Source organism: Pseudomonas sp. P1_A1 (assembly GCF_056406935.1).
The window spans coordinates 1-114,196 of the sequence record NZ_JBFTZE010000014.1; the positions used below are offsets into that span (position 1 = coordinate 1).

The window sequence follows — 114,196 nt, forward strand, 5'->3', positions numbered from 1 at the left end:
ACCATCTGACCATCTGACCGTAAATCAGCGTGATAAGTAGATCCCACGAAGTGAACTGCTTGGCATAACGATCAGCGCCACAGCGTTTGACGGATGCTTTGAAGAGCTGATGGGGAAGGGCCTGGAGCATTTGTGCAAATCGAGTGCTGCTGAACATGGGCGAAAATCGAGTCTGAAAACCTGATTATTGCTTACGAAGCAGGCACAGCAAGGGGGAGCAAGCTCCCCCTTTAGTTTTTACCGGACACTAGTGACGCTCTGCGTGGGAATGCCTCACCGGACGCTCTGCGTCCGCTCTTGGGACGCGGAGCGTCCCTGGCTGCGTTCCCACGCAGAGCGTGGGAACGATCCGGAGTAGTCAGCCGGCTTTGCGCAAGGCGGCGTGTTGCGGGTTGAAGGTGAGCACGGCGAGCAGGGCGAACACCAGCGTCAGCCCCGCGCACACCGCCAGCGCCAAGGGGTTGAAGCGTTCGTACAGCGCGAACCGCACCAGTTCCACCGCATGGGTGAACGGGTTCAAGGCGCACAGCCAATACAACCACTCGCTGGAGTCGCGCATTTTCCACAGCGGATACAGCGCCGACGACAGGAAAAACAGCGGGAAGATCACGAAATTCATCACCCCGGCAAAGTTCTCCAGTTGGCGGATGGCATTGGACAGCAACAGGCCCAGCGCGCTGAGCATCAAGGCCACCAGCAGCAATGCCGGCAACGCCAGCAACAGGCCCATGGCCGGCGGTTGCACGCCGTACAGCCAGGCAATCGCGAGGAAGGCGTATACCTGCAACAGCGAAATCAGTGACGTCGCCAGCAATTTGCTGCACAACAGAAAGGTCCGGGGCAGGGGGCTGGTCAGCAGCACGCGCATGCTGCCCATCTCCCGGTCATAGACCATCGACAACGAACCTTGCATGCCATTGAACAACAGGATCATGCAGGCAAAGCCGGGGATGATGTAAACCTCATAGGGAATGTAGGTGTCGTAGGGCTCGATGATGGCGATGCCCAGTGCCGCGCGAAAACCGGCAGCGAACACCAGCAGCCACAGCAACGGCCGCACCAGCGCACTGAGAAATCGTGTGCGCTGCAACACAAAGCGCAACCATTCGCGCAGCACGATGCCGCTGAAACATTGCCAGTAAGCGTTCATCTGATGACTGCTCCTGAAGGGGCCGAGGTGGTCAGGCGAGCGAAGGCCGAATCGAGATCGCCGCCATGTTCCAGGCTCAGCGCATCAGCTTGTCCGCTGGCGACCAAACGGCCTTGATGCAGGATCAGCAAGTCGTCGCTGGGCTGCACTTCGTCGAGTAAATGGGTGGTCCAGAGCACGCTGATGTTCTGCTCGCGACACAGGCTGCGAATGTGCTGGTTGAGCGCCAGGCGACTGGCCGGGTCAAGGCCGACACTCGCCTCGTCAAGCAACAACAGGCGTGGTTCGTGCAGCAACGCGCGGGCGATTTCCACCCGCCGGCGGTGGCCGCCATTGAGTTCGCGGACCCGTTCGCGACGGCGTTCGGTGAGGGCCTGGCGTGCCAGTTCGGCGTCGACCCGCAGCCCGGTCTGGCGTCGGGACAGACCATGCAGCGCGGCGTGATAACGCAGGTTCTGCTCGACACTGAGGTCCAGATCCAGCGTACTTTGCTGAAACACCACCCCCAATTGCTTGAGCGCCGGGCGTGCCGCGTCGCGCAACGAGCCGCCGCCGACCCGGATATCACCGCGTTGCAGATCATAGAGGCGGGTGAGCAGGGCGATCAGGGTTGATTTGCCCGCGCCATTAGGCCCAAGCAGCGCCGCAAAACGCCCTGGTGCCAGGCTGAAACTCACTTGGCGCAAGGCCTCGCGCGGGCCGTAGGCGAAACTCAGGTCGCTGACCTCGAGGGCGTTCATGGCGTCACCACCACGCCCCACGGATAGCGCCCGACCTTCACCGATTTGCTGACCTTGAGGGTGTCGACATCGATCACCGACACATCGCCACTGACGCCATTGGTGGCCAGCAATTGCCGTTGATCCGGGGTGAACGCCATCTGCCAGACCCGTCGGCCCACCAGCAGGTAATCAACAATCTCGAAGGTCTTGGCGTCGATCACCGCCACATGGTTGGCCGGGCCGAGGGCGACGAAGCCGTACTTGCCGTCGGCGCTGAGTTTGATGCCCACCGGCTGGACTTTGTCCGGGTGCACGCCTTTGATCTGGAAGCTCAGGGTCTTGAGGATCTTGCGGCTGGCGACGTCGAGAATCGTCACCGTGCCGCCGATTTCCGCCGAGGCCCAGAGCTGCGAGCCATCGGGATTGAATTCGACGAAACGCGGCCGCTGATCCACCAGCGTATTGTCGGCCAGGGTCTGGGTGCCGGTGTCGATCCAGTGCAGCATGTTGGTGGTTTCACTGGTGTTCACCGCCCATTTGCCATCGGGGCTGACGGCCATGCCTTCGGGCTCGACGCCGACGTTGATCTGCCCGAGCACCTTGGAGGTTTCGGTGTCGATCACTGTCACCAGCGCATCGTCTTCGTTGGAGACATACAACCAGCGATTGTTGGGGTGCAGGGCGAATTGTTCGGGGTCTTTGCCCGAGGGCAGTTCCTTGATGATCTTGCGCGTTGCGACGTCCATCACCTGGACCCGGTCCGAATCGCTGGCGCAGATGTACAGCAGCTTGTTGTCGTGGGACAGCAACAGGCCGCGCGGGCGCTGGCCGACGGGCAGGGTGTCGGTGACTTGCAGGGTCTGCATGTCGATCAGGCTCAGGCTGTTGTCCTTTTCGTTGGAGACCCAGGCAGTGCTGGCCGCCGCATGCCCGGCGGCGAGCAGTAGAGCGCATGAAAGCAGGGTGCGGCGCATGGCAGATTCCTTGTTGTTGTGGTGGTAGGGCTTTCAGGGAAAGCGGCAACTGACCTCGGCTTTGTCGTAACCCAGGCTGTCCATTTCGTTGAAGGGGTGCAGGAAGCCGTCTTGCGGCGAAGTGCTGACCAGTGCCCGGGGTTGCACGATGGGGATCGGTTGGCGCAACTGACCGTTCCATGGCCGATAACTGAGCTTGCGACCCTTGAAGCCGTCCAGCGGCAATTGCTCGCTGATTTCAAGCGTACGGATCGCCATCGCATCGACCTGACGCAGTTTGCCCACCGCGCTGGCGATGCTGCGTACGGCCATCCACGCGGCGAAATCCCGATCGTTCATCCAGCGCCCGGCCAGGGCTTCGAAGCGTTTTTGCAACTGCGCGGCACCGTAGGTTTCCACGGTCTTGTGCCAGCCCACCGGGGTCAGGCCCTGGGTGCCGGCGACCGGCCGTGGGTACCAGGTCTGGTAGGGCACGTACTCGCCAAAGTCGCCGCGTTCATCGGCGACCAGCACCACGTCGTATTCGGCGGTCTGGGTGAACAGCGGCATGTCGGCCTGGGCGCTGCGGCGCTGGTCGTTATCGAAGCTCCAGGTTTTTTCCGCCACCAGTTGCAGGCCGAAGCGTTTCGCCGCCCGCCGCAGGGCGGCGGCATAGGCTTGATCGTCGGCGGTGGGGCCGACGATCAGCAGCGCCCGTTGCCATTTGCGCAGCACCAGAAATTGCGCCAGCGCATCGGCCAGCATCGCGCGGCTTGGCAGGCTGTGCAGCACGTTCGGCAGGCAGTCGGTAGTGCGCAGACTGTCATCGGGGCTGCCGGCATTGAACAGCAGGCTGTCGGGTAGCACGGCGCTGAGTCGGCGCAGGGTTTGCACCGGTGCATTCACCACAAACAGACGCAGGCCTTGTTCGTGTTGGGCTTTGGCCACTTCGATCAGCGCCTCCGGATTGTCGACGTTGGCGCTGACCAGGCTGTAGCTGTGATTGAGGAAACGCCCGGTGCTGTTGCTGTCGATGATCGCCAGTTCCGCGCCCCGCAGGCCTGCATCGGTCGGTTCAGGAATAACGTTCGACAGCAATGGCCCGGGATCGGGGCGATACCCCAGATAGCCGATCCGCACCTGCAACGGTGCATCCGCCGCCTGACTCTGGGTCGCCAGCCCGGCGGCGCAGGCAATGGCCAGCAGGTAGATCAAGGCATAAGGGGCGAGCTGGCGCATAAGGCACTCCGTCACAGGTAGCGTCAGCATAGGAACCCTGGACGGGTGGGGAAATATGCAGAAAGTACCGATGGGCCAGTACCAAGGTAGTAACGGCGTGGGAAACACCTGGGCGGTTCATCACAAGCCCTACTACCAAGGAAGTAGGCCGCGGCCACCAAAGCAGCATAGGGCCGGCGCGACGGGGTTCCTAAGATGGCTGCCATAGCCTCTGCAAAGAGGTTTTGCGTGCAATCTTGAGGGCATAACAATGACAACAAAACGCAACGCCTTGCTCGTTGCCGGACTGCTGGCCGGTTTCATCAGCGCAGGTTCCGTCTGGGCCCACGGCAACGTGGTACCCCAGGCCGTCGAAACCAAGGGACTGACCCCGATCAAGGATGCCGGCGTGCAGGTCAATGCCGATGGCTGGGCGGCGGTGAACCCGTATCGTTCTTCTCCGGAGCACGATAAAGCGTTGGAGATCGGTTCTTCGGCCTACAACCAGAATTGCGCGGCCTGTCATGGCCTGGAAGCCAAGTCCGGCGGCATTGCCCCTGACTTGCGCATGCTCGATGTCGGCGAGGCCGGTGATGAGTGGTTCGTCGAACGGGTGCGTAATGGTGCCGTGCGTGATGGCCGGGTGTACATGCCGAAGATGGCCGACTACTTGAGCCAGGAAGCCTTGTGGGCGGTACGCACCTACCTGGACAGCGTGCACGTCGAGGAGTGACCCATGCGCCTGCTCGCGGTGTTGATCAGCGCTGTGTGGTTGTGCTGCCAGGCAGCGCAGGCACAGGTCCGGACCTATGACGAAATGATCGCCGCCGCCGAGCTGAAAGTCGCGGTCTACAAGGACTTCGCGCCCTACAGTTTCGAGGACGCCGGCCAGCCTCGCGGAGTCGATGTCGAACTCGCCCAGGCCTTGGCCAAGGCCATGGGGGTAAGCCTGAAACTGATCTGGGCGCCCGCCGGGGAAAAGCTCGACGACGACCTGCGCGATTACATCTGGCGGGCCAGTCAGTTGCACAATCAGCAACTGGYCGACCTGATGATGCGCGTGCCCTACGACCGCGATTACTCACAGAAGCGCAATGAGCTGGGCGAACTGGAGAACGGCCATGTGGTGATGTTCGGGCCGTACCAGACCGAACAATGGCAAGTGGCTTATGACCGTCGTCGGCTGGACTCGGTGGCCAGCGTCGCGGTGTTCCAGCAGCACCCGATCGGCGTCGAAGTCGACAGCGTGCCCTCGTTTTACCTGACTTCGGTGTTCAACGGCATGCTTGCCGCCAACACCCATCATTACCCCGGCGTGCCCCAGGCGTTTGCCGCGATGAAGGCCGGTGAAGTCGACGCGGTGATGGCGATGCGCGGCGAGATCGACTGGCAGGTGCATCAGGCCGCCGACCCGCAAGTGGCGCTGGCGGAAAACGCCTACCCGAACATGGGCAAGCAACGCTGGGAGATCGGCATGGCGGTGCATGAAAGCAACCGGCAACTGGCCTATGCCGTGGAAGAGGCGCTGGAAGCGTTGATTCGCGAGGGCACGGTCAAAAGCATTTATGCCCATTACGGCCTGCGCTATGACGTGCCCGAGATGTATCAACAATGAACTGGCGCGCGCGTTGGCTGTTGGCCTGCTGGTTGCCCTTGGCCGCGCAGGCGGTTGAGGTCGATCCGGTGCCTTCGGTGATGTGGGCGTTCTATCACAAGCAGATGCTTGGCGACGCACCGTTCGTGTTCGACGAGCGAGTCAAGCTGCTGGCACCGCCGTTCGCCGAAGACGCCCGGCAAGTGCCGTTGGAAATCGACGCTCGGGCGTTCAAGGGCGAAGTGGTGCGAATCCTTGCCTGGGCCGAACTCAACCCGCTGCCGAAAATCGTCGACTTCGAGCCTTTGACCGGTGTGCTGCCCTGGCTGTCGATCCGCATCCGCGTTGAACAGGCCACGCCATTGCGCGCGGCGGTGTTGACCCGCGACGGGCTGTGGCATGTCGGCTCGACCCTGATCGACGCGGCGGGTGGTGGCTGCACGGCGCCAAGTGTGGTGCGCACCCAGCCGGGCTGGGAAGAACACATCGGCGAAGTGCTCGGCGGTCGTTACCCCCGTGGCGAATTCAGCCGCGTGCGTTTGCAAGTGGCGCATCCGATGGACAACGGCATGGTCAGCGGCATCCCGGAATTTTTCCTCAACCAGGCCGAGCTGCGGAACTCGGACGACCGGGTGCTGGCGCGTCTGGAGCTGTTCCCGGCGGTCAGCGAAAACCCCAACCTGGCTTTCGACATCGAAGGCGCAGGGCAGACGCGCCTGATACTGCGCGACAACAGCGGCAATCAATTCGATGCGGCCATACCCTGACCCAAGGAGCGTGTGATGCGCTGGATGCTGTTGTTGTTCATCTGTGTGAGCCTGCCGACCCTGGCCGATCCCGATTACGCACTCAAGCCCCGACAGATTGCCGAAGACACCTGGCTGCTTGAGGGCAGCACCGATAACTTCGCCAAGAACAACGGCGGCAACATCGTCAACACCGCGTTCATCGTCACCGGGCAAGGGGTGGTGGTGATCGACACCGGGCCATCGAAGCGCTACGGCGAAGCCCTGCGCAAAGCGATTGCCGCAACCACCGATAAACCGGTGATCCAGGTGTTGCTGACCCATCACCATCCCGACCATGTGCTGGGCAATCAGGCTTTCACAGATGTGCCGATCGGTGCACTGGCCGGCACCACCGAGCTGTTGCATCAACAGGGTGATGCGATGGCCGAGAACATGTATCGACTGGTGGGTGACTGGATGCGCGGCACCGAAGTGGTGTTGCYGACGCAGACGCTGACGCCAGGCGTGCAAAGTTTTGGGAGCCACGATTTGCGGCTGCTGAGTCTGGGTGGGCACACCGGCGCGGATCTGGCTATTCTCGACCAGAAAACCGGCGTGCTGTTTGCCGGGGATCTGGTGTTTTATCAACGGGCCCTGACCACGCCGAACAGCCCGGGGTTGTCGGTGTGGCTGGCGGATATCGCCACGCTTCAGGGTCTGCCGTGGACGCTGATTGTGCCCGGGCATGGGCCCGTGGCCACGGACAGCAAACCCTTCGAGCAAATGCGCGATTACCTCTCCTGGCTCGATCAACTCATGCGCGACGGTGCGGCGAACGGCAGCGACATGGCCGAGATGATCCGCAGTCCCATTCCTGAACGTTTCGCCGGGATCAACCTGAGTCGCTATGAACTGATCCGTAGTGTCAGCCATTTGTACCCGCGTTACGAACGGGGGCAGATGAGGCGGGTGGATTCCGCTGCGGGCAAGTGATGATCGATCGTTCCCATCTCCTCCGACCCGCTACCAAGGAACTAGAAATCTCCGCATTGCGGGCAATTGTTGCAAGGGCGGCGGCGCTCAAGAATCTGCACCAGACCGGGAAAATTTCCCGGGTATAACAAAAACCGCAGAGGTAGCCGTCATGACCCAACCCGCACGTCGCCAACCCTTCGTCTTGAGCGTGCTGCTCAGTGCCATGCTGTTGTCTGGCCAGGCAATGGCCGCAGTCTCCGATCAAGACATCCTCCAGGATCCGAAGAATCCGGAACAGGTCGTCACCAATGGCCTGGGCGTCCAGGGTCAGCGCTACAGCCCGCTGGACACCCTCAATGTCGACAACGTGAAAGACTTGCGCCCGGTCTGGGCCTTTTCATTCGGCGGTGAAAAACAGCGCGGTCAGCAAGCGCAGCCGATGATCAAGGACGGCGTGATGTACATGACCGGTTCCTACTCACGGGTGTTCGCCGTGGATGCGCGCACCGGCCGCAAGCTCTGGCAATACGACGCGCGCCTGCCGGATGACATCCGTCCGTGCTGTGACGTGATCAACCGTGGCGTGGCGCTGTATGGCGACCTGGTGATCTTCGGCACCCTCGACGCCAAGCTCGTGGCCCTGAATAAAGACACCGGCAAAGTGGTATGGAGCAAGAAAGTCGCCGACCACAAGGAAGGCTACTCCATCAGCGCCGCGCCTCTGGTGATCAACGGCAAACTGATCACTGGCGTGGCGGGTGGCGAGTTCGGGGTGGTGGGCAAGATCGAAGCCTACGACCCGAAAAACGGTGATCTGCTGTGGACCCGGCCAACGGTCGAAGGCCACATGGGTTACGTCTACAAAGACGGCAAGGCCGTAGAGAACGGCATCTCCGGCGGCGAAGCGGGCAAGACCTGGCCGGGCGATTTGTGGAAAACCGGCGGCGCGGCGCCGTGGCTGGGAGGCTACTACGACCCGGAAACCAATCTGCTGCTGTTCGGCACCGGCAACCCGGCACCGTGGAACTCGCACCTGCGCCCTGGCGACAACCTTTACTCATCCTCGCGCCTGGCGCTGAACCCGGATGACGGCACGATCAAATGGCACTTCCAGAGCACCCCTCACGACGGCTGGGACTATGACGGCGTGAACGAACTGGTGTCGTTCAACTACAACGAAGGCGGCAAGGAAATCAAAGCCGCGGCCACCGCCGACCGTAACGGTTTCTTCTACGTGCTGGATCGCACCAACGGCAAATTCATCCGCGGCTTCCCGTTCGTGGACAAGATCACCTGGGCCAGTGGCCTGGATAAAAACGGCCGGCCGATCTACAACGAGGCCAGCCGTCCGGGTGCGCCGGGTTCCGAGGCCAAAGGCAGTTCGGTGTTTGTAGCGCCGGCGTTCCTGGGGGCGAAAAACTGGATGCCGATGGCCTACAACCGCGACACCGGCCTGTTCTATGTGCCGTCCAACGAGTGGGGCATGGACATCTGGAACGAAGGCATCGCCTATAAAAAAGGCGCGGCGTTCCTCGGCGCCGGTTTCACCATCAAGCCATTGAATGAAGACTACATCGGCGTGCTGCGCGCCATCGACCCGAAAACCGGCAAGGAAGTCTGGCGCCACAAGAACTTCGCGCCGCTGTGGGGCGGGGTACTGACCACCAAGGGCAACCTGGTATTCACCGGCACGCCTGAAGGCTTCCTGCAGGCGTTCAATGCCAAGACCGGCGAGAAAGTCTGGGAATTCCAGACCGGCTCCGGCGTGCTCGGCTCGCCCATCACCTGGGAAATGGACGGCGAACAATACGTATCGGTGCTCTCCGGCTGGGGCGGCGCGGTACCGCTGTGGGGCGGCGAAGTGGCCAAGCGCGTCAAGGACTTCAACCAGGGCGGCATGCTGTGGACCTTCAAGCTGCCGAAGGACCTGGTCGCCAAGCACTAATCGCTGCACTGATCGTTCCCACGCAGAGCGTAGGAGCGATCACCTACTACCCAATAGCATCGACCCAGACAGAGGCCCATCATGATCTACGCACAACCTGGAACACCCGGCGCCATCGTTTCCTTCAAACCACGCTACGGCAACTTCATCGGCGGCGAGTTCGTCGCCCCGGTCAATGGCGAGTACTTCACCAATACCTCACCGGTCACCGGTGAAGTGATTGCCGAGTTCCCGCGCTCCAGCGCCGCCGACATCGAAAAGGCCCTCGACGCCGCCCATGCCGCCGCTGATGCCTGGGGCAAAACCTCGGCGCAGGACCGCTCGCTGGTGCTGCTGAAAATCGCTGACCGCATCGAACAGAACCTGGAAATCCTCGCCGTCACCGAAACCTGGGACAACGGCAAGGCCGTGCGCGAAACCCTCAACGCTGACGTGCCGCTGGCCGCCGACCACTTCCGTTACTTCGCCGGTTGCATCCGCGCTCAAGAGGGCGGTGCCGCTGAAATCAACGAACTGACTACCGCCTATCATTTCCACGAACCACTGGGCGTGGTCGGGCAGATCATCCCGTGGAACTTCCCGCTGCTGATGGCCGCGTGGAAACTCGCCCCGGCCCTGGCTGCGGGCAACTGCATCGTGCTCAAACCCGCCGAGCAAACGCCGCTGTCGATCATGGTGTTCGCCGAGCTGATCGCCGATTTGCTGCCAGCCGGCGTGCTGAATATCGTCCAGGGCTTCGGTCGCGAAGCCGGTGAAGCGCTGGCCACCAGCAAGCGCATCGCCAAGATCGCCTTCACCGGTTCCACCCCGGTGGGCGCGCACATCATGCATTGCGCAGCCGAGAACATCATTCCAAGCACCGTCGAGCTGGGCGGCAAGTCGCCGAACATCTTCTTCGAAGACATCATGAACGCCGAGCCACAGTTCATCGAAAAAGCCGCCGAAGGCCTGGTGCTGGCGTTCTTCAACCAGGGCGAAGTCTGCACTTGTCCGTCGCGGGCACTGGTGCAGGAATCGATCTACGAGCCGTTCATGGCCGAGGTGATGAAGAAGATCGTCAAGATCAAGCGTGGCAATCCGCTGGACACCGAGACCATGGTCGGCGCCCAGGCGTCCGAGCAGCAATACGACAAGATCCTCTCGTACCTGAAAATCGCCCAGGAGGAGGGCGCCGAGCTGCTCACTGGCGGCGCGGCCGAGCGGCTGGAAGGCGACTTGTCCAGCGGCTATTACATCCAGCCGACGCTGCTCAAGGGCCACAACAAAATGCGCGTGTTCCAGGAAGAAATCTTCGGCCCGGTGGTGGGTGTCACCACCTTCAAGGACGAAGCCGAAGCCCTGGCGATCGCCAACGACAGCGAATTCGGCCTCGGCGCCGGCCTGTGGACCCGCGACATCAACCGCGCCTACCGCATGGGCCGGGCGATCAAGGCCGGGCGCGTCTGGACCAACTGCTACCACCTGTACCCGGCCCACGCCGCGTTCGGTGGCTACAAGAAGTCCGGTGTCGGCCGTGAGAACCACAAGATGATGCTCGACCATTATCAACAGACCAAAAACCTGCTGGTGAGCTACGACATCAATCCGCTGGGGTTCTTCTAACCCGCAAAACCCCCACAACTCTCTTGTGGGAGCAGGCTTGTGTGGCGAGGGGGCTCGCCACATTAGCCCGTCCCACATTGGTTTTGTATGGTTCCAGGATCTGCGCGACACCCCCTACCAACGCACGCCGCCACCTCCTTCGAAAGTAGCATTCGGGCACTCGGCGCCCCGTGCATTAATGGCTCTACCGGAATCGTCCGGCACAAGAAGAGGAATGACCCATGTGGCATAAACCCGCGTTTACCGATCTGCGCATTGGCTTCGAAGTGACGATGTATTTCGCCAACCGTTGATTGATCGCCCGGTCAGCCGTCGCGTTGGCCGGGCCTGCTTTCTGGAGCCTGCCATGCACATCCGCGTTCTCGGTTCCGCCGCCGGCGGCGGTTTTCCGCAATGGAACTGCAACTGCCGTCAATGCGCGGCGATGCGCCGCGGCACCCTGCACGCGCAACGCCGCACGCAGTCGTCCATTGCCCTGAGCGACGACGGTGTGGAATGGATACTCTGCAATGCTTCACCAGACATCCGCGCCCAACTCGAAAGCTTCCCGACGCTGCAACCGGCCCGACGCTTGCGTGACACGGCGATTGCCGGCGTGGTCCTGCTGGACAGTCAGATCGACCATTGCACCGGCCTGTTGAGCCTGCGCGAAGGCTGCCCGCATTCGGTCTGGTGCACCGAGCGGGTGCATGAAGACCTGAGCAGCGGCTTCCCGTTGTTCACCATGCTCAAGCACTGGAACGGTGGTTTGCAGTGGCAACCCATCGAACTGGACCGTGAGCCGTTCAGCATCGCAGCCTGCCAACACCTGCAATTTCGCGCCATTCCGTTGGTCAGCAACGCGCCGCCGTATTCCCCCAACCGTGGCAACCCGCAGCCGGGAGACACCATAGGCCTGTTCATCGAAGACCTGCGCAACGGTGCATCGGTGTTCTATGCGCCAGGTCTGGGGCAGGTCGACGACGAGGTATTGAGCTGGATGCAGCGCGCCGATTGCCTGCTGCTGGACGGCACGCTGTGGCGCGACGATGAAATGCGCGTATGTGAAGTCGGCCAGAGCCTGGGCCGCGAAATGGGCCACCTGCCGCAAAGCGGCCCCGGCGGGATGCTCGAAGTGCTGGAGGGTTTCAATCGCCAGCGCAAGGTGCTGATCCACATCAACAACACCAACCCGATCCTCGACGAAGACTCGGCCGAGCGGGCGTTGCTGGAGCGGCGGGGGATTGAAGTGGCTTATGACGGCATGAGTATTGAGCTGTAGCGGACTGCCTCATCGCAGAACCCAACGGTTATTCCCCGGAGAACCGCAATGACTGACACCCCCATGACCCCCACCGAATTCGAAGCGGCCCTGCGCGCCAAAGGCGCCTATTACCACATCCATCATCCATTCCACCAAGCGATGTACGCCGGGCGCGCCACCCGCGAGCAGATCCAGGGCTGGGTCGCCAATCGCTTCTACTATCAGGTGAACATTCCACTGAAGGACGCGGCCATTCTCGCCAACTGCCCGGACCGCGACGTGCGGCGGGAATGGCTGCAACGGATTCTCGACCATGACGGTGTCCCCGGCAGCGAAGGCGGTATCGAAGCCTGGTTGCGTCTGGGCGAAGCGGTGGGGCTGGATCGCGAACAAATTCTCTCGCAAGAGTTGGTGCTGCCGGGGGTGCGATTTGCCGTGGACGCCTACGTCAATTTCGCCCGCCGTGCTTGCTGGCAGGAAGCGGCCAGCAGTTCGCTGACCGAGCTGTTCGCGCCGCAGATCCATCAGTCCCGGCTCGACGCCTGGCCCGCCCATTACCCATGGATCGACCCGGCCGGTTACGACTATTTCCGTACGCGCCTGAGCCAGGCCCGGCGCGATGTCGAGCATGGTTTGCGCATCACCCTGGCGCATTACGTCACGGTCGAGGGCCAGCAGCGCATGCTGGAGATTCTGCAGTTCAAGCTCGACGTGCTGTGGAGCATGCTCGACGCGATGAGCATGGCCTATGAGCTGGATCGCCCTCCGTATCACACCGTCACCGCCGAGCGGGTCTGGCATCGGGGGATCGCCTTGTGAACGCGATTGAACAGCAACCCGGCCCACCGTTGTGGCTGTTGGCGGAGCTGACCTATCGCTGCCCGCTGCAATGCCCGTATTGCTCCAACCCATTGGATTTCGCCCAACAGGGCGAGGAGCTGAGCACAGAAGAGTGGATTCGGGTGTTTCGCGAGGCCCGGGAGATGGGCGCTGCGCAACTGGGGTTTTCCGGTGGCGAGCCCTTGGTGCGCCAGGACTTGGCCGAGTTGATCAAGGCGGCGCGGGACATGGGTTACTACACCAACCTGATCACCTCGGGTATCGGCTTGACCGAGCAGAAGGTCCGCGACTTCAAGGTCGCCGGGCTGGACCACATCCAGATCAGCTTTCAGGCCGCCGACGAAGCGGTCAACAACATGCTCGCCGGCTCGCGCAAGGCTTTCGCCCAGAAACTGGCCATGGCCCGGGCGGTGAAAGCCCAAGGCTACCCGATGGTGCTGAACTTCGTCACCCATCGGCACAACATCGACCAGATCGCGCAGATCATCGAACTGTGCCTGGAGCTTGAGGCGGATTTCGTCGAGTTGGCGACCTGCCAGTTTTACGGTTGGGCCGAACTCAACCGAGTCGGCCTGTTGCCGACCCGCGAACAATTGCAGCGCGCCGAGCGCATCACCAACGAGTATCGCCAGCGGCTTGAAGCCGAGGGCCACCCATGCAAACTGATTTTCGTCACCCCGGACTACTACGAAGAGCGTCCCAAGACTTGCATGAACGGCTGGGCCAACCTGTTTCTCGACATCACCCCGGACGGCACGGCGTTACCTTGTCACAGCGCACGCCAGCTGCCGGTGCAGTTCCCCAATGTGCGCGAGCACAGCGTCGAACACATCTGGACCGACTCCTTCGGCTTCAATCGTTTTCGCGGTGATGACTGGATGAAAGAGCCATGCCGTTCCTGCGATGAAAAGCACAAGGACCTGGGCGGCTGCCGCTGCCAGGCGTTCATGCTCACGGGGGATGCGAGCAACGCCGACCCGGTGTGCAGCAAGTCGCCGCACCACAGCGTTATTCTCAAGGCCCGGGACGAAGCCGACGCGCCGGGGCAGGGCATGGAACACCTGACCTTGCGCAACGAGAAGGCTTCGCGGCTGATCTATCGCGGATAAATTGCAAACGCGAAGCCCCCACTCCAGGCAGTTGCTACCCATTGGTCTGATTGCATTCGCAGCCGGATGCTTTAGTGTTGGCTTTACCTTTCAAAACAATAAAAAACAGGCTTTCCAATGAGCCAGAATCTCAGTCAACTGCGTAAATTCGTTTCGCCTGAAATCATCTTCGGTGCCGGCTGTCGGCATAACGTCGGCAATTACGCCAAGACCTTCGGCGCCCGCAAGGTGCTGGTGGTCAGCGACCCCGGTGTGATCGCCGCCGGTTGGGTCGCCGATGTCGAAGCCAGTCTGCAGGCCCAGGGCATCGATTACTTCGTGTACAGCGACGTTTCGCCCAACCCGCGGATCGAAGAAGTGATGCTCGGTGCCGAGTTGTACCGGGAAAACCATTGCGATGTGATCGTCGCGATCGGCGGCGGCAGCCCGATGGACTGCGGCAAAGGCATCGGCATTGTCGTCGCCCACGGGCGCAACATCCTCGAGTTCGAGGGCGTGGACACCCTGCGCATGCCCAGTCCGCCGCTGATCCTGATCCCGACCACCGCCGGCACGTCGGCCGATGTGTCGCAATTCGTGATCATCTCCAATCAGCAAGAACGCATGAAATTCTCCATCGTCAGCAAGGCTGCGGTGCCGGACGTGTCGCTGATCGATCCGGAAACCACCCTGAGCATGGACCCGTTCCTGTCGGCCTGTACCGGCATCGACGCGTTGGTCCACGCCATCGAGGCCTTCGTTTCCACCGGCCACGGGCCGCTCACCGATCCCCATGCGCTGGAGGCGATGCGGTTGATCAACGGCAATCTGGTGCAGATGATCGCCAACCCGAACGACATCGCCCTGCGGGAAAAAATCATGCTCGGCAGCATGCAGGCCGGGCTGGCGTTCTCCAACGCGATCCTCGGCGCGGTGCATGCCATGTCCCACAGCCTCGGTGGGTTCCTCGATCTGCCTCACGGCTTGTGCAACGCGGTGCTGGTCGAACACGTGGTGGCGTTCAATTACAGCTCGGCGCCGGATCGCTTCAAGGTGATTGCCGAGACGTTTGGCATCGATTGTCGCGGCCTGAACCACCGGCAGATCTGCGGGCGTCTGGTCGACCACCTGATCGCCCTCAAGCACGCCATCGGCTTCCACGAAACCCTGGGCCTGCACGGGGTGAGTACGTCGGACATTCCGTTCCTGTCACAACATGCCATGGGTGACCCCTGCATCCTTACCAACCCGCGCGAGTCCAGTCAGCGCGACGTCGAGGTCGTCTATGGCGAAGCCCTCTGACGAACAGCAACGGGCGCTGACCGGGTTACTCGGCCTGGGCAATCACTCGGCGCGCAAGAGTCATTACCCGGAACTGGCCGCGCGCCTGGATGAACTGGAGGCCGAGCGCAATCGCTACAAATGGCTGTTCGAAAACGCGGTGCACGGAATCTTCCAGGCCAGCCTGCAGGAAGGCATGCGCGCCGCCAACCCGGCGCTGGCGCGGATGCTTGGCTATCAGGACCCGCAGGAGGTGCTGTTTTCCCTGACGGACCTGGCGGGCACGCTGTTCGTCGGCGGCGCGCAAGAGCTGGAAAGCATCGGCGAAATCCTCCAGCGTGAGCGCAGCCTGCTGGGCTATGAAACCCGGCTGCGGCGCAAGGACGGCAGCGTCCTCGACGTATTGATGAACCTGTTGCTCAAGCCGGACCAACAAGGCCTGGTGGAGGGTTTTGTCGCCGACATCACCGAACGAAAACAGGCCCAGGAGCGCTTGCAACAGCTCAATGATCAACTGGAGCAACGGGTCACCGCGCGCACCAATGAGTTGCTGGACGCCAACCGCAATCTGCAACAACAGATCACCGAGCGTAAACAGATCGCCGAAGCCTTGCGTGACGCCCGTGATGCCGCCGAGGCGGCCAATCGCAGCAAGGACAAATACCTCGCCGCCGCCAGTCACGACTTGCTGCAACCGCTCAACGCCGCGCGTTTGCTGATCTCGACGTTGCGCGAGCGCAAGCTGCCCGACGTCGAGCAGGTGCTGGTGGAACGTACGCATCAGGCGCTGGAAGGGGCCGAGGACTTGCTCACCGATCTGCTGGATATTTCCCGCCTCGATCAGGCCGCGGTGAAGCCGGATATTGCCTTGTACCGCCTCGACGAACTGTTCGCGCCACTGGTCTCGGAGTTTCAGTCGGTGGCCGCGGCGGCCGGGTTGAACCTGCGGGTGCACATGGGTGATTACGCGATTCATACCGACTTGCGGCTGATGACGCGGATTCTGCGCAACTTCCTCAGCAATGCCTGCCGCTACACCGACGAAGGCTGCATTCTGCTGGGGGCAAGACGCCGGGGCGACGCGCTGCGAATTGAAGTCTGGGACACTGGACGCGGGATCCCGGCGGATCGTCTCGACTCGATCTTCCTCGAATTCAACCAACTGGACGTTGGCCGTGCCGCCGACCGCAAGGGCGTGGGCCTGGGACTGGCGATTGTCGAACGCATCGCCAAGATCCTCGATTACCGGATTCAGGTGCATTCACTGCCGGGGCGCGGTTCGATGTTCAGCATCGAGGTGCCGATTTCCCATGAGATTCCACTGCCGATCAGCCAGGCCGCACCGCAGCCGAGCACCGGCAACCCACTGCCGGGGCGGCGCCTGCTGGTGCTGGACAACGAAGTCAGCATCCTTGAAAGCATGAGCGCGCTGCTCGGGCAGTGGGGCTGCGAGGTGGTCACCGCCACCGACGAGGCCACCGCGCTGGTGGCTTTGCAGGGGCAGGCGCCGGAACTGATACTGGCGGATTACCACCTGGATCACGGGGTGGTGGGTTGTGAAGTGGTCCGGCATCTGCGCGAGCATTTCAGCCGGGCGATACCGGCGGTGATCATCACCGCCGACCGCACCGACCAGTGTCGGCGTTCGTTGCAGCGACTCGACGCGCCGCTGCTGAATAAACCGGTGAAGCCCGGCAAGTTGCGTGCGGTGTTGAGTCAGCTGTTGGCGTAGCGATTTTTCAAAGGGTCACAACACCAAATGCGGTAACCACAGCGAAATGGCGGGGATGTAGGTCACGGCCATCAGCACCAGGAACAGCACGCCGTAGAACGGCAGCAGCGCTTTCACGGTGCTTTCGATGCTGACCTTGCCCACCGCCGAGCCGACAAACAGCACCGCGCCCACCGGCGGTGTGATCAAGCCGATCCCCAGGTTCACCAGCATGATCATGCCGAATTGCACCGGGTCTACGCCGATGCCGAGAATCACCGGCATCAGAATCGGCGTGAGGATCAAAATCAGCGGCGCCATGTCCATCACCGTGCCGAGCAACAGCAGCATCACGTTGATGCACATCAGGATCACGTAACGGTTGTCCGACAGGGTCAGGAACATCGTGGTGATCTTCGCCGGGATCTGCATCAGCGTCATGATGTAGCCGAAGCTGGCAGCGAAGCCGATCAGGATCATTACGATCGAGATGGTGCGCACCGTGCGGTGCATCAACTTGGGCAGTTCGCGCCATTTGTAGTCGCGGTAGATGAACATGGTGACGAAAAACGACCAGAGCACCGCGATCGCCGCTGATTCGGTGGCGGTGAAAATGCCCGAGAGAATGCCGCCGAGGATGATCACCATCGCCATCAAGCCCCACATCGCTTCACCGCAGATTTTCAGCGCCTGGCGCATGGGGATGACTTCGCCCTTGGGGTAGTTGCGCTTTCTGGCGAAGAGCAGACACAGCACCATCAGGCACGCGCTCATCAACAGCCCCGGCACCACGCCGGCCATGAACAGCGAAGCGATCGAAACGGTACCGCCGGCAGCCAGCGAGTACAGCACCGAGTTATGGCTGGGCGGCGTCAGCAGGGCTTGCACCGAACCGCTGACCGTCACTGCGGTGGAGAAATCCCGCGGGTAGCCGCGACGCTCCATTTCCGGAATCAGCACCGAACCGACTGACGCCGTGTCCGCCACCGAAGAGCCGGAAATCGCCCCGAAGAAGGTCGAGGCCATGATGTTCACCAGCGACAACCCGCCCCGCACGAACCCCACCAGCACGCCGGCAAAAGCCACCAATCGCCGGGACATGCCGCCCTCGGCCATGATCGCCCCGGCGAGCACGAAGAACGGAATCGCCAGCAACGAGAATTTGTTCACCCCACCCGCTACCTGAATCATCAGCGCCTGGAACGGAATGTCGATCCACCACGCACCGATCAGGGCCGAAAGCCCCAGGGCGTAGGCGACCGGCATGCCGATCAGGATCAACGCGATAAAACTGCCCAACAGGATCAATGCGTCCATTCATGCCGCCCCTTCGCTTTCTTCAACCAGATCGAAACGCACGACCCGACGGTTGCTCTGGTCACCGAGCAAGAGTTTTTCCAGCACGAAAATCAGCGTCAGTACACCGCCCACTGGGATCGGCATGTAGGTGATGCCCACGCGCAGGGTGGGCAGAGAGCTCATGAACTGGTTCCAGGTGGACAGGCAGAGCTTGGTGCCCCAGATGGCCATGAACAGGCAAATGGTCGCCATCAGCAGCTGCGAAACGATGCTCATGGTCTTGCGCAGTTCGGGGGCCATGCGGTCGGTGAGCATGGCCACGGCCATGTGCGCACCGGCGCGATAACTGGCGGCGGCGCCAATGAAGGTGAACAGCATCATCAGCAGAATCGCGGTGGGCTCCGGCCAACTCGAACCGGTGCCCAGGACGTAACGGGCGAAGACGCCCCAGGGAATGATCAGGGCAATGGCCAGGACCGACAGGCCGGCGACCCAGATGCAGGTCATGTAAATCCTGTCGTTGATGCGCAGCAGCAGATTCTTCATCGGGTTTCACCGTAACCGGGCGTCGCTGACGATCCGTTCGTCAACGGTGCCGGGCCTTTCATGAAGGTTAGGGAGGGTTACTGAACGGCTTCGATGCGCTTGATCAGGTCGGCGTAAGGCGCGCCGTATTTTTCCCGGACCGAGGCTGTGGCTTCATAGAAAGGTTTCTTGTCGACCGTGATGAACTCGACGCCGGCAGCCTTGAGTTTCTCTTCGCTACTGGCGGATTTGGCGTCCCACAGCGTGCGTTCCTGGGCCTGTGCGGCTTTGGCTGCTTTCTTCACAAGGGCTTGCTGATCGGGGGTGAGTTTTTCCCAGGTGATTTTCGACATCACGATTGGCTCGGGCAGGATCAGGTGCCCGGTCAGGCTGTAGAACTTGGCGTTCTGGTAGTGGTTGTGTTCAAGCAGGGTCGGCGGGTTGTTTTCCGCGCCGTCGATCACCCCGGTCTGCAAGGCGCTGAAGATCTCGCCGGTGTCCATCGCGATGCCGTTGCCACCCATGGCGTTGATGGTGTCGATGAACATCGGGTTGCCTTGCACGCGGATCTTCATGCCCTTGAGGTCGGCGAGGCTGCGCACCGGTTTCTTGGTGTAGATATTGCGCGTGCCGCCGTCCATCCAAGCCAGGGCGACCAGGTTGAATTCGGAGTGAGTGATCTTGTCGAGGATCTCGTCACCGACCTCACCGTCGATGACTTTGCGCATGTGCGCCTGGTCGCGGAACACGAACGGCATGTTGAACACGTTCACGTCCGGCACCACTGGCCCGACGATGCCAAGGCTGACCCGGGCCATCTGGATGGCGCCGACCTGAGCCTGTTCGATCACCTCTTTTTCCGAGCCGAGCACACCGCCGGCGAACATCTTGAACGTCAGCTTGCCGTCGCTGTCGGCCACCAGGGTTTTACCCAGCTGTTCCTCGGCGATCACGGTCGGGTAACCGGCGGGGTGGATGTCGGCGAATTTGATTTCCAGCGCCTGGGCGGCACTGCTGAGGGTGAAGGTGAGTGCTGCGGTGATGGGAAGTGCGGCGGCGAGCAAGGTGCGTTTGAAGTCCATGGGGTGGTTCTCCAGTCTTGTTATTTTTTTATTCAAGGCACAGCGGTGCGGCGGGAGCGGTTAAAGCGAGTCGTTGAACTGGGGTTCGGGTAAACCTTGAACGCCGGGGTTGAGGGCGAATACGCCGCCGGCCAGGGACTGTTCGTCATGGTCGTCAGCGGGGCGGATCGAGGTCACGAACAGCGTGTCGAGCCGGCTGCCACCGAAGGCGCACATGGTCGGTTTCTTCACCGGCACGGGGAGGGAACGGTCCAGTCGACCAGCGGGGGTGAAGCGGTGAATCAGCCCGGCGTCGTTGGCGCAGATCCAGTAGCAACCGTCGGCATCCACGGCGGCGCCATCGGGGCGGCCAAGGAAGTGATGCATGTCGACGAACAGTCGACGGTTGGACGGCGTACCGCTGTGGATGTCGTAATCGAAGGCCCAGATCTGCTGCACGTTCGGGTGCGAGTCCGAGAGGTACATCGTCTTGCCGTCCGGGCTGAAGCCCAGGCCATTGGGCACGATGAAATCGCCGAGTCGGGCGGCGAGTGGTCCGGGTTGCCCGGCGCTGTAGCGATAGAGCCGGCCGTCAGCGGCGTTGGCGCCCATGTTCAGCACCATGCTGCCGGCCCAGAACCGCCCCTGACGATCACAGCGGCCATCGTTCAGGCGCATGTCGGGGCGGGTGTGATCGACGTGGGCCAGCAGTTCGCTGTCGAGGCTGCCATCGTTGTGCGGATGCAGGTGAAACAATCCGCTTTCCATGCCGGCGATCCAGCCACCGGCGCTGTGACGGGCGATGCAGGCGAGCATTTGCGGGGCTTTCCAGACGTGAACGTGCCCGCTGTCGGCACTCCAGCGCTGCAACCTTCCGGCCGGAATATCGACCCAGTACAGGGCGTTTTCCTCGGGGACCCACACCGGACTTTCACCGACCGCATTGCGGGCATCGACAATCAATTCGGCTTGCATGGCAACTCATTCCCTTGGGTTGTGATGGGGGAGGGCTCAGTCGCCGAACGGCCCGGCCGCGACAAAGGCACCGCCCTGATAGACCCTGGCCGGATCATCCTCGGTGGGCATCGGCTGGGCTTCGACTGTTTCGCGGAACACTTCGGACGTGTCTTGCGGCGCATAACCCAGGTGCGCGGCGAAACGGTTGTCCCACCAGACGTGCTGGTTGTCGGACATGCCATACACCACGGTGTGGCCGACATCCGGGGTGTACAGCGCGCGTTCGAGCAGCTGGGTCAGGTCGCCGAAGCTCAGCCAGGTGCTCATCATTCGACGGTTTTGCGGTTCCGGGAACGAGGAGCCGATGCGGATGCTGACAGTCTCGATGCCATGGCGATCGAAGTAGAAACTGGCCATGTCTTCGCCGTAGGACTTGGACAAGCCGTAGTAGCCGTCCGGGCGGCGAGGGGAGTGGGCGTCGAGGGTTTCGTCCTGCTTGTAGAAGCCAATGACGTGGTTGGAACTGGCGAAGATCACCCGCTTCACGCCGTGACGGCGGGCCGCTTCGTAGATATGGAACACCCCGCAGATATTGGCACCGAGGATCTCTTCGAACGGACGCTCCACCGACACGCCGCCGAAGTGCAGGATCGCGTCCACGCCTTCGACCAGCTGATGCACCGCTTGCTTGTCGGCGAGGTCGCAAGGCACGACTTCTTCGCGGTCATCGATGGCCGGCGTCATGGCGGCGATGTCCGACAGGCGGATCACGTTGGCGTATGGCCGCAGGCGTTCGCGCAGGACTTTACCGAGGCCACCGGCGGCGCCGGTCAGGAGCAGGCGATTGAAAGGCGCACGGACTGGGGGTGTGGTCGTCATGAAAGTCCCTGTACATGAAGTTGTTATTGGTTTGTTGTAGGTTGTCGTATGACTTGGCGAAGTATTGGTAGGCTTTCCGGTGCTTGTCAACGACAGGTTCGTGGAAATTGACGGAGGGTCATTCCACATTGCAGGCGACCGAGTTCTGAAATAGATCGCCGTGATGGTGACCTATCAATGAGCCGGATAAGCGCCCGGCCAAGGGTGGGTTATACGATGACTTGCCGAAGGATGCAGCCCCGGCAAGGGCTGCGTTCACCTGAGTCAGTGGTTATACGCTGCCTCGGTGTTATCGATCAGCGGGTTCTTTTCAGTCAGCACGATATGGGCGATCTGATCCTTGCGCATGAAGCTGACCTTCGGATGGGACTTGGCGTAACGGATAAAGCGCTCCACCGCCTCGACCATCGCCGGGGTGCCGCCGATGCGGTCATGCAGACTCACCGACATCATCCGCCGCCGGTTGGCGCCTTCGGCGTACAGGCGATCGAATTCCAGCACCAATTGCCGGTAGAACTGTTGCGTCGAGAAGTGCCGGCCTTCGATCAGCACAATGTCGTTGTTGCGCAGGGTGTATGGCACCACGGCGAATTTCTTGCCACGGACCAGTGTCACAAACGGCTCGTCGCGGCTGACGTCATCGATGTGATAGGTGAAGTTCAGGTCTTGCAGCACTTTCAGGGTATTGGGGCTGCGCCGCAGCCAATTGGCGTTGTAGCCCACCGAGCGCTGGCCGGTGAGTTTCTGCACCGCCTCGACGCCGTCGCCGATGAAGGCCTTCTCTTGCTCGTAGCTCATGTTGTAAGAGTCGGCCCAGCGCATGCCATGGGCGGCGACTTCATGGCCACGGTCGGCGATCGCCCGCACCAGTTCGGGGTGTTTCAATGCCGCTTCGCCCACCACATGGGACGTGACCTTGATGCCGTTGCGGTCCCACAGGTCGAGCATCCGCCACAGGCCTTCCTTGTAGCCGTAGTCGAACCAGGTCTGTGCCGGCAAGTCCGGATAACCCTTGGGCAGCGGAGTGCCGGAGAACGGACTTTCGGCACCGTCGGGCTGGCCCCCGGTTTCGAATTGCATGGAGAACGAAATCACCAGTTGCGAGCCATCCGGCCACGGGCGTTCCTGGGCGAACGCGAGGGACGGCAGCAGGAGGGCGGCGGCCAGCAGATTTTTCAGCCAGCGGGGGGAGCGTTGCCAACGGGCAGTGGTCATAGGGGGCACCTTTTGAGTTGAACAGTGCCGTGAGGGTGTCAGTTGGGGCGCTCCGGAAAAATCCGCTACGGGCGAGAAGACTTTTAAACAGAATTTACGAATCCCGCCGAACACACAGTCCAGCGTGGGTGTGTTTCCCCCGTGATTTTCCGGCAAACTGACAACACTCCTTGAACCCAGGCCATCGAATGGATCACTACACCCCGCGCGACTGGCAGCCCCACGAACGGCCCAGCCTGCCCGGATCGCCCTCGACGCCGTTGCACTCCAACCCCAGGCGGCTGGCCTACGCGCTGGTGGGGGTGTTGGTGGCATTGACCGGTGGTCTCGGCAACTCGCTGGTGGTCGCCAACCTGCCGTATCTGCAAGGCGCGCTGGGCGCGACCACGGCCGAGATGGCCTGGCTGCCGGCGGCTTACGTCATGACCAACGTGTCGATGAACCTATTGCTGGTGAAGTTTCGTCAGCAGTTCGGCCTGCGGGCGTTCACCGAAGTGTTCCTGATGCTTTATGCGCTGGTGACCTTCGGCCATCTGTTCGTCAACGACCTGAGTTCGGCAATCGCCGTGCGGGCGGCCCACGGCATGGTCGGCGCGGCGTTGAGTTCGTTGGGCCTGTATTACATGATCCAGGCCTTCCCGGCGAAATGGCGGATGAAGGCGCTGGTATTGGGCCTCGGCACCTCGCAACTGGCGTTGCCCCTCGCGCGGTTGTTCTCCGAAGACCTGCTGCAGATCGCCGAATGGCGCGGGCTGTACCTGTTCGAGCTGGGTATGGCGCTGTTGTCCCTGGGCTGCGTGTTTCTGTTGAAACTGCCGCCGGGTGACCGCTTTAAAACCTTCGAAAAACTCGACTTCCTGACCTTCGCCATCCTCGCCAGCGGCGTGGCCTTGCTCTGCGCGGTGTTGTCTTTGGGGCGGATCGACTGGTGGCTCGAAGCGCAGTGGATCGGGGTGGCCTCGGCGGCTTCGATCGTGTTGATCCTCACGGGCCTGGCCATTGAGCATAACCGCAGCAACCCGATGCTGATGACCCGCTGGCTCGGCAGCGGGGCGATGATTCGCCTGGCCCTGGCGGTGATCCTGATTCGCATGGTGACGTCGGAACAGTCCACCGGTGCGGTGGGGTTCATGCAGACGCTGAACATGAGCAGTCAACAGCTGCACAGCCTGTATGTGGTGATGTTGATCGGCAGTATCGCCGGCCTGGTCACCAGCGCCCTGACCATTGACCCCAAGCACCTGATCATGCCGCTGAACATCTCCCTGGCGCTGATGGCGGTCGGTTCGGTGATGGACAGTTATTCGAGCAACCTGACCCGCCCGGAAAACCTGTATTTCAGTCAGTTTCTGCTGGCCTTCGGCGGGACGTTCTTCCTCGGGCCGACCATGGTCTTCGGCATGCGTAACGTGCTGTCCAGCCCGCGCAACCTGGTGAGTTTCTCGGTGCTGTTCGGTATCTGCCAGAACCTCGGCGGCTTGATCGGCGCGGCACTGCTGGGGACGTTCCAGATCGCGCGCGAGAAGTTTCATTCCAGTCACATCGTCGAGCAGCTGACGTTGCTCGACCCGCGTGTGGCGGCGCGGGTCCAGAGCGGCGGCAACGCGGTCGGCTCGATAATTGCCGACCCGAGCCTGCGCAACCTGCAGGGCATCCGTAGCCTGGCCGCTGCCGCCACTCGCGAGGCTAATGTCCTGGCCTATAACGATGTGTTCATGCTGATTGCCGTGATCGCGGTGCTGACCATGATCTGGATTTCCATTCGTGCCCTGTGGCTGATGAGCACTACCCAAGCCGTTGCCCCGGCGCCTGCCACTCCAACCAAACAATCCAGCGGTGCCACTTCTTCATGACCGAACCGACCACCACGACCACCAACACTATTGCCGCCACCCCCGAAGGCGTGACGCCGCCATCCTCGCCGGGCTCTGAACCGCGCTCGCTGGGGGTGCGGATCATCTCGTCCCTGGGCTTTGCGGCGATTGCTCTCGTCGGTGTACTGATCGTGTTGTACGCCTGGCAACTGCCACCGTTCAGCAGCGCGGTCGAGACCACGGAAAACGCCTTGGTGCGCGGGCAGGTGACGATCATCGGCCCGCAACTCAGCGGTTACGTGTACGAAGTGCCGGTGCAGGATTTCCAGTTTGTGAAGGCCGGGGATTTGCTGGTGCGCCTCGACGACCGCATCTACAAGCAGCGTCTCGATCAATCCCTGGCACAACTGGCGGTGCAGAAAGCCGCGCTGGCCAACGTGGTGCAGCAACGCAACAGTGCCGAAGCAACCATCAAGCTGCGTCAGGCCGCCGTCGCCGACGCCCAGGCGCAGTTGCGCAAAAGTGAAGCGGATTTGCGCCGCAACAAAGAGCTGGTCGGTGATGGCTCGGTGTCGAAACGCGAGCTGGACGTGACCCTGGCCGCCAACGCCCAGACCGTTGCCGCCGTGGCGCAAGCCCAGGCCAATCTGGACATCGCCCGCCAGGATCTGCAAACGGTGATCGTCAATCGCGGCTCGCTGGAAGCGGCGGTAGCCAGTGCTGAAGCGGCGGTGCAACTGGCGCGCATCGACCTGTCGAACACCCGCGTGGTGGCGCCGCGCGACGGTCAACTCGGGCAGATCGGCGTGCGCCTTGGCGCCTACGTCAACTCCGGGGCGCAGTTGATGGCGTTGGTGCCGAACCAGTTGTGGGTGATCGCCAACATGAAGGAAACCCAGATGGACAACGTGCGGGTCGGTCAGCCGGTGAGCTTTACCGTCGATGCGTTGAACCACCAGAAATTCCACGGGCGGGTGCAGCGGATTTCACCGGCCACAGGCTCCGAGTTCAGCTTGTTGCAGGCTGACAATGCCACTGGCAACTTCGTCAAGATTGCCCAGCGAGTGCCGGTGCGGATCAGCGTCGATGCCGATCAGGAACAGAGCGAACGGCTGCGGCCGGGGATGTCGGTGGTGGTGAGTATTGATACCGCAGCACCGATCACCCCTGACTGACACCGCCCCCTACAGGGGAGATGTCAGTCAGGGGGCGATCATCGGGGGCAGGGTGCCAAGCAGTGAAACCGCCGCCACTGCACCGATCCCCAGTAACCATTCCAGCACGACGCTGGTGCGCAACACGCCCGGAGACTGCTGGCAATCCTCGACCCGCAACCGATTGAACAGCGCCAACCCCAGCATCGCGATCACCAGCACGACCTTGACCAACAGAATCAGCGCAAACCCGGACAGCAACGGCGTCGGCCAGAACGCGCCGGTCAGTACGCGCACGTTGATCAGGCCGGTCATCACCAACCCCGCCACCAACGCGTAACCGATCCCGCTGAAGCGTCGCAGTATCGCGCTCAAGGGATGATCGTCCGGTTGGCGCAGGATCATCACCAGCAACATCAACCCACCGAGCCAGGCGCCGACGCACGTCAGGTGAACAATCTGGTTGAGGATTAACAGTTGGCCTTGCAGGCCATCGAGCATGGCGCCATGACCGACCGGGGCCAGGGTCGCCAGCAGCAAGCTGGAAAGGCCGATGCGCCAGGCCATGTTGGAACGCCAGGGTGTCAACAACAATGCCACGAGCAACAGATTGAGCAGCAGATGCCAGCGCCATACCTGACCGAAAAAGGTATTGCTCAGCACCAGGCCTAGCGTCGCCGGGTCGAATGCCGCCTGCGGGGAACTGGCCATGCTGGCGCTGATCAGCAGCAACCAGCCGACGCCACTGAGCAACGCCACCGCGCTGAGCCAGCGGGTCGCTCGCGCCAGGGCCGGATCCAGCTCCTTCGTTGTATGGCCCAACAGCAAAGGCCTGAACACCCAGGCCCCGAACAGCATCAGCACCACGGTGAAATGCAGGAAGCGGCACAGCACCAGCGCCTCGGTCATGAATTACTGACCCACCTTGAAGCGGTAGGCGCCTTCACTTTTATGGGTGTCGACCGACACGGCGTGCCATTCGACTTTGTAATCGCCTGCGGCCAACGGCGCTGCCGGGGTGACGACCAGGGTTTTCTTGTCGCTGCCGTCGGCGGCGAGGCTTTTTACCGGTACGTCGGCACCGTCCTTGCTGATCGTCACTTTGCTGAACGATGCTTCAACCCCTTCGGAAAACACCAGGCGCAGTTCCGTAGGCGCGCTCACTGTGCTGTCGGCCGCCGGGGTCTGGCTTTTCAGATGGGCGTGGGCAAACACCGATGAGGCGGCGAACAGCGAGCCGAGCAGGGCGGTGGTGGTCAGGGCGTTCTTGAGCAGCATCGTGAAGACCTCAGCGGCAGGTTCAAAGTGGCGGGCAGTTTACCTGCCGCTGGGCCTCTGTACGAAGTTTCGTTTTCCCCTGTCGCCGCGACGTAGAGCGGATGCTAGTCTTGAGCAACGCTGTTGTCAGGGAGCCCTCATGGGCAATCACAAGATCGAGATTCGTCGCAGTAACGTCGAAAAAATCCTGTTGGCGGCCGAAAAGGTCTTCGCCGAAAAAGGCTTCGGCAGCACCGCCATGGCCGACATCGCCGCCGAAGTGCAACTGCCGCGCTCCAACTTGCATTACTACTTCAGCACCAAGAGCGAGCTGTACAGCGCGGTGCTCCTGGGTTTGCTGGAGGTCTGGAAGCAGGACGCCCTGTGCTTCGAGATGTTCGACGACCCGCGCGTGGTGCTCAGCAGCTATATCCGCGCCAAGATGAACCATTCCCGCAGCCGGCCGTACGGTTCGAAAGTCTGGGCCAACGAAATCATCCACGGCGCGCCGACCCTGGGTGAGAAGCTGGACGCGAGCCTGTACGACTGGGCCAAGATGAAGGAAGCGAAAATTCGCCAGTGGGTGGAAGACAAACGCATCCTGCCGGTGGAGCCTTCCAGCCTGTTGTACATGATCTGGGCCTCGACCCAGCACTACGCCGACTTCGATCATCAGGTGAACATCCTGAATGATCATCAGCCGTTGTCGGATATGCAGTTCGAGCGGGCGGTGCAGACGGTGACCAGTGTGATCTTGCGCGGGATCGGGTTGGAGCCGTAACCCGATCGTTCCCACGCTCTACGTGGGAATGCCTCAATGGACGCTCTTCGTCCGCTCTTGGGACGCGGAGCGTCCCGGGCTGCATTCCCACGCGGAGCGTGGGAATGATCGGCGATCAAACCACAACGTGATACGGATTGCGGGGATCATGGTTCCAATCCAGAAACGGCTTGCCCGTATCCACCGGCACCATCTCGATGCAATCCTGCACCGGGCAGGTGATCTGGCACAGGTTGCAGCCCACGCACTCGTCATCGATCACTTGATATTTATGCGTACCGTCCGCCTGTTTGAGGCTGGCAATCGCCTGGTGCGAGGTGTCTTCGCAAGCGATGTGGCAGCGACCGCAACCGATGCACGCCTCCTGATCGATTTTCGCAATCACCTGATAGTTGATGTCCAGGTACTTCCAGTCCGTGGTATTGCCCACCGCACGCCCGGAAAACTCAGACACGCTGGCGTAGCCCTGACTGTCCATCCAGCGTGACAAACCGTCTTTCATCTCCTCGACAATCCGGAAGCCATGCAGCATCGCCGCCGTGCACACCTGCACCGAGCCGCTGCCCAGGGCAATGAATTCCGCCGCATCGCGCCAACTGCCGATGCCGCCAATGCCGCTGATCGGCAAGCCCTGGGTCTGCGGGTCGCGGGCGATCTCGGCGACCATGTTCAACGCAATCGGCTTCACCGCCGAGCCGCAATAACCGCCGTGGGTGCTTTGGCTGCCGACGGCGGGATTGGCGACCATGCGCTCCAGATTGACGCTGGTGATCGAATTGATGGTGTTGATCAACGACACCGCATCGGCGCCGCCACGGTGGGCGGCACGGGCGGCGACGCGGATGTCGGTGATGTTCGGCGTGAGTTTGACGATCACCGGCAACGAGCTATAGGTCTTGCACCAGCGCGTGACCTGTTCGACGTATTCTGGCACCTGGCCGACCGCCGCGCCCATGCCCCGTTCCGGCATGCCGTGAGGGCAGCCGAAATTCAGCTCGATGCCATCGGCGCCGGTGGCTTCCACCAGCGGCAGGATATTTTTCCACGACTCTTCGACGCAGGGCACCATCAGCGACACGATCAGTGCGCGGTCCGGCCAGTCCTTTTTGACCYGGGTGATTTCCCGCAGGTTGATCTCCAGCGAACGGTCGGTGATCAACTCGATGTTGTTGAAGCCCATCACTTCACGGTTGGCACCGAAGTGCGCCGAGTAGCGTGACGACACGTTGACCGCCGCCGGGTCTTCACCCAGGGTTTTCCAGACCACGCCACCCCAGCCGGCCTCGAACGCGCGGACCACGTTGTAGGCTTTGTCGGTCGGCGGCGCGGAGGCCAGCCAGAACGGATTGGGGGCCTTGATGCCGGCGAAGACAATCGAGAGATCGGCCATTTACGCAGCCTCCACGTTGAGCATGAGTTGAGCGTTGATCGCCTCGGCGGCCAGCTTGCCGTGCTGCACGGCTTGCACGGTGAGGTCCTGATCGAGGCTGGTGCAGTCGCCACCGGCATACACGCCGGGAATGCTGGTGCGCAGCTGTTCGTCTACGAGGATGCGATCGCCCTGACGCTTGAGTTCACGGGCCAGCGGATCGGCGAGGGCGCCGGCGTCGAAGGCCTGGCCGATGGCTTTGAAGATCGCGTCGGCGGCCAGTTCGAAGGTTTCGCCGGTGGTTTGCAGGCGACCTTCCACCAATCGGGTACGAGCGAAGCGCATGCCGCGCACGTTGCCCTGATCGTCGAGCAGCGCCTCTTCGGGTTGTGCCCAGGTCAGCAGGCGCACCTGATTGGCCTTGGCGATGTCCTGTTCGTGAGCAGTGGCGCCCATGTCCGCGACACCACGGCGGTACACCAGATTGACGTCGCGGGCACCGAGGCGGGCCATTTGCACGGCCATGTCGATGGCGGTGTTGCCGGCACCGAGGACGATGCAGCGTTCGGCCAGTGGCAGCTGCGTCAGGTCATCGGCCTGGCGCAGTTCGCGGATGTAGTCGGTGGCGGGGAGCAGGCCGGGGGCATCCTCGTTGGGCAGGCCCAGTTGTTTGCTGGCGGCCAGGCCGAGGCCGAGGAACACCGCGTCGAATTGCTGATGCAGTTCGCTGAGGGTCAGGTTATCGCCGAGTTTCTGCCCGTGACGAATCTCGATCCCGCCAATCCCCATCAGGAACTCAAGCTCCTTCTGCGCATAGTCGTCCACCAGCTTGTACTTGGCGATCCCGTATTCGTTGAGGCCGCCAGCCTTTTCCCGGGCCTCGAAAATCACCACGTCATGGCCGTGCATGGCGCTGCGGTGCGCGCAGGACAAACCCGCCGGACCGGCACCCACCACGGCGATGCGCTTGCCGGTTGCGGCGGCGCGCTGGAACGGGTGTTCGCTGAAGTGTGCGTTGTCCACGGCATAGCGTTGCAGCAGGCCGATCAGTACCGGCGCGCATTCCTGGGCGTTGTTGCGCACGCAGGCTTGCTCGCAGAGGATTTCCGTCGGACAGACCCGGGCACAACTGCCACCGAGGATGTTGGCCGAGAGGATTTTCTGCGCCGCACCCTGCGCGTTTTCCTGATGGATATTGCGGATGAACGATGGAATGTCGATGTCGCTTGGGCACGCGTTCACGCACGGCGCGTCGTAGCAATACAGGCAGCGTGAGGCTTCCAGATGCGCCTGACGCTCGTTGAGCGGTGGCGCCAGGTCGGTGAAATGGCCGGCGAGGGCGGCCGCGTCCTCATGGGGATGCGGGAGGTGGCTCAAAGTCTTGATCACGGTGTTGGCCTCACGGTTAATTGAGGTACTGTCTCTGATGGGCTGATCGTTCCCACGCAGAGCGTGGGAACGATCAGGTCCGGAAGTACAGGTTCAGCGTTTCACTGCTGTCGGCTTATGCAACTCAGCCCGCTTGCTCAGCAAATCAAACACCGCCGGATACGCCGGCCGTTCGATATACCGGCCCGCGCCACGCTCGGCGCGCAAATCACCGTCGACCCACACCACTCGGCCCTGGCTGACGGTGTGGCTCGGTACGCCACGCACGGTCTTGCCTTCGAAGATGTTGAAGTCGACCTGCTGGTGGTGAGTCTTGGCCGATATCGTCCGCGTACCTTCCGGGTCCCACAGCACCAGATCGGCATCGGCCCCCACACGGATCGCGCCCTTGCGCGGATAGAGGTTGAAGATCTTCGCGGTGTTGGTGGAGGTGAGCGCTACGAAGTGCTGCATCGACAAGCGCCCGGTGCTCACCCCTTCATCCCACAGCACCGCCATGCGGTCTTCGATCCCGGCGGTGCCGTTGGGGATCTTGCTGAAGTCGTCACGGCCAGCGGCTTTTTGCTCGGCGCAGAAACAGCAGTGGTCGGTGGCGGTGGTGTGCAGGTTGCCCGCTTGCAGGCCATGCCAAAGGGCTTCTTGATGGCCACGAGGGCGGAAGGGCGGGCTCATCACGTAACCGGCGGCGGTTTGCCAGTCCGGGTGTTGGTAGACGCTGTCGTCCAGCAGCAGATGCCCGGCCAGCACTTCGCCGTAGACCGGTTGGCCCTTGGCGCGGGCATAGGTGATTTCGTCGAGGGCTTCCTGGGTCGAGACGTGGACCAGGTACAGCGGCGTGCCCAACGTTTCGGCGATGCGGATCGCCCGGCTCGCGGCTTCACCTTCCACCTGCGAAGGCCGCGACAGCGGATGCGCTTCCGGCCCGGTGATGCCCTGGGCCATCAACTTGCGTTGCAGGTGATAGACCAGCTCGCCGTTTTCCGCGTGCACGGTCGGCACCGCGCCCAATTCCAGGCAGCGCTCGAAACTCGCCACCAGCGTATCGTCAGCGGCCATGATCGCGTTCTTGTAGGCCATGAAATGCTTGAAGCTGTTGACCCCGTGCTGGCTGACCAGCTCGGCCATTTCCTCGCGGACTTGTTCGCTCCACCAGGTGATGGCGACGTGAAAGCCGTAATCCGACGCCGACTTCTCGGCCCAGCCGCGCCATTGATGAAAGGCCTCCATCAATGATTGTTGTGGGTTGGGTATCACGAAGTCGATGATCGAGGTGGTGCCACCGGCCAATCCCGCGGCGGTACCGCTGAAAAAATCTTCGCTGGCCACCGTGCCCATGAAGGGCAGTTGCATGTGCGTGTGCGGATCGATGCCGCCGGGCATCAGGTATTGGCCGCTGCCGTCGAGCACTTGCGCATCGGCGGGAACATCGAGGTTTTCACCGATGGCTTTGATCACGCCGTCGGCGCAGTAGACGTCGGCGCGATAACTTTCATCATGGGTAATAACGGTGGCGCCACGGATCAACAGAGACATTCCGAGTTCCTCGCAGGCATGACCGACTATTGCCGGTTCTAGATGTTTTATAGGAAGCAGACGCCAATCGGTGTATTCCTGTCAGCGCTGTCAAGAATAGACGCTAGCTGCAGTTTATGGATTGAGCAAGAATATTTTTTATAAGCTTATTACTGTTTTAACTATTTGATAAATAACGATAAAAAATGAAAATCACCAAAATGGTGAGAGCGCTCACCATTTTGACGCACTTGACAGGTTGGAAATATGGTCAAGATTTTCTATGTGAAATCAGCCGGTTGAGGATGGTCTATGGTTGATGCGCAACCTTTTAAAAAAAGATCGACGCACCAGATTGAGTCCTGACTGTTCGGACAACTTGCCTGGCATTCGGCCTGAGTGACAGGGCAACTGACCGGGGACTCGAAAGTTGGATAAATAAAGCTGATTAACATCAGTTGGTTAGCAAAGTTTTATGGCACTGCCCGAGGCGCAAGCGGGGCACCCGGCACGTTTATTGATGCCGCCGCTGACACCGTGGCCGGTCCGTAAAAGTTGTCAGTTTCTCCGGCCATCGTCCGGCTCGCGCGCATTGCGCCAGCCTCTGATGAGCAAAAATAATCAAAAGAACAGTGGAGCGGCCATGCAACAGATTAGATCGCAAGTGACCGAGCGCGACGGCTTGTTTGAGCTCGAAGCCGGCAGCGATGTCCTCGACAGTCCCCGATACAACCACGACATGGCACCGACCAAGGTGCACGAACGAACCTGGAACAAATGGCACATCACCGCGCTGTGGGTCGGCATGGCGATCTGCGTGCCGACTTACACCCTCGGTGGTGTGCTCACCGCTTATTTCGGCCTGACCGTTGGCGAAGCGCTGCTGGCGATTCTGTTCGCCAACATCATCGTGCTGATCCCGCTGACCCTGAACGCCTTCCCCGGCACCAAGTACGGCATTCCGTTTCCGGTATTGCTGCGCTCGTCCTTCGGCATCCTCGGCTCCAACATTCCATGCCTGATCCGTGCCTTGGTGGCGTGCGGTTGGTTCGGCATCCAGACCATGTTCGGCGGGCTGGCGATTCACCTGTTTCTCGGCTCGGTGTTCGATGGCTGGAAGGCTCTCGGCGGTACCGGTGAAGTGATTGGCTTCATGCTGTTCTGGGCCTTGAACCTGTGGGTGGTGATTCGCGGCGCGGATTCGATCAAATGGCTGGAGACCCTCTCGGCGCCGTTGTTGGTGCTGGTGGGTGTGGGGCTGTTGGTGTGGGCAATGCCGAATGTATCGATGACCGAGTTGCTGGCGATCCCGGCCAAGCGTCCGGAAGGGGCCGGCGTGGCCAGTTATTTTGCCGCCGGGCTGACCGCCATGGTCGGCTTCTGGGCCACCTTGTCGCTGAACATTCCGGACTTCAGCCGCTACGCGAAAAGCCAGAAGGACCAGATCATCGGGCAGATTATCGGTTTGCCCCTGACCATGTTCCTGTTCGCCTCCCTCGGCGTGGTGATGACGGCCGCGTCGGTCAAGCTGGTGGGTGTCACCGTCTCTGATCCGGTCACCCTGATCGGCCATATCCAGAGCCCGGTCTGGGTGGCACTGGCCATGGCGCTGATCATCATCGCCACCTTGTCCACCAACACGGCGGCCAACATCGTGTCGCCGACCAACGATTTCCAGAACGTCGCGCCCAAGTACATCAACCGCACCACGGCGGTGATGCTCACGGGGTTGGTCGGGTTGGCGCTGATGGCCCATGAACTGCTGAAAAAGCTCGGGCTGATCGTCTCGGATCTGAGCCTGGAGACGGTGTATTCCAACTGGTTGCTCGGCTATTCGAGCCTGCTGGGGCCGATCGCCGGGATCATGGTGGTGGACTATTTCCTGATCAAGAAACAGCAACTGGATTTGGCCGGCCTCTACCGTGACGACGTTTACCCGGCGTGGAACTGGTTCGGTTTCATCGCGTTCGGCGTGCCGGTGGTGTTGACGCTGCTGTCGCTGGGCAGCGATGCCTTCAGCTGGTTCTACAGCTACGGCTGGTTCACCGGCTCGGCGCTGGGAGGGCTGATTTATTACGGGTTGAGTTCGATGCGGCCGAGTCCGACTGTCGTGAAATCTGCGGTGTGATGGGTGATCGTTCCCACGCTCTGCGTGGGCACGCAGCCAGGGACGCTCCGCGTTCCAAGAGCGGACGCAGAGCGTCCAGAGATGAATTCCCACGCGGAGCGTGGGAACTAGCGAAGAAACCGATAACAACTGCCTGAGGAGATCACCATGAACGCTGCCGTAGACGTTCTGCAATCCACCCATCAGCACATCAATCGCGACCGTCTGTGGCAGTCGCTCATGGACCTGGCCAAGCTCGGCGCGACGGTCAAGGGCGGTGTCTGCCGGCTGGCCCTTACCGACCTCGACCGCCAGGCGCGCGATATTTTCGTGAAGTGGTGCGAGGAGGCTGGTTGCACGGTCAGCATCGACGCCGTCGGCAACATCTTCGCCCGTCGTCCGGGGCGCAATCCGAACCTGCCACCGGTAATGACCGGCAGCCACATCGACACTCAGCCCACCGGCGGCAAGTTCGACGGTTGCTTCGGCGTGCTGGCCGGGGTCGAAGTCTTACGCACCCTCAACGACCTCGGCGTGGAAACCGAAGCGCCGCTGGAAGTGGTGGTCTGGACCAACGAGGAAGGCTCACGCTTCGCCCCATGCATGATGGGCTCCGGCGTGTTCGCGGAAAAATTCACCCTCGAGGAAACCCTGGCCAAGGTCGATGCCGAGGGCGTGACCGTCGGCGAAGCCCTGAATGCGATTGGCTACGCCGGGCCGCGCAAGGTCAGCGGCCATGCCGTTGGGGCGTATTTCGAGGCGCACATCGAGCAAGGCCCGATTCTTGAGGACGAACACAAAACCATCGGCGTGGTGATGGGGGCTCTCGGGCAGAAATGGTTCGATCTGAAACTGCGCGGCGTCGAAGCCCACGCCGGCCCGACGCCAATGCATTTGCGCAAGGACGCACTGGTCGGCGCCGCGGTGATCGTTGGCGCAGTCAATCGCGCCGCCCTTGGCCATCAACCCCATGCCTGCGGCACCGTCGGCTGCCTGCAAGCCTATCCCGGCTCGCGCAACGTGATTCCCGGTGAAGTGCGCATGACCCTGGACTTCCGTCATCTGGAACCGGCGCGACTCGACTCAATGATCGCCGAAGTCCGCGAGGTCATCGAAACCACCTGCGAGCGACACGGCCTGACCTACGAACTGACGCCCACCGCCGACTTCCCGCCGCTGTACTTCGACAAGGGCTGCGTCGAAGCGGTGCGCGGGGCCGCTCAAGGGCTCGGTTTGTCGCACATGGACATCGTCAGCGGGGCAGGGCACGACGCAATCTTCCTCGCCGAACTCGGCCCGGCCGGGATGATTTTCGTGCCTTGCGAAGGTGGCATCAGCCATAACGAAATCGAAAACGCCGCGCCGGATGACCTGGCCGCCGGGTGCGCCGTGTTGTTGCGGGCGATGCTGGCGGCGTCGCAGGCGATTGCCAGTGGCAAGCAGGCGGCTTGACCACTGGCCTGGCGGGGACGCTCAACGGCGGGTTTGCAGCGCTTTGAACATCAGCATCCCCGCCAACATGGCGATGGCGAACACCCAGGCCTGCCAGTGTCCCGTCGGCAGCAACACCAGTGCCGGGCCGGGGCATATGCCGGCAATACCCCAACCGATGCCGAAGAGCAGGCTGCCACCGATCAGGCGTCGGTCCAGCTCACGGCTGACCGGCAATTGCATAGGCGCACCCAGCAAGGACGTCGGTTGTTTCATGGCCCAGTGAAACGGCCCCCAAGCCACGGCAATGGCGCCGATCATGACCAGCGCCAGCGACGGATCCCAAACGCCGGCAATATCCAGAAACCCCAGCACTTTGGCCGGGTTTGCCATGCCGGCCAGCAACAGGCCGATGCCGAACAGCAGGCCAGCGAGGAAAGCGGTCAGTTTGCGCATGCTCAATACCCCAGCAGATGACGCAGGACGAACACGGTCGCGAAGCCGGCGAACATGAAGCTCAATGTCGCGGCAATGGAGCGTGGTGACAGGCGCGATATACCGCACACACCGTGGCCACTGGTGCAGCCGGAGCCATAACGAGTGCCGACGCCGACACACAATCCGGCGATGATCAGCCCCACCGTACCGGTTTTGAATTCGATTGCCGGCCACACATGAAACAGCGCCCACACCAACGGTGCCGCCAGCAGCCCAAGCAGGAACAGGGCTTTTTCGCCCCGTCCTGAATCATTACGCTCAAGCAGGCTGCCCAACAGCCCGCTGATCCCGGCAACTCGTCCGTTGGCCACCACCATTACGCTGGCGGCCAGGCCGATCAGCGCTCCTCCCGCGAGGGCAGACCAGGGGGTGAAGTGAAGAGAATCAAACACCATGGCAACTCTCCGTACAGACAAAGAGCGGCACTAAACCACTCTTTCCGTATTGAGCATAGGGCTACTTTGGGAGGGCTGCGGGTGCCGGGCTTTGCACTATCACCAGCGTCTGCGGTCGTAATCTTCACTGGGCTGCGCGCAAAGGTGCCGCCGCAATTGTGGAGCTGCAATGAGCCAGGACGTCCTGACCACCGAAACCAATCGCCGCCAGTTGCAGCAGATTATCGCCGGCCTGTCCGATGGGGTGATTCTGCTGGAGCTCGACCAGACCATTCTCTGGGCCAATGACGCCGCGCTGGCCATGCACGGTGTCAGCGAGATTGGCGAGTTGGGGGCCAATGCCGGGGAGTACGCCCAGCGTTTTGCCTTGCGTTATCGCAACAATCATCCGGTCGCGATCGAGAACTATCCGATCAGCCGCGTGGCCCGCGGCGAGACGTTCAGCGATGTGCTGGTGGAGGTGACGCCGGTGGAAAACGACGAGCACACCTGGGTTCACAGCGTGCGCAGCATGGTGCTGGCGGACCGTGCCGGTGAGCCGGAGTCGTTGGTGTTGATCATGAGCGACGTCACCGACTGGGCCAGCGCCGAGCAGCGTTTCGAAAAAACGTTCAACGCCAACCCGGCCCCGGCGGTGATCTGCCGCCTCAGCGATTTGCGCTACATCAAAGTCAACCAGGGCTTCGTGGACATGACCGGCTATGCCCGGGACCAGGTGATCGGCGCTTCGACCTATGAACTGGATGTGCTGGAACGTGCCGAAAACAAGGATTTGGCCAAGCAGCGTCTGCGTGACGGCGCGACCATTCCGCAGATGCAGGCCGAGCTGCAATTGGCCGACGGAGGCAGCAGGCAGGTGATTGTTGCCGGGCAACCGCTTGAACTCAACGACGAAGCTTGCATGCTGTTTTCCTTCGTCGACATGGAGCTTCGGCACAAGGCCGAAATCGCCCTGCGCCAGAGCGAGGAACGGTTCGCCAAAGCGTTTCGCCTCACTCCGGTGCCGATCCTGGTGTGCCGCGCCGCCGACCAAGTGGTGATGGACGTCAACGAAGCCTTCCTCGGGTCCCTGGCGTATCCCAGTGATGAGGTGCTCGGCAAGACCGTGGCACAACTCGGTTTCATCGAGGAAGCGGGCGCTCGCACGCGACTGTTTACGGCTCTGGAGAAAGCCGGGCGGGTGGATCGTGTCGATGTCAGGGTGCGCAGGAAGGATGCCGGGCTGATTGATTGTGCGGTCTCGGCGGACACCGTGAATATTCAGGACGGCTCTTGCTACCTGCTGGTGTTGATGGACATCACCGAGCGCAAACGCACCGAGCTGGAGTTGGTGTCGGCGATCGAAGAGGTGATGAAAGATGCGTCCTGGTTCAGCCGTACGCTGATCGAAAAACTCGCCAACGTGAAAAACGTCAATTCACCGCAGTTGCCCAGTGTGTCGTTCACCGACCTGACCGCCCGGGAGCGCGATGTGCTCGGCCTGATCTGTGAAGGCCTGGCCGACAAGGAGATTGCTGCGCGTCTGAAACTGGCACCCAATACGGTGCGCAATCATGTGTCGACGGTGTACTCCAAGCTCGACGTGCATAGCCGTAGCGAGGCGATTGTCTGGGCTCGCGAACGAGGTCTGTTCTCCGGCGTGAAGCGGACCAAGGGGCAACGTTAAGGTGCAAATGCACCAGTGCGGGTGGTGCAATTTGATGTGTTACCCGGATGGGGCTTTTTTCTAGGCTGTCAGGGTGCGATACGTGGCTTCGGCCCGCTGTTGCGTCCCTTTCAATGCAGCTATAGGAACAGCCACATGGGTGCGAACAAAACAAACGGGCAGTCGATTTTGCGCTGTCGCCAAGGTGAGTCGGGATGAGTTATCTGGCGCAATTGCGTACGCGATTGGAGCGGAGCTTTTCGCCGTTGGCCTGTGATTGTGCGCTTGCCGGAGATAATTCGTTGACGGTGAAGCTTTACCATCCGGCGACAGGGCAGGTGGATCTGGTGGTCAGCGGGTTGAACGTGGCGACGCTCCGGACGCCGGAGGCAGTGGCGGCGTTGATTGAAGAGCTGCGCTATGAGCTTGAAAGCAGTGGCTTGCATCGATCCTCCGCTCTTTAGATGTCATATCCCCCGGCTTGCGGTAATGGTCGTTGTCTTTCTGGCATTGGCGGGTAGCTAAGCTATAAGGAATGCGAGGGTATTTCTTTTCTGTGACAGGGCCGCGGGTTCGCGGGATGGTTTTCGAGTCGCGGAAAATGTCGATTACTTACCGCGGGTCAGCCTATGAACAATTTTGGGAAATGTGCTTTTTCACCACTGTCGCTCGCACTTTGCGTGGCGATTCTGGGTGGTTGCGCCAGTCCGCCGCCTCCACCCCCAGCCGTACCGCCACCGACACCGGTTCGCACCTGTTCGACCACCGAAAGCACCGATGTACAGGGTGATATGAGGGCTGAAGGGCAGGTGACCCGAACCACGACCCTGACCCGTTGCGTCACTCAGTAAACCGGGTCTGGTGTACCGCCAGTAGCACGTGCAACTGGCGGTGTATGACCTGAGCGTCGGTTCAGACTTCCTCGATCCTGACCCAGCGCGACTCCCGTGCCGCCAGACGAATCGCCGTCGCCAGGCGTTCGACTTCCCATGCCTGCTCGAAATCCGTGCCGTCCTGGCCGAGGCCGGCCAACGCCATCACCAGCTCATGCACTTCAAGGGTCTTGAGTTCGTTGTAACCCAACTGGTGCCCCGACGCCGGGCTGAAGGCGGCGTAACCCGGCAAATCCGGCCCCGCCAGCAGCCGTTGGAAACCGCCTTGCCCGGCACGATACAGCCGCAGTTCATTCAAGCGTTCCTGATCGAACGCCAGGGTGCCTCGGGTGCCGCTGATTTCAAAACTCAGGTGATTCTTGTAACCGTGTTTGAGCCAGCTGCTGCTGAACGTCCCTCGCGCGCCATTGGCGAACCGCAGCAACGCGTGGACCTGATCGTCGACCGCGACCTCGCGTCGTTCCTGACCACCCGCCGTCACGGGGCGTTGCGCATGTACAGTTTGGGTATCCGCGCACACCGCCTCGACGTCGCCCAGCAGATGGCGGGCCATGGCCAGCAAGTGACTGCCCAGGTCCGCCAGGGCGCCGCCGGCGTAATTGGCGTCGCAGCGCCAGGACCAGGGTGAAACGGGATCGGCCATGAAGTCTTCGCTGAATTCGCCCTGGAAACTGATGATCTGCCCCAGCGCGCCGTTTTGAATCAAATCCCGAGCCAGGCCGATGATCGGGTTGTGCTGATAGTTGTAACCCACCCGCGTCACCACGCCAGCGGCTTTAGCGGCAAGGCGCATGGCACTGGCCTGCTCGAGACTCACCGCCAGCGGTTTTTCGCAGTACACCGGTTTGCCGGCGGCGAGGGCAGCCATGGCCATGGGGTAGTGCAGATGATTGGGGGTGGTGATGGCGATCAGGTTGACCTTCGGGTCATCGATCAGCTGTTGCCAGTCGCTGTGAGCAGCATCGAAGCCCCAGGCGGCGGCGCAGTGGCGGGCGCGCTGCGGGTCGGCGTCGGCAAGGGCAGCGAGTTTGAGCTTCAGGGGCAGTTCAAAAACCGCGCTGACATTGCGAAAGGCCAGGGCGTGGGCGCGGCCCATGAAACCTGTGCCGATGAGTCCGATACCGAGTTCGCGCATAGCCGGGGTCCTTTGGATTTTTATTTTCAGGAGGGCTATTTATGGAATAAAAATTCTCAATTTGCAATAAAGTGGAATAAATATTCTTTTATTGGCGAGGTCAGGAGGCGCTGAGAATGGCTACACCGCCTTGCGTCATTGCCTACAACAACGCCGGAATCTGCCGGCTTGTGCGTCTTGTTAGCGGCCTCTATCGTTTCCATGTGTGCAGATCAGCCACAAATCGCGGGCTTTGATGACGGGACAGACACCACAGACTATATTGGCCACTAATTAATCAAGTTTGAGCAATGCAACCAAGCTCGAATAGAGGTGGCTATGTCGAAGGATCTCGAAAAAACGGCCTATGTTTTTGTTGATGGTGACCGTCACGAAGCTAAGGTTGTACGTGATTCTGMAGGATTCCAGCACGGCGGCATTGTTCGGCTAACGAATGGCAAAATCGTTAGCGGTCGTACCGGTGCTGCCGGAATAAACGCCGAGAAGACATACGGACTTATCGCCGCAGCGGTTGCAAAGAGTGGATCAGGAGTAATGCTGGATATGGATAGAGAGGGACACAAAGCATCGACTGGGACTGGCTGGGTCATGGTTGGTTCTAACGGTAGCAGGCTATCAGCCGCCACTTGTGCTTCGGTACGTATCGATGAATACGCTACTGAAATGCTCAAGGATCCGGACAAGGTTCGGGAGTTCTTCAAACGTGTGAATGGCGAAACCAAGGCTCGCTGATGTATTGCATTTCTCCTTCTTTTGTTCTTGGTTTCCATGGGTGTGAGCGAGAAATTGGGGAGCGTGTGCTGGCTGGAGAAGCAACACTCCTTGATAGCACTAATGACTATGATTGGCTTGGTCGCGGCGCCTATTTTTGGGAAAACAACCCGCAGCGCGCGTTAAGTTTTGCGACCAATGCACAAAAACGGAGCTCTATCAAAAATCCATTCGTGATTGGGGCAGTGATTGACTTGGGGCGTTGCCTGGATTTCACAACTGAGAGTGCGTTGCGTGAAATCCGTCAGACCTACCTCTGGCTTGAAGCCGCCTCAAAAGAAGAAGGCGGTCAACCTCTTAAGAAAAATAGTCAGTATCTACGTCGTTTGGATTGTCAGGTCATTGATGCGTTGCATACCTTCCGGGAGCTTACAGAGGCACCTGCGTATGATTCCGTTCGTTCACCATTCTGGGAGGGCGAATGTCTTTATCCTGATACAGACTTTATGCATGAAACGCATGTTCAGCTGGCGATCCGTAACGTAAAGAGTATCAAGGGCTATTTTAGAGTTCTGGATTTGACAGGTAAGCCGGTTGAGTTTGTGCGGGGTGAATAGTGCCGTCTCTGGCCCAGTCCCATCTATCAAACGATTACCTGACACCCGATGCATCTCAGAAACAGGCGAGAGTCTTCCACGAGTCCTCCGGTAAAACATCAAAGGCAACCCTGAGGCTGCCTTTGGTTTATTCGCAAAACCGAATCAGGACAGGAACCCGCCATCCACATTCAACGAAACCCCGGTCGTATAGCTGGAAGCATCACTCGCCAGGTACAACACCGCACCGGCCATTTCACTCGGATCTGCCACGCGCTTGAGCGGAATCTGCTGCAGCGCGGTTTGTAGAATCGCGTCGTTCTTCACCAGCGCCGAAGCAAACTTGGTGTCGGTCAAACCCGGAAGCAGGGCGTTGCAGCGAATGCCGAACTGCGCGCATTCCTTGGCGAACACCTTGGTCATGTTGATCACCGCTGCCTTGGTCACCGAGTAGATGCCCTGGAAGATCCCCGGTGAGATGCCGTTGATCGAGGCGACGTTGATGATGCTGCCGCCGCCGTGTTCGCGCATCAGCTTGCCGGCTTCCACCGACATGAAGAAGTAGCCGCGAATGTTCACGTCGACGGTTTTCTGGAAGGCGCTGAGGTCGGTGTCCAGCACGTTGCAGAACTGCGGGTTGGTCGCGGCGTTGTTGACCAGGATGTCCAGACGCCCGAATTGTTCGCGGATGGCGGCGAAGACCTGGGTGATCTGTTCCATCTCACCGATGTGGCAGGCAATGGCGGTGGCCTTGCCGCCGGCGGCGATGATCGCGTCGGCGACGTGTTGGCAGCCGTCGAGCTTGCGGCTCGAAACGATCACGTGGGCACCTTGCTGCGCCAGCAGTTTGGCGATGGCTTCACCGATGCCGCGACTGGCACCTGAGACGAAAGCGATCTTGCCGTCGAGGTCGAACAACTGAGTCTTGGACATGATTTTTCCTTGTTATGGGGCCTGATCAGAGGCTGGATTTCTGAATGACCTGCAAGCTCATCTGCTCCAGCAGTTTGTTCATGTGAATGAACTGTGCGAAGCGTTTGTCCTGGGTCTGACCATGGAAGAAGCGGTAGTAGATCTGCTGCACGATGCCGGCCAGACGGAACAGGCCATAGGTGTAGTAGAAGTCGAAATTGTCGATCTGGATGCCGGCACGCTCGGCGTAGTAATCGACGAATTCGCGGCGGGTCAGCATGCCGGGGGCGTGGCTTGGCTGGCGGCGCATCAGTTGCACCGGTGCCGGGTCGTCGGCTTCGATCCAGTAGGCGAGGGTGTTGCCCAGGTCCATCAACGGGTCACCGAGGGTGGTCAGCTCCCAATCCAGCACGCCGATGATCTGCATCGGGTTGTTCGGGTCGAGGATCACGTTGTCGAAGCGGTAATCGTTGTGGACGATGCTCGACGTCGGGTGATCGGCCGGCATCTTGTCGTTCAGCCAGGCCTTTACCGCTTCCCACTTCGGCGCGTCCGGGGTCAGGGCTTTTTCGTAGCGCTCGCTCCAGCCTTTGATTTGCCGCGCGACATAACCTTCGGGTTTACCGAGATCACCCAGGCCATAGGCCTTGTAGTCGACCCGGTGCAGTTCGACGAACTTGTCGATGAAGCTCTTGCACAGGGTTTCGGTTTTCGCCGAATCCAGGCCCAGTTCCGGCGGCAGTTCGGCGCGCAGGATGATGCCCTTGACCCGTTCCATCACATAGAACTCGGCGCCGATCACCGATTCGTCGGTGCAGTGCACATAGGCTTTGGGGCAGTAGGGAAAACCGTCCCGCAGCTGATTGAGGATGCGAAATTCGCGGCCCATGTCGTGGGCGGACTTGGCCTTGTGGCCGAACGGCGGCCGACGCAGGACGAATTCCTGTTCGGGGTATTCCAGCAGGTAAGTCAGGTTCGACGCACCGCCCGGAAACTGGCTGATCACAGGCAAGCCACTCAGGCCCGGAATGTGCGCCTTGAGGTATGGATCGATCAGGCTGGCATCGAGTTCTTCGCCGGAGCGGATACGGGTGGACTGGTCAGTAAGCGCCATGCTTATCCCTTCTGCTTATTTTGGAGGCCAGACATCATTGGCTAATCTAATGGCGTGCTGGGGTGGCCACAAGCGCGGCACGGTCTTATAGGTTAGCGTGTTGCCGGATAATCAGCGTTCCTGATGTGCGCGAACAGGCGCGGCGGGCTATGGTTCAGGGAGCGTAGCTTCCAGGAAGGAGATTCGACATGGGCTGTCCGCAAGTTTGCGCCACCGCGACCCTGCAATGCAGTTTCGGCGCGGCGCCGGCGGTACTCAACGTGCTGCCGGTGAACCGCACAATGACCGGGGGCATGCCGGCGGCGAACATCATGGATCACATTCCGCTGGTGAACGTCATGCCGTTCGGCACCTGCATGAGCATGGCCAACCCAATGGTCGCGGCCGCCACCGCCGCAGCGCTTGGCGTGCTGACGCCGATGCCGTGCATCCCGGCCACCGCCACCCCGTGGATCCCCGGCGGCGCGCCGACCCTGCTGCTGGGCGGCATGCCGGCCATCGATGCCAACAGCACCTTGATGTGCAACTGGGCCGGCGTGATCAAAATCGTGATGCCGGGGCAAATGCAGATGCTGATTCCCTGATCGCCCACAACAGAGCTTAGGCCTGCTCGGGATCGCTCCAGCGCCTGAACCACCAGCGCACTCGTGAGATCGGCTTGCCGTCGGCATCCAATGGTCGTCCGTCGCTGGCGAAGCCCTGTTCCGGTTCCAGCAATTGACCGTTGAGATACCGAGCCTCGACGGCCGGCTTGCCGTTGGGATGAAAGCGTTGATAGCGCCCGTCACGCACACCGTCGCGGTAAAACTCGACCTCCGCCAGTTGCCCATCGGGAAAATAATTGAACGCCTCGCCATGCAACAGCCCTCGGCGATAAGTCGCCTTGCGCTGCAGACTGCCTTCGGGGGCATAGAAACTGGCAACCCCCTGCAGCTTGTCACGCACAAACGGCAACTGCGCCGAGACCTTGCCATTGGGGTGGTAGAGCAGGGTGGTGCCTTGCAGCTCGCCTCGGTTGTAGTGCAAATCAGCCTGCGCGCGCCCGTCATCCTTGATGTGCAGCGCACCGTCGAGCTGGCCATCGAGCAAGCGCCCTTTGAGTTGTTTATCGTTCTGCTGCAAATCCAGCGGTGTGATGGCCATGGGTTCTCCTGATCAGTTGACCTGCACCAGACCACCCTTGATGGTCAGCATGCCGCCACCATCCACGGTCTGCGAAGCGGCGCCCTTGTTGGTCAGGCTGATCCCGGCATCGTTGGTCATGGTCGTACCGGCCTTGTTCTCCAGCGAGGTGCCAGCCTGATTGCTCAGAGAGGTCCCGGCCTTCTGACTGATCGAAGTACTGGCCTCGGCCGCCAGATCGGCGCCGCTCTTGATCGAGAAACTGCCGCCGCTTTGCAGGGTCAGGCTGCCGGTCACTTTGATGGTCAGGTTGCCGTCTACCGTCAGGCTGTAATCACCGGTGACCTTGTGCGTGTAATTGCCGCCGGTACTGTGGGTCTGATCAGCGCCCACGGTCACCGTGCGGCTGTCTTTCACATCGAGCGAGTCGCTGCCGGTCTGGATGGTCACGCTGCGTTTGCCTTTCTCCAGGGTCACGGTCTCGTCACCGTCCTTCACCGTGCGGGTGCGGGCGTTCTGTACGGTCAGGGTTTCGTCATGGCCGACTGTGGCGGTGGTGTCGTTGAGCACGTTGATCTTCAGGTCTTTCTGCGCCTGCAAAAACACCTCTTCTGCATCCTTCTTGTCCTCGAAACGCAACTCGTTGAAACCGCCGCCACCCTTGGACGATTGGGTCTTGATCCCGGACTGGGTCTGATTGGCCGGTAGCGCATAGGGTAGGGCGTTATCGCCGTTGTAGACGCAACCGGTCACCAGCGGTCGATCCGGGTCGCCGTCGATAAAGGTCACGATCACTTCCTGGCCGATGCGTGGCACGAACTGCATGCCGAAACCCTTGCCGCTCCAGGGCAGCACCACCCGCACCCAGCAGGAACTGGCTTCGTCGTTCTTGCCATCGCGGTCCCACGGGAACTGCAACTTGATCCGGCCGTATTCGTCGGTCCAGATTTCTTCGCCCGCCTTGCCGACGACAATTGCCGTTTGCGGGTGCATGCGCGGTTTGGGGGTGATGCGTTCCGGGCGGTACGGCGTGGCCTTGGGGATTGCCTCGAAGCGATCGCGATAGCTGTCGTGACTGGCTTCGTGAGTGACTGCTGTCACCACCCAATCGATATTCAATGTCGGGTCATCATGCCCAGCCAGGGTGAACCAGTGCCCCGGCACCAGCCAGCGGCAGTCGCTTTCACCGACAAAGCGTTTCTCCTGACTGCGCAAGCCGTCGACCCGCTGCTTGGTCAATGCATCGCCGCGCGCCTTGGCGTTGTAACCGCCCGGATGCTCGTACATCGAACGCGGCCCGGCCACCGCTTCGGCCTGGCCGTAGAGTGACGTGGTCGGTGTGGTGAACTCGTAATCCGTCGCCCGGTACACCCCGGCCACCGCCTGCACGCAGACCTGTCCGGAACGAATGCCATGCAATTCACGTTCGCCCAACTGCTGACCGAGATAGCTCACCTTCGGCCCGTTGGGGATCGGTACGAACGCCTCGTTGCTGTCGCCCAACACCAGCGTGTGCTTGCCATCCTCGTGGGTGAAGAACCAGAAAATCCCGTCTTCCTCCAGCAACCGTGACACGAACGCGAAATCGGTTTCGCCATACTGCACGCAGTATTCGCGTGGGGTGTAGCTGCCGGTGAGTGAGAGCTTGAAGTCGGTGAAGGCGTGGGCCTTGAAAATCGTGGTGACGATGTCCGAGGTGCTGAGGTTCTGGAACACGCGATTGTTGCTGGCCAGGGTCAGCCACCAGAGCCATGGCCTTAATACAAGCTGATAGCGTTCGGCGGTGGCGTCGGCGGGGAGTTGGCGGATTTCGGCGACCAGAGCGTCCATCGGGCGGCTGAGGGCGTCGTTGTGCAGGGTGGTGGTGACGTGGGTAGCGATGGCGGTGGTGAGGATGAGTGAGGTGCCGTCGTTGAGGCCGTTCAGGATTTGCGAGCCCAGAGCGTTCAGGGTTTCTTCGCCGAATAGCGACTCAGGGTAAAGCGCCGACAGCGAGGCGGCGGTGAGGGAAAGGCTGGTGTTGCTGTCGGTAGTGCGGGGCATCAAGCGACCTCTTTTCAGGTTCTGACATCAAAAAGAATAGGGCGATGATCGGGGCCGCTCATATCAAACACGGTGTCCAAGTGGGTGATGTCAACCGGGACGACTTGCACATCAACCGAAGCCAGTACCCAGTCCAGGATTCCGCCCTTGCTTTGGGTCTGTCGACCTCCCCAGCATTCGTATGCGAGCCCTGCTGTATCGAGTTGCCCGACATTTTGATATTCCATATTCAAGTCGCCCGTGGCGACCCAGTTCCCACCTAGGGCGGTACAGGATTTGAGTTGGCTTTTGGTCAGCCCGGTCTGGCCTGATTTGAAATGCGCCAGAAATACATAACCGGTGTAGCCGTCCACACCGGCAGCTTCGACGGCAATCAGATCCCGATTCAAACCATGCAGACTGCCTTGACTGCACACTTGCAACGCTTCAAAACTTTTGACCATGACGATGTAGCCGTTTGAGTAGCCACCGGTGAAAGGGCAAACGCGGTAATGGGGATAGACGCTGGCCAGGTATGACGCGTAATTGTCCGTCTGGGCTGAATGTATTTCGCATAGAAAAACAATGTCCGCGTTCCAGTCATCGCCTGAACAGCACTTGCTGATAAAAAACTCAACTTGTGCCTGCTTGTCCAAAGTCGAGGATTTTCCGTTTTTCTCGATGTTGAAACTGGCGATTCTCATGTTGCAATGCTCCTGTTTTTTCGACAAAAAGACGGCGGCGTTTTTTCATCAAAACAAACGGACAATCTTTACGGGCCGACATTCAGGTTAAGGGCAGCCTCCACGCCAACGGTCTGTCGGATAAAGTGAGTTTTCTGTTCGCCAATATTTTTCGCTTGAAATGTGTCGGGCCTGTCAGAGCTGACTAATTCATTTTTTCGATATACGCCGGTGGTATTGGTATCTACGTGAACCAGTGCACCGTTCTCTTTAAGTGAGGCATGCTCTAAAAAAGGATAGACTTCGTTTGAGATGATGATGTGCAGATCAAGTCCGGCCGGTGCTTCAGCTTTCAACAAGCCATGTTCATGTTCTACACAAATCTCTACGCCTATTGTCAAACCCTTATGCTCAAAAACGGCGCTTCCGGTACTCATTGGGAAATAACCAGACTCTGATCCCGATCCGATTACATCGAGGCTACCTCTGTCTCCAAAGGCCTCGTACTTTTTGCGCCAGATTTTTATTATTTTTCCGGCCAAATAAATAGGGGCGACGTTGTAGCACGGGCGAAATAATCTGTCCGGCCGTTTGCTGATGAACGCCTGCGTGGCCTCAAGCTCTGTTTTTAGTGAGGCGTTTTGCCGGGTCGCATTCGGGCTGACGCTATTTGTTCGTTTGACCATTTCGTCTGTATAAATCATGTGTGGAGCGATGCTGCTTCCTACTTGAGGTTCTATCGCGAAAACGGTGATGCTGCCGGGAATAATAAGCCAGTCCGGGCGGCTTTTACTGATTAAGGTAAGTTGTTGGAGGATAGGAATTACTTCACTTATCTCATTGAAGTAACGGCCGTCGGAAGGGCTTGATATTTTTTTACCGTGTTGTCGTGCCAGGAAATGCTCTGGACATATTGCTATTTTTACCTCGGGTTGGGGGTGGCCGCTTCCAGCGAACGCAATCTCGGCGTTGTTAATCATTTCTTCAATTTGTTGGACTCGTATCTCAGGCTGAGAGTACGATTCGTCGGGAACACTGTCACCTTGTTTTCGAAAAGGATGACGCTGCATGAGGGCAAAGTAGCAAGTGGTCATCTGAGCTCCTGATATGTACGTAAACATTCATCTTTTTAGTCGCTTTCGACAGACTGAACAGGGACCGGTTTATTTAGCCCCGGTTTGCCACACATGTCGCCGTTCTCAATCCATGAAATCAGCATCATCATCTTCGGCTGGGGGATTTTCTTCGGCAAAGGTTTCGGCGATGGCGAGCGCATCACCAGCGGCGAAACTGAATGGCCCGGCAGCAAATGCCCGAAGGTGCAGGGTCTTCGCCGCCTGAAATTTTTCAGCGCTTGCATCTGCTGTGCGATTGGCTAACGACCACGTGGCAAACGGGTTTTTCCCTTTCGCCCGACCTAATGTATTTTTTATCGACTGGGTAAGCAGTAACCCGCTCAATATGGCGATGTGTTCATGGTAAATGTGATCCAGGTCGTCCTTGTATGGTTTATTAACTTCGGTTAGCAGGGCAGGCGCGCGGCCGATCGCGACGGTCTTGATCGGCGTCTCGGGAACGATGGCCTCAAGGTTCTTCTTGATTTGATAAAGGCTAGCGCCACTGTCGACAAAGTCGAACACGACAATGGGTTTGTTTTTTGGCAATGTGGCCAGTTTGCCGGTCAGGTATACCGTAAATGCGTCGGGGGCCGCGACGTTTGCCTTGATGCTGCTGACGCCGACGGATTTAATGATTGCGCCTTTCTGTTTCATCCGCCACTTGACCAGTTTCGGGCTGGCCCCCAGGGAGATGAAACCCGAACCTGGGTATCTGACGATCAAATCACTCGACAGCCACTCGATATCTTTTAACAGTGCGGTGCTGCGGAGCTTCATCAGCGGTTTTATCTGGTTGAACTGCTCTCTATCAGCCTCCCGGAACCACGCCGGCAGGTTGAAACCTCCAAGAGACATTACCTCGCTGACAGTGTCCGGTGGTTTTACGGCGGTGATCAGAATGCTATTGGATTCACGATCGTAGACGATGTACTTGGCCATGCCGGTTGTTCCTTCCTATTATGGTGTGCCTTAGCTTTGGCCCCAATCCCGAGGCCGATAGAGCACTCACTCCAACACCCACTCCGCCAACTTCCCCGTCACCTGCGTCATCAACACATTCTCAACATCCCTCGCACCCGCAGCACTGCACTTGGCCAACACCGCCTGCACAATTCCGGCATCGAACTCGAACTGCTTTCCGGTCGCAGCCTTGTAGCGCCCACGCAATTTCTCCAGCTTCGCCAACACAATTCCTTCCAGCGTCGCTTCATCCAGCGGCCGATATGCCACCACTGTCATGCGCGCCAGAAACGCCGGGCGAAAGGCTTTCAGTAGCACGTGATGCAGCGCTTCGTTGAAGGCATCGGTGCCCAGTTGCGCGGTCGGTGTGTCGAGTAGTAACTCAGCCCCGACGTTGCTAGTGGCGAGCATTACGGTGTTTTTGAAGTCCACCACCAGCCCGGTACCGTCTTCCATCACGCCTTTGTCGAAGACGTTGTAGAAGGCTTCGAGCACGTCCGGGTGGGCCTTTTCGATTTCGTCGAGCAGCACCACCGAATAGGGTTTGCGCCGCACCGCTTCGGTGAGTACACCGCCACTGCCGTAGCCGACGTAGCCGGGCGGGGCGCCTTTGAGTTGGCTGACGGTGTGGGCTTCCTGGTATTCGGAAAGGTTGATGCTGATCAGGTTGCGTTCGCCGCCATACAGCGCGTCGGCCAGGGCGTAAGCGGTTTCGGTCTTTCCGACGCCGGTGGGGCCGACCAGCAGGAACACGCCGACCGGTTTTTGCGGGTCGGTGAGGCCGGCGCGGTAAGCTTGCAGGCGTTGGGCAATGGTGTTCAGCGCGGTGCTCTGGCCCATCACCCGCAGACCCATGCGCTGGCCGAGGGTGCGCACGGCGTGGGCTTCGTCGGCGAGYATCTTGCCCACCGGGATGCCGGTCCAGCCGGCGATCACCGCGGCCACGGTTTTGCCGTCGACCTGCTCCGGCACCAGCGGATCGTCCTGGCGAATGGCATCCAGCCCGGCCTCCAGGCGCACCAGTTCGGCGGCCAGATGATCGATGCGGCTGTCGGTGGCTTCGTCCGGTTTGTCGTTGTCGGCGCGCTCGCTCAAGGTGAGTAATTCGCGACGGGTTTCCAGCAGTTCGCGCACGGCAATCCGTTCTTCGTTCCAGCGGGTTTCCAGTTCGCGAATGGCCTGCACGTTACCCACGGATTCGGTCTCCAGCAGCGTGATGCGTTCACGGTGATCGAGCCCGGTGGCCTGTTCGCGACGCAGGCGTTCGATTTCGTCCTTGAGGCTCTGTTGGCGATGGCGCAGGCTTTCCAGCGGTGGCGGCACGTCGTGCTGGCCGAGGGCGACCCGGGCACACGCGGTGTCGAGCACGCTGATGGCCTTGTCCGGTAACTGGCGCCCGGAGATGTAGCGGTGGGACAGTTTCACCGCTTCGTGGATCGCCGCGTCCAGCACCTGCACGCCGTGGTGTTGTTCGAGTTTCGCGGCCACGCCACGGAGCATTTCCACGGCGGTGATTTCGTCCGGCTCCTCGACTTGCACCAACTGAAAACGCCGGGCGAGGGCTGGGTCTTTCTCGAAGTATTTTTTGTACTCAAGCCAGGTGGTCGCGGCCAGGGTGCGCAACTCGCCACGGGCCAGCGCCGGTTTGAGCAGATTGGCCGCGTCGCTGCCGCCCTCCGCACCGCCAGCGCCAATCAGGGTGTGGGCTTCGTCGATGAACAGAATGATTGGTTTGTCGGCGCTGCGCACCGCGTCGATCACGCCTTTGAGGCGTTGCTCGAACTCGCCCTTGACCCCGGCGCCAGCTTGCAACAGGCCGAGGTCGAGTACCCGCAGGCTGACTTCCTGCAACGACGGCGGCACATCCCCGGCGGCAATGCGTAAGGCCAGGCCTTCGACCACCGCCGTCTTGCCCACCCCCGGCGCGCCGACCAGGATCGGGTTGTTTTGCCGACGCCTGAGCAGGATGTCGATGCACTGACGAATCTCGCCGTCGCGGCCGACGATGGGGTCGATGCGCCCGGCGTGGGCATCGGCGGTCAGGTCCTGGGTGAACTGGTCGAGCACTGAATCCTGTTTCGGTTGCGGATGGCTGGCACTGACCGGCCGCGTGCCGCCAACGTGTTCGCGTGAGTTTTCGGTCCACTCCAGCAAATTGCTGCGCAAGGCTTCCCGTGGAATTTTCAACAGCGACGAGGCACTATTGAGCAGCAAACTGCGACGTTCATCACGGTCGAGCAGGGCCAGCAGCAGCAAGCCGGAGCGGATGCTCTCCAGGCCAAGCACACTGGCCTGAACCACCGCATCTTCAAGCAGGCCGATGGTGTGCGCCGAGAGCGCCGGGGTGCGGGTGCTGCCGGATTTGAACAGTTCCAGGGCCTTGTTGATTTCTGCCGTCAGGGCATCGCGCTCCAGACCGAAACGCGGCAGCAGCCAGGCGAAGTCACCGCCCTCGATGTCCAGCAATTCAAGCAGCAAGTGCTCGATTTCGACGTAATGATGACCCCGTTGCAGGCAGCGCTGCGCGGCCCGTTCCAGGGCGCGGCGGTTGTCCGGGTTGAGGCGTCCGATCAGGCTGGCCAGTTCCATGTTCAGGTGATCTCCAGCTGACGAAGGCGGGTTTCGATCCGTTGCACGGCAAGGCTGGTCTGGCGTTGCAGGCCGCCGTTCCAACTGAGCAAGGCCGGGGCCTGACGACCGAGTTTCATCGGACTGGCACCGCGCACCAACAGCACCAGCGTGCAATCCAGGTCGGGGCCGAAATACAGCGCGCTGAGACTGGCCAGCGCCGGATGGGCTTCACCGTCCGGCAGAAACCGCGCCGCCTGCGCCGAGGTCAGCGGGCCGAGGGTCAGGCGGATGCCGGCGTGTTCATCCCAGACCCGAGTGCCGGCCACCGCGCTACGACCCAGTTGCAGGTTGCGCCCACCCGGTTGCAGGCGACTGCGACTGGCCGGCGGAATCTCCCGCCAGGCACCTTCATAGGCACTGAGCTCTACCGGCAATTCGAAGTGCTCACGCACGATCGCGGCGAAGCCGGCCAGGGAACGACGACCGTCGGCAAATAGCGCGCTGCACGCCAGTACCGCAGAGTCGGGTACGGCCTGCCGTTCCTGCAAGGCTTTGGGCAACAGTCCGGTCAGCGCCCGAAGTTGCGCCTGCACCGGCGACGCGCCGGGCGCCGTGAAGCCGACCGCAATCCGGTGTTTGCGCATCACCTTGTATAGCAGGCTGAGCAAGCGATGCTGGAACAGGTCGAGGAATTCGGCCGGGGCATAGTCCTTGGCGCGGGCCCGTTGTTGCAGCCATTCCTGATAGGCGTAGGGCAGGGGGCCATCGGGTCCGCCGAGGCCGAACACTGGCGTCGTGAGCGTCGGTGGCTGGCCCGTGTCCTGGGTCAGGCTTTCGATTTCGCTGGCGGAAAACAGCGGCGTCAATGGCCCGCGCAGACGCAAGGCTTCCGCTTGAGGGGCGGTGCCGCTGCCCAGGGATTCGGCTTGCGGGTGTTCGCGCTCCAGCAGCAACAATGCTTGCAGTAACTGGAACGCCTGCGGATCGCGCCGCAGCTTCTGACTCAGGCTCAGAGGGACAGCGGCATGCCAGCTTGGGGTTGCCATGTCTTGACCTCCTTGTCTGACTGGACCAGAACCGTGCGCACGAAGCGATTGGCCGTGGCATAAAGTGAAAAGAACTGCGCCAGCACCGCGGAAAACAACACCGCGCTGCTGCCGACGAAATGCTGCGGATCGAGTTGCAGCTGAACCTCCAGCCCATTGCGCCAGCCGCGCCACGCGTCTTCGCCGACGTGGGCGATCACTCGTTCGCAGCCGAGGCTCAACAAGCCGTCGATTTGCCGCAAGGCGCTGGCCTCGTCACGCAGGTTGTGCAACTGGAGGATTTCCTTGAGGGCATCCAGCGCCTGCGGCCCCTCGACCAGTGATAAATGATTGAGGGTCAGTTGCGACACCAGCCGCCAACGGGATTCGCCGTCCAGTCGCGGCAAACTCTGCGGGCTCGGCGGGTTGCGCAAACGGGCCCAGGCCACCGGCCCCGGTCGTTCGAAACCCAGGGGCGTGCCAGCGGGCAGGCTTTGGGCGAGGTGCCGGTTGGTGCACAGCAGTTCGGCGGTGAGGCTGTATTCGCTGGCCTCGGTCAGCGGATCGAGCCGGGTGTCCACCAGGCTCACCATCAGGTCGGTGCCCAGCCGATTCGGGGTCATGCCGCTGACCCGTCGCGCATGCCAATAGCACTGTTTGTCGCCGCCGATATGCTGGCTGCCGTAATACGCGGGCACCCGTTGCACGCCCTGGCTGGAGCTGGCGCGCATGGCGCGGATGCTGTGGATCTCGACGCTGTTTTCCCGGTGGCTGTCGGCGACCAGACGATACTCGCTGCGGGTACCGTCCGGGCGCAGGGGCTCCGAGGTGCGGGGAAACAGGTTGATCACCGGCGCGCAGCCCAGGGCGAAGTCGCTGGCCTGAAGGTGCAGGCGGTTGGCCGGGGCGCGGTCGAACACGATGTACAGGTACAACGTCTGGCTGTCGCTGGCGGCGCCGGCCAGTGGAATGTCGAAGAAGTTGAATTTGTCCGGGAACGCAAAGTACTCGGCGAGCAGGCGCATGCCTGGATGCACGCCGTCCTCGTCTGGCAACAGCACTTCGTCGCTTGCAAAGCCAACGATCTGCGGCAACCCGCTCAGCACGACGGGTACGCTGCCGACTGGTCCGGCCAGCACCTTCACGGCATGGGCGCCGAGCAGGTCATACAGGCAGGCGTTGATCACCGGCGAGGCGGCCAGGTGCACGCGCAATTGTTTGATGGCCAGCGTCGACCACTGGCTTTCACCCAGGCAACGCAGGCTCAGGCGCAGGGCCGAACGCGCTTGCGCCACACCGGTCAGGGCCTGGGCTTCGTCGCTGCCCAGCAGCAGCGCTTCGTTGATTTCCACCGGCCACAATCGAACCGCGGCGCTGGTGCGAAAGTGGATGCTCTCGCCTTTGCTGGTAGTGACGAACAGCGGTGTGTCCCGTGGCAACGGATAACCATCGTTCAGGTTGCCCTTGCTCGGGTCCGGCTCGAACTGCACGATCGCGCAGGACGGCAACGGCCGCATGGCCAACGGGTACAGCTGTTCGAGCAAGGCGTCGCTGAACTCGGCATAGTCGTCATCGAGCCGTCGTTGCAGGCGTGCGGCGAGCAAGGCGAAACCTTCAAGTAGCCGCTCGACATGTGGGTCGGGGCATTCACCGGGGGACAGTTCCAGGCGTCTGGCGACCTTGGGATAACGCTCGGCAAAAACGCTCCCGGCGTGGCGCAGCCAAGTCAGTTCGCGTTGGTAGTAATCGAGCAATTGCGGGTCAATCGAGTCGCTCATGACGCACCTCAAGGCCATGGCTGGCCTGCTCGATGACAAAGGCCACGGGCCAGTGCTGCTGGCCACTGCGCAACTCGCCCAGTAGCCGAATGCTCAGTTGCTGCGGATGGCCGGGGACCGGATTGACCTGGACCTCGCCCAGTTGCAGGCGCGGTTCGAAATGGCTGATGGCCTCGCGCACTTCCCGCGCCAACTGACGACGGTCATCGCTGCGCTGCTGTTGCAAGGCAGTCCAGTCAGCGATGCCGTAGTCGAGAATGCTCGGCGGGGAGGTCAGCGGACGTGAGCCGCGTCGGGTGTTGAACAGGCGCAGCAACTCCGTGTGCACAGAGTCGAGCAGCCCCTGGCGATCGAACGCCTGCACGGTGCCAGCCTCGCTGGCGGCGAGGCGCTCGAACAACGGTGGGAGCATGCCGGTGTCTGCCATGGCCGACGCGTCCGCTTACTTGGCTTTGATGAGTTTGTTGGCGGCCATGTCCCAGGTCGAGGCGGCCGTGCCTTCCTTGGTGCCGTCGTCTTTCTGGGCGGTGAGCTCCCACTTGATCTTGGTGAAGTTCAGGGAAATGGTTTCCACCGGTTTGCCACCCGTGCCACCACTGACGCTGACGTTGGACAGCACCACGTTGGTCAGGGTGTAGATGATGAACGGCATCAGCTGGCCACTGCCTTCGGCGGCGTTGCGGCCGATGGTGATCTTGGCTTCGGGGATTGGTTTGCCGGCGCAGCAATATTCGTTGAGGGAAGGCGTCGAGCTGTCGACGAACTTGGTCAGGGTGAATTCGCCGATGTGCGGCTTGCCGGAGGTGCGCTCCGAGTTGCTGACATCGTTGGTCACCTGCATGGCCACGTTGTGGCTGTAGGACATGACTTCGATCTTGTCCTTGTAACCCTCGAGAAGGCTATCGCCTTTGATGTCGCCGCCGAGGTCGAGAATGATTGCATCCATCGCATGAAACTCCTGAAAGTAATCGTGCTAGATAAGCAGGGGAATCCCGCCGGGTCGGCCCCGGCGGGAGGCGGGTCAGGCGGCTGCCGGTGGCGGCAGGGTCGCGACCAGGCGGATCGACGCGGTCAGTTCCTCAAGCTGGAAGTGCGGCCGCAGGAACACCGTGGCCTTGTAGGCTCCGGGCTTGCCGGCGACCTCGGTCACATCCACCCGGGCTTCACGCAACGGGTACTGCGCCTTGATTTCTTGCGGCGCGTTATCGTTGATCAGCACGTAGTCGGCGATCCAGTTATTGAGGTAGGTCTGTACGTTGTCGCGGGTCATGAAGCTGCCGACTTTGTCGCGCATGATCACCTTCAGGTAATGCGCGAAACGCGAGGCCGCGAGCACGTACGGCAGCATTGCCGAAATCCGCGCGTTGGCGTTCGCCTCGTTGGTGTTGTAGACCTTGGACTTGTTGGTGGTCTGGCCGCCGAAGAACACCGCTACGTCGCTGTTTTTCTTGTGGCACAGGGCGATGAAGCCGAGGTCGTTGAGCTCTTTCTCGCGACGGTCGGTGATCGCCACTTCGGTCGGGCATTTGAGTGACAGGTCGCCGGAGGTTGTACGGAAGGTATGAGCCGGCAGGCCTTCCACCGCACCACCGCCTTCGGCACCGCGAATCGCCGCGCACCAGCCGTACTTGGCGAAGGCTTCGGTGATCCGTTGCGACAAGGCCCACGCGGCGTTGCCCCACAGGTATTTACCGTGGTCGCTGCCGTTGACGTTTTCGACGTAGTTGATGCCTTCCACCGGCGACGTGTCTGGGCCGTAGGGCAGGCGCAGCAGGAAGTGCGGCAGCACCAGCGATACGTAGCGCGAATCTTCGCTTTCACGGAACGAGCGCCACTTGATCAGCTCCTGGCTCTCGAACACTTTCGACAGATCCCGTGGCACGGCCAGTTCGGTGAAGCTGTTCATGTCGAACAGCCGTGGGCTGGCAGCGGCAATGAACGGCGCGTGAGCGGCGGCGGCGACGTTCGACAGTTTCTCCAGCAGGCCGATATCTTGCGGATGCCGGCCGAAGGTGTAGTCCCCCACCAGCAGGCTGAACGGGTGACCGCCGAAGGTGCCGTATTCCTCTTCGTAGATCTTCTTGAACAGTGCGCTCTGGTCGAACTCGACGGCTTTTTCCAGATCGTTCTGCAGCTCTTTTTGAGCCACGTTGAGCAGGCGCAGCTTCAGTCGGGAGCTGGTCTCGGTGTTCTTCACCAGCAGGTGCAGGCCGCGCCAGGAGGCTTCGAGTTTCTGCAGATCCGGGTGGTGCAACACTTCGTTCAGTTGAGCGCTGATCAGCTCGTCGATCTGGCTGATGCGATCGTTGATCATCGCCACGGTGTCCTTGTCGATGGCCATGCCTTCGTCGAGGACCTGAGTGGCGAATTCCGCGAGCATGTCGCGGGCGTAATCCTGCTGGCTGTCGTCATGGGCCATGCGGCCTTTGGCGATTATTTGGTCGAGCAGGGATAAGGTCTCGGTCGTACTGTCACTGGCTTGGCTTTGGGCGGCGGATGAGGCGGGCATGGCAAAATTCTCCCTGGGTGGATGAGCGATCAGGCTTGCGGTTCAGCCGGTGCTTCGCTGTCGCCAGCAGGAGCGGGGGCGGCGGTGTCCGGACGAGCCGACTTGATCTCTTGCAGTCCCTCGGTGTTGGCAATGACGTCACGCAGCAGCTTGTCCAGATCATCGTTGCCATCGAGTTTGGTCAGCAGGTCGCGCAGACGCTGGCGCGCTTCGAACAGGCGCCGCAGCGGAGTGACCTGCTCGACCACCTTGACCGGGTCGAAGTCATCAATGTGTTTGAAGTTGAGCTCGATGTTGAGTTTGCTGCCGTCGCCGCTGAGGGTGTTGTTGACCTGCAAGGTGGCGCGAGGGCCGATCGAGGCGAGGACTTCATTGAAGTTGTCGCGGTCGATTTCGGTGAAACGCCGTTCATTCAATTTCGGGAGTGGTTCGAGAGGCTTGCCGGAGAGGTCGGCAAGAATACCGACAACCAGCGGCAGTTCTTTCTTCTCGATCGCGTTGCCGATTTCGACGTCGTAGGTGATTTGCACCCGGGGTGGGCGAACCCTGTCTAGCTTGTGCTGAGTACTTTCTGCCATGGTGGCTGACTCCGATGCATGAGGCGGGTGCAATGCATCGGGAGGCCCGTTTCATCGCATTCCCTTACTGGACCGTAGGTTAGAAAGGGAGGGCAGAGGACCTGTCATTCCTTTGACGAACCTTCCACATTCGTCGTGCCGACCGAACTATCCAAGACGCTAGAACAGGTCTATAAAAAAGCAAACAAAAAGCATTTTTGGACCGTGTCGAGAAAAGGAAAATTCATTTTGTACGCACGTCTTTTTTCTTTGGTTCTGCTCTTGTCACTCGCCGGGTGTTCGTTGTTCGGGCCTCGCGTCGATCTCGATAACCTGACGCTGGACGTCGCACCCCGCGCCAACGATGACACCCCGATTGCGGTGGACTTCATTGCGGTGAACGACGTGGATCTGCTCAAGCAATTGTCGGGCATCACTGCCCGCCAGTGGTTCGCCGAACGCGAGCAGTATCAGCGCGACTACCGACAGTTGATGACGGTCTGGGGACTGGAGCTGGTGCCCGGTCAATTCATCGACAAACAACCCTTTCCGTTGGGGGGCAAGCGGGCGGCTGGACTTTTAGTCTTCGCCAGCTATACCACTCCCGGAGCGCACCGGTTGCGGCTGGACGATCAAAGCAACGCCTGGCTCAAGTTCGACAGTCGCGAGATGACACTGGTCAGCGATCACCCGAACTGAACACCCGCAACTTGTGGGAGCGGTGTTCAAGTCAGGCACCACAAGAGGTCGAAGGGAATCGTATGAGTCTGCTACCTGACGCGGTTTGCTGGCATGAGGGCATGCAGTTGCTGCCCCAGCATTTTCAGTTGCAAGGGCTGCGGGCCGAGGCGTTGGTGGCGCATTTCGCCCAAGCATGTAATCCGTGGTTCTGGGGCGTGACCCGCGTTGAATTCGATCCCTCGGCACTGAGCGCCGGGCTGGTGCGCCTGCTCAATTTGCAGGCGACGTTGCCGGACGGTTTGCCGGTCAATTTGCAGGCCGGTGTCGGGCCGATGCTGGAGCTCGACGTCAGTGACGCGATCGATGCCACGGACAATGCCACTGTCACCGTTTACCTGGCGGTCAGCCCGCTGTGGCGCGCCGGTCAGTTGCTGCCGCTCAAGGGGCGATTGCAGTCGGTGGTCGGCGATGCGCTGCCCGACCTCACCAGTGGCGAGTACCCGGAATCGATCACGGTGTGGCGTCCGAATCCGCGTTTGTGCACGCAACTGAACAAGGCGGATTCCGTCTGCCTGCCGCTGCTGAGAATTCGCAAGGAGGGCGGCGGTTTTCTTGCGTTGCCTTACACACCGCCGACGCCGTGCCTGTTGCCCGAATCGGTGATGGGCAGGCGCGTGGCGGGACTGTGTGCCAGGGCGCGGGAGAAATGCATGTTCCTCGCCGGACGTTTGCGCCAGGCGCAGCAGGCCGGCAATCAGGATGATTCGATGGAAATCCGGCGTCAGTTGACGGCGCTGTGGGCGCGGTTGCCGGAAGTCGAAGGCCTGCTGAACAGCCGCGTGGCCACGCCGCAGGCGCTGTATGGCTTGTTGCTCGGGTTGGCCGGCGCCTGGTCGGCGCTCGATCCATTGGCGGGGGTTCCGGCGTTCGCCCCGTTGGATTTTCTGGAGTTGCAGCGCGGCTATGAAGCGGTGCTCGACTGGCTGGAAAAGACCCTCGAACTGATCCGCGCCGGCTATCGCAGCCTGGCGTTCGAGCGCAACGAACAATCCTTCTCGATTCAATTGCCCGACGACCAGCCGAGCCAACGGCTGGTCATCGGTTTGCGCATGCCCAATGGCGCCAGCGAGCAGGCCGCCAGCGAATGGCTGAGCGGAGCGATCATCGCGTCGCAGCCGCACATCCCGTTGCTCAGCCGTCAGCGCATGAGCGGTTTGTCCCATCAGGCCATGAGTCGCAATGAGCAAGTGGCCTACGGCGTCGGCGACGATACGCGGTTGTTCGTGGTGACGGCCGAAGGCCAATGGTTCGACGGGCAGTTGCCGTTGCTGATTGCCGCACCGGCCTCCAGGCTGGCCAGCAGTCCATGGCAAGTGGTGTTGTTTGTGGCCCAGGCGAGTGAGAGTGCTTGATCAAGGAAGGAACGTCATATGTCTGAGGGGAACGCCGGGACAGGTACACGAGGCCTCAACGAAGCGCCGCTGAGCAGCGCTTTTCGCCAGGCCTGGCAGCAATGGTCCCAGGACTGGAGCCAGTTGCCCAAGGACAGCGAAGACGAAGCGCTGGTGGAAGCGGTGGTCGAACTCTCCACGCAAATCTCCCAACGACTGTGGCGAACGGCCTTCGCCAAAGTCGGTGACGCCGCCACCGAACAAGTCAAAGCACTGGTCTATGCCTTTGTCGCGCTGGTCGATGAAACCTTGCTGTTCACGCCGTGGCCGGGTCAGTCCACTTGGCAGGAAAAACCCCTGGAATCGCGAATGTACGCCAGCCGCCAGGCCGGCGAGCGGATACCGTTGGCGATCAAGGAACTGCTGGATGAGCAGCTTCCCACCACGCGCGATCTGGCCAATGTCTATTTGCAGTGCCTGGTGCTGGGTTTTCAAGGGCGTCTGCGGGGCGAACAGAATCAGGCTCAGCATGAAAAATGGCGCCTGGCGCTGTTCACCTTTGCCTGGCAGCACGAGGCGGAGTATGCCGACGTCAGTGCCCGGCTCGAACAACCTTCGGCGGTGGCGCCGCTGCAATTGCCGGTGCGTCTTTCGTTGCCCGATGGCTTTCGCCTGGGGTTGGGAATTCTTGCCGTGGTCCTGTTGCTGACCGGTTTGGGGCAGTTGTTCTGGCGTGACATTCGCCAGGAGCTCGAACCGGTCTTGCAACTGACCGATTCGGTGACCACCTCGGAGCAAGACTCATGAGCACGCTGGGGATTATCGGCCTGATCATCGTCGTGCTGTTGGTGCTGGCGATTGTTGCCGTGGCGGTCTGGTGGTTGCGCACGCAAAGCGGCGCGGCGATCCGCAGTTTTTACCTGGCGGTGCGGCAGATGGAGCAGGAGCAGGGCACCCTGGATCGTTACCAGATTCCCTGGCTGCTGATGCTCGGCAACGAGACTCAGGGCACGCAGTTGTGCACCCAGTGGCGCTTGCAGCCCACCGACAAACCGGGCTGGTTCGGTCGCTGGTGGTCGGACCCCGAAGGTGCCGTATTGGTGGTGCCCCAGGCGCTGTTTTTGCCGGATGAAGGCATGCACCTGCAACGGGGCGGTTGGTGGCGCTTGCTGGGGTTGATCCTGCGTTTGCGCAGTCAGCGTCCGCTGGACGGCGTGATCTGGACGGTGCCGATCAGTCGGCTGGGCAATGCCGAGCAGGCGGCGGCCCTCGGCCTGGCGGCACGTCGACGCTTCATCGATCTGTTGCAACGTTTTGGCTTGAGCCTGCCGGTGTACGTGGTCGTTACCGGCATGGAAGAGTTGCCGGGCTTTCAGGAGTTGATTAGCGCGCTGCCGGTAGAGGCTCGCGAACGTACGCTCGGCTGGTCCTCACCCCACGGGCCCGATGCGGTGTGGCAGGCGCAATGGAGCGATCAGGCGCTGGATCAGGTCAACCGGGCCCTGGCGGAATCGATCATCGAAATCGGCGCCTTGTCCGGGCAGTTGAGCGTCGATCTGTATGGCTTGCCGGAACGCTTCGAAGCCTTGCGGCGCAATCTGCAATCCGTGCTGGAACCGGTTTTCCAGGGTAATGCGCAAGGCGAGGCGCCACGCTTTCGCGGCGTCTATTTCACCGCCAACCAGCCCTCGGACGACAGCGCCGACGGGTTTTCGGCCTACGACACCGGCTTGCAGCAGAGCGCTTTCGCCCGGCAGTTGTGGCAGCGGCGGGTGGTCGCCGAGCGTGGTCTGGCCCAGGTGGTGCCGCGTCTGTCACGCCTGCGCCAGCGCTGGCAGCGCGTGACCGGTGGGGTGGCGCTGGTGATCGCGCTGCTCTGGGGCGCTGGCATGCTGTGGGTGTGGCAGGACTCGGAAAAGGATGCCCACGAGTTGTCGCGCCTGATGCAAGGGGCGCAGAAAAATTACGTGGCGGTCACGGATGAATCTCATCGGCGGGAGGCGACCCGGCGCAACGTCCAGGGTTTCTGGCGGGTGCTGGAGAAGGCGCCGCGCTGGCGCTTCACCTCGGTGGTGTTTCCGACCTCCTGGTTCTCCTCGCTGGATACGCAGTTGGAGAACGAGTTACGCCTGACCGCCCGCAGCCATTTGTTGCTGCCGTTGCGCGACCTGTTGAGCGCGGACCTGGCGCAACTCAAGACCATTCGCAACACCGAGCGACGGGGCAACGTCGAAAGCGAAGATCCGGCCCAATGGCAAAACTACGTCAAGGCCACGGAGCTTGTGGAGCGTGCGGTGAGTCTGGAGCAGCAGAACCAGTGGTTCAGTCAGGCGCTGAACAACACCAAGGCGCCGCTTGAAGACCTGGTGTTGCTGAGCAACAACGCCCTGTCGCTGAACCTCAACGCTGGTACGTTGCACCGTGCCGGTTTTTACAACCGGGCACTGCTGGATGCCGACAACAGTGAGTTGAAACCACTGGACCTGACCGTCGAGCGCGCGCAGATCGAGGAGAACTTCCTCGGGCTCATGGAGCGCTGGCTGGACCAGTATTTCCTTGCCGACAATTTTGTCCGCCAGGCCGGTTATCTGCGCTTGCACCTGGAGCGGCTGGAGGCCGGCAGCGGCAATTCCCTCACCGAGCTGGAAGATCTGCGGGCGTTGATCGACGACCTGCAAGCGCTGGTCGGCTTGACCAACTCGGCGTGGAGCCGGGGCAAGGGACAGGACCTGGTGCCCGGTTACCGGGCGATGATGGACAAGGTGCGCCAAAGCACATTGCTTGGCCCGCAGGTCGAACAGCAACTGGATCAACAGGCGTCGAAGTTGCAGCAGAGCTTTCGTGACCAGTGGATCACCCAGGCCGGGGCCAGGGACAATTTGCTGATTCAGCAAGGCAGCGGGCAACTGATCTTGCAGGAGCATGTGGTGCAGTTGAACAACGCGGTGCAGGCACTGTTCAAGCGCGATTTTGTCGCCATCGCCTTACAGGCGGATCAGTCCGACGTCCCGGATGGGCAGGGGCGCGGTGTTGATGGCGACGACCTCGACAGCGCGCTGAACTACTTCGCCAGCTACAAGAGCTATGCCGCCGAAGAGTTGCCGCGCATTCCCCCGGCATATCGTGGCGCGTTGCTGCAAGCGGCCGAAGGCGCGGTGGTCAAGGCCATGTTGTCGAGCCTGCGCGAGCACAATGCGCAGGTCCACAGTGGTGTCTTCAATGTGCAGGCCTCGCAGGCGATTGCCTTGCAAAAGGCCTTTGTCGAGGTGCGCCGCAGCGATCTGGCCACGCGTTTGCAAACCGCCTTGAATCGCCGCGCCTTGGCCGACATCGTCAGCGGTCTTGATGAAATTGTCGCCCAGCCACTGTTCAGCGGGCGCACCGAAATCAGCCAGTGGGACGGCTCGAAAAACTTCGGCCTGCAACTGTACGGCGCCAATGACGTGCAGGATCTGAAACTGAGCCTCAAGCAGCAGTTCAACACCATGCTCGGCATCACCGAACGCCGCACTTCGGCGCTGGAATGGCTGAAAGTCCAGCAACAGAACCTCTCGGCGCTGGATTACGAACGGGTGACGCAGTTCAGTGCGCTCAACGATGAACTGCTCAAATACAAAGAACAGAACCCCGCCAGTTCGCCAGCGCAGATCGAGCAGTTGGTGAGCCGCGACTTCATCGAAATGGACGTCGCGTCTTGTGGCCAGATCCTGCAAACCGCCAACCTGTCCGGTGGGCGCGGAACCTTGGCATTGCGCGCCGTGGATCTGCAACAAACCGCCATGCAACGCTGCCAGTTCCTGCAACAGCAGCAGGCTGCGGCGGCCTGGAATGAGCTGGCCAATTATTTCAACCAGTACCTGGCAGAGCGTTTTCCGTTTGCCAATGGCTTGCAGGCCAGCGACGCCGACCCGGCCCGGGTCCAGCACTTGCTGGAGCTGATCGACAAGCGTTTGCCGGTGGCGCAGGCCGGATTGGCCCTGAGCCAGACCCCGGAACGCCTGGCCGCCGAGAACTTTCTCAATCGTCTGAAGCAAGCCAGCACCTGGCTGGGGCCGATGTTCGTGCGCGACAAGAGCGGCGTGCTGGGGGTGGAGATGGATGTGCGTTGGCGCACCGATCGGGAGGAAGAGCGCGGTGCCGACCAGGTGATTGCCTGGGGCTTGAATGCCGGCAATCAACAGATCAGCTATCCCGGCGAGGCTCAGCAGAATCTGCGCTGGATGGTCGGCCAACCAGTCCGGCTGACCTTGCGTTGGGCCAGAAATGGCTATCAGCGTCCGGCCAACGATCCGTTACAGCCGAGCCTGGTGGTGCGGGATCTGGAAGCGGGTTGGGAGTACAGCGGTCCATGGTCGCTGTTGCGCTTGATGCGTTCGCACATGTCGGTGCAACGCCAACCCAGCATGGACTACACGGATTTTCCGTTGACCTTGCGCCTGCCCGTGACCACGCAGGCCAGCGCAGCGGAGCAAACCCTGATGTTTGTGCGCGTGTCGTTGATGACCCAGGGCTCGAAATTGCCGTTGTCCATTCAGCCCTTGCCGACCCGGGCTCCGCGTTCACCGTTCCTGGTGACGCGCTCGACCGCGGCGATTGAATCCCACGAGGAGGAGGGCCTGTGAATCAACCATCAACACCGTTGCCGGAACTGATTGCGCAACTGCTCGAACCGATCAGCAAGGAGGCGCCTTGTGGTCAGGATTTGCGTTATGAACCCGAGTTCGACCGGTTGCGCGAATTGCGCCGCGAGGATGACACCAGTTTGCCGACAGGGGTGTGGCAGTCGTCGATCAAGCGCGCCCAGTGGCCGGAGCTGGAAAAACTGGCCACGAGCCTGCTGCTCGAACGCAGCAAGGATTTGATGCTCAGCGCCTGGCTGGGGGAAGCCTGGCTGCATCAGGACGGGCTCGATGGGTTGCCGGGCAGCCTGGCGCTGGTGGCCGGGTTGTGCGAACGCTATCCCGAACACCTGCACCCACAGGCTGAGGATGGCGACCTGTCGTGGCGAGTGATACCGCTGGAATGGTTGGCTCGACGCTACGCTGAAGTGTTGCTGACCCGAGTGCCGCTGTTCGAACCGCACAACCACGAATTCGATGGTTTCTGTCTGGACGCCTGGCGCCGGCTGCAGTTGCAACAGGTGCTGGCCAACGACGGCAAAGCAGCCAAGGCCTCGGCCGAGAACGCACGCAACGAACAGAAGAAAGTTACCGAACAGATTCGCGCCACGCCGTTGTCATTCTGGCTGCGTAGCCAGGGCAGTCTGCTGCTCAGTCAGCAACACTTGCAGCGCCTGGAGGTGTGGAGCGACGCTTTTCTCGGAAATCAGGCCCCAGGCTTCAAGGCGCTGCAGGACGTGATCGACGCGTTGTTGACCCTGGTTCAGGAGTTTATCGCCATGCATCCACGAAAACCGACCCCGGCGCCTCCGGTCGCAACGCCAGTGGTGGCTGCATCGAGCCCCAGCCCGACCGCCGCGCCTGAAGTCCTTGCCGTGCCCCAGGTGTTCAGCGAGCCGGCGAATCGTGAAGAGGCGTACCGGCAGTTGCTGCTGATCGCCGAGTACCTGGCGCGCACCGAACCCCACAGTCCGGTGCCCTATCTGATCAAGCGGGGCGTGGAGTGGGGCAACAAGCCCCTGAGCGAGCTGCTGGGCGAACTGATCAGCGCTGATGCGGAATCCCGACGACTCTGGACACTGTTGGGCGTTCTTTAGTGATTGAGCCGGGTGGTTGTCGACGGTGGCGGTAACGCAATGGGCGTCAGTACCGGTTGACCGGAAAAAAACGCCGTCAGGTTTTTGCCGGCCAGTTCGACGGTGCCTTGGGTGGCCTCCGGGGACAATCCGGCGACATGCGGAGTCAGAATCACGTTGGCCAACCCCTTGAGGGCGTCCGGTACCTGGGGTTCGTGGTCGAAGACATCCAGCGCGGCACCGGCGATCCGCCGCTGTTCGAGCGCGGTGATCAGGTCTGCCGTGACGACCACGCTGGCTCGGGCGATGTTGACGAGGAATCCGTTGGGCCCCAGGGCGTCGAGCACTTGCCGGTTGATCAGGTGTTGGGTGCCGATCCCGCCCGGGGTGGCAACTATCAGAAAGTCTGATTGGCGTGCCAGCTCGGTAGGCGTCGAGCAATAGCTGTACGGCACATCGCTGCGATGCTGGCGGTTGTGGTAGCTCACTCTCATATCGAAGCCGTTGGCGGCACGTTTGGCGATAGCGAGGCCAACGGCACCGAGGCCGAGGATGCCTATGTGTTTGCCGGCCAGCGAAGGACGCATGATCTTCGGCCACTCGCCCCGACGGACGGCAGCATCTGCCCGAGGGATGTCACGAACCAGTGCCAGCAACATCGCCATGGCGTGGTCGGCGACGGAGGAGGCATTGACGCCGGCGCCGTTGGTGACAGTGATGCCCCGGTTGACGGCGGCCTGCAGGTCGACGTGTTCGTAACCGGCGCCGATCACGCAGATGATCTTGAGGTTGGGCAGGGCGGCGATTTCATTGGCATACAGGCCCAACGGGCCACGCGTCAGCACCGCATCGATCTGGCTGCCCTGGCGGGCAATGGCGGCAGCGCGCTCGGCCGGGGTTGGGGCCAGGATCAAATGAAACCCCTGATGTTCGAGAATCGGCAGGTATTCATTGATGGTTTCAACCAGTACCAGAACGGTTGCGGTCATGCTGGGCTCCTGTGGGCAGCGGAGTGTGGGGCTCGAACGTCGCGCCAGATTGCTGACTCCAGAGCAGATTGGCAATGGCCCGAGATCATAGGCTATTGGTTGGCAAGCACCTGTGCAGGCGTTGGCGATACCGGCGAGCTTCTTAGATACAACACTAGATCAGTGCGCGGCAGGTGGAGAGGATTTGTCCGCGATGAAATTGCCGTAGCAGCTGTCGAGCCTGCGAGGCTGCGTTCGGCTGCGCAGCAGTCGTAAAATCAGGCGCTGCGGTCTGTCAGGCACACCGTACATTAGGGCTTACTAAAGCGTGTCAGAAAACGACACATCACATACCCGCTGCCGACAGTTATTTTTCTAAAAGCGACAGGCCTTTGATCAGCTCCGCACAACCATTGCTCAGCTAAACCTTTGCTTCTGCTCGTTTATCGCGGAGAATCCCGCCCCTGTTTCGGCCGGAGCATGTCTGTCGGTTTTTTCCGACGCGTCCTGGCCGGGTGGCAAGTGACCGGAAAGCGGAGATCCGACCGGATGAATGATCAGGCCAATAGCGTCGACGAACGCTATGTAGCGGCGACACCAGCGAGCCTCGAAAGCTGGAATCGCCATGACACCACCTGGATGCTGGGCCTGTTTGGCACGGCAATCGGGGCCGGTACCCTGTTTTTACCCATCAACGCGGGGCTGGGCGGCTTTTGGCCGCTGCTGATCCTGGCGTTGCTGGCGTTCCCCATGACGTTTTACGCGCATCGTGGCCTGACCCGCTTTGTGCTGTCCGGTCGTGAAGGCGCAGACATCACCGAAGTGGTGGAAGAACATTTCGGCATTAAGGCCGGCGCGCTGATCACCTTGTTGTATTTCTTCGCGATCTTCCCGATCCTGCTGATCTACAGCGTGGCCCTGACCAACACCGTGGGCAGTTTCCTCGAACATCAGCTGCACATCATGCCGCCACCGCGCGCCGTGCTGTCGTTCGTGCTGATTCTCGGCCTGCTGGCGGTGGTGCGTTGCGGTGAGCAGGTGATCGTCAAGGCCATGAGCCTGATGGTGTATCCGTTCATCGTTGCGCTGCTGTTCCTGGCGGTGTTCCTGATTCCTCACTGGAATGGCGGCATCCTCAGCACCGCGTCCACGCTGCCTGAGTCGTCGGCGCTGCTGCACACCCTGTGGCTGGCGATTCCGGTGATGGTGTTCTCGTTCAACCATTCGCCGATCATTTCGGCGTTCGCGGTGGACCAGAAACGTCGCTACGGCACTCATGCCCAAGAGCGCAGCTCGCAGATCCTGTCCCGCGCCCACCTCTTGATGGTGGTGATGGTGCTGTTCTTCGTCTTCAGCTGCGTGCTGACCCTGTCGCCGGCGCAACTGGCGGAAGCCAAGGCGCAGAACCTGTCGATCCTGTCGTACCTGGCCAACCACTTCAGCAACCCGACCATCGCCTTCGCGGCGCCGTTGATTGCCTTCGTGGCCATTTCCAAGTCATTCCTGGGTCACTACATCGGCGCCAGCGAAGGCTTGAAGGGCTTGATCGTCAAGAGCGGCAAACGCCCGGCGCCGAAGACCCTGGACCGCATGACCGCAGCGTTCATGCTGGTGGTCTGCTGGATCGTCGCGACCCTGAACCCGAGCATTCTCGGCATGATCGAAACCCTCGGTGGCCCAGTCATCGCGGCGATCCTGTTCCTGATGCCGATGTACGCGATCCGCAAAGTACCGGCGATGGCGCGTTACCGTGGCCAAGCCTCCAACGTTTTCGTGACGCTGGTGGGCCTGGTGGCGATTTCGGCGTTGATCTACTCGCTCACCGCCTGAAGCCGCGGGCGATCAATCGGGGCTGCCCCGGTTGATCGCCCCCTTCGAATGCCCGGCCAGACGACCTTTGGTTCGCTGGCGGCAATGCTCGATAGCCGCAACGGCTTTTTCGCAGGCCTTGCACAGTGTGGCGGGCGCTGCGGCTTGCTGCGGTGCGAACCACTCGGGGCAGAAGCTGATCACCCCGTCCGGCGAATGCATCCATTGGCTGATAACGTGTTGAACCATCCCACCCAGGCCCTTTCTGGCGCGCAAGGCGTTAAGTGATGGCGCGCAGAGCTGGTCCAGCGCCAGCCGATGGACCTCGCGCAAGAACGGTGAAATCTGTACCGAAAGGTAGGCAATGCCGAACTTCTCCTGGGCCACACGTGCGCCCAACGCCCAAAACGAGCCCACCACCACGATATCCTCATGGCGCCGCGCTGCGATGTAGTCATAGGTCGGTTCGAGCAGGTGTGAGACCGCGTTCCACTGCTCTGCCAAAGCGCTTTTCGAGTCTCGCGGGCGGGGCGTGTCGTCGCAGGTTTGCGGGCCTAACGGCTCGAATTCCAGCCCGTACTGTTCGACGGTGGCTTTGAACGCCGGCAGGCTGCACAAGGTCGCGCGATGACCGCGCAGGTTCAGCGCATTGGCCAGGCCAATGAAAGGGAAAACGTCATCGGCCGAACCGATGGCGATCAGGATGACCCGCATGACTCCTCCTTGAGATAAGGCCCGTGGGGCCTCGTGGCACGCCGTCCTGGTGCCGACATCAGGCAAAGATAGCTGGGTAATCGGCGTCAGGCATAAAAAAACGCCGCTCATCTCACGATGGGCGGCGTTTTTTATGGCTTTGTAGCGTTAGGCTTGAACGACCGGGATGTTGGCGTTCGCAGCAGCTTCACGGAACTCGGCGATCTGGTCGAAGGACAGGTAACGGTAAACGTCGGCCGCCATGCTGTCGATCTTGCCAGCGTATTCCATGTACTCCTCGACGGTCGGCAGGCGACCCAGGATGGACGCAACGGACGCCAGCTCGGCCGAAGCGAGGTAGACGTTCGCGCCGTCACCCAGACGGTTCGGGAAGTTACGGGTCGACGTCGACACCACGGTGGAGTTCGGCTCTACACGTGCCTGGTTACCCATGCACAGCGAGCAGCCTGGCATTTCCATGCGTGCGCCGGCCTTGCCATAGATGCCGTAGTAGCCTTCTTCGGTCAGCTGGTGAGCGTCCATTTTGGTCGGCGGCGACAGCCACAGACGGGTTGGCAGCTGACCCTTGACCTGATCCAGCAGTTTACCGGCAGCGCGGAAGTGACCGATGTTGGTCATGCACGAACCGATGAACACTTCGTCGATCTTCTCGCCAGCAACGCTGGAGAGCAGACGGGCGTCGTCCGGATCGTTTGGTGCGCAGAGCACAGGCTCATTGATGTCCGCCAGATCGATTTCGATGACTTCGGCGTATTCGGCGTCGGCATCGGCTTCCATCAGTTGCGGGTTGGCGATCCAGGCTTCCATTGCTTGAGCACGACGTTCCAGGGTACGTGCATCGCCGTAGCCTTCGCCGATCATCCAGCGCAGCAGGGTGATGTTGGACTGCAGGTACTCGGTGATCGACTCTTTCGACAGCTTGATGGTGCAACCGGCAGCCGAACGTTCGGCCGACGCGTCGGACAGCTCGAAAGCCTGTTCCAGCGTCAGGCCTTCCAGGCCTTCGATTTCCAGGATGCGGCCGGAGAAGGCGTTTTTCTTGCCTTTCTTCTCGACGGTCAGCAGACCGTTCTGGATGGCGAAGTAAGGAATGGCATGAACCAGGTCACGCAGGGTGATGCCAGGTTTCATTTTGCCTTTGAAACGCACCAGGATCGATTCCGGCATGTCCAGCGGCATGACGCCGGTGGCAGCGGCGAACGCGACCAGACCGGAACCGGCCGGGAACGAGATGCCCATCGGGAAACGGGTGTGCGAGTCGCCACCGGTACCCACGGTGTCTGGCAGCAGCATACGGTTCAGCCACGAGTGGATGATGCCGTCGCCCGGACGCAGGGAAACGCCGCCGCGGGTCATGATGAAGTCAGGCAGGGTGTGGTGGGTGGTCACGTCGATCGGCTTTGGATAAGCCGCGGTGTGGCAGAAGGACTGCATCACCAGATCAGCGGAGAAGCCCAGGCACGCCAGGTCTTTCAGTTCGTCACGGGTCATTGGACCGGTGGTGTCCTGGGAACCCACGGTGGTCATCTTCGGTTCGCAGTAGGTGCCAGGACGAACGCCTTTGCCTTCTGCCAGGCCGCAAGCCTTGCCGACCATTTTCTGCGCCAGGGTGAAACCCTTGGTGCTTTCGGCCGGTGCTTCAGGCTTCTTGAACAGGTCGAACGGTGGCAGACCCAGTTCGGCGCGAGCCTTCTCGGTCAGGCCACGGCCGATGATCAGCGGAATACGGCCGCCGGCGCGGACTTCGTCCAGCAGAACCGGGGTCTTCATTTCGAAGGTGGTCAGGACTTCGTCGCTGTTGTGCTTGGTGACTTTGCCAGCATGCGGGTACAGGTCGATCACATCGCCCATGTTCATGTTGGAAACGTCGAACTCGATTGGCAGTGCGCCGGCATCTTCCATGGTGTTGTAGAAGATCGGAGCGATTTTGCTGCCGAAGCAGAAACCGCCAGCGCGCTTGTTCGGCACGTAAGGAATGTCGTCGCCGAAGAACCACAGTACCGAGTTGGTAGCGGATTTACGCGAGGAACCGGTACCGACCACGTCACCGACGTAGGCGATAGGGAAGCCTTGACCGCGCATTTCTTCGATCTGCTTCATCGGGCCGGTCTTGCCTTGCTCGTCCGGAACGATACCGTCACGGGCCATTTTCAGCATGGCCAGGGCGTGCAGCGGGATGTCTGGACGCGACCAGGCGTCTGGAGCAGGGGACAGGTCGTCGGTGTTGGTTTCGCCGGTCACCTTGAAGACGCGCAGGCTGATCTTGTCGGCCAGCACCGGGCGCTTCTTGAACCACTCGCCGTCAGCCCAGGATTGCAGCACGGCCTTGGCGTGAACGTTGCCGTTCTTGGCTTTTTCAGCCACGTCGTGGAAGGCATCGAACATCAGCAGGGTGTGCTTGAGTTCTTCGGCAGCCACTGGCGCCAGTTCGGCGTCGTCCAGCAGGTTTACCAGGGTCACGATGTTGTAGCCGCCCTGCATGGTGCCGAGCAGTTCAACAGCGCGCTTCTTGTCGATCAGAGGGGATTTGGCTTCGCCCTTGGCGAGGGCAGACAGGAAACCGGCCTTTACATAGGCGGCTTCGTCAACTCCTGGCGGAACGCGATTGGTGATCAGGTCAACGAGGAAAGCTTCTTCGCCAGCCGGGGGATTCTTCAGCAGCTCGACCAGGCCTGCAGTTTGTTCGGCGTTAAGCGGCTGGGGAACGATACCCAGTGCTGCGCGCTCTTCGATATGTTTGCGGTAGGCTTCAAGCACAGTTATTACCCTCATCAGTGGTCCCAAATGGGTGTCCGGGACGCTCATCCCGAAATTGCCGTACTCATGCGCTGCGTGGCGTTGTGGGCCGCTTAGCCAGAATTACCGGCAATTCCTTACAGAAGCTGCTTTCAAAGTTTTACGCCTGCAGAACGGGGAGCTGATGAGGGTTGGCGTTGGGCTTTTCCCCGCTGGAAAAACCCTTCGCCAACACCGCTCTGAAGGAACGACTGTGCTCGTGACGCTTTGAAAACAGCTTCTTAACGGACATTGGCGCCTTAAAAGGCTGGCTGATTCTACGGCAAAAAAATTTGAAAGGTAAGTTAGGTCCAAAACTTTGAGGGGTGATGAATGTTAGACAAAGGGCTAACATGCCGACCTGTTCTGCTTTCCCGTGTTTTGTCTACCTATGCCCAATCAGACCATCAAGACCCCCTGCGTCGGCCTCTGCTCCACTGTTTACGGTGATTTGGTGTGCCGTGGCTGCAAGCGTTTCCACCACGAAGTGATCCACTGGAACGGTTACAACGAGGAAGAAAAACGCGCGGTGTGGTTGCGGCTTGAGCAGCTGTTGTCGCAGGTGATGGCCGCCAAGGTAGAAATTTTCGATCCCGCGCTTCTAAGAATGCAGCTGGAACAGCGCAAGATCCGCTTTGTGCCGCATCAGTCGGAGTATTGCTGGGCTTATCAGCTGATCGCCCGGGGCGCGCGGGTCATCAATAACCTGGAAGCCTACGGAATGGTGCTGCTGCCGGAGTTTCGCGACTGGAACCTGCCGGAATTGCGCGATGCCATTGATCGGGAATTTTTCCTGCTCTCGGAAGCGCATTACCAGCGCTACATTGCGCCGGGGTTCCTAAAAGACGCCTTCGGCGGCTGATTGCTTAACCTGTGGCCTCAATGCCGGGTCACGATCTCTTCCAGATGATCCATGATCTCGTCCGGCTTGAGCACCAGCACATCGCTCTCCAGCGCATCGAGCACCACTTCCGCCGTATTCCCGATCAACGCCCCGGACAACCCGGTCCGCGCCACCGTGCCGATCACCGTCACGGAGGCCCCCAGCTTATGGGCCATAAACGGAATCAACACATCCGCCGGGCCTTCCTCGATGTGCAGGTGATCGTCGTCGATGTCGAACTCGGCCTGGAACGCCTGGCACTGCTCGCGGTAACGGGCCTCGATGGTTTCCTTGAGCTGCATCGTCGGATCGGCCGCCGACAGCATCGGCGAGGGATGGGCGCTGATTACGTGCAGATGGGCCTTGGCCAGGCTGGCAATGTCGTAGCCATGATCGATGATGCTGGCGTGCAAGGTGCGGTGTTCGCCATCCATGTTGCCGACATCGATGGCCGCCAGGATCACGCCACCGGTCCAGGGTTTGGCGGTTTTTACCAGCAGCACCGGAGTCGGGCAGTAGCGCAGCAGTTTCCAGTCAGCCGGGGTCAGCAGGGCCTTTTTCAGTGGGCTGTCGGGATAATGCTGCTTGACCACCAGCCCGCAACCTTCAGCCTGCTGCACATCGATAATGGTGTCGTGCAGGCTTTCGTTCCAGGCTTGTTCGGTGGTGACGTTGTAACCGTCCGCCAGCAGGGCCGCCTTGAGCACGCCAAGCATCGCGCTGTGATCATGCTTTTTATCGCAGACCAACAGGTGCAGATGAGCCTGGGTCACACCCGCGATCAATTTGGCCCGTTTGAGCGCCAGGCTTTCCGAGTGCTCGGGTTCAATGACCACCAGAATGCTGCGAATGGCTTGCATGATCGGGTTCTCCAGGAAGGTAAAAACACTGCGTTGGACAACTATAGTTGCTGGTCGGGCATTCGCGACTTGATGCATATCAACGGTGGCGACTGGTGGTCTGTCGGCAGGCCGGTATAATCGGCGCCCTTCGTTTTGAACCTTTTATCCGTGAGCCCCATGATCCTTCCCGAAATTCACGAGTTCCTCGGCTGCCGCACGCCCGACGGTTGGGTCCAGGCCGCGCTGGCCGATCAGGAAACGCTGCTGATCGACCACAAAAACTGCGAATTCAAGGCGGCCAGCACGGCGTTGAGCCTGATTGCCAAGTACCACTCCCACGTCGATCTGATCAACCTGATGTCGCGTCTGGCCCGGGAAGAGCTGGTGCACCACGAGCAGGTCATGCGCCTGATGAAAAAACGCAAGATCGAGCTGCGTCAGCTGTCCGCCGGGCGTTACGCCTCAGGGCTGCGCAAAGTGGTGCGCAGCCACGAACCGGTGAAACTGGTGGACACCCTGGTGGTCGGCGCTTTTATCGAAGCCCGCAGTTGCGAGCGTTTCGAGGCGTTGGTGCCGCATCTGGATGAGGAATTGGGCAAGTTCTATTTCGGCCTGCTGAAAAGCGAAGCCCGGCATTTCCAGGGCTATCTGAAGCTGGCCTACCAGTACGGGGATGCCAAGGACATTGCGCAGGTCATTGACCGGGTTCGTGCTGCCGAGCAGGAACTGATCGAGTCGCCGGATGTGGAGTTCCGCTTTCACAGCGGTGTCCCAGCCGCCGCATAACCCTGTATGCCGATCTTCTGCGTCTGAATTGTTAAAAACTCTTAAAAGAATGAAACATCGCCAAAAACCGGCCCCCGTGGCCGGTTTTTGCTGCCTGCGATAATCGTCCCGTCACCGATTGGCGCCATAATGCCGGCCATTTCATTCAAGGGTCGGCAGACGGTCGTTATGGATAACCTGGGTTTTGGCAAAGTATTGCTGGTGGAAGACGACGAGAAGCTCTCCGGGCTGATTGCGCATTTCCTGTCCCAACACGGTTTTGAAGTCCGCGAGGTGCACCGCGGAGACCTCGCGGTAGCCGCTTTCCTTGAATTCAAACCGAAAATCGTCGTACTCGACCTGATGTTGCCGGGCCAGAGCGGCCTGCACGTGTGCCGCGAAATCCGCAGCGTATCCGACACACCCATCGTCATTCTCACCGCCAAGGAAGACGACCTCGATCACATCCTCGGCCTGGAATCCGGTGCCGACGACTACGTGATCAAACCCATCAAACCCCCCGTGCTGCTCGCCCGTCTGCGCGCCTTGCAACGCCGTCAGATGCCGGACAGCAGTGTGTGCAGCTCACTGGAATTCGGCCATCTGAGCATCGATCGCAGTTGCCGCGAAGTGCGCCTGGCGGGTGAGGGCATCGAGCTCACCACCATGGAATTCGAACTGCTGTGGTTGCTGGCCAGCGCCGCCGGCAAGATTCTGTCCCGCGACGACATCCTCAACCGCATGCGCGGTATCGCCTTCGACGGCCTCAACCGCAGCGTCGACGTGTACATCAGCAAATTGCGCGGCAAGCTCAAGGACAACCCGCGCGAACCGGTGTGCATCAAGACCGTGTGGGGCAAGGGTTATCTGTTCAATCCGTTTGCGTGGGAGCTGTAAATGCTGCGGTTATTTCTCGGCCTGTTTCTGGTGATGACGGTGGGTTTGATACTGGCGCTACAAACCGTCGAGCGCACGTTCGATGCGCTGCTCGACGGTCAGATGCAGAGCTATAACCAAGAGGCGGTACGTGGTCAGGCCTGGTCGCTGACCGAGCAGTTGCGCGGCCTGGACAGTCCGGCCCGGGAGCGACAACTGGAAAGCGTACGCCCTCACTACGGCTTGGGCCTTGCTCTGGTCGAGACCGATCAATTGTCCCTGACCGATCAGGAAAAGGCCGAGTTGGCCCAGGGCCTGCTGGTGATTCGCGACAAGTACACGCAGTTCATCTCGCGTATTGACGATGGTTCGCAGCTGCTGAGCATCAAGTTGCCGGCCGAGCCGAGTCTGATGCCGTTCTACATTGCCGCGGCCTATCTGATGATCGCGGTGATGATCGGTTTTGTATTGTTTTTCTGGGTGCGCCCGCACTGGCGCGATCTGGAGACACTGCGCCTGGCCGCCGAACGCTTTGGCGACAACGACCTGTCGGCGCGCATCCAGCTGTCCAAACGCTCGAACATTCGTGACCTGGCCGAACACTTCAACCTGATGGCCGCGCGCATCGAGGGGCTGATCGCCAATCAGCGCGAGCTGACCAACGCGGTGTCCCATGAACTGCGCACGCCGATCGCGCGGTTGTCGTTCGAACTCGATCAACTCAAGCAACAGCCCGACCCAACCCAGAACCGCGAGTTGATTGCCGACATGTACGCCGACCTCGGCGAGCTGGAAGAAATGGTTTCCGAGTTGCTGACGTACGCCAGCCTTGAACGCGGCGCCACGGTGATCACCCGGGAGAACATTCAGGCCAGCCATTGGCTCGACAGCGTGGTGGGCAGCGTGGCGCTGGAGGCTGAAGCCGCCGGGGTGCAACTGCTGATTGTCGAATGTCAGGTTGACGAAATTCGTATCGAACCGCGTTTCATGGCCCGTGCGGTGATCAATTTGCTGCGCAATGCCATTCGCTATGCCGACCAGCGGGTGGAAGTGTCGTTGGTGCGCACCGGTGATCATTACGAAGTGCAGGTCAACGATGATGGGCCGGGCGTGCCGCTGGACGGGCGGGCGAAAATCTTCGAACCGTTCTCGCGCCTCGATGCCAGCCGCGACCGCCGCACCGGTGGTTTCGGCCTGGGCCTGGCGCTGGTGCGGCGGGTGTCTCAATCCCATGGCGGGCAAGTGGAAGTGGCGGATTCGCCGTGGGGTGGGGCGTCGTTTCGCATGACCTGGGCGCATCTGGATTAGCGGTTCAAACCCAGGCGAACATGCCACTGGGCTATGGACTCTGAGGGGTAGACCCCGAATTGCTGGTCGCGTGGATGCGCCTCGACTTCCACCCACGGCGCTTTGGAGCCGAGCATCAGGTGCGTGTGCTCGGGCGGCACCGGCAACGGGGTGTCGATGGCCGAGGCAAATGGGTGAATCAGCTCCGGCCATTCAGGGCTGAACAGCCATAGCCCCGAACCGCACAGGGAACAGAAATGCCGCTCGGCGGTGCTGCGCCGGGCACGTTTATCGCCTTCGTCCTTGAGCCGCGCATGGTAAATCGAGATGTGCTTGCGACCACGCACCTTGAGGCTCTGGGCGTCGCCCGCCAGGTTGATCGCATAACCGCCACCGCCCTGAGTCTTGCGACAGATGGAGCAGTAGCAGCGCTGATAAGGGTAGGGGTGGGCGCTGGTCAGACTGAACGACACCGCGCCGCAATGGCAGGAGCCTTCGAGCTGCATGGGAGCCTCCGATGGGGGTGGGATGACTCAAGACAGACTAGACCGTCGGCTTGTCTGGGCAGTTGAATTTGTGCTGGATGCGCGGGCCTCTTTGCGAGCAAGCCCGCTTGCCACATTGGGTCTGCAGTGTTCCCAAATAATGTGTTCACAGAAAATCCCTGTGAGAGTGGGCTTGCCCGCGATGAACGATAGCGGTCTACCGGTTAGGCACCCGCCACAAATACCACGACGCCACCGTCCGATAAGGGCTCCACGCCAACCCGATATCAATCATCTGCTTGCGACTCGGTTGTTGTTCCAGCCCCTTCAGCCGGCGATAACCCTCACGCACTCCAAAGTCATCGGCTGGCAAAACGTCCGGCCGTTCCAGGCTGTAGATCAGCAGCATCTCCACAGTCCAGCGGCCCACTCCGCGCAAGGTGATCAAACGTTCGATCAACGCTTCATCGTCCATCGCCAGCGCCGTGGCGTAGTCCGGCACCACGCCGTCCAGAGCCGCCTGGGCGATGCCCTGAATGGTTGCGATCTTGCTGGCGGAAAAGCCGCAACCGCGCATCTGCTCGAAGTCGGTCGCCAGGATCTGCTCGGGTCTGGGGAAGGTGCTCGATGGAAACAACGCCAGAAGCCGGCCGACAATCGCATCGCCGGCCTTTGCATGCAGTTGCTGATAGGCAATCGCCCGCACCAGCGACTCATAAGGATCGCGTGCCGCATGGGGTTGATGCAGGCAGGGGCCGATGGCGCTGATATGGCGCTGCCAGTCGGCATCGAGGGCCGAGAGGAATTCGCTGGCCAGTTGATAGGTGTCGGGCATGGAGCATCCTGAGGGGCGGGTGGCTGCGGGAAGACTAGTCGTCCCCCTGCAGCGCCGCACTCCATTGCTTGCGGTCAAACTTTGCCGGTCGGGGCCAGCAGAGCGTTCACTTGGCTGTAGGTGAAGGCCTTGAGGTTACTGCTGTCGAGCGTGCCGGTTTGCAGAAARCTTTTGGCCAAGCCRGCCATGGCGCCGTAGAGGAACTCGGCGATGCCCGAGCCGGCACTCAAACGGCGCACGCCAAGGGCTTGCAGTTCTTCAGGCGAAGGCAGGCCCGGGAAGCCGAGCACGTTCAGCGGCAGCGTCGTGCCGTGGCACAGGGCGTCGATCTCGTACGCCGCCGTGACGCCAGCGGCGAACAGTCCGTCGGCACCGGCCGCCTGATACAACGCGGCTCGTTTGAGCGTCTCGGCGACGCGATCTTCGGCCGGCACCAGGCCCCTGAGGTATACGTCGGTGCGGGCATTGATGAACAGCTTCACATCCCGGCGATTGGCAACCTGCCGCGCGATTTCGATCTTGCGGGCCAGCAGGTCGGGCGAGGTAGCACCGTCCTCGATATTGATCCCCACGGCACCGGCGGCGATCACCGCGTCGACCACTAGCGCAACTCGCTCCAGGTCATCGGAATAACCCGCCTCAATGTCCACGCTCAACGGCACGCTGATGACCCGAACGATGGATTCGACGCTGGAAACCAGCCGCTCAAGCGGCAAGGTGTTGCCATCCGGATAACCATGCACCCAGGCCACGGCTGCGCTGCTGGTGGCCACGGCTTTGCTGCCCAACTGTTCCACCAGTCGCGCTCCGGTGGCATCGGCGACGTTGGTCAGAATCAGCAGCCCGCTCTGGTGCAGTTGATGGAATTGAGTGTCGAGTGTGTCCATTGAATGTCCCTCCTTATGACTTTTTATTGAAAAACAATGGAGTGATCAGAATGCCAGTTGTTGGGTGATTTGCACCGCGGCGCTTTCCAGCCTGAGCAGAAACGCTTTACGCGGTTGTCCACCACCATAGCCGGTCAACGAGCCGTCTGCGCCGATCACCCGATGACAGGGCAGCACAATCGCCAGACGGTTTTGTCCGTTGGCCATGCCCACGGCGCGACTGGCGCCGGGCTTGCCTAGTTGCGCGGCAATCGCGCCATAGGTGCTGGTCTGGCCGTAGGGGATCTTGGTCAATTCGCTCCACACCTGCTTGGCGAACGCGCTGCCGGGCAGGTGCAGGGGCACGCTGAATTCGCTCCGTTTGCCGGCGAAGTATTGCGCCAGTTCCTCTTCGATCTGCTGCAAATGGCCGTTGTGACCGGGGGCCACGGCGTAGCCATAACGGTGCTGCAGTTCTTCGATTTCCTTGGTCAATGCCGGTCGGTCGAGAAACTCCAATAGCACCAGCCCACGCCGTTCGGCCATGGCGATCATCGGCCCCAGCGGCGTGGTCAATCGAGTGAACAGCAGAGGCTCGCTGTGGGCGGCGCGGCCGGGCGTGGTGTGGAACGACTTTTGAAACGCATCGCGAAAACCGCTCAGGGATTCGTAGCCGGAATCGAACGCCGCGTTGTCGATGGATTCGCCTTGTTTGATGCCTCCGAGGGCGATGCCCAGGCGTCGGCTGCGCAGCCAGGCGTGAAAGGTCATGCCGAAATGCTGCTTGAACCAGCGCCGCAGTTTCAGCGGCTCGATGCCCTCGGCGAGCAATTGGGCATCGGTCCAGCGCAGGTCGGGGTCGGCGTCGACGGATTTCAGCAGTCGTTGCACCCAGTCCGGTGCAATGGCCGCGGCGTCCAGCGGCTTGCACCGCAGGCAGGCTCGATAACCCGCCGACATCGCCTCATCGGCATGAGCGAAGAACTCGACGTTTTCCGGCTTCGGTTTGCGCGCCGTGCAACTGGGGCGGCAGAAGATGCCGGTGGTTTTGACCGCAGTAAAAAACACCCCCTCGTAGGCGGTGTCGCGTTCGAGCATGGCGCGAACCATCTCGGCGTGGGGCGGAAGTACAACGTTCTGTAGGTTCATGGGCTGAGCATAAGCCGCGTCGCCTGGCGCCTCCACCGGAAAATCGACAGAGAATTTTTGCACCCTGAGCTACAGTCATCGGGTCATTGGCAATGCTGTAAACGATACTTTCAGGAATTCATCCCAATGCAAGCATTCACGATTAAACACATCGATCACATCGTCCTGCGCGTCGAGAACCTTGAACGCAGCATCGCGTTTTACGGCAAGGTACTCGGTGCCGAACTGGTCAAGCGCCGCGACGATCTGGGCCTGGTGCATTTGCGTGCGGGCACCTCGATGATCGACCTCGTCGACATCCAGGGCGAACTCGGCCGCACGGGCGGTGCTGCCGCTGGTCGCGTACGGCGCAACGTCGACCACTTCTGCCTGCGCATCGAACCGTTTGACGAGCAAGCGCTGATCAGTCACTTGCAGTCCTTTGGCCTGAAACCCGAGAAAGCCGCCGTGCGTTTCGGTGCCGAAGGCAACGGGCTGTCGATCTATTGCTTCGATCCGGACGGCAACCAGGTCGAACTGAAAGGGCCGTCCCAGGCGTAAAGGTCAGGCCCGTTTTGCCATCAACAGCACCGAAGCCGCCGCCGACAACAATCCCGCGCAGCAACGGTTGAACATCCGCTTGCCCCGTGGTTCGGCGAACCAGCGGCGCATGTGCAGGCCCATGTAGGCGTAGGCGCTGATGGCGATCCATTCCAGCAGCAGGAACAACGCGCCGAGCACCGCGAATTGCGGCGCCACCGCCTGTGTCGGGTCGACGAACTGCGGCAGGAAGGCGGTGAACAGTAAAATGGCCTTGGGATTACCCGCTGCCACCAGAAACTCCTGCCGCGCCAGGGCCAGGATCCCCACCGGCGTGCCGGTGACGTGCTGCTCGGCCTCGGGATTGGCACGCCACAGTTGCCACGCCAGGTACAACAGGTAGGCGGCACCGATGATCTTGATCGCGTAGAACAGCCATTCCGAGGTTTTCAGCACCACCGATAACCCGGCGGCGGCCAGGCCGATCATCCCGGCAAACGCCAGCAAACGCCCGACGCCGGCCACACAGGCACGACGATAGCCATAACGGGTGGCGTTGCTGACTGACAACAGATTGTTCGGGCCGGGGGCCATGTTCAGGGCGAAGCAGGCCGGCAAAAACAGGAAGAGGGTGGCGAGGTCCATGAACGGGGCTCCAGGAACGAGAGCGGTATTTTTATCACGGGTGGTTGGTGATTTGGCCCATACAGCGGTGGATGCAAATAGCCGTACAGAGACAAACACGGGACAGCCCACGATTGTTCGGCATTTGCCTTGAGTCGTGGTCTGTCCCTTTTTTCCGGATCGCAGCCTTCGGCAGTTCCTACGCCGGACGCGGTGCTTCTACGGGCGGGGTGCCGTCGTGGAACATTGTCTTCAGTTGAGCACGCAGTTCGGGTGAGTCGGTGTGTTTGTGAACACTCACCGCATGCTGTGCAGCGGCCTCGAGCAGTTCGTTTTCAGAGTCTGCGGACAGCGCGACCGAGCATTTTGAAGCGCTTGGAAACTCGCGGCAGTCGATATATTTACGCGCCATGATCTTCTCCTCCCTACGATGAAGGCAGGCCGTGACCTGCGTGAACGATCACTCGACGCGCCCCGCATCGAGTGTGCCGACTCTTGAAGTATAGGCCCGCCATAAGGTGCCTCGTGACAGTCTTGCAACCTACAGGGAGCGACATGCATCGCCGAACAGGCAAGGGTTGTTTTCTTCAATACAGAGTTCCCCTGGCTCTTTACCTTGAGCCCTGGTTCAACTGAAATGAAGAAGGTATGCAATGAGTCTGATTCTTTCCATGGCGGCGTTTGCCTTGGTCGCTTCCATTACACCGGGGCCAGTGAACATTGTGGCGTTGAGTTCGGGGGCGCAGTTCGGTTTTCGCGCCAGTCAGCGACATGTCGCTGGAGCAACGCTGGGTTTTGTTTTATTGCTGGTATTGATGGGATTGGGGTTGCATGAGGTATTGCGGCTGTGGCCGGCGCTGACGCAAGTGGTGCAACTGGCGGGTGTTGCGTTTCTGTTGTTCATGGCCTGGAAGCTGGCGGCGGACGATGGTCGCATCGATGCGGATAAATCGCACCGGGCGCCGTCGATGTTATATGGCGCGATGATGCAATGGCTCAATCCGAAAGCCTGGTTGGCCTGTGTAGCGGGCATGGGCGCGTTCGTCGCGGACGGCGAAGCGCGGCTGGTCTGGCAGTTTGCGGCGGTGTATCTGGTGATTTGCTATGTGTCTGTCGGCTGTTGGGCGTATGCCGGGACGTTTTTGCGTGGTTATCTGGGCAACCCGGCGGGCATGCGCCTGTTCAATCGGATGATGGCTGGACTGCTGGGGGTGAGTGCAGCGTATTTGCTGTTTTCCTAGCACCATCCCCCAGACAATCATCTCAATCGAGGCCGTGTAGCAAGCTGAACTCGTTTTTTGTCAACGGTGTGAACCGGCTGTTTCGTAGCTGGCTGATGGCATACAGCGCACGACCGGTTCGGCCGTTACCGTCGCCCAGACCGTGGAAACCCACGACGGTCGCGAGCAAATGCTTGTCGAAATGCTCGTGGCTGGTATCGAGTACTTTCAGATGCTGTTCCATCGCGGCGAAGCCACTGATATTGCTGGCGTATTTCTTATCATTGACGCCGACGCGTACGACGTCTGAGGTGGCCGGCGCAATACGGGCGTGAAGCTGTTTGATCACGGCGGGATCCGTCAGCGATTTTTGGTTGCCCGCGTACTCGCGCAGTATCGCAACGATGCTGTCGAGGTCGTTACCTGGGGATGTAGAACCATTGACGATCCAGGCTCCGGCCCTTTGCGAGTTATCGGTGAAACCAGTTGAATTAAAGGTCGATTCCGGCATGACCTGGTTAAATGGCGCCTTGCTCAGATCCTGTTGCAGCACGTTCTGCTGGTAACTTTTCATATAGGTAACGTTTTTCGCTTCGACCTGGGCAAAGGTTGCCAGCGTATCGGCGTAACCTTCGGCACCTGACGCCGAACGCGCGCTGGTGTATCCATATTGCGCTTTTTCCAGCACTGCCTTGAAAAGGTCATCAACAGCCGTTCGGCCGATCAATGCCTCCAAATCTTGCGCTTGCTTGAATTTGGTTGCCGATTCAACCACCGCATTGTTAAACAAATGATCCAGTTCTATATGGGTTGCGTTGTCCGGCAAGCGCCTGTTTTTATTACCCAGGAGAGACAGAATCTGTTCAACGGTTTCTATGGTGTCGTCCTTGAACAGCACACGGCCATGGGCAACCGTATCCAGCGACATGCGAATTCGCAGCGCCGCGTCTGTATGGTTGATGGCCTTGATCAGGTCGTAACTGTTTGCACCCGACATAAAAAGCAATTGCTGCCTGGCCAGACTGGATACAGAGAGGGCATGGGCGCCGAGTTTCTTCACGCCTCGCCCCAACAGTTTTCCGCCGCCCTTGAGTAGTTGAGGAACTCCGTCAACGGGATTGAACAGACTGATGGCAGTAGCGGCAACGACTTTCGAAGTAGAAAGCAGTTTCGAGACCAGGGTCGTGGCTTTTGCGCTGATAGCGGCCACTTTAATACCTAAGGCGGCAACGGAAACAAAGAGGGCCGCGGCGTCGATAACGCAACCCAGGATGGCGCCCCTTTGCCGCGAGGAATCTCCAGAGGAAAGTTCCTCGACGCATTCCTTGAACGGAATGATCAGGTTCACAATGAACGTGAAGATGGCATCGGTCTTTTCAATCGCTTTTTCGCGTTGTGTCTGATCCAGGCCCAGTTGCATCAGTTCGTCTTCGGTGAAATACGGGTTCTCCTTTGCGATAAGGTTGCTGATAGCTTCTTTGCGCACGGAGCGAAAGTAGCGGTTCGGCGTGGTGGCGTCTGCATCCGCTGATGATGTGTTGAACTCACCCAACTTGCGGATGAAAAAGGCGGATTTTTGATAGCTGCGAGGTGCTGAGTTTTCACGATAAGCACGTATATCCAGGTGGCCTTCCAAGTGTTTTTTGTGGTCTACAAAGTTTGCTTCGGTTGTGGTCCCGTTGTTCATCACTATAGGGAGCAGCAATTTGCTGAGCTCCTCGCTGAATGTACATTCCATCCTCATTGGGAAAAGCTGGTAGCAACGAAGCTCAGAGTTGAGTGCCGCACAGATGAGAACGCCGAAACGACCGGTCTTTCCAGGTATGGGAGTCACAGGTCTTATAACGTGTGTGGGGTTGGGAAGATTTTCGAATCGGGTCGTTGTGTACCCCTGAACACAATAGATACCCAGGTGACCTTCTTCGATGAACTGCTTGTCCACCAGGTTCATTTGCGAAAATGTAATTTTAATAATGGCAGATAACGCATCTGTCATTGAGGTGTGGTGGGCTTGGATCGCTTCCTTATATAAATCGGCAGCGGGTTGCAGGCTAACCAGATCAGGGAATGACTGGTAAATACTTTTTCCTTTGGCTCGGTCCCAATCTTCGGTGTGAAGCTCGTCACCCATATAAAGATCGACAACCGATACCTTCCTTCCGGCACCGCCGCCTGTTCCACGATGTTTGACCAATAGCTCCTCAGGGTCACAATCAGGCTCCCAGGATTTCAGTTCTTCCAGCGCGAGAGCCTTGCGATGGGGTAACGGTTTGTCCAGGTCAGACAAAGCGCTTGTCATCGTGTCTGCATGTTGTTGGTACTCCTCCATAGCCAAAGTAACGGCTTGCTGACTGAGGTTGCCCTCTGAATCCCGGGCGATCAGGTCGTTCATCAGCGCCCAGGTGATTACCGGGTCAGCCGAGTTCGCGGCAAACACTGTTTTCAGCTGAGGGGTCAGTTCCGCTGCCCGGGCGAATCCCAGCAGATGTTGGTAGGTCATGCTCCGGGAAACGCCGGGGACGATCGCTTCGGCAAAGTGAACGGCCTGAGTGAAAACGACCCAGGCCGGTGTACCGATACGCAGATTAGCCGGTAGATCAAGGGCAAGATATTCCGGTGCCATGCCTCCCAGCACCAGCTCCGCGACCAGCGGCGCAATGATCACGTCGAGCTTGAGTCGGGTAACCAGGTGCTGTTCCAGTTGCGCGCGCACTTCTGAGGGGCGGACGAGCAAGTGGCGTTTCGAGTACAGGTCAAAGCCTGCAAACGATGTATTGGCACTATCGAGCTCTGGGTCCAGGTCGAGCAGCATCGCCGCAATCAACAGTTGTTCTATGAGCTGCTCTGTAGGCTTTAGCCCTGACTCGTCGGCGAACCAGCCCAAAGCTTCGATGTAGGCTTGACCCTGGTTGGCGAGAAACACCGCAATATCGATAAGCCTTATCAGGCGGTAACCTTGGCTGGTGGGCAATTGATCAGCGGAAAAGCTTTCAAGTTTCAGTGACTGGCCATACAGCGCAACCAAAGAAGTTTCTCCTTCGGTTTCTTCCTCAATCACGCGGCGAATGATTGCGCGGTTTTCCTCCGTGAGTTCGAACGGTGAGTCTTTGGGCGAGTCCAGCAATTGCCAGTAATTTCCATAGGGCGAGGTTTCTGGAAGCGTGGCGAAATTGAGTAAGTCCAACAGATCTTTAGTGTCTTCTTCAGTGGCTGGAAGCGACACTCCGTGGAAATGTAGCCACTGGCCGATTGCGATCTGTTTGCTCGATGTGACAAATCCGCCGGTCAACTTGGCTATATTGGCTAGAAGTTTCAAATCTTCTTCAAAATTGGCGAGGCGGGTGAAATGGTTTGTGATGTCCACAGGCGTGGACAAGAAAGTAACGGTAACCGTGGCCGAATTGTGCTCGCGGCTACTCAGGTTTTGATAAGCGTAAGAGAGCCGACCATGTTCATCGACATGAAACGCCGCGGTCTCGGGGATTGATTGCTCTTTCAGGATTCTTGAGAACTCGGGTTGCCTGGTTAATCTTGCCAGATAAACATGGCCTGGACGGTGAACAGTATCAAACTCCGAACCGCTCACGCGGGTAGCGGTCAGACGGTCCCATGACCAGCCAATGTGTGCTCTTATATATTCATCGCCGATAATCGTAGTGATGGCGTCGGTGATCGATTGTTTCTGGCGCTCGTTGGTCGAGTGATAAAGGGTGTTGTCTGCAGTGTTCAAGTTGGAAGTTCCATCTTCTGGTTGTCTGGTTGTAACGTGCAGTGGAAGCTTAAATTCTGCGGCAGAAGTTGGGTACTATGCTTGCGTTTCTATGTGTTTCGTCTTTAGCGAAGAGTGGGGTGTGTCTATCGTTATTAATTGTCGAGTATGTAAGGTCTGTTATCACCTGTAACTTCAGCCGCGATATTGCCCCGGTGTCGCCGCCAGATGCTGTTTGAACGCCCGCTGAAAATGCGCCTGGTCGGCAAACCCGGCTTCCAGCGCTACATCGGCGATCAGCCTGCCGCTGCGCAGTCGATCCCGGGCGAACTGGATGCGCCGGTTGACCAAAAACGCATGGGGCGTCATGCCGTAATACTGCTTGAAGGCGCGGATCAGGTAGGACGGCGACAGTTGCGCCGCTTCGCAAATGTCTTCGAGCTTGATCAGGTGCGTGCAGTTGTCACGGATGTAGTCGGCGGCCCGTTCCAGCTTGAAGTTGGGTTCACGCAACGGTTGATCAATGGGGTTGAGCCGCTGTTGCACCTCGGTGAAAAACTCCACCGCCGCGCTGTGCTTGCACAGCACGTCTTGCTGCTGATCGACCAACACCTCGTACAAGTTCTTCAGGCCGGCAAACAGCTCGACATCGCGATTGTGGGTGATGGAAAACCGGCGAAACGCCGAGTCCTGGCTGAAGCCGAGCTGATGCTGCAAGTCGGTCAGCCAGGGCGTCTCGACATACAGCATCAGGTACGACCAGGGCTGGTCGTCGATCGGATTGCAGGCATGCACATCGCCAGGGTTCATCAACACCAGGGTGCCGGCGCTGACCTCAAACTCCGATTGCTCGTGAATATAGGTGCTGCGCCCGGCGGTGATTGCACCGATGGAAAAGTGTTCGTGGGAATGCCGGGCGTAGCAGACCTCGCGGCCGTCGGCGATGGAGCGGGCTTCGATGAAGGGCAGGGCGTCGTCGCGCCAGAAACGCGGGGCTTTGTCTGCATCTTTGGCGACGGTGTGCTTCATCTCGATGTCCTCGGCGGGCCAGTGCCTGAGTGTATTAGCTCTGGCCGGCAAAGGCTCGTTCCAGTTCAGCGATGTCGAGCTTTTTCATTTGCAGCATCGCTTGCATCGCGCGCTGGGACTTGTGCGTATCGGGGTCTTGCATCATGTGCATCAGCGCCACCGGCACGATTTGCCACGACACACCGAATTTGTCCTTGAGCCAGCCGCACTGCTGCGCCTGCACAGGCCCACCGGCAGACAGGTTGCCCCAGAAGTGGTCGACTTCCTCCTGGTTCTGGCAGTTGACCTGGAACGACACCGCTTCATTGAAGGTGAACACTGGCCCGCCATTGAGGCCGGTGAAGCTTTGCCCGTCTAGCTCGAAGCTAACCGTCATCACCGAGCCTTCCGGGCGACCGTGGATTTCCTGACCGGCCTTGCCGTAATGGGTGATGGCGGTGATTTTCGAGTGATCGAAGATCGAGCAATAGAATTTCGCCGCCGTTTCGGCCTGATCGTCGAACCACAGGCAGGGTGTGAGTTTTGGAAAGCGTTGCATGGCGGTTGTCCTCGGCAGGTTAAACACACTGGATTATCAGCGTAGCCAGTCCGCAGTAGACGGGTGGCGCCGTAGATCGACAAGTCCATAGCAGCTGCCGAGCTGCGCGAGGCTGCTGCTACGGGACGGGAGCGACCGGTGGTCGATGAACATGGCTTGCGGGTGAAATTGCGCTTAGCTGTAGGGATAACCCAAGGCGCCGCGTAGGTATTTCGTTGCCACAGCTGCGCCCCTTCAGAACACCGTGAGTCTGAGGAAATCAGCCATGCTGACCCTGAATATCAATGGCAAGGACCAGGAACTGGATGTCCCCGCGGACATGCCGTTGCTCTGGGTTCTGCGCGATGTCGCACACCTGACGGGCACCAAATTCGGTTGCGGCATGGCCCAGTGTGGCGCCTGCACCGTCCACGTCGACGGCGCGCCGCTGCGCTCTTGCATCACGCCCGCCACGACGGTGGCCCACGGTCAGAAAATTCTCACTATTGAAGGCCTGTCCAGCGACGGCTCGCACCCGGTGCAACAGGCCTGGGCCGAACTCGATGTGGTTCAGTGCGGTTATTGCCAGTCCGGGCAGATCATGTCGGCGGCCGCGTTGCTGGCGAAGATCCCCAAGCCTACCGACAGCGACATCGACCAGGCGTTGTCCGGCAACATTTGCCGCTGCGGCACCTATCCAAGAATCCGCGCCGCGGTCAAACGCGCCGCCGAGATCGGGTGAGGCGACGTTGAAGTCACGTTGAAGGGAGTCTGAGCTATGAACAGCATCAACCCTGTTTCGCGTCGCGGTTTTCTTAAGGGCAGTGCCGTGTTGGGTGGCGGTCTGGTGGTGGCGTTTGTCATTCCTGGCGGCCATCGCTTCGCCTTTGGTGCCGAGAATCAAGGAGAGGTCTTCGCGCCCAATGCCTTTTTACGCATCGGCAACGACAACAGCGTCACCGTGCTGCTCGGCCATTCGGAAATGGGCCAGGGCGTCTGGACCGGCCTGACCATGTTGATCGCCGAAGAACTGGACGCCGACTGGTCGAAAATACGCGTCGAACACGCGCCAGCCTCGGCCGCCGAGTATGGCCTTCCGGCGTTTGGCGGGATGCAAATCACCGGCGGTTCGACCTCGACCTGGATGGAGTTCGATCGCTATCGTCAGGCCGGCGCAGCGGCGCGCTTGATGCTGATCGAGGCGGCAGCCAAGCGCTTCGATGTCGCGCCTTCGCAGATCCGCACCGAATCGGGCGTGCTCATTGCCGGCGACAAACGCGCCACTTACGGAGAACTGGCGGATGACGCCGGCAAGTTGCCGGTACCGGATCCAGCCTTGATCAAGTTCAAGGAAGCCAAGGACTGGAAGGTCATCGGCAAACCCACCAAGCGCCTCGATACCCCGGAGAAAATCACCGGGCAGGCCAAGTTCGGCATGGACGTGCAATTCGACGGGCTCATGACCGCGGTGGTCGCTCGGCCGCCAGTGTTCGGTGGCAGCGTCAAATCCTTCGAAGGCGCCGAGGCGCTGGCGGTGCCTGGCGTGCACAAAGTGGTGCAGGTGCCCACGGGGGTCGCAGTGATCGCCGATCATTATTGGGCGGCGAAGCTGGGGCGCGATGCGTTGAAGGTCGTATGGGAACCGGGGCCGAACGCCGGGCTCGACAGCCAGCAACTGCTGGAAAGCTTCCGTAAACTCGCCGCCACCCCTGGCACCTCGGTCAGCCAGTCCGGGGACGCGACGGTGATGTTGGGCAGGGCGGCGAAGACTATCGAGGCCGAATACAGCGTGCCGTACCTGGCCCACGCGCCGATGGAGCCGCTCAATTGCACGGTGAAAATCACCCAGGACAAATGCGAAATCTGGACCGGCACGCAGTTCCAGACCCTGGATCAGATGATCGCGGGGAAGATCACCGGGCTCAAACCCGAACAGGTCGAGATCCACACCCAATTCCTCGGTGGCGGCTTCGGGCGTCGGGCCAACCCGACCTCGGATTTTGTCAGCGAGGCGGTGTACGTCGCCAAAGCGGCAGGCGAACCGGTGAAAACCGTCTGGTCCCGAGAGGATGACATTCGCGGCGGTTACTATCGCTCGGCATTCCTGCATCAGGCACGCATCGGGCTGGACGCCGACGGTATGCCGATCGCCTGGAAGCATGTGCTGGTCGGGCAGTCGATTATGGCCGGCACGTCGTTCGAGGCGACCATGGTCAAGGACGGTGTCGACAAAACCTCCGTCGAAGGTGTGGCCGACAGTCCTTATTTAGAGGGACTGGCCAATCACCTGATCGACCTGCATTCCCCGCAAACCGGCATCAGCGTGCTGTGGTTGCGGTCGGTGGGACATACCCATACTGCATTCGTCATGGAGTCGTTGATCGATGAGCTGGCAGAGGCGGCCGGCAAGGATCCGGTGGAATACCGACGAACCTTGCTCAAGGCGCATCCACGACATCTGGGGGTGCTGAATCTGGCGGTGGAGAAAGCCAATTGGAAGGCGCCATTGCCGGACGGGCATGCGTTGGGCGTGGCGGTGCATGAGTCTTTCGGCAGTTACGTCGCCCAAGTGGCGGAGGTGTCGCAGGACAACCTGGCGATTCGCGTACACCGGGTGGTGTGTGCGGTGGATTGCGGCATTGCGGTCAACCCGCAGAGCATCGCCGCGCAGATGGAGTCAGGCATCACCTTCGGTCTCGGATTTACCTTGCACAGCAAACTGACGTTCAAGAACGGCCAGGTGCAGCAATCCAATTTTCACGACTATCAGGTGCTGCGCCTGAACGAAATGCCCGTGGTCGAAGTGCATATCGTCCCCAGCACCGACAAACCCGGCGGCATCGGCGAGGTCGGTGTACCGCCCGTGGCGCCGGCCGTGGCGAACGCGGTGTTTGCCTTGACCGGGCAGCGTCTGCGGGAACTGCCGCTGCAATTGTCGGGGGTGTGACATGAAACGACATCTGGTGCTGGGCGCGGTGGTGCTGATCGGGCTGACTGGCTATGCCTCGGACCTGTTCGCTGATGATAAAGAGGCGCTGAAGGCGTTTGACACGGTGCAGAAGGTGTTCCAGAGCCCCCGTTGTCAGAACTGCCATATCCCCGGCGATTCGCCTTTACAGTTCGACGCCGGCAATCCTCACGCGATGAGGGTGGTTCGCGGGATGGATGGCAAAGGGGCGGCCGGTCTGCCGTGTGCCAGTTGCCATGCCGAAAGCAATCCGCCTGCCAGTTATGGGCCTCACACACCACCCGGAGCGCCGCATTGGAGCCTGCCGCCGGCCGCGCACAAAATGGCCTGGATCGGCCTGCCACCCGACAGGTTATGCGCAATGATCAAGGACCGCTCCAGCAATGGCGATCGTGATTTTGCGGCGCTGATCAAACATGTCAGCGAGGACAAGCTGGTGCTTTGGGGCTGGCATCCAGGCGAGGGACGGACGCCGGTGCCGGTGCCCCACGATATCTTCGTCACCCAGTTCAAACTCTGGGCGGATGCTGGAGGGCCGTGTCCGGTGGCGGGTAGCTGACCAGCGGCGCGTTTATAGGGAGTCAAACCGGGTGTGAACGACTCTAACGTTTATATCCATCAAGGGAGTGAGTAATGCTAACCCCAGACAAACCGGTCAAACCCGGCGCGGGCGCAGACCCGCGCACGCCGAACGTCCTCGACAGCGCCGATCGCGATGTACTGCGTGACTTGGCGCGCAAGGCCGAGCAAGAGCTGATGGGTGTACAGATGGCGAGCATGGACGAGTTGACGCTGCTGTCTAATCGTCATGGCTTCGAGGCACTGGCCCGTTTGGGGCTGGAGGCCTGTCAGCAGCTGGGCAAACCCGCGACCCTGCTGTATTTCGATCTCGACGACTTCAAGCGCATCAACCAGCTGTATGGTCGCGCCGAGGGCGACAATGCCCTGAAAACCTTCGCCGATGTGCTGCGCATCGCTTTTCGTGAAAGTGATGTGATCGGTCGGCTGGGCAGCGATGAGTTTGCTGCCTTGTTGACCGGCGCCAACACGGTGGAGATTGCAGCGGTCAGGGCGCGCCTCGAAGAAATACTCGATGAGCGCAATGCCACGGTGCACCGAGGCTATGACATTCGCTTCAGTGTCGGGCAGATCGAGGTTGATGCCCAGCTACCCCAAACGGCGCAAGACCTGCTGGCTCTGGTCGATAAGGCGTTGCGTGCTCGTCATTCTTGAATGGCGCCTTGCAAAACCGCTGCAACGTGATCGGCTGCTCGTAACAGCCGACCATCCTCTCTGAACCTTCCGATCATCTGGAGCCCGACAGGCAACATGGCTTGACCGGGCCTCAGCGGGATGTTCAGTTGCGGCCAGCCAAACGCCCCCCAGAACTTGATGAAGTCCGACGGTCCGGTGCTTTCCAGGCCTACCGGCGCGACCATCCCGCAAGAGGCGCCGAGCATGGCGTCGAAGGGGCGGCAAAGCTCGCTCAAGCGTGGGGCAAGATCAGCCAGGCGCGCCTTGGCAGCGGATTCCTGTTGCCAGGTTGTGGTCGCCGCCCGCTCGAACATGGCCAGGGTCGAAGGGCTCAATTGTGTTCGGTGTTGTTGAAACTCCTTCGCCAGCGAGCGGGCACCTTCGCAATCGTTAATCAACTGATGATCGTCGAACACACCGGCAAACTCATCCGGCAGCCGTACTTCGCTCACGTGATGACCGGCGCTGCGCAGCTGATCTACCGCCTGTTCCAGGGCGAGGGCGACGTCGGGGTCTACTTGGTCCCAGCGTGACGTGCGGCAGAACCCCAATTGCAGTGGACGCCGTTCGATGTCAGGCACCACGAACCCGGGAATCAACACGCGCGCTACCAGGTGCAGGTCGCGCACTGACTGGCCATACCAACCCACGGTATCGAAGCTCGGCGCCAACGGTTTTACCCCTTCCAGCGATACCAGCCCCAGCGACGGTTTGAAGGCGAAGAGGCCGCAGTAGGATGCCGGCTTGAGCAATGAGCCAGCGGTCTGGGTGCCCAGCGCCAGGGCAAAAAACCCTGCAGCCATCCCGGCCGCCGAGCCCGCGCTGGAGCTGCCCGGCGTTCGCGTAAGGTCGTGGGGATTGCGGGTTGGACCGGTGTGCATGTATGCAAACTCGGTGGTATGGGTCTTGCCCATGATCAGCGCCCCGGCCTGGCGCAGCAGCGTCACGACGTGGGCGTCCCGGGAGGGCTGATGGTCGGTATAGATGGGCGAATAGAACTGCGTAGGGTAGGCCGCGGTGTCGAAAATATCCTTGATGCCCACGGGGACGCCCGCCAGCAGACCCCGGCCGTTGTGCTGCGCCGCATCGGCGCGGACCTGCCGGGCGTCGAACGAGACGAAAGCCTGGATATCCGGCTCCCGCGCCTGAATGCGCTGAAGAAAGGCTTCGGCGACGATGGCAGCGGTGGTCTCGCCATTGACCACCGCTTCACTGAGGGTGGTGGCGTCAAGGGGCGAGCGGCTCATTTGGCGAACAACTGATTGATGTTTTTGAACGCCTTGAACTCCAGAGCATTGCCGCAGGGATCGAAAAGAAACATCGTGGCTTGTTCGCCCACCAATCCCTGAAACCGGATGCCCGGCTCGATCACGAAGTGTGTACCCAGGGCTTTCAGGCGTTCGGCCAGCGCCTCCCATTCCTCCATCCCCAATACCACACCGAAATGCGGCACCGGTACGTCGTGGCCATCCACGGCGTTGGTATGGGCGGCTTCCTGAGAAGCGTTTTTCGGGGCCAGATGAATCACCAGTTGATGGCCGAAAAAGTTGAAATCGACCCAGTGCTCGCTGGAGCGACCTTCTTCCAGGCCGAACACCTCACCATAGAAACGCCGGGTAGCGTCCAGATCGTAAACCGGGATGGCCAAATGAAAAGGGGACAGTTGCATCGGATGTGCCTCGACGGGTTGAGCGTTGAGGCTGAGTTTAGTCCTGTGCTTTTTGATTAAAAGACGATAATTTTTGCAGCGAGCTCAAATTATTTCGATCAATTGGGGGCCGTATGCTGCGGGAACTGAAAACCTTCATTGCCGTGACGCGCCATGGCACGTTCGCAGCGGCAGGCATGCACATCGGCCTGACTCAGTCGGCGGTCAGCGCGCAGATCCGCAATCTGGAGCAGGCGTTGGGCATACGTCTGTTCGATCGCACCGGGCGTCAGGCGCTCCTCAATGCCGCAGGGCAGCGAGCGTTGCCGATGGCTCAGGAAATGCTCGAGATCTTCAGTCGCATGGCCGTCAGTGATGACATCAGCGAGTTTCGTGGCGAATTGAAGATCGGCGCGGTGGCTACCGTCCAGACCGGTTTGTTGCCACGGACGCTGTTGCGACTCAGGCAACAGGCGCCATTGCTGGAGGCGAAACTGGTGCCGGGGGTATCCCTGAGCCTACTGAGCCAGGTGGACACTGGCGAAGTGGACCTGGCGATTCTGATCAAGCCGCCGTTTGAATTACCCAAGGAATTATYGGTGCAAGTCATTCGCCGGGAGCCGTTTGTGCTGATCGTGCCGGCCGACCTCGAGGGGGATGACCCGCTGCAGTTACTCGCTGGCCATCCCCACGTACGCTACGACCGCAATTCATTCGGTGGGCGATTGGTGACGCGTTTTTTGCGCGAGCAGCAGATTGATGTGCAGGTGGCTCTGGAGCTGGATGAGCTGGAAGCCATTGTCAAGATGGTGGAATGCGGGCTGGGTGTTTCGCTATTGCCCGAGGCGGGGCTGTGGCTTGAGCATGGGGCGAAGGTCCGGATCATCCCGCTGGGAGACCTGACGTTCTACCGGGAGATCGTGCTGTTGCAGCGCTATAGCCAGCGTACACAGCCGATCCAGCAGTTGTTTGCCCAGTGTTTGTTGTGAAGATCTTTTGATTTTGAAGGCACAAAAAACCCGCCTGAAGAGGCGGGTTTTTTAACGGCTAACCGAAGATCACTCTTCGATGTTGCCCATGGCGGTGGTGTTGAAGCCGCCGTCTACGTACATGATTTCGCCGCTGATGCCGGACGCCAGGTCCGAGCACAGGAAAGCGCCGGCGTTGCCGACTTCTTCGATGGTGACGTTACGACGCAGCGGAGTTTGCGCTTCGTTGGCGGCCAGCATTTTGCGGAAGTTCTTGATGCCGGAAGCGGCGAGGGTACGGATCGGGCCGGCCGATACGCAGTTGACGCGAGTACCGTCCGGGCCCAGGGAGCCGGCCAGGTAACGTACGCCAGCTTCCAGGGAAGCCTTGGCCATGCCCATTACGTTGTAGTTCGGCATGGTGCGCTCGGCGCCCAGGTACGACAGGGTCAGCAGGCTGCCATTGCGGCCTTTCATCATTTCGCGACCAGCCTTGGCCAGGGCCACGAAGCTGTAGGCGCTGATGTCGTGAGCGATGCGGAAACCTTCACGGGTGGTGGCTTCGGTGAAGTCGCCGTCCAGTTGGTCGCCCGGGGCGAAGCCGACGGAGTGCACGATGCAGTCCAGGCCGTCCCACTTCTTGCTCAACTCTTCGAAGACCTTGGCGATTTCGGCATCGCTGGCCACGTCGCACGGGAAGCACAGCTCAGGGCTCGAACCCCAGCCCTGTGCGAATTCTTCGACACGACCCTTGAGTTTGTCGTTCTGATAAGTGAAGGCAAGCTCAGCGCCCTCGCGATGCATGGCGGCAGCGATGCCGGATGCGATGGACAGCTTGCTGGCGACACCGACGATCAGTACGCGCTTACCGGCGAGAAAACCCATGTGTTGCTCCTCTCTTTCAGGTTTATTGCGCAGTGGCTGGTGCCAGAAAAGCGGCTTCCAGCAACTGCTGTGTATACGGATGTTGGGGGGCGGCAAAGATACTTTGCGCGTCTCCCTGTTCGACCACTTGGCCATGCTTGACCACCATCAGCTGGTGGCTCAGCGCTTTGACGACAGCCAGGTCATGGCTGATAAACAAATACGTCAGGTTGTACTTGGTTTGCAGTGAACGTAGCAGCTCCACCACTTGGCGTTGCACGGTGCGGTCGAGGGCCGAAGTCGGCTCGTCCAGCAGAATCAACGCCGGTTTTAGCACTAAAGCCCGGGCAATGGCGATTCTCTGCCGCTGCCCACCGGAAAATTCATGGGGGTAGCGGTGCCGGGTTTCCGGGTCCAGGCCTACCTCCTTGAGTGCCGCAATAATCGCTTGTTCCTGCTCGGCCTCGGTGCCCATCTTGTGGATCCGCAGGCCTTCGCCGACGATCTGGCTCACGCACATCCGTGGGCTCAGGCTGCCGAAAGGGTCCTGGAACACCACCTGCATTTCCCGCCGCAGCGGCCGAACCTGTTGCTGCGTCAGGCAGTCTAGCTGCTTGCCTTCAAAACGGATTGCCCCTTTGCTGCCGATCAGCCGCAAAATCGCCAAACCGAGCGTCGACTTGCCGGAACCGCTTTCTCCCACAATCCCCAGGGTCTGTCCCTGGGGCAGGCTGAAATTGATGCCGTCCACCGCCTTGATGTGGTCGACGGTCTTTTTCAGAAAGCCTTTCTTGATCGGGAACCAGACTTTCAGGTCCTCGACCTGCAGCAATGGCGGGCCAATTACATTGGTCGCAGGCTTGCCGCTGGGCTCTGCTGCCAGCAGTTCCCGGGTGTACGGATGCTGCGGCGCGCGGAACAATTCTTCGCACGATGCCTGTTCGACGATGCAACCGCGCTGCATGACACATACGCGATGCGCAATTCTTCGTACAAGGTTCAAATCGTGACTGATCAGTAACAACGCCATGCCCAGGCGGGCCTGCAATTCCTTGAGCAATTCGAGGATTTTCAGCTGAACAGTCACGTCCAGCGCGGTGGTCGGTTCGTCGGCGATCAGCAGTTCCGGTTCGTTGGCCAGGGCCATGGCGATCATTACCCGCTGGCGCTGGCCACCGGACAATTCGTGGGGCAGGGCCTTGAGACGCTTCTCGGGTTCCGGGATGCCGACCATCTCCAGCAGCTCCAGCGTGCGCCTGGTCGCGACTTTGCCGGTCAGGCCCTTGTGGATGCCCAATACCTCGTTGATCTGCTTCTCGATCGAGTGCAGCGGGTTGAGCGAGGTCATCGGCTCTTGAAAGATCATCGCGATCCGGTTGCCGCGGATGTGGCGGATGGTTTTCTCTTTCAGCTCCAACAGGTTCCGGTCGGAATAGGTGATGGTGCCGGACGGATGCCGGGCCAGCGGATAGGGCAGCAGCCGCAGGATCGAGTGGGCGGTCACCGACTTGCCGGAGCCGCTTTCACCCACCAGCGCCAGGGTTTCGCCGCGCTTGATGTCGAAGCTGACGCCTTCGACCACCCGCTGAACGTGCTCGCCAACGACAAATTCGACGGCCAGGTCGCGCACTTCGATCAGATTGTCCTGATTCATTTCACTTCCTCGGGTCGAAGGCATCGCGAGCGGACTCGCCGATGAATACCAGCAAACTCAACATCAACGCCAGCACCGCAAACGCACTCATACCGAGCCACGGCGCTTGCAGGTTGGATTTGCCCTGGGCCACCAACTCACCCAGGGACGGGGCGCCCGGCGGCAAACCGAAGCCGAGGAAGTCGAGGGCGGTCAGCGTACCGATGGCGCCGGTCAGGATGAACGGCATGAAGGTCATGGTCGAGACCATGGCGTTGGGCAAAATGTGGCGGAACATGATCGCACCATTCTGCATGCCCAGCGCCCGGGCCGCGCGTACGTATTCCAGATTCCGCCCGCGCAGGAACTCGGCGCGCACCACATCCACCAGGCTCATCCACGAAAACAGCAACATGATCCCCAGCAGCCACCAGAAGTTCGGCTGCACGAAACTGGCGAGGATGATCAGCAGGTACAGCACCGGCAGCCCGGACCAGATCTCCAGGAAACGCTGGCCGGCCAGGTCGACCCAGCCGCCATAAAAGCCCTGCAAGGCGCCGGCGATCACGCCGATGATCGAGCTGAGGATGGTCAACGTCAGGGCGAACAGCACCGAAATCCGGAAGCCGTAAATCACCCGGGCCAACACGTCGCGGCCCTGATCGTCGGTGCCCAGCAGGTTGTCGGCGGACGGCGGCGCGGGGGCCGGGACTTTCAGGTCGTAGTTGATGCTCTGGTAGCTGTAGGGGATTGGCGCCCACACCACCCAGGCGTCCTTGGCCTTGAGCAGTTCGCGGATGTACGGGCTCTTGTAGTTGGCTTCCAGCGGGAATTCGCCGCCGAACGCGGTTTCCGGATAGCGCTTGAGCGCCGGGAAGTACCAGGCGTTGTCGTAATGCACCACCAGCGGTTTGTCGTTGGCGATCAGCTCGGCGCCGAGGCTTGCGCCGAACAGAATCAGAAACAGCCACAACGACCACCAGCCACGCTTGTTGGCCTTGAACAGCTCGAAACGTCGGCGATTGAGAGGGGAAAGGTTCATCTCAATGCTCCCGGCTTTCGAAGTCGATACGCGGATCGACAAGGGTGTACATGAGGTCGCCGATCAGCTTCAGCACCAGCCCCAGCAGCGTGAAGATGAACAGCGTGCCGAAGACGATCGGGTAGTCGCGGTTGATCGCCGCCTCGAAGCTCATCAGGCCGAGGCCGTCGAGGGAGAAGATCACTTCCACCAGCAATGAGCCGGTGAAGAAGATCCCGATGAGCGCTGAAGGGAAACCGGCGATCACCAACAGCATGGCGTTGCGAAACACATGGCCGTAGAGCACGCGGTGACGGGTCAGGCCCTTGGCTTTGGCGGTGACCACGTATTGCTTGTTGATTTCGTCGAGGAAGCTGTTTTTGGTCAGCAGGGTCATGGTCGCGAAGTGGCCGATCACCAGTGCCGTGACCGGCAGAGCCAGGTGCCAGAAATAATCGAGGATCTTGCCGCCGGTGCTGAGCTCATCAAAGTTGTTTGAGGTCAGGCCCCGTAGCGGGAACCAGTCGAAATAGCTGCCACCGGCAAACACCACAATCAGCAGGATGGCGAACAGGAACGCCGGGATCGCGTAACCGACGATGATCGCCGAACTGGTCCACACATCGAAGTGGCTGCCGTGTCGCGTCGCCTTGGCGATCCCCAACGGGATCGACACCAGGTACATGATCAGCGTGCTCCACAGCCCGAGAGAGATCGACACCGGCATCTTTTCCTTGATCAGGTCGATGACCTTGGCGTCGCGGAAGAAGCTGTCGCCGAAATCCAGGGTGGCGTAGTTCTTGATCATGATCCACAAGCGTTCCGGCGCCGATTTGTCGAAGCCGTACATGTGCTCGATTTCCTTGACCAACGCCGGGTCCAGGCCTTGCGCCCCACGATAGGCCGAGCCGGCCACCGACACTTCAGCTCCGCCGCCGGCAATGCGGCTGGTGGCGCCTTCGAAGCCTTCGAGTTTGGCGATCATCTGCTCCACCGGCCCACCGGGGGCGGCCTGGATGATCACGAAGTTGATCAGCAAAATGCCAAACAGGGTCGGGATGATCAGCAGCAGTCGCCGAAAAATATACGCCAGCATCTGATTACTCCGTGCCCGCAGGGTCGGCTTGCAGTTTGGTTTCGACTTCTATCGGCAATGTCGTGTCGGGCTTGACCCACCAGGTATTGATGCCGATGTCATATTTGGGCGAAACCTTCGGGTGGCCGATGTGGTTCCAGTACGCCACGCGCGAGGTCTTGATGTGCCAGTTGGGGATCACGTAATAGCCCCATTGCAGCACCCGGTCCAGCGCCCGGGCGTGGGCCACCAGGCTTTTGCGCGAATCGGCGTTGATCAGTTGCTCGACCAGTTGGTCCACCACCGGGTCTTTCAGGCCCATGGAATTGCGGCTGCCGGGTTTGTCGGCGGCGGCGGTCATCCAGAACTCGCGCTGTTCGTTACCCGGCGAGTTGGATTGAGGGAAACTGCCGACGATCATGTCGAAGTCCCGGGAGCGTACGCGGTTGATGTATTGCGAGACGTCGACCCGACGGATCACCAGGTCGATGCCCAGGTCGCTGAGGTTGCGCTTGAACGGCAGCAGTACCCGCTCGAACTCAGTCTGGGCCAGCAGGAACTCGACGGTCACCGGTTTGCCGGTGGCGTCGACCATCTTGTCGTCGACGATCCGCCAGCCGGCCTCTTGCAGCAGTTGATAGGCTTTGCGCTGCTGGGTGCGGATCATGCCGCTGGCGTCGGTCAGCGGGTTCTGGAACGCCTCGCTGAACACCTGCTCGGGAATCTTGCCGCGGAACGGGTCGAGAATCGCCAGTTGATCGGCGTCCGGCAGGCYGGTGGCGGCCATTTCCGAGTTTTCGAAGTAACTGCGGGTACGCACGTAGGCGCCGTTGAACAGTTGCTTGTTGGTCCACTCGAAGTCCAGCAACAGGGTCAGCGCCTGGCGCACGCGCACATCCTGGAACACCGCACGACGCAGGTTGAACACGAAGCCTTGCATGCCGGTGGGGTTGCCGTTGGGGATTTCTTCCTTGATCAGCCGCCCTTCGGTCACCGCCGGAATGTTGTAGGCCTTGGCCCAGTTTTTCGCGGACATTTCCAGCCAGTAGTCGAACTGACCGGCCTTGAGCGCTTCCAGCGCGACGGTGTTGTCGCGGTAATAGTCAGTGGTCATCACATCGAAGTTGTAGAACCCGCGATTGACCGGCAGATCCTTGCCCCAGTAATCCTTGACCCGTTCATAGCGCACCGAACGCCCGGCCTTCACTTCGCTGACTTTGTACGGGCCGCTGCCCAGCGGCAGTTCCAGGTTGCCCTTGTTGAAGTCGCGGGTGGCCCACCAATGCTTGGGCAATACCGGCAACTGGCAGAGGATCATTGGCAATTCGCGGTTGTTGTTGTGCTTGAACTTGAACAGCACTTTGAGCGGGTCTTCGGCGATCGCTTCCTCCACGTCGCTGTAATAGCCGTGGTAGAGCGGGGCACCTTCCTTGATCAGGGTCTGGAAGCTGAACACCACGTCTTCGGCGCGCACAGGGTGGCCGTCGTGGAAACGTGCTTCGGGGCGCAGATAGAAACGCACCCAGCTGTTGTCCGGGGCTTTTTCGATTTTGCCTGCGATCAAGCCATATTGAGTGAACGGCTCATCGAGACCCTGTTTGGCCAGGGTGTCGTAGATCATGCTGATGTCGTCCGCCGGCACGCCTTTGCTGATGAACGGGTTGAGGCTGTCGAAGCCACCGAATCCGGCCTGACGGAAGATCCCGCCCTTGGGCGCGTCGGGGTTTACGTAATCGAAGTGCTTGAAGTCGGCCGGGTATTTCGGCAGCTCGTTGTACAGGGTCAAGGCATGTTGCGGGGCGGCGCAGGCCAGCCCGGCGAACAACAGACCGCTGGCCTGCAAGAGCAGGGCGCGTAAGGGAGTCATTGATCTTTCTCCGAAGATTTCAGCCACCACGCGCTCAGGCCCAGGGTGTAGGGCGGCGTGGTGACGAAGGCGAACCGGTTGCGGTAGGCCAGGCGGTGATAATTGAGGTACCAGTTGGGAATGATGTAGTGCTGCCATAGCAGCACCCGGTCGAGCGCCTTGCCGGCGGCGACTTGTTCATCCCGGGTCTGGGCGCCGAGCAGTTGTTCGAGTAAATGGTCGACCACCGGGTCGGCGATGCCTGCGTAGTTCTTGCTGCCCTTGATCCCGACCTGGCTGGAGTGGAAGTACTGCCATTGCTCCAGGCCCGGGCTGAGGGTCTGGTTGAGGGTCATCAGGATCATGTCGAAATCGAATTGATCGAGGCGCTGTTTGTACTGGGCGCGATCGACCGTGCGCAGCCGTGCGTCGATACCGATGCTGGCGAGGTTTTCGACATAAGGCTGGAGGATCCGCTCCAGGTTCGGGTTGACCAGCAGGATCTCGAAGCGTAGCGGTTGGCCGATGCTGTTCTGCAGCCGCTGGCCATTGAGCTTCCAGCCGGCTTCGGCGAGCAGGCCCAAGGCCTTGCGCATGGTTTCGCGCGGAATGCCGCGGCCTTCGGTCTGCGGCAGGCTGAACGGCTCGGTGAGCAGCTTGGCGGGCAATTGATCGCGATAGGGCTTGAGCAACAGCCACTCGTGGCCGACCGGAAGTCCCGTGGCGGAGAACTCGCTGTTGGGGTAGTAACTCATGGCGCGTGTGTAGGCGCCGCTGAACAGCGTGCGGTTGGTCCACTCGAAATCGAACATCAGCCCCAGCGCTTCACGGACCTTGATTTCGGCAAAGGTCGACCGCCGAGTGTTCATGAACAGGCCCTGGCTCTGGGTCGGGATCTGGTGCGGGATCTGCGCCTTGATCACCTCGCCACGGCGCACGGCCGGGAAGTCGTAGCCGTTGTCCCAGTTTTTCGCCTGATGCTCGATGTAGATGTCGAACTCGCCGGCCTTGAACGCTTCGAAGGCCACATCACTGTCACGGTAGAACTCGACTTCCATGCGATCGACGTTGTACTTGCCGCGATTGACCGGCAGGTCCTTGCCCCAGTAATCCTTGACCCGTTCGAAGACGATCTGCCGCCCAGGGGTTACCGAAGTGATGCGATACGGCCCGCTGCCCAATGGCGGTTCGAAGGTGGTGGCCTTGAAATCGCGATCTTTCCAGTAATGCTGGGGCAGCACCGGCAACTCGCCCAGGCGCAGGATCAGCAACGGATTGCCGGAGCGCTTGAAGACGAAGCGAATGCGCTGCGGGTTGAGGATGTCGACCCGCGACACTTCCTGGAGGTTGGTGCGGAATTGCGGATGACCTTCCTTGAGCAGCAGACGGTAAGAAAACGCGACATCGTAAGCGGTGATCGGCGTGCCATCGTGGAAGCGCGCTTCGGGGCGCAGGTTGAACACCACCCAGCTGCGGTCCTCGCTGTATTCCACCGATTGGGCGATCAGGCCATAACTGGACGTCGGCTCATCGCCCGACGGCGCGTACTGGCCGGTGCCGACCATCAGCGGTTCGTTGAGTTCGTTGATGCCGTATTGCAGGAAGTTGGCCGTGGAAACCGGGCTTGAACCTTTGAGGGTGTAAGGGTTGAGCGTATCGAAGGTGCCAAACGCCATCACCCGCAACGTACCGCCCTTGGGCGCTTGCGGGTTGACCCAGTCGAAGTGGGTAAATCTGGCCGGGTACTTGAGCGTGCCGAACTGCGCATAACCGTGGCTTTCGCTGATCGTCGCGCTTGCGGGGGAGCTCAAGGCCAGGCTGATCAGGAGCAGGAGGAGGGGACGCTTCAAGTCAGAGATCCGATCCAGGCGGCTTGGGCTTTGTGGGCCGTACAGTAACAGCTTGTATCGACAGGAAAAAGACGGGGGCTTAATGCGGGGGCGGGGCGAAAAAAAAGATCGCAGCCTTCGGCAGCTCCTACACCGATCATGTACATCCAAGATTGATCGGATGTATGCATTCTCTGTAGGAGCTGCCGAAGGCTGCGATCTTTTCGGCATCACCTCAATTTTAATGCGGGGAAGCCACCGTCAGCATCTGACCCGGTTTCAGCGCCTGGCCTACCCGAGGGTTCCAGCGCTTGAGGTGTTGCATTTCGACATTGAAACGTTTGGCAACCATGTACAACGAGTCGCCTTGCTGGACCTTGTACTGGGTCTGCGGCTTCTGTTTGTCTGCCTTGCTGCTGGTCTTGCTGTTCGCCGCCACGACAGTGTTGATGCGACCACCGCTGCGCTTGGTGGTGTCCTGCATCACAAGGGTCTGGCCGACCTTGAGGTTCTTGCCGTTCAGCTTGTTCCAGCGTTGCAGGTCCTTGACCTCGACCTTGTTGGCCTTGGCAATGGAGGCCAGATTTTCACCGCGTTTGACCCGGTAGGCGCGCTTGATGCTGGCGATTTCGCCGTCATCGGCACCTTCGAACACCGGCTTGAGCGGCCGCTGGCTGATCAGCTCTTCAGGACGCATGGTCGACAGGCTGGCAGTCAGCAGTTGCGCCTTGGACGTCGGCACCAGCAGATGCTGGGGGCCGTCGATGGTGGTGCGTTGCTTGAAGGCCGGGTTGAGCTGGAACAGTTCGTCTTCGTCGATGTTGGCCACCGCGGCAACCTTGGACAGGTCCATGCGCTGGTTGATTTCGACGACCTGGAAGTACGGTTCGTTGGCGATCGACTTGAGGTTCACGCCATAGGCATCGGGCGCCAACACCACTTGCGACAGCGCCAGCAGCTTCGGCACATAGGCCTGGGTTTCCGCTGGCAGCGGCAGGTTCCAATAGTCGGTTGGAAGACCGAGCTTCTCGTTGCGCTCGATGGCCCGGCTGACCGTGCCTTCGCCGGCGTTGTAGGCCGCCAGGGCCAGTAGCCAGTCACCGTTGAACATGTCGTGCAGGCGGGTCAGGTAATCCATGGCCGCGGTGGTCGAGGCGGTGATATCGCGACGGCCATCATAGAAACGGGTTTGACGCAGGTTGAAGTAGCGCCCGGTGGAAGGAATGAATTGCCAAAGACCCACCGCGTCGGCCCGGGAATAGGCCATCGGGTTGTAGGCGCTTTCAATCACTGGCAACAGCGCCAGTTCCAGCGGCATGTTGCGTTCTTCAAGGCGTTCGACGATGTAGTGAATGTAGAGGCTGCCGCGTTCGCCGGCGTTTTCGAGGAAGGACGGGTTACTGGCGAACCACAGGCGCTGCTGCTCGATGCGCGGGTTGACGCCCAGGTTGTCCTGCAACTGGAAGCCCTGGCGCATGCGCTCCCAGACGTCCTGGGGAACTTGCGGTGTTGGTTTTTCGCTGAGCCAGATCGGTTTTTGCTTGGCTCGCGCGGCGATATTCGGTGTGTGTGTCGCGTCGGTCTGCGGCACATGGCTTGAACAGCCCGCCAAAGTGGCGGACACAGCCACCGCGATGGCTTGAGCCAAGCGGGTCAATGCGTCTGAATTGGTGGCTTTACGAATAGGTGACGACATTGGCTGGAAGTAAGTTCCGGGCGAAAATGTCGGGCGATTCTAGAAAGCACACCCCCTGCGGTCAACCATTCAGAATTTTTGTACCATCGGGCAGGCGGCTTAGAACGTATCTTTCCAAGCCCGAAGAGCAGCAAAAACCGCACTCGGAGCCCGGTTATCGGTTCCGTTCCGTTCGTCCACTTTTTCTTTAACGGATGTTTCGCCGGTACGCAAAAACGGATTGGTGAGCTTTTCCAGCGCCAGGGTCGAAGGCAGCGTCATGATTCCGGCTTCGCGTTGACGGGTGACTTTGGCCAGTCGTTCGAGGGTGTCGGGGTTGCCCGGTTCGACCGCCACGGCAAACTTCAGATTGCTCAGGGTGTACTCGTGGGTGCAGTAGACCAGCGTGTCTTCGGGAAGCGCCGCGAGGCGGCTCAGCGAGTGATGCATCTGCTCGGGCGTGCCTTCGAACAAGCGTCCGCAACCGGCAGCGAACAGGGTGTCGCCGCAAAACAAATGACCACGGTGGTAATAGGCGATATGCCCGAGGGTATGGCCCGGTACCGTGATGACATCGAAGTCCCAGCCCAGCACGTTGATCCGGTCGTTGTCCTTGAGGGCCACGTCCCGTGCCGGGATGGTCTCGCTGGCCGGGCCATGGACGGTTGCGTCTGTCGCTTTTTTCAGCCGCTCGACGCCGCCGACATGGTCATGATGGTGATGAGTGATCAGAATATCGCTTAACACCCAACCCGGATGCGCCGCGAGCCACGCCTGTACGGGCGCGGCATCACCCGGATCGACCACGGCGCAGCGCTGGGTGCTGTGATCTTGTAACAACCAGATGTAGTTGTCGGTGAAGGCGGGCAGGGCACTGATCTGTATCATCGTCGGATTCGCCAAGCGGAAAACATTGGCGCATCTTAGAGCTTCCTGGCGCGTTGGAGAATGCAATGACCGATAAAGCGTTCGCTCAGGCTGATCCTGACTGGCTGGCATTGATCAGCGCGGCCCGTGACTGGCTGTCCGGCCCCATCGGGCAATTTTTGCTGGACGAAGAACGACGCATGCTCGAAGACGAGTTGGGGCGCTTCTTCGGCGGCTATCTGGTGCATTACGGTCCCTCGGCGCAGACACCACCGTCGGCGCCGCAGGTGCAGCGCAATGTGCGACTCGGCGCGCCGTTGCCGGGGGTCGAGATCGTCTGCGAAGAGCAGGCCTGGCCCTTGAGCGAGCATGCCGCCGATGTGGTGGTGTTGCAGCATGGGCTGGATTTCTGCCTGTCGCCCCACGGCCTGCTGCGCGAAGCAGCGAGCAGCGTGCGCCCCGGCGGGCATCTGCTGATTATCGGGATCAACCCCTGGAGCAGTTGGGGCCTGCGTCATGTGTTCGCCCATGACGCCTTGCGCAAGGCGCGCTGCATTTCGCCGTCGCGGGTCAGCGACTGGCTGAACCTGCTGGGCTTCGCGCTGGAGAAACGCCGCTTCGGGTGCTATCGTCCGCCGCTTGCGTCACCTGCCTGGCAAGCTCGTCTGGCCGGTTGGGAGCGCAAGGCCGGTGACTGGCAATTGTCGGGTGGCGGCTTCTACTTATTAGTCGCGCGCAAGATCGTGGTGGGGCTGCGGCCGGTGCGCCAAGTACGGCGCGAACCGATGGGCAAGCTGATTCCGTTGCCGATGGCCAAGGTCAACCGTCGTCACATCGAACCGTAATACATTTTTATTCCCGGTCGGGTATGCCCCGGCCTCGGGCATCGTCGGTCACCGATCGGCGAGCCAGCGCATTTTCTGGATAGATTGGCATGAGCGATAGCGTAGAACTCTTCACCGATGGCGCCTGCAAGGGCAACCCTGGCCCAGGCGGCTGGGGCGCGTTGCTGGTATGCAAGGGCGTTGAAAAAGAACTCTGGGGTGGCGAAGCCAACACTACCAACAACCGCATGGAGCTGATGGGGGCAATCCGTGGCCTGGAAGAGCTCAAGCGTTCTTGTGACGTGCTGCTGGTGACCGACTCCCAGTACGTGATGAAAGGCATCAACGAGTGGATGGCCAACTGGAAGAAACGCGGCTGGAAAACCGCCGCGAAGGAACCAGTGAAAAACGCCGACCTGTGGAAACTGCTCGACGAGCAGGTCAACCGCCACAACGTTACCTGGAAATGGGTGCGCGGGCACATCGGCCATCATGGCAATGAACGGGCCGACCAACTGGCCAACCGTGGCGTGGATGAAGTGCGCGGGTACAAGCAGGGCTAGACCCACCACTGATCGTTCCCATGCTCTGCGTGGGAATGCAGCCCGGGACGCTCTGCGTCCCATTGGAACGCGGAGCGTCCCTTGAGGCATTCCCACGCAGAGCGTGGGAACGATCAGTGGGAGCGAGTCTGTTCGCGATTGGGCGCAACACGGTGTATCTGAAAGACCCCCGCGAGCGTGTTAACATCGCCGCTTTTGTACGATTGACCCGTTGAGAGCTGAGCACTGATGGCCACCAGATCCGTTGTACTCGATACCGAAACCACCGGCATGCCGGTGACCGACGGCCACCGGATTATCGAAATCGGTTGTGTCGAATTGCTCGGTCGGCGCCTGACCGGCCGGCATTTCCACGTTTACCTGCAACCGGATCGCGAGAGTGACGAAGGCGCCATCGGCGTCCACGGCATCACTAACGAATTTCTGGTGGGCAAGCCGCGTTTCACTGAAGTGGCCGATGAGTTTTTCGAGTTCATCAAGGGCGCACAGCTGATCATCCATAACGCGGCGTTCGACGTTGGCTTCATCAACAACGAATTTGCCCTGATGGGCCAGCACGATCGCGCGGACATCACACAGCACTGCACGATCCTCGACACCCTGATCATGGCCCGGGAACGTCACCCGGGGCAGCGCAACAGCCTCGACGCCTTGTGCAAGCGCTATGGCGTCGACAACTCCGGCCGTGAACTGCACGGCGCCTTGCTCGACTCCGAGATTCTCGCCGACGTTTACCTGACCATGACCGGCGGCCAGACCAGCCTGTCGCTGGCCGGTAATGCGTCCGATGGCAACGGTTCGGGCGAAGGCGCCGATAATTCCGCCACGGAAATCCGTCGTCTGCCGGCCGATCGTCAGCCGACCCGGATCATCCGCGCCAGTGAAGAGGATCTGGCCCAGCACGTTGCGCGCCTGGAAGCCATTGCCAAATCCGCTGGCGCGCCGTCGCTGTGGCAGCAATTGGCCGAGGCCAAGGCTCAAGCCTAAAGATCTAGAAGATCGCAGCCTTCGGCAGCTCCTACCGTCGATTTGATAGTCAACACGGTCGGTGTAGGAGCTGCCGAAGGCTGCGATCTTTTGATCCTTACAAACGCACCACCAACGTGCACTCAACGACCCGCCACAGGGCATCCCCCTCGCCACATGCGCTCCAACCCTCTACCCTGAGGTAATTGGCAGGCCACGGTCTGCCGCCTCAGGACGCCGAGCCTCATGTATAAAGATTTGAAATTCCCGGTTCTGATCGTCCACCGCGACATCAAGGCCGACACCGTCGCCGGTGATCGTGTTCGGGGCATCGCCCGGGAACTGGAGCAGGAAGGCTTCAGCATTGTCTCGGCGGTCGATTACACCGAAGGGCGTCTGGTCGCCTCGACCCATCACGGCCTTGCCTGCATGTTGATTGCCGCTGAAGACGCCAGCACCCATGCGCATCTTCTGCACAACATGGCCGAGCTGATTCGCCTGGCACGGGTTCGGGCGCCGGACCTGCCGATCTTCGCCCTGGGTGAACAGGTCACCCTGGAAAACGCCCCGGCTGACGCCATGGCCGAGCTCAATCAGCTGCGCGGCATTCTCTATTTGTTCGAAGACACCGTGCCATTCCTTGCCCGTCAGGTTGCCCGTGCGGCGCGCAAGTACCTGGATGGCCTGTTGCCGCCGTTCTTCAAGGCGCTGGTGCAGCACACCGCCGACTCCAATTATTCCTGGCACACGCCGGGACATGGCGGCGGCGTGGCGTATCACAAGAGCCCGGTAGGTCAGGCGTTTCACCAGTTTTTCGGGGAAAACACCCTGCGTTCGGATTTGTCGGTGTCGGTGCCGGAGCTCGGTTCGCTGCTCGATCACACTGGCCCGCTGGCTGAGGCGGAAGCGCGAGCGGCTCGTAACTTCGGCGCCGATCACACCTTTTTCGTGATCAATGGCACCTCGACCGCCAACAAGATCGTCTGGCATTCCATGGTGGCCCGCGATGATCTGGTGCTGGTGGATCGCAACTGCCACAAGTCGGTGTTGCACGCGATCATCATGACCGGCGCGATTCCGCTGTACCTGTGCCCGGAACGCAATGAGCTGGGGATCATCGGCCCGATTCCGTTGAGTGAGTTCAGCCGCGAATCAATCCAGGCCAAGATCGACGCGAGCCCACTGACCCAGGGCCGTGATCCCAGGGTCAAGTTGGCGGTGGTGACCAACTCGACTTACGACGGCCTCTGTTACAACGCCGAACTGATCAAACAGAGCCTGGGTAACAGCGTCGAGGTGCTGCATTTTGACGAGGCCTGGTTCGCGTACGCGGCATTCCACGAGTTTTTTGCCGGCCGTTACGGCATGGGCACGTCCCGCAGCGAAGACAGCCCCTTGGTGTTCACCACTCACTCCACACACAAACTACTGGCGGCGTTCAGCCAGGCGTCGATGATTCACGTGCAGGACGGCGGTGCACGGCAGCTGGATCGCGATCGTTTCAACGAAGCGTTCATGATGCACATCTCGACCTCGCCGCAGTACAGCATCATCGCCTCGCTGGACGTGGCCTCGGCGATGATGGAAGGGCCGGCCGGTCGTTCGCTGCTACAGGAAATGTTCGACGAAGCGCTGAGTTTTCGCCGGGCGCTGGCCAATCTGCGCCAGCATATCGCCACCGACGACTGGTGGTTTTCCATCTGGCAGCCGCCCTCGGTCGAAGCCATCGAGCAGGTGGCCGCCGAAGACTGGCTGCTGCAACCCGACGCCGATTGGCACGGCTTTGGCGGCGTGACCGACGACTACGTGCTGCTCGACCCAATCAAGGTCACGCTGGTGATGCCGGGGCTGACAGCGGGCGGCGCGCTGAGTGCGCGCGGGATTCCGGCGGCGGTAGTCAGCAAGTTCCTCTGGGAACGCGGGCTGGTCGTGGAAAAGACCGGGCTGTATTCGTTCCTGGTGTTGTTCTCGATGGGCATTACCAAGGGCAAATGGAGCACGCTGCTGACCGAGTTACTGGAGTTCAAGCGCAGTTATGACGCCAACGTCAGCCTGGCCACCTGCCTGCCGTGCGTGGCGCAACAGAACGTGGCCCGCTATCAAGGCATGGGGTTGCGCGATCTGTGCGATCAGTTGCACGCCTGTTATCGCAGCAACGCCACGGCCAAACACCTAAAACGCATGTATACGGTGCTGCCGGAAGTCGCGATGAAGCCAGCGGACGCCTATGATCAATTGGTACGCGGGGAAGTGGAGGCCGTTTCGATCGACGCTCTGGACGGGCGGATCGCGGCAGTGATGCTGGTGCCATACCCGCCGGGGATCCCGTTGATCATGCCCGGCGAGCGTTTCACTGAGTCGACCCGCTCGATTATCGATTACCTGAAGTTTGCCCGGGCGTTCGACAGCAGCTTCCCCGGGTTTGTCGCCGATGTGCATGGCTTGCAACACGAAGACGAGGGCAATGGACGGCACTACACCGTCGATTGCATCAAGGAATGAGGACCTTTCCAAGTATGCAACCCGTCATGAATCCCAAATACCCAGGCCTCTCGGTACGTGTTGCCGATGAGGGTTTTGCGGCTTATATCTGGGGCAGTGATTTCAGTTTTGAAGTTGCCGCCTATGGTGCAGCAGCAATCGATAAGCCGGTGGCGCAATGGCCGGTGACGCCGATCACCCCGTATCGCAAGTGCTACGGCATCGATCCTGAAGAGTTCAGCAGCTTTCGCGATGCCGCCGACAGTGCGATTTTCATGGCCTATCTGGATGACGAGCCGGTGGGCCACCTGGTGGTCAGCACCAACTGGAACGGTTTCGCCCATATCGATGAATTGGCGGTGCATGCACCGGCGCGTCGCCATGGCGTGGCCAAGGCATTGCTGGACGTAGCGCAGTTCTGGAGCCGCAAGAAAAAGCTGCCGGGCATCATGCTGGAAACCCAGAACAATAATCTTGGGGCCTGCCGGCTGTATGAGCGCTGTGGCTACGTGGTTGGCGGGATCGATTATCTGCGCTATCGCGGGATCGACCCGAACACTGCCGAAGTCGCATTGTTCTGGTATCGATTGTTCGACAATCCGCTGGAAAAACCGATCAGCTCGCCAGCATCGCCACGGCTTGTTCCGTGATGATGTCCAGCAGCGTCTGAACCGCCGGAGAGGGCTCGGCGTTTTTCAGGCGCAAGGCGTAGACGCTGATAGGTACCGCAGGCGCCAGCGGGCAGGCATCGAGCCCGGCCGATTTGGCGCCGAGGGCGGTAAACGGATCGACGATCGCCAGGCCTTCACCGGCCTCGACCATGCTGCGCATCATTTGATGCGTCTGCACCCGGGTCTGGATGACTGGGGCAGGGCGCAGCGCATGCAGCTTGTTGTCCAGCGCCGGGCTGAGCGGGTCGTGACCTTCCAGGCCAACCATTGACTGGCCGGCCAGGTCTTGCAGCGAGATGTACTTCTGTTTCGGTTGCAGCCAGCCATGGGGTGCCAATAGCTGGAGCTTGCCCTGGGCGATGACCTGGCAATCGATATCGGCATGGTCCGGGTCGTGCAGGCTCAGGCCCAGATCGCTTTCGCGCAGCAGCAGGCTTCTGACAATCTCGCGGGTCGGTTGGCTCAGGAGGGTGCAAGGTGCATCGGGGAGGCGTCGGCGCAGCGCCGCGATGCTCTGCGGCAACAGCTGTTGCGCCAGCGGCGGGGTGCAGATGATTCGCAGGGGCGGGGCCAGATATTGCTTGAGGCTGCTGGCCAGTCGCTGGACCGGCTCAAGCGCTTCATAGACGTGGGCGATCTCGACCTGTAACTCCCGCGCCTCGCGCGTGGCTTGCAGACGGCCACGCACGCTGGCAAACAGCATGAAACCCAACTGATCCTCGGCATCGCGCAGCGTGCGTTCAACCTCGGTCACGGGCAACTGCAACCATTCGGCGGCGGTGCCCAGGTGACCGGTCTGCAGGAGCGCCTGGATCACTTCGATATGACGTAAACGCATGCGTGAAGTCCATGTTCAGCAGGTGAGGGAGTCAGTCACTGAATCCTAACTCAAGTGCGCGCATATGACTTCTGCTCATAACAGCGGGTTATGAGGCTACGTACGTTTCAGGTTCGCGAGTGAGGGTGACGCCTGATTGCACCAGCACAAATTCGTTGTCGTCGAGTTTGTTGAGCCGGTCGCCAATGGCCAGCTTATAGGTGGTGACTGGCGCAGAGCCGGCGAGGCCGTCGTGCGACGGGGTGGATTCCTGGAACTCATGCACGGAATAAACACGGCCTTCCGCGTCTCTTGCATGGAACTGACCGACGAGTACTGCTGCCATCTGCTTAGAACCTCTGGAGATAAATCACTCAATTTGCGGTTCTGTAGACCGTGGTTGGGCGAGGTAAGTTTTCCTACAGGAAAAAAATAGTCAGGGGCGGCGATTTTCCGTCGCCCGCTGGTTGAATCGTCATTTGATCATCTATAACTAGAAGCTCTTTCCATCGAACAGTCGAGTATCTTCCATGAGCAACGTCTACGAGATCGCCGTTCTGGTCGGCAGCCTGAGAAAAGCATCGATCAACCGCAAGGTCGCGCTGGCGCTGGCCGAGCTGGCGCCTGCCAATCTGAAGCTGACGATCGTCGAAATCGGCGATTTGCCGCTGTACAACGAAGACATCGATGGCGATTCACCGCCGGCAGCCTACAGCACTTTCCGACAACAAGTGCGCTCATCCGACGCGGTGCTGTTCGTGACCCCGGAATACAACCGTTCGGTGCCGGCGCCGTTGAAGAATGCGATTGACGTCGGTTCGCGTCCCTATGGCCAGAGTGTCTGGGACGGCAAGCCGGGTGCGGTGATCAGCGCTTCACCGGGCGCCGTCGGCGGGTTTGGCGCCAATCACAACGTGCGCCAGTCCATGGTGTTTCTCAATGTGCCGTGCATGCAACAGCCGGAAGCTTATCTGGGCGGCGCCGGTTCAGCGTTCGACGAGGCGGGCAAGTTGTCGGAGTCGCTCAAGCCGTTCCTGCAGAAATTCATCAATGCGTATGCGCAGTGGGTCGAGCAGCACAAAAAGCCATGACCACTTCCTTTTAGCTTGTAGCAGCTGCCTCGCAGGCTCGGCAGTTGCTACATCAGGCATTTCATCCCACCTTCACTTTACGGTCTATTCAAACCTCCCTATATTCCGCGCTTCGTTTTTCCGTCGGGCTGGAACCGGGTTTATATGCTCATCGCATCGTTGATTTTTTTGCTGACCATCACCCTGGTGATCTGGCAACCCAAAGGCCTGGGCGTCGGCTGGAGTGCGGTATTTGGCGCGGGGCTGGCACTGCTGTCCGGGGTGGTGCACCTGAGCGATATTCCGCTGGTATGGCAGATCATCTGGAATGCCACCGGCACCTTCGTTGCGCTGATTGTCATCAGCCTGCTGCTGGATGAGGCGGGGTTCTTTGCCTGGGCCGCGTTGCATGTGGCCCGTTGGGGGCGGGGCAGCGGGCGCAAGCTCTTTGCTTATATGGTGCTGCTCGGCGCACTGGTGTCGGCGTTGTTCGCCAATGACGGCGCGGCGCTGATTCTTACGCCGATCGTGATTTCCATGCTGCTGGCGTTGCGTTTTTCCCCGGCGGCGACCCTGGCGTTCGTGATGGGCGCCGGTTTCATCGCCGACACCGCGAGCCTGCCGCTGGTGGTGTCGAACCTGGTGAACATTGTTTCGGCGGACTTCTTCAAGATCAGTTTCAACCGCTACGCCGCGGTGATGATTCCGGTCAATCTGGTAAGCGTGGCGGCGACCCTGGCGATGTTGATGGTGTTTTTCCGTCGCGACATCCCCGGTGATTACCATCCCGAGCAATTGGCAGACCCGGCCACCGCGATTCACGACACCGCAACGTTTTATGCCGGTTGGGTGGTGTTGGTGATTCTGCTGCTCGGCTGCTTTGCCCTTGAGCCGTTGGGCATTCCGATCAGCGCAATTTCCGCAGTGTGCGCTGCATTGCTGCTGGCCATTGCCGCCCGTGGCCACAAGATTTCCACGCGCAAGGTGATGAAAGAAGCGCCGTGGCAGATCGTGATTTTTTCCTTAGGGATGTACCTGGTGGTGTATGGCCTGCGTAACGCCGGGCTCACCGGGTATCTGGCCGGTTGGCTGGATGGCTTTGCCGGTTACGGCGTATGGGGCGCGGCCATGGGCACCGGGGTGCTGACGGCGTTGCTGTCATCGGTGATGAACAATCTGCCGACCGTGCTGATCGGCTTGCTCTCGATCGATGCCAGTCAGGCGGCCGGCGTGGCGAAAGAGGCGATGATCTACGCCAACGTCATCGGCAGCGACCTGGGGCCGAAAATCACCCCGATCGGCAGTCTGGCGACCTTGCTGTGGCTGCATGTGCTGCAGCGCAAGAATATCCGGATTGGCTGGGGTTATTACTTCAAGGTCGGGGTTGTGCTGACGGTGCCGGTGTTGTTGGTGACGTTGGCGGCCTTGGCATTGCGGTTATCCATCTAGACCGGGCGGGCACTGCAAGTGCTC

The 114,196-nt window shown here is 60.5% G+C and carries 105 protein-coding genes (1 of these 105 cut by a window edge); 46 read left to right on the plus strand and 59 right to left on the minus strand.

Annotated elements, in window-relative coordinates; all coding sequences use genetic code 11:
* The 5 genes from AC1D2Q_RS20195 to AC1D2Q_RS20215 all read right to left on the minus strand — a co-directional run.
* Nucleotides 1-157 (minus strand): DUF4372 domain-containing protein (locus tag AC1D2Q_RS20195; RefSeq protein WP_477814399.1); only part of this gene is annotated, 157 nt, incomplete at its 3' end.
* Nucleotides 158-358: 201 nt separating this feature from the next.
* A complete protein-coding gene (locus AC1D2Q_RS20200; protein ID WP_477814316.1) occupies nt 359-1,150 on the minus strand; it encodes an ABC transporter permease in 792 nt (263 codons plus the stop codon).
* A complete protein-coding gene (locus AC1D2Q_RS20205; RefSeq protein WP_477814317.1) occupies nt 1,147-1,890 on the minus strand; it encodes an ABC transporter ATP-binding protein in 744 nt (247 codons plus the stop codon). The genes AC1D2Q_RS20200 and AC1D2Q_RS20205 overlap by 4 nt, the downstream gene beginning before the upstream one ends.
* Nucleotides 1,887-2,846 (minus strand): YVTN family beta-propeller repeat protein, encoded by a 960-nt coding sequence (locus tag AC1D2Q_RS20210; protein WP_018929709.1) that lies wholly within the window; start codon nt 2,844-2,846, stop codon nt 1,887-1,889. Before AC1D2Q_RS20210 ends, AC1D2Q_RS20205 begins: the two co-directional genes overlap by 4 nt.
* Before the next feature lie 33 nt (nt 2,847-2,879).
* Complete coding sequence (locus tag AC1D2Q_RS20215) at nt 2,880-4,064, minus strand: ABC transporter substrate-binding protein (protein ID WP_477814318.1); 1,185 nt, start codon at nt 4,062-4,064, stop codon at nt 2,880-2,882.
* Nucleotides 4,065-4,314: 250 nt separating this feature from the next.
* Between AC1D2Q_RS20215 and pedF the strand changes: the two genes are divergently transcribed.
* The 12 genes from pedF to AC1D2Q_RS20275 all read left to right on the plus strand — a co-directional run bounded on the left by pedF (nt 4,315) and on the right by AC1D2Q_RS20275 (nt 17,071).
* Nucleotides 4,315-4,776 carry a cytochrome c-550 PedF gene (gene pedF / locus AC1D2Q_RS20220; RefSeq protein WP_007937645.1) on the plus strand — a complete coding sequence of 154 codons (462 nt, stop codon included), beginning with the start codon at nt 4,315-4,317 and terminating at the stop codon, nt 4,774-4,776.
* A gap of 3 nt (nt 4,777-4,779) precedes the next feature.
* A complete protein-coding gene (locus AC1D2Q_RS20225) occupies nt 4,780-5,658 on the plus strand; it encodes a substrate-binding periplasmic protein (protein ID WP_477814319.1) in 879 nt (292 codons plus the stop codon).
* On the plus strand, nt 5,655-6,404 hold the full coding sequence (locus tag AC1D2Q_RS20230; RefSeq protein WP_477814320.1) for a quinoprotein dehydrogenase-associated SoxYZ-like carrier: 750 nt from the start codon (nt 5,655-5,657) through the stop codon (nt 6,402-6,404). The genes AC1D2Q_RS20225 and AC1D2Q_RS20230 overlap by 4 nt, the downstream gene beginning before the upstream one ends.
* A 15-nt stretch (nt 6,405-6,419) precedes the next feature.
* Complete coding sequence (locus tag AC1D2Q_RS20235) at nt 6,420-7,358, plus strand: quinoprotein relay system zinc metallohydrolase 1 (RefSeq protein WP_477814321.1); 939 nt, start codon at nt 6,420-6,422, stop codon at nt 7,356-7,358.
* 151 nt (nt 7,359-7,509) lie between these two features.
* A complete protein-coding gene (locus AC1D2Q_RS20240) occupies nt 7,510-9,285 on the plus strand; it encodes a PQQ-dependent methanol/ethanol family dehydrogenase (RefSeq protein ID WP_007937649.1) in 1,776 nt (591 codons plus the stop codon).
* Between the two features lie 81 nt (nt 9,286-9,366).
* Nucleotides 9,367-10,887 (plus strand): acetaldehyde dehydrogenase ExaC, encoded by a 1,521-nt coding sequence (gene exaC, locus AC1D2Q_RS20245; protein ID WP_019648895.1) that lies wholly within the window; start codon nt 9,367-9,369, stop codon nt 10,885-10,887.
* Nucleotides 10,888-11,108: 221 nt separating this feature from the next.
* Nucleotides 11,109-11,180, plus strand: coding sequence for a pyrroloquinoline quinone precursor peptide PqqA (gene pqqA / locus AC1D2Q_RS20250; RefSeq protein ID WP_081499480.1), 72 nt, complete (start codon nt 11,109-11,111; stop codon nt 11,178-11,180).
* A gap of 53 nt (nt 11,181-11,233) precedes the next feature.
* Nucleotides 11,234-12,148 (plus strand): pyrroloquinoline quinone biosynthesis protein PqqB, encoded by a 915-nt coding sequence (gene pqqB, locus AC1D2Q_RS20255; protein ID WP_477814322.1) that lies wholly within the window; start codon nt 11,234-11,236, stop codon nt 12,146-12,148.
* Nucleotides 12,149-12,196: 48 nt separating this feature from the next.
* Nucleotides 12,197-12,949, plus strand: a complete 753-nt coding sequence (gene pqqC / locus AC1D2Q_RS20260; protein ID WP_477814323.1) for a pyrroloquinoline-quinone synthase PqqC — start codon at nt 12,197-12,199, stop codon at nt 12,947-12,949.
* Nucleotides 12,946-14,079 carry a pyrroloquinoline quinone biosynthesis protein PqqE gene (gene pqqE, locus AC1D2Q_RS20265; protein ID WP_477814324.1) on the plus strand — a complete coding sequence of 378 codons (1,134 nt, stop codon included), beginning with the start codon at nt 12,946-12,948 and terminating at the stop codon, nt 14,077-14,079. Before pqqC ends, pqqE begins: the two co-directional genes overlap by 4 nt.
* A 117-nt stretch (nt 14,080-14,196) precedes the next feature.
* Complete coding sequence (ercA, locus tag AC1D2Q_RS20270; RefSeq protein ID WP_477814325.1) at nt 14,197-15,360, plus strand: alcohol dehydrogenase-like regulatory protein ErcA; 1,164 nt, start codon at nt 14,197-14,199, stop codon at nt 15,358-15,360.
* Nucleotides 15,344-17,071 carry a hybrid sensor histidine kinase/response regulator gene (locus AC1D2Q_RS20275; protein ID WP_477814326.1) on the plus strand — a complete coding sequence of 576 codons (1,728 nt, stop codon included), beginning with the start codon at nt 15,344-15,346 and terminating at the stop codon, nt 17,069-17,071. Before ercA ends, AC1D2Q_RS20275 begins: the two co-directional genes overlap by 17 nt.
* Nucleotides 17,072-17,086: 15 nt before the next feature.
* Here AC1D2Q_RS20275 and AC1D2Q_RS20280 read toward each other — a convergent pair whose 3' ends face one another.
* The 6 genes from AC1D2Q_RS20280 to AC1D2Q_RS20305 form a co-directional block, all read right to left on the minus strand.
* A complete protein-coding gene (locus AC1D2Q_RS20280; protein WP_018929696.1) occupies nt 17,087-18,367 on the minus strand; it encodes a TRAP transporter large permease in 1,281 nt (426 codons plus the stop codon).
* Entirely contained in the window at nt 18,368-18,895 is a 528-nt protein-coding gene (locus AC1D2Q_RS20285; RefSeq protein WP_477814327.1) for a TRAP transporter small permease, read from the minus strand. It abuts the gene before it with no gap.
* A gap of 77 nt (nt 18,896-18,972) precedes the next feature.
* Nucleotides 18,973-19,956, minus strand: a complete 984-nt coding sequence (locus AC1D2Q_RS20290) for a TRAP transporter substrate-binding protein (RefSeq protein WP_477814328.1) — start codon at nt 19,954-19,956, stop codon at nt 18,973-18,975.
* 60 nt (nt 19,957-20,016) lie between these two features.
* Nucleotides 20,017-20,910: an SMP-30/gluconolactonase/LRE family protein gene (locus AC1D2Q_RS20295; protein ID WP_477814329.1), complete on the minus strand. Its 894-nt coding sequence runs from the start codon at nt 20,908-20,910 to the stop codon at nt 20,017-20,019.
* Between the two features lie 36 nt (nt 20,911-20,946).
* Nucleotides 20,947-21,771, minus strand: a complete 825-nt coding sequence (locus tag AC1D2Q_RS20300; RefSeq protein WP_305412431.1) for an NAD-dependent epimerase/dehydratase family protein — start codon at nt 21,769-21,771, stop codon at nt 20,947-20,949.
* Nucleotides 21,772-22,035: 264 nt separating this feature from the next.
* On the minus strand, nt 22,036-22,986 hold the full coding sequence (locus AC1D2Q_RS20305; protein ID WP_477814330.1) for a polysaccharide deacetylase family protein: 951 nt from the start codon (nt 22,984-22,986) through the stop codon (nt 22,036-22,038).
* Nucleotides 22,987-23,174: 188 nt separating this feature from the next.
* Between AC1D2Q_RS20305 and AC1D2Q_RS20310 the strand changes: the two genes are divergently transcribed.
* Together AC1D2Q_RS20310 and AC1D2Q_RS20315 are read left to right on the plus strand one after the other, a co-directional pair.
* Nucleotides 23,175-24,839 carry an MFS transporter gene (locus tag AC1D2Q_RS20310; protein ID WP_477814331.1) on the plus strand — a complete coding sequence of 555 codons (1,665 nt, stop codon included), beginning with the start codon at nt 23,175-23,177 and terminating at the stop codon, nt 24,837-24,839.
* Nucleotides 24,836-25,975 (plus strand): HlyD family secretion protein, encoded by a 1,140-nt coding sequence (locus AC1D2Q_RS20315; RefSeq protein WP_018929689.1) that lies wholly within the window; start codon nt 24,836-24,838, stop codon nt 25,973-25,975. The genes AC1D2Q_RS20310 and AC1D2Q_RS20315 overlap by 4 nt, the downstream gene beginning before the upstream one ends.
* Nucleotides 25,976-26,002: 27 nt before the next feature.
* Here AC1D2Q_RS20315 and copD read toward each other — a convergent pair whose 3' ends face one another.
* Together copD and copC are read right to left on the minus strand one after the other, a co-directional pair.
* On the minus strand, nt 26,003-26,863 hold the full coding sequence (gene copD, locus AC1D2Q_RS20320; RefSeq protein WP_477814332.1) for a copper homeostasis membrane protein CopD: 861 nt from the start codon (nt 26,861-26,863) through the stop codon (nt 26,003-26,005).
* A gap of 3 nt (nt 26,864-26,866) precedes the next feature.
* Nucleotides 26,867-27,232 (minus strand): copper homeostasis periplasmic binding protein CopC, encoded by a 366-nt coding sequence (gene copC, locus AC1D2Q_RS20325; RefSeq protein WP_477814333.1) that lies wholly within the window; start codon nt 27,230-27,232, stop codon nt 26,867-26,869.
* A 139-nt stretch (nt 27,233-27,371) separates the two neighbouring features.
* Between copC and AC1D2Q_RS20330 the strand changes: the two genes are divergently transcribed.
* Nucleotides 27,372-27,992, plus strand: coding sequence for a TetR/AcrR family transcriptional regulator (locus AC1D2Q_RS20330; protein ID WP_007937670.1), 621 nt, complete (start codon nt 27,372-27,374; stop codon nt 27,990-27,992).
* 115 nt (nt 27,993-28,107) lie between these two features.
* On the opposite strand, the gene preA is transcribed toward AC1D2Q_RS20330, so the two are convergent.
* From preA to hydA, 3 genes are all read right to left on the minus strand, one after another.
* Nucleotides 28,108-29,382 (minus strand): NAD-dependent dihydropyrimidine dehydrogenase subunit PreA, encoded by a 1,275-nt coding sequence (gene preA / locus AC1D2Q_RS20335; protein ID WP_477814334.1) that lies wholly within the window; start codon nt 29,380-29,382, stop codon nt 28,108-28,110.
* A complete protein-coding gene (locus AC1D2Q_RS20340) occupies nt 29,383-30,750 on the minus strand; it encodes an NAD(P)-dependent oxidoreductase (protein ID WP_477814335.1) in 1,368 nt (455 codons plus the stop codon).
* A 93-nt stretch (nt 30,751-30,843) separates the two neighbouring features.
* On the minus strand, nt 30,844-32,283 hold the full coding sequence (gene hydA, locus AC1D2Q_RS20345; protein ID WP_477814336.1) for a dihydropyrimidinase: 1,440 nt from the start codon (nt 32,281-32,283) through the stop codon (nt 30,844-30,846).
* Between the two features lie 622 nt (nt 32,284-32,905).
* On the opposite strand from hydA, the gene AC1D2Q_RS20350 reads away from it, so the two are divergent.
* Both AC1D2Q_RS20350 and AC1D2Q_RS20355 read left to right on the plus strand, forming a co-directional pair.
* Nucleotides 32,906-34,390 carry an NCS1 family nucleobase:cation symporter-1 gene (locus AC1D2Q_RS20350; RefSeq protein WP_477814337.1) on the plus strand — a complete coding sequence of 495 codons (1,485 nt, stop codon included), beginning with the start codon at nt 32,906-32,908 and terminating at the stop codon, nt 34,388-34,390.
* A gap of 147 nt (nt 34,391-34,537) precedes the next feature.
* On the plus strand, nt 34,538-35,821 hold the full coding sequence (locus AC1D2Q_RS20355) for a Zn-dependent hydrolase (RefSeq protein WP_477814338.1): 1,284 nt from the start codon (nt 34,538-34,540) through the stop codon (nt 35,819-35,821).
* 21 nt (nt 35,822-35,842) lie between these two features.
* Here AC1D2Q_RS20355 and AC1D2Q_RS20360 read toward each other — a convergent pair whose 3' ends face one another.
* Both AC1D2Q_RS20360 and AC1D2Q_RS20365 read right to left on the minus strand, forming a co-directional pair.
* A complete protein-coding gene (locus AC1D2Q_RS20360; protein WP_477814339.1) occupies nt 35,843-36,256 on the minus strand; it encodes a DUF6691 family protein in 414 nt (137 codons plus the stop codon).
* Nucleotides 36,257-36,258: 2 nt separating this feature from the next.
* Nucleotides 36,259-36,693: a YeeE/YedE family protein gene (locus AC1D2Q_RS20365; RefSeq protein WP_477814340.1), complete on the minus strand. Its 435-nt coding sequence runs from the start codon at nt 36,691-36,693 to the stop codon at nt 36,259-36,261.
* A gap of 169 nt (nt 36,694-36,862) precedes the next feature.
* On the opposite strand from AC1D2Q_RS20365, the gene AC1D2Q_RS20370 reads away from it, so the two are divergent.
* Nucleotides 36,863-38,359 carry a helix-turn-helix transcriptional regulator gene (locus AC1D2Q_RS20370; RefSeq protein WP_477814341.1) on the plus strand — a complete coding sequence of 499 codons (1,497 nt, stop codon included), beginning with the start codon at nt 36,863-36,865 and terminating at the stop codon, nt 38,357-38,359.
* A gap of 194 nt (nt 38,360-38,553) precedes the next feature.
* Complete coding sequence (locus AC1D2Q_RS20375) at nt 38,554-38,802, plus strand: DUF1652 domain-containing protein (protein ID WP_477814342.1); 249 nt, start codon at nt 38,554-38,556, stop codon at nt 38,800-38,802.
* Nucleotides 38,803-39,250: 448 nt separating this feature from the next.
* Here the strand turns inward: AC1D2Q_RS20375 and AC1D2Q_RS20380 are convergent, their stop codons facing one another.
* On the minus strand, nt 39,251-40,366 hold the full coding sequence (locus tag AC1D2Q_RS20380) for a Gfo/Idh/MocA family protein (RefSeq protein ID WP_477814343.1): 1,116 nt from the start codon (nt 40,364-40,366) through the stop codon (nt 39,251-39,253).
* 318 nt (nt 40,367-40,684) lie between these two features.
* Here AC1D2Q_RS20380 and AC1D2Q_RS20385 point away from each other — a divergent pair, with 318 nt between their 5' ends.
* A complete protein-coding gene (locus AC1D2Q_RS20385; protein ID WP_477814344.1) occupies nt 40,685-41,098 on the plus strand; it encodes a hypothetical protein in 414 nt (137 codons plus the stop codon).
* Nucleotides 41,098-41,694 carry a hypothetical protein gene (locus AC1D2Q_RS20390; protein ID WP_019648914.1) on the plus strand — a complete coding sequence of 199 codons (597 nt, stop codon included), beginning with the start codon at nt 41,098-41,100 and terminating at the stop codon, nt 41,692-41,694. The genes AC1D2Q_RS20385 and AC1D2Q_RS20390 overlap by 1 nt, the downstream gene beginning before the upstream one ends.
* 144 nt (nt 41,695-41,838) lie before the next feature.
* Here AC1D2Q_RS20390 and AC1D2Q_RS20395 read toward each other — a convergent pair whose 3' ends face one another.
* Both AC1D2Q_RS20395 and AC1D2Q_RS20400 read right to left on the minus strand, forming a co-directional pair.
* Complete coding sequence (locus AC1D2Q_RS20395) at nt 41,839-42,606, minus strand: SDR family oxidoreductase (protein ID WP_052964181.1); 768 nt, start codon at nt 42,604-42,606, stop codon at nt 41,839-41,841.
* A 25-nt stretch (nt 42,607-42,631) separates the two neighbouring features.
* A complete protein-coding gene (locus AC1D2Q_RS20400; protein WP_305412454.1) occupies nt 42,632-43,699 on the minus strand; it encodes a phosphotransferase family protein in 1,068 nt (355 codons plus the stop codon).
* 188 nt (nt 43,700-43,887) lie between these two features.
* Here AC1D2Q_RS20400 and AC1D2Q_RS20405 point away from each other — a divergent pair, with 188 nt between their 5' ends.
* Nucleotides 43,888-44,283, plus strand: a complete 396-nt coding sequence (locus AC1D2Q_RS20405; RefSeq protein WP_018929674.1) for a DUF4280 domain-containing protein — start codon at nt 43,888-43,890, stop codon at nt 44,281-44,283.
* A gap of 16 nt (nt 44,284-44,299) precedes the next feature.
* Here the strand turns inward: AC1D2Q_RS20405 and AC1D2Q_RS20410 are convergent, their stop codons facing one another.
* The 12 genes from AC1D2Q_RS20410 to tssB form a co-directional block, all read right to left on the minus strand.
* Nucleotides 44,300-44,842 (minus strand): toxin-antitoxin system YwqK family antitoxin, encoded by a 543-nt coding sequence (locus tag AC1D2Q_RS20410; RefSeq protein ID WP_305412456.1) that lies wholly within the window; start codon nt 44,840-44,842, stop codon nt 44,300-44,302.
* Between the two features lie 12 nt (nt 44,843-44,854).
* Nucleotides 44,855-46,864, minus strand: coding sequence for a type VI secretion system Vgr family protein (locus AC1D2Q_RS20415; RefSeq protein ID WP_477814345.1), 2,010 nt, complete (start codon nt 46,862-46,864; stop codon nt 44,855-44,857).
* Nucleotides 46,865-46,878: 14 nt separating this feature from the next.
* Complete coding sequence (locus tag AC1D2Q_RS20420) at nt 46,879-47,547, minus strand: endonuclease/exonuclease/phosphatase family protein (RefSeq protein WP_477814346.1); 669 nt, start codon at nt 47,545-47,547, stop codon at nt 46,879-46,881.
* A 68-nt stretch (nt 47,548-47,615) separates the two neighbouring features.
* A complete protein-coding gene (locus AC1D2Q_RS20425) occupies nt 47,616-48,620 on the minus strand; it encodes a hypothetical protein (protein ID WP_477814347.1) in 1,005 nt (334 codons plus the stop codon).
* 105 nt (nt 48,621-48,725) lie between these two features.
* Nucleotides 48,726-49,583, minus strand: a complete 858-nt coding sequence (locus tag AC1D2Q_RS20430) for a hypothetical protein (RefSeq protein ID WP_477814348.1) — start codon at nt 49,581-49,583, stop codon at nt 48,726-48,728.
* Between the two features lie 66 nt (nt 49,584-49,649).
* Nucleotides 49,650-52,193: a type VI secretion system ATPase TssH gene (gene tssH / locus AC1D2Q_RS20435; protein ID WP_477814349.1), complete on the minus strand. Its 2,544-nt coding sequence runs from the start codon at nt 52,191-52,193 to the stop codon at nt 49,650-49,652.
* Nucleotides 52,194-52,195: 2 nt separating this feature from the next.
* Nucleotides 52,196-53,221 carry a type VI secretion system baseplate subunit TssG gene (gene tssG, locus AC1D2Q_RS20440; protein WP_477814350.1) on the minus strand — a complete coding sequence of 342 codons (1,026 nt, stop codon included), beginning with the start codon at nt 53,219-53,221 and terminating at the stop codon, nt 52,196-52,198.
* Nucleotides 53,185-54,978, minus strand: coding sequence for a type VI secretion system baseplate subunit TssF (gene tssF, locus AC1D2Q_RS20445; RefSeq protein ID WP_477814351.1), 1,794 nt, complete (start codon nt 54,976-54,978; stop codon nt 53,185-53,187). The genes tssG and tssF overlap by 37 nt, the downstream gene beginning before the upstream one ends.
* The gene (tssE, locus tag AC1D2Q_RS20450) at nt 54,962-55,405 is read right to left on the minus strand and encodes a type VI secretion system baseplate subunit TssE (protein ID WP_477814352.1); all 444 of its coding nucleotides are present in this window, start codon (nt 55,403-55,405) and stop codon (nt 54,962-54,964) included. The genes tssF and tssE overlap by 17 nt, the downstream gene beginning before the upstream one ends.
* Before the next feature lie 15 nt (nt 55,406-55,420).
* Nucleotides 55,421-55,924, minus strand: coding sequence for an Hcp family type VI secretion system effector (locus tag AC1D2Q_RS20455; RefSeq protein WP_258696105.1), 504 nt, complete (start codon nt 55,922-55,924; stop codon nt 55,421-55,423).
* Between the two features lie 75 nt (nt 55,925-55,999).
* A complete protein-coding gene (gene tssC / locus AC1D2Q_RS20460; RefSeq protein WP_477814353.1) occupies nt 56,000-57,487 on the minus strand; it encodes a type VI secretion system contractile sheath large subunit in 1,488 nt (495 codons plus the stop codon).
* 29 nt (nt 57,488-57,516) lie between these two features.
* Nucleotides 57,517-58,065, minus strand: a complete 549-nt coding sequence (tssB, locus tag AC1D2Q_RS20465) for a type VI secretion system contractile sheath small subunit (protein WP_007937708.1) — start codon at nt 58,063-58,065, stop codon at nt 57,517-57,519.
* 228 nt (nt 58,066-58,293) lie between these two features.
* On the opposite strand from tssB, the gene AC1D2Q_RS20470 reads away from it, so the two are divergent.
* The 5 genes from AC1D2Q_RS20470 to tssA all read left to right on the plus strand — a co-directional run bounded on the left by AC1D2Q_RS20470 (nt 58,294) and on the right by tssA (nt 65,832).
* Entirely contained in the window at nt 58,294-58,743 is a 450-nt protein-coding gene (locus AC1D2Q_RS20470) for a type VI secretion protein (protein ID WP_477814354.1), read from the plus strand.
* Nucleotides 58,744-58,805: 62 nt separating this feature from the next.
* Complete coding sequence (gene tssK, locus AC1D2Q_RS20475; protein ID WP_477814355.1) at nt 58,806-60,137, plus strand: type VI secretion system baseplate subunit TssK; 1,332 nt, start codon at nt 58,806-58,808, stop codon at nt 60,135-60,137.
* Nucleotides 60,138-60,155: 18 nt separating this feature from the next.
* A complete protein-coding gene (locus tag AC1D2Q_RS20480) occupies nt 60,156-60,923 on the plus strand; it encodes a DotU family type IV/VI secretion system protein (protein ID WP_477814356.1) in 768 nt (255 codons plus the stop codon).
* A complete protein-coding gene (locus AC1D2Q_RS20485) occupies nt 60,920-64,738 on the plus strand; it encodes a type VI secretion system protein (protein WP_477814357.1) in 3,819 nt (1,272 codons plus the stop codon). Before AC1D2Q_RS20480 ends, AC1D2Q_RS20485 begins: the two co-directional genes overlap by 4 nt.
* Entirely contained in the window at nt 64,735-65,832 is a 1,098-nt protein-coding gene (gene tssA, locus AC1D2Q_RS20490) for a type VI secretion system protein TssA (protein ID WP_477814358.1), read from the plus strand. The genes AC1D2Q_RS20485 and tssA overlap by 4 nt, the downstream gene beginning before the upstream one ends.
* Here the strand turns inward: tssA and AC1D2Q_RS20495 are convergent.
* Entirely contained in the window at nt 65,829-66,800 is a 972-nt protein-coding gene (locus AC1D2Q_RS20495) for a 2-hydroxyacid dehydrogenase (protein WP_477814359.1), read from the minus strand. The genes tssA and AC1D2Q_RS20495 overlap by 4 nt on opposite strands.
* 528 nt (nt 66,801-67,328) lie before the next feature.
* On the opposite strand from AC1D2Q_RS20495, the gene AC1D2Q_RS20500 reads away from it, so the two are divergent.
* Entirely contained in the window at nt 67,329-68,609 is a 1,281-nt protein-coding gene (locus tag AC1D2Q_RS20500; protein ID WP_477814360.1) for a serine/threonine transporter, read from the plus strand.
* A gap of 12 nt (nt 68,610-68,621) precedes the next feature.
* Here the strand turns inward: AC1D2Q_RS20500 and AC1D2Q_RS20505 are convergent, their stop codons facing one another.
* Nucleotides 68,622-69,302, minus strand: a complete 681-nt coding sequence (locus AC1D2Q_RS20505) for a glycosyltransferase (protein WP_477814361.1) — start codon at nt 69,300-69,302, stop codon at nt 68,622-68,624.
* Between the two features lie 147 nt (nt 69,303-69,449).
* Entirely contained in the window at nt 69,450-72,059 is a 2,610-nt protein-coding gene (acnB, locus tag AC1D2Q_RS20510; RefSeq protein ID WP_305412827.1) for a bifunctional aconitate hydratase 2/2-methylisocitrate dehydratase, read from the minus strand.
* Between the two features lie 409 nt (nt 72,060-72,468).
* On the opposite strand from acnB, the gene AC1D2Q_RS20515 reads away from it, so the two are divergent.
* Nucleotides 72,469-72,939: a DUF1289 domain-containing protein gene (locus AC1D2Q_RS20515; RefSeq protein WP_007937731.1), complete on the plus strand. Its 471-nt coding sequence runs from the start codon at nt 72,469-72,471 to the stop codon at nt 72,937-72,939.
* Between the two features lie 17 nt (nt 72,940-72,956).
* On the opposite strand, the gene AC1D2Q_RS20520 is transcribed toward AC1D2Q_RS20515, so the two are convergent.
* On the minus strand, nt 72,957-73,820 hold the full coding sequence (locus tag AC1D2Q_RS20520) for a universal stress protein (RefSeq protein ID WP_064618244.1): 864 nt from the start codon (nt 73,818-73,820) through the stop codon (nt 72,957-72,959).
* 159 nt (nt 73,821-73,979) lie between these two features.
* On the opposite strand from AC1D2Q_RS20520, the gene AC1D2Q_RS20525 reads away from it, so the two are divergent.
* The 3 genes from AC1D2Q_RS20525 to AC1D2Q_RS20535 all read left to right on the plus strand — a co-directional run bounded on the left by AC1D2Q_RS20525 (nt 73,980) and on the right by AC1D2Q_RS20535 (nt 76,751).
* On the plus strand, nt 73,980-74,588 hold the full coding sequence (locus AC1D2Q_RS20525) for a MiaE family protein (RefSeq protein ID WP_105345386.1): 609 nt from the start codon (nt 73,980-73,982) through the stop codon (nt 74,586-74,588).
* Between the two features lie 168 nt (nt 74,589-74,756).
* Complete coding sequence (locus AC1D2Q_RS20530; RefSeq protein WP_477814400.1) at nt 74,757-75,464, plus strand: winged helix-turn-helix domain-containing protein; 708 nt, start codon at nt 74,757-74,759, stop codon at nt 75,462-75,464.
* Nucleotides 75,465-76,751: an ATP-binding protein gene (locus AC1D2Q_RS20535; protein WP_477814362.1), complete on the plus strand. Its 1,287-nt coding sequence runs from the start codon at nt 75,465-75,467 to the stop codon at nt 76,749-76,751.
* Here AC1D2Q_RS20535 and AC1D2Q_RS20540 read toward each other — a convergent pair.
* The 4 genes from AC1D2Q_RS20540 to AC1D2Q_RS20555 form a co-directional block, all read right to left on the minus strand.
* Complete coding sequence (locus AC1D2Q_RS20540) at nt 76,748-77,236, minus strand: GFA family protein (protein WP_477814363.1); 489 nt, start codon at nt 77,234-77,236, stop codon at nt 76,748-76,750. The two genes, AC1D2Q_RS20535 and AC1D2Q_RS20540, sit on opposite strands and share 4 nt — an antisense overlap.
* Before the next feature lie 196 nt (nt 77,237-77,432).
* Nucleotides 77,433-78,050, minus strand: a complete 618-nt coding sequence (locus tag AC1D2Q_RS20545) for a DNA-3-methyladenine glycosylase family protein (protein ID WP_477814364.1) — start codon at nt 78,048-78,050, stop codon at nt 77,433-77,435.
* Between the two features lie 74 nt (nt 78,051-78,124).
* Entirely contained in the window at nt 78,125-78,937 is an 813-nt protein-coding gene (locus tag AC1D2Q_RS20550; protein WP_477814365.1) for an isocitrate lyase/PEP mutase family protein, read from the minus strand.
* Between the two features lie 45 nt (nt 78,938-78,982).
* Entirely contained in the window at nt 78,983-80,065 is a 1,083-nt protein-coding gene (locus AC1D2Q_RS20555) for a bifunctional transcriptional activator/DNA repair enzyme AdaA (RefSeq protein ID WP_477814366.1), read from the minus strand.
* Nucleotides 80,066-80,191: 126 nt separating this feature from the next.
* Here AC1D2Q_RS20555 and AC1D2Q_RS20560 point away from each other — a divergent pair, with 126 nt between their 5' ends.
* Entirely contained in the window at nt 80,192-80,605 is a 414-nt protein-coding gene (locus tag AC1D2Q_RS20560) for a VOC family protein (RefSeq protein WP_477814367.1), read from the plus strand.
* A gap of 3 nt (nt 80,606-80,608) precedes the next feature.
* Here AC1D2Q_RS20560 and AC1D2Q_RS20565 read toward each other — a convergent pair whose 3' ends face one another.
* Both AC1D2Q_RS20565 and AC1D2Q_RS20570 read right to left on the minus strand, forming a co-directional pair.
* Nucleotides 80,609-81,229 (minus strand): LysE family translocator, encoded by a 621-nt coding sequence (locus AC1D2Q_RS20565; protein WP_477814368.1) that lies wholly within the window; start codon nt 81,227-81,229, stop codon nt 80,609-80,611.
* 178 nt (nt 81,230-81,407) lie between these two features.
* Nucleotides 81,408-81,620 (minus strand): DUF1059 domain-containing protein, encoded by a 213-nt coding sequence (locus AC1D2Q_RS20570; RefSeq protein WP_007937743.1) that lies wholly within the window; start codon nt 81,618-81,620, stop codon nt 81,408-81,410.
* Between the two features lie 241 nt (nt 81,621-81,861).
* On the opposite strand from AC1D2Q_RS20570, the gene AC1D2Q_RS20575 reads away from it, so the two are divergent.
* Complete coding sequence (locus AC1D2Q_RS20575; RefSeq protein ID WP_477814369.1) at nt 81,862-82,449, plus strand: LysE family translocator; 588 nt, start codon at nt 81,862-81,864, stop codon at nt 82,447-82,449.
* A 22-nt stretch (nt 82,450-82,471) separates the two neighbouring features.
* Here the strand turns inward: AC1D2Q_RS20575 and AC1D2Q_RS20580 are convergent, their stop codons facing one another.
* The 3 genes from AC1D2Q_RS20580 to AC1D2Q_RS20590 all read right to left on the minus strand — a co-directional run bounded on the left by AC1D2Q_RS20580 (nt 82,472) and on the right by AC1D2Q_RS20590 (nt 87,704).
* On the minus strand, nt 82,472-86,158 hold the full coding sequence (locus AC1D2Q_RS20580) for a hypothetical protein (protein WP_477814370.1): 3,687 nt from the start codon (nt 86,156-86,158) through the stop codon (nt 82,472-82,474).
* Nucleotides 86,159-86,332: 174 nt separating this feature from the next.
* Entirely contained in the window at nt 86,333-87,166 is an 834-nt protein-coding gene (locus tag AC1D2Q_RS20585; RefSeq protein ID WP_477814371.1) for an AraC family transcriptional regulator, read from the minus strand.
* A gap of 34 nt (nt 87,167-87,200) precedes the next feature.
* Nucleotides 87,201-87,704 carry a VOC family protein gene (locus tag AC1D2Q_RS20590; RefSeq protein WP_428631506.1) on the minus strand — a complete coding sequence of 168 codons (504 nt, stop codon included), beginning with the start codon at nt 87,702-87,704 and terminating at the stop codon, nt 87,201-87,203.
* A 265-nt stretch (nt 87,705-87,969) separates the two neighbouring features.
* Between AC1D2Q_RS20590 and AC1D2Q_RS20595 the strand changes: the two genes are divergently transcribed.
* The 4 genes from AC1D2Q_RS20595 to AC1D2Q_RS20610 all read left to right on the plus strand — a co-directional run bounded on the left by AC1D2Q_RS20595 (nt 87,970) and on the right by AC1D2Q_RS20610 (nt 91,884).
* Complete coding sequence (locus tag AC1D2Q_RS20595) at nt 87,970-88,425, plus strand: (2Fe-2S)-binding protein (protein ID WP_428631504.1); 456 nt, start codon at nt 87,970-87,972, stop codon at nt 88,423-88,425.
* 36 nt (nt 88,426-88,461) lie between these two features.
* A complete protein-coding gene (locus tag AC1D2Q_RS20600) occupies nt 88,462-90,630 on the plus strand; it encodes a xanthine dehydrogenase family protein molybdopterin-binding subunit (protein WP_477814372.1) in 2,169 nt (722 codons plus the stop codon).
* A 1-nt stretch (nt 90,631) separates the two neighbouring features.
* Nucleotides 90,632-91,210 (plus strand): hypothetical protein, encoded by a 579-nt coding sequence (locus AC1D2Q_RS20605; protein WP_477814373.1) that lies wholly within the window; start codon nt 90,632-90,634, stop codon nt 91,208-91,210.
* Between the two features lie 74 nt (nt 91,211-91,284).
* Nucleotides 91,285-91,884, plus strand: coding sequence for a GGDEF domain-containing protein (locus tag AC1D2Q_RS20610; RefSeq protein ID WP_477814374.1), 600 nt, complete (start codon nt 91,285-91,287; stop codon nt 91,882-91,884).
* On the opposite strand, the gene AC1D2Q_RS20615 is transcribed toward AC1D2Q_RS20610, so the two are convergent.
* Both AC1D2Q_RS20615 and AC1D2Q_RS20620 read right to left on the minus strand, forming a co-directional pair.
* Entirely contained in the window at nt 91,875-93,152 is a 1,278-nt protein-coding gene (locus AC1D2Q_RS20615) for an amidase (RefSeq protein WP_477814375.1), read from the minus strand. The genes AC1D2Q_RS20610 and AC1D2Q_RS20615 overlap by 10 nt on opposite strands.
* Nucleotides 93,149-93,574, minus strand: a complete 426-nt coding sequence (locus tag AC1D2Q_RS20620) for a VOC family protein (RefSeq protein ID WP_477814376.1) — start codon at nt 93,572-93,574, stop codon at nt 93,149-93,151. The genes AC1D2Q_RS20615 and AC1D2Q_RS20620 overlap by 4 nt, the downstream gene beginning before the upstream one ends.
* Nucleotides 93,575-93,687: 113 nt before the next feature.
* On the opposite strand from AC1D2Q_RS20620, the gene AC1D2Q_RS20625 reads away from it, so the two are divergent.
* A complete protein-coding gene (locus AC1D2Q_RS20625; protein WP_477814377.1) occupies nt 93,688-94,542 on the plus strand; it encodes a LysR family transcriptional regulator in 855 nt (284 codons plus the stop codon).
* 69 nt (nt 94,543-94,611) lie between these two features.
* Here the strand turns inward: AC1D2Q_RS20625 and fabI are convergent, their stop codons facing one another.
* From fabI to gloB, 8 genes are all read right to left on the minus strand, one after another.
* Nucleotides 94,612-95,406 (minus strand): enoyl-ACP reductase FabI, encoded by a 795-nt coding sequence (gene fabI, locus AC1D2Q_RS20630; protein WP_007937760.1) that lies wholly within the window; start codon nt 95,404-95,406, stop codon nt 94,612-94,614.
* A gap of 22 nt (nt 95,407-95,428) precedes the next feature.
* Nucleotides 95,429-97,039 (minus strand): ABC transporter ATP-binding protein, encoded by a 1,611-nt coding sequence (locus tag AC1D2Q_RS20635; protein WP_018929627.1) that lies wholly within the window; start codon nt 97,037-97,039, stop codon nt 95,429-95,431.
* Between the two features lies 1 nt (nt 97,040).
* Nucleotides 97,041-98,060, minus strand: coding sequence for an ABC transporter permease (locus AC1D2Q_RS20640; RefSeq protein ID WP_007906755.1), 1,020 nt, complete (start codon nt 98,058-98,060; stop codon nt 97,041-97,043).
* Between the two features lies 1 nt (nt 98,061).
* On the minus strand, nt 98,062-99,135 hold the full coding sequence (locus AC1D2Q_RS20645; RefSeq protein WP_477814378.1) for a microcin C ABC transporter permease YejB: 1,074 nt from the start codon (nt 99,133-99,135) through the stop codon (nt 98,062-98,064).
* Between the two features lie 4 nt (nt 99,136-99,139).
* Nucleotides 99,140-100,981: an extracellular solute-binding protein gene (locus AC1D2Q_RS20650; protein WP_477814379.1), complete on the minus strand. Its 1,842-nt coding sequence runs from the start codon at nt 100,979-100,981 to the stop codon at nt 99,140-99,142.
* Entirely contained in the window at nt 100,978-102,810 is a 1,833-nt protein-coding gene (locus AC1D2Q_RS20655; RefSeq protein WP_477814380.1) for an extracellular solute-binding protein, read from the minus strand. Before AC1D2Q_RS20655 ends, AC1D2Q_RS20650 begins: the two co-directional genes overlap by 4 nt.
* A 220-nt stretch (nt 102,811-103,030) precedes the next feature.
* Nucleotides 103,031-104,485: a transglycosylase SLT domain-containing protein gene (locus AC1D2Q_RS20660; RefSeq protein ID WP_477814381.1), complete on the minus strand. Its 1,455-nt coding sequence runs from the start codon at nt 104,483-104,485 to the stop codon at nt 103,031-103,033.
* A 99-nt stretch (nt 104,486-104,584) separates the two neighbouring features.
* The gene (gene gloB, locus AC1D2Q_RS20665) at nt 104,585-105,352 is read right to left on the minus strand and encodes a hydroxyacylglutathione hydrolase (protein WP_477814382.1); all 768 of its coding nucleotides are present in this window, start codon (nt 105,350-105,352) and stop codon (nt 104,585-104,587) included.
* A gap of 65 nt (nt 105,353-105,417) precedes the next feature.
* On the opposite strand from gloB, the gene AC1D2Q_RS20670 reads away from it, so the two are divergent.
* The 5 genes from AC1D2Q_RS20670 (at nt 105,418) to AC1D2Q_RS20690 (ending at nt 110,815) form a co-directional block, all read left to right on the plus strand.
* Nucleotides 105,418-106,176, plus strand: a complete 759-nt coding sequence (locus AC1D2Q_RS20670; RefSeq protein WP_019579325.1) for a methyltransferase domain-containing protein — start codon at nt 105,418-105,420, stop codon at nt 106,174-106,176.
* Between the two features lie 89 nt (nt 106,177-106,265).
* The gene (rnhA, locus tag AC1D2Q_RS20675) at nt 106,266-106,718 is read left to right on the plus strand and encodes a ribonuclease HI (RefSeq protein WP_212800132.1); all 453 of its coding nucleotides are present in this window, start codon (nt 106,266-106,268) and stop codon (nt 106,716-106,718) included.
* Between the two features lie 228 nt (nt 106,719-106,946).
* Entirely contained in the window at nt 106,947-107,705 is a 759-nt protein-coding gene (gene dnaQ / locus AC1D2Q_RS20680; protein ID WP_019579324.1) for a DNA polymerase III subunit epsilon, read from the plus strand.
* A 225-nt stretch (nt 107,706-107,930) separates the two neighbouring features.
* On the plus strand, nt 107,931-110,186 hold the full coding sequence (locus AC1D2Q_RS20685; RefSeq protein ID WP_477814383.1) for an Orn/Lys/Arg family decarboxylase: 2,256 nt from the start codon (nt 107,931-107,933) through the stop codon (nt 110,184-110,186).
* Between the two features lie 14 nt (nt 110,187-110,200).
* Nucleotides 110,201-110,815: a GNAT family N-acetyltransferase gene (locus AC1D2Q_RS20690; protein ID WP_477814384.1), complete on the plus strand. Its 615-nt coding sequence runs from the start codon at nt 110,201-110,203 to the stop codon at nt 110,813-110,815.
* On the opposite strand, the gene AC1D2Q_RS20695 is transcribed toward AC1D2Q_RS20690, so the two are convergent.
* Nucleotides 110,781-111,674 carry a LysR substrate-binding domain-containing protein gene (locus AC1D2Q_RS20695; protein WP_305412518.1) on the minus strand — a complete coding sequence of 298 codons (894 nt, stop codon included), beginning with the start codon at nt 111,672-111,674 and terminating at the stop codon, nt 110,781-110,783. The two genes, AC1D2Q_RS20690 and AC1D2Q_RS20695, sit on opposite strands and share 35 nt — an antisense overlap.
* A gap of 88 nt (nt 111,675-111,762) precedes the next feature.
* Nucleotides 111,763-111,999, minus strand: coding sequence for a hypothetical protein (locus AC1D2Q_RS20700; protein ID WP_305412519.1), 237 nt, complete (start codon nt 111,997-111,999; stop codon nt 111,763-111,765).
* A gap of 184 nt (nt 112,000-112,183) precedes the next feature.
* Between AC1D2Q_RS20700 and AC1D2Q_RS20705 the strand changes: the two genes are divergently transcribed.
* Together AC1D2Q_RS20705 and AC1D2Q_RS20710 are read left to right on the plus strand one after the other, a co-directional pair.
* On the plus strand, nt 112,184-112,744 hold the full coding sequence (locus tag AC1D2Q_RS20705) for an NADPH-dependent FMN reductase (protein ID WP_018929616.1): 561 nt from the start codon (nt 112,184-112,186) through the stop codon (nt 112,742-112,744).
* Nucleotides 112,745-112,888: 144 nt separating this feature from the next.
* Complete coding sequence (locus tag AC1D2Q_RS20710) at nt 112,889-114,172, plus strand: arsenic transporter (RefSeq protein WP_477814385.1); 1,284 nt, start codon at nt 112,889-112,891, stop codon at nt 114,170-114,172.
* Nucleotides 114,173-114,194: 22 nt separating this feature from the next.
* Here the strand turns inward: AC1D2Q_RS20710 and AC1D2Q_RS20715 are convergent, their stop codons facing one another.
* Nucleotides 114,195-114,196, minus strand: partial view of a DUF1853 family protein gene (locus AC1D2Q_RS20715; RefSeq protein WP_477814386.1) — a 2-nt sliver only. The gene runs 949 nt beyond the window's last position; a 2-nt sliver of its 951-nt coding sequence is all that appears in the window; its start codon lies beyond the right edge, outside the window; only part of the stop codon is in view: it crosses the right edge, with 2 bases visible at nt 114,195-114,196.

Coding starts and splice junctions, on each gene's coding strand:
- AC1D2Q_RS20200 (WP_477814316.1), bottom strand. CDS start 1,150: ATGAACGCTTACTGGCAATGTTTCAGCGGCATCGTGCTGCGCGAATGG.
- AC1D2Q_RS20205 (WP_477814317.1), bottom strand. CDS start 1,890: ATGAACGCCCTCGAGGTCAGCGACCTGAGTTTCGCCTACGGCCCGCGC.
- AC1D2Q_RS20210 (WP_018929709.1), bottom strand. CDS start 2,846: ATGCGCCGCACCCTGCTTTCATGCGCTCTACTGCTCGCCGCCGGGCAT.
- AC1D2Q_RS20215 (WP_477814318.1), bottom strand. CDS start 4,064: ATGCGCCAGCTCGCCCCTTATGCCTTGATCTACCTGCTGGCCATTGCC.
- pedF (WP_007937645.1), top strand. CDS start 4,315: ATGACAACAAAACGCAACGCCTTGCTCGTTGCCGGACTGCTGGCCGGT.
- AC1D2Q_RS20230 (WP_477814320.1), top strand. CDS start 5,655: ATGAACTGGCGCGCGCGTTGGCTGTTGGCCTGCTGGTTGCCCTTGGCC.
- AC1D2Q_RS20240 (WP_007937649.1), top strand. CDS start 7,510: ATGACCCAACCCGCACGTCGCCAACCCTTCGTCTTGAGCGTGCTGCTC.
- exaC (WP_019648895.1), top strand. CDS start 9,367: ATGATCTACGCACAACCTGGAACACCCGGCGCCATCGTTTCCTTCAAA.
- pqqB (WP_477814322.1), top strand. CDS start 11,234: ATGCACATCCGCGTTCTCGGTTCCGCCGCCGGCGGCGGTTTTCCGCAA.
- pqqC (WP_477814323.1), top strand. CDS start 12,197: ATGACTGACACCCCCATGACCCCCACCGAATTCGAAGCGGCCCTGCGC.
- ercA (WP_477814325.1), top strand. CDS start 14,197: ATGAGCCAGAATCTCAGTCAACTGCGTAAATTCGTTTCGCCTGAAATC.
- AC1D2Q_RS20275 (WP_477814326.1), top strand. CDS start 15,344: ATGGCGAAGCCCTCTGACGAACAGCAACGGGCGCTGACCGGGTTACTC.
- AC1D2Q_RS20280 (WP_018929696.1), bottom strand. CDS start 18,367: ATGGACGCATTGATCCTGTTGGGCAGTTTTATCGCGTTGATCCTGATC.
- AC1D2Q_RS20285 (WP_477814327.1), bottom strand. CDS start 18,895: ATGAAGAATCTGCTGCTGCGCATCAACGACAGGATTTACATGACCTGC.
- AC1D2Q_RS20290 (WP_477814328.1), bottom strand. CDS start 19,956: ATGGACTTCAAACGCACCTTGCTCGCCGCCGCACTTCCCATCACCGCA.
- AC1D2Q_RS20295 (WP_477814329.1), bottom strand. CDS start 20,910: ATGCAAGCCGAATTGATTGTCGATGCCCGCAATGCGGTCGGTGAAAGT.
- AC1D2Q_RS20300 (WP_305412431.1), bottom strand. CDS start 21,771: ATGACGACCACACCCCCAGTCCGTGCGCCTTTCAATCGCCTGCTCCTG.
- AC1D2Q_RS20305 (WP_477814330.1), bottom strand. CDS start 22,986: ATGACCACTGCCCGTTGGCAACGCTCCCCCCGCTGGCTGAAAAATCTG.
- AC1D2Q_RS20310 (WP_477814331.1), top strand. CDS start 23,175: ATGGATCACTACACCCCGCGCGACTGGCAGCCCCACGAACGGCCCAGC.
- AC1D2Q_RS20315 (WP_018929689.1), top strand. CDS start 24,836: ATGACCGAACCGACCACCACGACCACCAACACTATTGCCGCCACCCCC.
- copD (WP_477814332.1), bottom strand. CDS start 26,863: ATGACCGAGGCGCTGGTGCTGTGCCGCTTCCTGCATTTCACCGTGGTG.
- copC (WP_477814333.1), bottom strand. CDS start 27,232: ATGCTGCTCAAGAACGCCCTGACCACCACCGCCCTGCTCGGCTCGCTG.
- AC1D2Q_RS20330 (WP_007937670.1), top strand. CDS start 27,372: ATGGGCAATCACAAGATCGAGATTCGTCGCAGTAACGTCGAAAAAATC.
- hydA (WP_477814336.1), bottom strand. CDS start 32,283: ATGTCTCTGTTGATCCGTGGCGCCACCGTTATTACCCATGATGAAAGT.
- AC1D2Q_RS20350 (WP_477814337.1), top strand. CDS start 32,906: ATGCAACAGATTAGATCGCAAGTGACCGAGCGCGACGGCTTGTTTGAG.
- AC1D2Q_RS20355 (WP_477814338.1), top strand. CDS start 34,538: ATGAACGCTGCCGTAGACGTTCTGCAATCCACCCATCAGCACATCAAT.
- AC1D2Q_RS20360 (WP_477814339.1), bottom strand. CDS start 36,256: ATGCGCAAACTGACCGCTTTCCTCGCTGGCCTGCTGTTCGGCATCGGC.
- AC1D2Q_RS20365 (WP_477814340.1), bottom strand. CDS start 36,693: ATGGTGTTTGATTCTCTTCACTTCACCCCCTGGTCTGCCCTCGCGGGA.
- AC1D2Q_RS20370 (WP_477814341.1), top strand. CDS start 36,863: ATGAGCCAGGACGTCCTGACCACCGAAACCAATCGCCGCCAGTTGCAG.
- AC1D2Q_RS20375 (WP_477814342.1), top strand. CDS start 38,554: ATGAGTTATCTGGCGCAATTGCGTACGCGATTGGAGCGGAGCTTTTCG.
- AC1D2Q_RS20380 (WP_477814343.1), bottom strand. CDS start 40,366: ATGCGCGAACTCGGTATCGGACTCATCGGCACAGGTTTCATGGGCCGC.
- AC1D2Q_RS20390 (WP_019648914.1), top strand. CDS start 41,098: ATGTATTGCATTTCTCCTTCTTTTGTTCTTGGTTTCCATGGGTGTGAG.
- AC1D2Q_RS20395 (WP_052964181.1), bottom strand. CDS start 42,606: ATGTCCAAGACTCAGTTGTTCGACCTCGACGGCAAGATCGCTTTCGTC.
- AC1D2Q_RS20400 (WP_305412454.1), bottom strand. CDS start 43,699: ATGGCGCTTACTGACCAGTCCACCCGTATCCGCTCCGGCGAAGAACTC.
- AC1D2Q_RS20405 (WP_018929674.1), top strand. CDS start 43,888: ATGGGCTGTCCGCAAGTTTGCGCCACCGCGACCCTGCAATGCAGTTTC.
- AC1D2Q_RS20410 (WP_305412456.1), bottom strand. CDS start 44,842: ATGGCCATCACACCGCTGGATTTGCAGCAGAACGATAAACAACTCAAA.
- AC1D2Q_RS20415 (WP_477814345.1), bottom strand. CDS start 46,864: ATGCCCCGCACTACCGACAGCAACACCAGCCTTTCCCTCACCGCCGCC.
- AC1D2Q_RS20420 (WP_477814346.1), bottom strand. CDS start 47,547: ATGAGAATCGCCAGTTTCAACATCGAGAAAAACGGAAAATCCTCGACT.
- AC1D2Q_RS20425 (WP_477814347.1), bottom strand. CDS start 48,620: ATGACCACTTGCTACTTTGCCCTCATGCAGCGTCATCCTTTTCGAAAA.
- AC1D2Q_RS20430 (WP_477814348.1), bottom strand. CDS start 49,583: ATGGCCAAGTACATCGTCTACGATCGTGAATCCAATAGCATTCTGATC.
- tssG (WP_477814350.1), bottom strand. CDS start 53,221: ATGGCAACCCCAAGCTGGCATGCCGCTGTCCCTCTGAGCCTGAGTCAG.
- tssF (WP_477814351.1), bottom strand. CDS start 54,978: ATGAGCGACTCGATTGACCCGCAATTGCTCGATTACTACCAACGCGAA.
- tssE (WP_477814352.1), bottom strand. CDS start 55,405: ATGGCAGACACCGGCATGCTCCCACCGTTGTTCGAGCGCCTCGCCGCC.
- AC1D2Q_RS20455 (WP_258696105.1), bottom strand. CDS start 55,924: ATGGATGCAATCATTCTCGACCTCGGCGGCGACATCAAAGGCGATAGC.
- tssC (WP_477814353.1), bottom strand. CDS start 57,487: ATGCCCGCCTCATCCGCCGCCCAAAGCCAAGCCAGTGACAGTACGACC.
- tssB (WP_007937708.1), bottom strand. CDS start 58,065: ATGGCAGAAAGTACTCAGCACAAGCTAGACAGGGTTCGCCCACCCCGG.
- tssK (WP_477814355.1), top strand. CDS start 58,806: ATGAGTCTGCTACCTGACGCGGTTTGCTGGCATGAGGGCATGCAGTTG.
- AC1D2Q_RS20480 (WP_477814356.1), top strand. CDS start 60,156: ATGTCTGAGGGGAACGCCGGGACAGGTACACGAGGCCTCAACGAAGCG.
- AC1D2Q_RS20485 (WP_477814357.1), top strand. CDS start 60,920: ATGAGCACGCTGGGGATTATCGGCCTGATCATCGTCGTGCTGTTGGTG.
- AC1D2Q_RS20495 (WP_477814359.1), bottom strand. CDS start 66,800: ATGACCGCAACCGTTCTGGTACTGGTTGAAACCATCAATGAATACCTG.
- AC1D2Q_RS20500 (WP_477814360.1), top strand. CDS start 67,329: ATGAATGATCAGGCCAATAGCGTCGACGAACGCTATGTAGCGGCGACA.
- AC1D2Q_RS20505 (WP_477814361.1), bottom strand. CDS start 69,302: ATGCGGGTCATCCTGATCGCCATCGGTTCGGCCGATGACGTTTTCCCT.
- AC1D2Q_RS20515 (WP_007937731.1), top strand. CDS start 72,469: ATGCCCAATCAGACCATCAAGACCCCCTGCGTCGGCCTCTGCTCCACT.
- AC1D2Q_RS20520 (WP_064618244.1), bottom strand. CDS start 73,820: ATGCAAGCCATTCGCAGCATTCTGGTGGTCATTGAACCCGAGCACTCG.
- AC1D2Q_RS20525 (WP_105345386.1), top strand. CDS start 73,980: ATGATCCTTCCCGAAATTCACGAGTTCCTCGGCTGCCGCACGCCCGAC.
- AC1D2Q_RS20530 (WP_477814400.1), top strand. CDS start 74,757: ATGGATAACCTGGGTTTTGGCAAAGTATTGCTGGTGGAAGACGACGAG.
- AC1D2Q_RS20535 (WP_477814362.1), top strand. CDS start 75,465: ATGCTGCGGTTATTTCTCGGCCTGTTTCTGGTGATGACGGTGGGTTTG.
- AC1D2Q_RS20540 (WP_477814363.1), bottom strand. CDS start 77,236: ATGCAGCTCGAAGGCTCCTGCCATTGCGGCGCGGTGTCGTTCAGTCTG.
- AC1D2Q_RS20545 (WP_477814364.1), bottom strand. CDS start 78,050: ATGCCCGACACCTATCAACTGGCCAGCGAATTCCTCTCGGCCCTCGAT.
- AC1D2Q_RS20555 (WP_477814366.1), bottom strand. CDS start 80,065: ATGAACCTACAGAACGTTGTACTTCCGCCCCACGCCGAGATGGTTCGC.
- AC1D2Q_RS20560 (WP_477814367.1), top strand. CDS start 80,192: ATGCAAGCATTCACGATTAAACACATCGATCACATCGTCCTGCGCGTC.
- AC1D2Q_RS20565 (WP_477814368.1), bottom strand. CDS start 81,229: ATGGACCTCGCCACCCTCTTCCTGTTTTTGCCGGCCTGCTTCGCCCTG.
- AC1D2Q_RS20570 (WP_007937743.1), bottom strand. CDS start 81,620: ATGGCGCGTAAATATATCGACTGCCGCGAGTTTCCAAGCGCTTCAAAA.
- AC1D2Q_RS20575 (WP_477814369.1), top strand. CDS start 81,862: ATGAGTCTGATTCTTTCCATGGCGGCGTTTGCCTTGGTCGCTTCCATT.
- AC1D2Q_RS20585 (WP_477814371.1), bottom strand. CDS start 87,166: ATGAAGCACACCGTCGCCAAAGATGCAGACAAAGCCCCGCGTTTCTGG.
- AC1D2Q_RS20590 (WP_428631506.1), bottom strand. CDS start 87,704: ATGCAACGCTTTCCAAAACTCACACCCTGCCTGTGGTTCGACGATCAG.
- AC1D2Q_RS20595 (WP_428631504.1), top strand. CDS start 87,970: ATGCTGACCCTGAATATCAATGGCAAGGACCAGGAACTGGATGTCCCC.
- AC1D2Q_RS20600 (WP_477814372.1), top strand. CDS start 88,462: ATGAACAGCATCAACCCTGTTTCGCGTCGCGGTTTTCTTAAGGGCAGT.
- AC1D2Q_RS20605 (WP_477814373.1), top strand. CDS start 90,632: ATGAAACGACATCTGGTGCTGGGCGCGGTGGTGCTGATCGGGCTGACT.
- AC1D2Q_RS20610 (WP_477814374.1), top strand. CDS start 91,285: ATGCTAACCCCAGACAAACCGGTCAAACCCGGCGCGGGCGCAGACCCG.
- AC1D2Q_RS20615 (WP_477814375.1), bottom strand. CDS start 93,152: ATGAGCCGCTCGCCCCTTGACGCCACCACCCTCAGTGAAGCGGTGGTC.
- AC1D2Q_RS20620 (WP_477814376.1), bottom strand. CDS start 93,574: ATGCAACTGTCCCCTTTTCATTTGGCCATCCCGGTTTACGATCTGGAC.
- fabI (WP_007937760.1), bottom strand. CDS start 95,406: ATGGGTTTTCTCGCCGGTAAGCGCGTACTGATCGTCGGTGTCGCCAGC.
- AC1D2Q_RS20635 (WP_018929627.1), bottom strand. CDS start 97,039: ATGAATCAGGACAATCTGATCGAAGTGCGCGACCTGGCCGTCGAATTT.
- AC1D2Q_RS20640 (WP_007906755.1), bottom strand. CDS start 98,060: ATGAACCTTTCCCCTCTCAATCGCCGACGTTTCGAGCTGTTCAAGGCC.
- AC1D2Q_RS20645 (WP_477814378.1), bottom strand. CDS start 99,135: ATGCTGGCGTATATTTTTCGGCGACTGCTGCTGATCATCCCGACCCTG.
- AC1D2Q_RS20660 (WP_477814381.1), bottom strand. CDS start 104,485: ATGTCGTCACCTATTCGTAAAGCCACCAATTCAGACGCATTGACCCGC.
- gloB (WP_477814382.1), bottom strand. CDS start 105,352: ATGATACAGATCAGTGCCCTGCCCGCCTTCACCGACAACTACATCTGG.
- AC1D2Q_RS20670 (WP_019579325.1), top strand. CDS start 105,418: ATGACCGATAAAGCGTTCGCTCAGGCTGATCCTGACTGGCTGGCATTG.
- rnhA (WP_212800132.1), top strand. CDS start 106,266: ATGAGCGATAGCGTAGAACTCTTCACCGATGGCGCCTGCAAGGGCAAC.
- dnaQ (WP_019579324.1), top strand. CDS start 106,947: ATGGCCACCAGATCCGTTGTACTCGATACCGAAACCACCGGCATGCCG.
- AC1D2Q_RS20685 (WP_477814383.1), top strand. CDS start 107,931: ATGTATAAAGATTTGAAATTCCCGGTTCTGATCGTCCACCGCGACATC.
- AC1D2Q_RS20690 (WP_477814384.1), top strand. CDS start 110,201: ATGCAACCCGTCATGAATCCCAAATACCCAGGCCTCTCGGTACGTGTT.
- AC1D2Q_RS20695 (WP_305412518.1), bottom strand. CDS start 111,674: ATGCGTTTACGTCATATCGAAGTGATCCAGGCGCTCCTGCAGACCGGT.
- AC1D2Q_RS20700 (WP_305412519.1), bottom strand. CDS start 111,999: ATGGCAGCAGTACTCGTCGGTCAGTTCCATGCAAGAGACGCGGAAGGC.
- AC1D2Q_RS20705 (WP_018929616.1), top strand. CDS start 112,184: ATGAGCAACGTCTACGAGATCGCCGTTCTGGTCGGCAGCCTGAGAAAA.
- AC1D2Q_RS20710 (WP_477814385.1), top strand. CDS start 112,889: ATGCTCATCGCATCGTTGATTTTTTTGCTGACCATCACCCTGGTGATC.